The sequence below is a fragment of the Microvirga sp. genome, from assembly GCF_014699075.1.
Classification (GTDB): domain Bacteria; phylum Pseudomonadota; class Alphaproteobacteria; order Rhizobiales; family Beijerinckiaceae; genus Microvirga.
The window spans coordinates 55707-171049 of sequence record NZ_JACXAB010000006.1 but is presented as its reverse complement, the minus strand read 5'-3'; the positions used below and the strand labels follow the sequence as shown (position 1 = coordinate 171049).

The following is a 115343-nucleotide window of genomic DNA, read 5'->3' as shown; positions in this document are numbered from 1 at the left end:
GTCACCCTCGCCGACAAGTTCGGCCATGTGGTGGTGGATGCCTCCCGGTCCGAGGGCGACCTGCAGCGCATCGCCGCCCGCGTGCGCCAGCACCGGGTCTCGGTGGTGCTGAGCCTGGAGGGCCTCGACACGGAGGCACAGATGCGCTGCGCGGCGGCCTTCCTCGGCGGCCTCTTCGATGCGGAGCGCGACTACTGGTATCCGATGCTCGTGGTGGTGGACGAGGCGCAGCTCTTTGCCCCCGCCGCCGCAGGCGAGGTCTCGGACGAAGCCCGAAAAGTCTCGCTCGGCGCCATGACCAACCTCATGTGCCGCGGCCGCAAGCGCGGACTGGCCGGCATCATCGCCACCCAGCGCCTCGCCAAGCTCGCCAAGAACGTGGCGGCGGAAGCCTCGAACTTCCTCATGGGCCGCACCTTCCTCGACATCGACATGGCCCGCGCCGCCGATCTTCTGGGCATGGAGCGCCGCCAGGCCGAGATGTTCCGCGACCTCGAGCGCGGTCATTTCGTAGCGCTGGGCCCCGCCCTGTCGCGCCGCCCGCTGCCGATCCGCATCGGCGCAGTGGAGACCTCCACCCGCACGGGCACCTTCACGCTCATGCCGCTGCCTGAGCAGCCGAAGGAAGACGCCCGCGACCTCATCTTCAAGGCGGGCGAGGACGAGGTGGCGGCCCGCCCCGTCATGCCGCGACGCGCACCTCCGCCCCCGCCGGCTCCTTCCACGAACGATCTTCTCGCTCAGCTCGCCCGCACAAGGCCTGCCGCAGCACCCGAGCCGCAGGCGGAGGAGACCGAGCAGTCCAAAGCCGAGCGCGAGGCCACCCTCGACGCGATCCTGCGCGAGATCCTCGACGACTCGGAGGCGGCCTTCCGCTCCGTGGCCGTGCTGTATCAGGATTTTCTCGTCCGCTGCCGCATCCGTCGGGTTGCCGGCGAGCCGTTGAACCTCAACGCCTTCCGCCGCCGCCTGGCGGTCGCCCGTGCCGGCGTCGATATGGCCACCGCTCAAGGAACCGAATGGGACCGCGCCGTCGCCTTCGCGGCCGATCTCACGGAGGACATCCAGGGCATCTACCTGCTCATCGCCCGCGCGGCGATGGAAAGCTCACCCTGCCCGCCGGACGGCGAGATTGCCCGCGCCTGCGGCAGCCGCTCGCCCGGCCGGGCGCGGCGCCTCATCGCCTATATGGAAAGCCGCAACATCGTCGTGACCCGCAACGACCCGCGCGGCCTGCGCATCATCGCGCTCCCCGATCTCGGCTGGGAAACCGCCCCCGGCGACCCGAACGCCTTCGAGGAGCCGCAAGGACCGGAGACGCGGGATCTGTTCGCGGTGGGGTAGGGTTCGTTACGCCAGGCGTTGCAGCACGAGAACGGCTCCCGCCGCTCGGCGCACGGCTTGCCGCATAAGGCTGTCGGTGCCTGGCAATTCGGCCAGGGCAGAGCCGCGCTTGAGGAGCGGATGGCGCTCGATCCGGTAGCGAGCCCATGCCGGCTCATCCTCGGCGAGCAGCCGGAAATGCTTGCTGAACGCGGAAACGTACTCACTGACCGGACGGTGGAACACCTCCCCGCGCAGGATCGCGTCTGCCCTGCTGAGCCATTCATCGTCGGATGCCTGCCGTGCCGAAGCCCATTCGGCGAAAAGCTTTCATGAGCATGCGCTGCCGTTCCGACCCGACGGGAAGACGATGCACCCACGGCATCTTCAGGTGATCCTCCCATAAGACTTCCGAGGTCGGCATTAGCGCCAGCAGGAGTCCGCCAGCACGTGTGACACGAGCAATCTCGCTGCAGATGCCGTCCAGCTCGGACACATGCTCGAAGACCTGATTGGAAGCCACAATATCGAAGGAGCCATCCTCGAAGGGCATCGGCTGATCCGGATCAATGGCCAAGGCACGAGAGCCAATCCTTCCAGTGGCGATCTTCAGGTTTTCCGAGCTGTCGCCCACACCCAGGAACGTATCCACGCCGTAGGCATCATACCCATGAGCGAGGGCGAGAGCAGCCAGATCGGCAGTCCCACAGCCGAAGTCGAGGAACCTGCCCGGAGGAGGAAGGTAACGACCTGCAAGATCAATAATGAAAGGAGTGGTTCAGCGACATTCGTTTACTGGCCTTCAAGGCGCCTCAGATCTGATGAGCACCGCCCACCGGGGGAGGCTTCCTCATAGGAGCATGGAATCGGTGAGGCAACCATGCCGCTAGGAAACTCCAGCCTACTAGTACAGGTCTTCAACTTACTGCGACTGCCACCCTCAAGCCAAAGAATGTTGCACTATTCCGGCCCGCGGCCCGTTGATTCGGGCTCAAACACACGCAGGCCCTGATGTTCCGTTTTTTCGAGACCCGCATCGATTTCCGAAAGAAGCCGCCGGAGGAATCGCCTCCGGATACGTTGTGGGGCTTCTACTGGCACTTCATCCGGCAGGCGAAGGGCCTGTTCATTGCCCTGTTCGCGCTCGGCTTCGTGCTTGCCGTGTTCGAGGCGCTGATTCCCTGGCTCATCGGGCGCCTGGTGAACGCCCTCTCGACCACCTCGCCGGAAGGCATTTTCGACGAGGCCGGGCCGCTGCTCATCGCCATGGCGGCGATCATCCTGCTGGTGCGGCCGGTGGGCACGATCCTGTTCCGGCTGCTGGTCAACCACTCGCTTGCCGTCTCCTTCACCACCATGGTGCATTGGCAGAACTACTGGCACGTGGTGCGCCAGCCTCTCGGCTTCTTCCAGGAGGATTTTGCCGGGCGCATCGCCAACCGGGTGCTGCAGACGGGCCGGCCCCTGCGCGAGACGGTCCTGTCGGTGGCACGCGCGGTCTGGCAGATCCTGATCTTCGGCGCGGCCTCCATCGGTCTCTTGGGCACGCAGGACTGGCGCCTCGCCATTCCGATGGCCGGATGGTTCGTGCTCTATGCCACGCTGCTCGGCGTTTCCGTGCCGCGCATCCAGACCCGCTCGCGCGTGTCGAGCGAGGCGCGCTCCGCCGTCACCGGCAAGGTGGTGGACAGCTTCACCAACATCATGACGGTCAAACTGTTCGGGCGCCGCAAGGACGAGGACGAGTACATCAGCGAGGGCTATCATAGGCTCAACGATGCCTTCATGAGCCAGCAGCGCATCAACACCCTCTACGTGGCGGGGCTGACCATTCTCAACGCGATTTTCCTGGTCGCCACCGGGACTGTGGCGGTGTGGCTGTTCAGCGCCAACCGGGTCGATGCCGGCACCATGACCACGGCGCTGCTGCTCTCCACGCAGATCGTCTCCATGTCCGGCTGGGTGGCCTTCGAGGTCATGGGCATCTTCGAGAATCTCGGCACGGTGCAAGAGGGCATGAAGACGATCTCGCGCCCGCTCACCATGCAGGACAAGCCCAATGCGAGGCCGCTTACAGTGCCGCGCGGCGAGATCCGCTTCGAGAATGTCAGCTTCTCCTACGGCGAGGGCGACACGGTCATCGAGCGGCTCGATCTCACCTTGCGGCCCGGCGAGAAGATCGGCCTCGTCGGCCGCTCCGGCGTCGGCAAGACCACGCTGGTCAACCTGCTGCTGCGCTTCTTCGAGCCGCAAGAGGGCCGCATCCTCATCGACGGGCATGACATTGCCGACGCGCAGGAGGAGAGCCTGCGCGGAAAAATTTCCGTGGTGACGCAAGACACGTCGCTCCTGCACCGCTCGATCCGCGAGAACATCCTCTACGGGCGGCCCGATGCCAGCGAGGAGGCGATGCGCGAGGCCGCGCGCCAGGCTCATGCCACCGACTTCATCGAGCGCCTCGTCAACGGGCGCGGGCGGCGCGGCTTCGATGCCCATGTGGGCGAGCGCGGCGTGAAACTTTCCGGCGGCCAGCGCCAGCGCATTGCGATTGCCCGCGTGATCCTGAAGGACGCGCCGATCCTGATCCTGGACGAGGCGACCTCGGCGCTCGATTCCGAGGTCGAGGCGGCGATCCAGGAATCGCTTGCCACGCTCATGGAGGGCAAAACGGTGATCGCCATCGCGCACCGCCTCTCGACCCTGCAGCTCATGGACCGCCTCATCGTCATGGACGAGGCCCGGATCGTGGAAGAGGGAACGCATGAGGAGCTGCTGGAGAATAACGGCCTCTATGCGGGCCTCTGGTCGCGCCAGTCGGGCGGGTTCTTGGCGCCACGCAGGGAGAGCAAGGGCGAGAGGGTTTGAGGGATAGATGGTCTGACTGGATGGCTGAGTAAACCAACCAGCGTATCTCCCTCTCCCGGGTGGGAGAGGGTTGGGGTGAGGGCAGGCCGATGAAGAATGAGGGGCTGTGGGATCCGTGCTGCAACGGAGACGACAGTGCCTTGCTGTTGAAGTGTCATTCCCTCACCCCTGCCCCTCTCCCACATGGGAGAGGGAATGCGAGCAACCTGCATCCTCTCCCTTTCACCCTAACCCGATCCTGGGTAAGGTCGCACCATTCCCACCATCCCGAGATTTCATCACACCATGCATAACGACCGCCTGAGCCTTGATGTCATTGCCCGCCACGTCGATGCCAAAGCCGAGGATTACTGCGCCTTGAGCGACCGCATCTGGGCCATGCCGGAACTTGCCTTCGAAGAGCACCGGTCGGTCGCTGAGCAGATCACTATCCTGGAACGCGAGGGATTCCGCATCACGCCAAATGTTGGCGGCATGGCCACGGCCTTCGTGGCCGAATGGGGCTTGGGCGGTCCCGTCGTCGGGATCCTCGGCGAGTTCGATGCCCTGCCTGATCTGGCACAGGTGTCCGGCTTCGCCGAGCACAAGCCGACGGTGAGAGGCGCGCCGGGCCATGGCTGCGGCCACAACCTCCTCGGAGCGGGATCCGCGCTCGCCGCCGTCGCCCTCAAGGATGCGCTTCAAGCGGAGGGCATCGCCGGCACCGTGCGTTATTACGGCTGCCCGGCCGAGGAGAGCGGATCGGGCAAAACCTTCATGGCCCGCGCCGGCCTGTTCGACGATCTCGATGCCGCCTTCTGCTGGCACCCGAACGTGATCAACGAGGTCTCGACCACCTCGTCGCTCGCCTGCATCCAGGCCTATTTCCGCTTCAGGGGCCGGGCCGCGCATGCGGCCGTCTCGCCCCATGTGGGCCGCTCGGCGCTCGATGCGGTGGAGCTCATGAATGTGGGCGTGAACTACATGCGCGAGCACATGCCCTCCGACGCCCGCGTGCATTACGCCATCACCAACACCGGCGGTGATGCGCCCAACGTGGTGCAGGCTTACGCCGAGTCGCTCTACCTCGTACGCTCGCCGCACCTGCCCGACGCCGAGCGCCTGTTCGAGCGCGTGAAGAAGATCGCGGAAGGCGCGGCGCTGATGACGGAGACTTCCGTTTCCGTGCAGATCACGGACGCGACCTCCAACGTCGTGCCGAACAAGGCGCTGCAGGAGGCCATGTTCGAGAACATGCGCCGCCTCGGCCCGCCCGCGTTCGATGAATCGGATGTCGCCTTCGCGGAGAAGCTCCAGAAGTCAGCGCTGACCGAAGAGGAGATCCTTGCGAGCGTGAAGCCGTATGACATGTCCCTGAAGACCAAGGTGCTGCATGACGGCGTTCTCTCCATGCCAGCCCGCGAGGAGGTGATGATGGGCACCACCGATGTGGGCGACGTGAGCTGGATCGTGCCGACCGTGCAGTGCCACACGGCCTGCTTTGCCATCGGCACCCCGTTCCACACCTGGCAGCTCGTCACGCAGGGCAACCTGCCGGCCGCGCATAAGGGCATGGTGCTCGCCGCCAAAGCCATGGCGGCCACCGCCGCCGATTGCCTTCGCAATCCGGACCTCATCGCCCGCGCCAAGGCGGAGCTGCGGGAGCGCACCGGCGGGCGCGCCTATCGCTGCCCGATCCCGGACGATGTCACGCCGGACGATCTCCGCGCGAAGGCAGCCTAAATCCCTCGTCGTCATCCCCGGGCTTGTCCCGGGGCTCCACGTCTTCTGCGACGTTGAGGTTCTAAGACGTGGATGGCCGGATCAAGTCCGGCCATGACGAAGCGGATGTGGTCTCTGGCTCTCAAAAAATGAGTTCACAACCTCAGCATTTGCATTTCAGCAAAGTCAGCTTGGCGGTCGATGGTCTCGCCGCCGCAGCAGTGCCGGCTTATCTATCCGTCACAGGAATGGAGAGCGCCATGAAGCTGACCGGAATTCATCATCTGACTGCCGTCACGGCGGATGCGCGCGGCAATCACGCCTTCTACACCCAGACCCTGGGCCTGCGGCTCGTGAAGAAGACCGTCAACCAGGACGACGTGAGCGCCTACCACCTGTTCTATGCGGATGCGAAGGCGTCTCCCGGTACGGACATCACCTTCTTCGACTGGCCGGTGGACCGCGAGCGGCGCGGCACCCACAGCATTGCCCAGACGGCCTTGCGGGTGAATGGCGAGAAAGCTCTTGCCTGGTGGAAGGACCGCTTCGACAGCCTCAATGTGCGCAGCGACGAGGTTGTCGAGCGCGACGGCCGCCTTTCCCTCGATTTCGAGGATTTCGAAGGCCAGCGCCTGAGCCTCGTCGACGATGGCGGGCAGGGGGAGGCTCATCCGTGGGAGCACAGCCCCGTGCCGGTCGAGCACCAGATCCGCGGCCTCGGCCCGATCCGGATCAGCGTTCCGAAGCTGGAGCGCACGGCCCGCGTGCTTACCGAGGCCATGGATATGCGGGCGGCTCGAGAGTATCGCGTCGGCGATACGCCGGTGCATGTGTTCGCCATGGGCGAAGGCGGCGCCGGCGCAGAGCTGCATGTGGCCGTGGAGCCGGGCCTCGCGCCGGCTCGTCAGGGTGCGGGCGGCGTGCACCACGTGGCCTTCCGCACGCCGAACGAGCAAACCTACCAGGAATGCTGGGAGCGCCTGCAATCGTTGCGGGCGCCGTCGAGCGGCCCGGTGGATCGCTATTACTTCCGCAGTCTCTATTTCCGCGAGCCCAACGGCATCCTGTTCGAGATCGCCACCGACGGGCCAGGCTTTGCCACCGACGAGCCCATGGACAAGCTCGGCGAGCGCCTCGCCCTTCCGCCCTTCCTGGAGCCGCGCCGGGCTGAGATCGAGGCAGGACTCAAGCCGCTTTAGAGCCTGGGTTCCACCAGTTTCATCGAATGCTGCGAGCCGCCCTGGCCTTCTCAGGGCGGCTCTCTTTTTGAGGGAGGCAACCGCCTTTTGCGGCGTTGCGTCTCAAGCGATCGGCTGCGGATGCGTGTACAAGGTCAGGGCTTCCGGAAGTAAGACTTCATCAATCGTAATATTGTTATCATTGTTTTTTTGCTTCCGTTGTAGAGTTGTGTAAGACTTTGCTTAAGTTAATCCGTTTCATGTGTTTACATTACTTCTTGTGTAGGGGTTTCCCATGTTTCGCGCCAAGGTGAAGACCGGCTTGGTGGCAGCGCTGCTTGCTCTGACCGCCTTCGTGGGCGCCGCATATGCGGCTTCTCTGGCCATGCCGACCGACAGGCCGATCCTGACGATCTCGGGCAAGATCTCCGTGACCAACAAGGACAACACGGCGCAGTTTGACCGTCAGATGCTGGAATCCATGGGCTTGGTGACGATCGAGACCACGACGCCCTGGCATGAGGGCAAGGTGAAGTTCGAGGGCGTCCCCATGGACAAGCTGATGAAGCTTGTCGGCGCGAACGGCCAGCGGGTCGTGGTGGTGGCGCTCAACGATTACAGCACCGAGATCCCGATGGCGGATTTCGGGAAGTATAATGCGATCCTCGCCATCAAGCGTAACGGAGAGTACATGCCCGTGCGCGACAAGGGCCCCCTGTTCATCATCTATCCATACGACAGCAATCCCGACCTGCAGACCCAGACCTATTACGCGCGGTCTGCCTGGCAGGTCGCGAAGATCGACGTGAGATAGCAGGGCCTGGCAGGGTCCGGAGGTCGCCTTTGTCGCTGCGCACATTCAAAACGGTCATTGCTGTCGTCATCGGTGCATTCCTGGTCGCCGCTGTCTACATCTCCGTGCTCGTCGTGCAGCGCCAGGGAACCCTTCGACAGATCTCTCTCTATAACCCTGCCTGGGAAGCCGGCCAGGCGACCTCCGAGTTCATGAGGCTCGAACATCGCTTGGCCGATTTCACCAATTCCGGCAGCGGGGTCGGCAGGGAAGAGGTGGAACTGCGCTACGAGATTCTTCGTGGCAGAGCGCAGATCCTGAACGAGGGCAGCTTCAAGGACCTCCTCCAGAGCAATCCGGAACACAGAGCCACCCTTCGCGAGTTCCAGGACAAGATCGCTGCCGTGCAGCCTCTGATCGACGATCTCGATCAACGTCCGCAGGGCGCACAAGAGGCGCTCCAGATCCTGGCTCCGCTTGAGGCTCCGCTTTCACAATTGGCATCGGCTGCGCACAACCACGGCGCCGCGCTTGTCCAGAAGGATCAGCACGAACTCATCCGCCTGCATTGGGCCTTCTCCGGCATTGCCGCAAGCCTGATCCTGGTGGGCGTCATCCTGATCCTGCTTCTCGACAGGCACAACCGCCTGCTGGCGAGCGCTCATCAGGAGCTCCATGCCCTTGCTCATCAGGATGCATTGACGGGCCTTCCCAACCGCGTGGTGCTCCGCAACCAGCTGGAGCAGGCCCTCGCCGGCTTGAAACCGCAGGGGCGCACCATTGCCGTTTCCTATCTGGATCTGGATCACTTCAAGGACGTCAACGACTCCTTCGGCCACGAGACGGGAGACGAACTGCTCAAGGCGGTCGCCGAGCGCCTGCGGGACTGCATCCCTGCGCATGAAGGTCAGGTGAGAAACCTCATCTCCCGTTTCGGCGGCGACGAGTTCGCAATCCTGCAGACCGGGATCAGCAAGCCGGGCGAGAGCGCGGCTCTCGCGGCCCGCATCGTGGAAGCAATGCGTGCGCCGTTCAGCGTCAACGGCCAGGAGATCTTCATCGGCACCAGCATCGGAATCGCGCTGGCTCAAGGCCATGTCACCCCAAGCCAGATCCTGAAGCATGCGGACATGGCTCTCTATCACGCCAAGGCCGACGGGCGCGGCACGTTCCGCTTCTTCGAGCAGGAGATGGACGTGCAGCTTCAGGCCCGCCGCGTGCTCGAGGTCGATCTGCGCAAGGCCGCGACCAACGGTGAGTTCGAATTGTTCTACCAGCCGCAGATCAACATCAGCGACAATGAGATCGGAGGCTACGAGGCACTCCTGCGCTGGCACCATCCGGAGCGCGGACTCGTTCCGCCCGCCGAGTTCATCCCGGTGATCGAGGACACGGGTCTCATCGTGCCCCTGGGCGACTGGATCCTCGAGCAGGCCTGCCGAGAAGCGATAAAGTGGCCGCGTAACATCCATGTGGCGGTCAACCTTTCACCCGTGCAGTTCCGCAGCCGGGGATTGGTGCAGAGCGTCAGCCGTGCCCTGGCATCATCGGGTCTCGCCCCGAGCCGGCTGGAGCTGGAGATCACCGAATCGGTGCTGCTGCAGGACAACGAGGCAACCGTCTCGATGCTGCATGATCTGCGCCGCCTCGGCGTGCGCATCGCCATGGACGATTTCGGCACCGGCTATTCGTCGCTGAGCTACCTGCGCAGCTTCCCGTTCGACAAGATCAAGATCGACCAGTCCTTCGTACGGGAAATGTCCCAGCGGGCGGATTGTCTCGCTATCGTGCAGTCCGTGGCTAATCTGGGCAGCAGCCTCGGCATGCCGACCGTGGCCGAAGGCATCGAGACGGAAGAGCAGCTGCGCCAGATCCAAGCGGCCGGCTGCACCGATGCTCAAGGCTATTATTTCGGCCGCCCGATGCCAGCACGGGACCTGGTGCATACACTGGCCGCGCTCAAGCACGCGGTGAAGGTAGCCTGAGATCGCCCGGTCTTGTTGGTGAGCCCCTCGAACTATGTTAGGTATGATTTCATCATGATCTGCATGCAGGTGGTGCTCTTGAGAGAGCGCCCTGACCGACCATCGCTGGAGCAAGTTGAATGAAGACATATTGTGAGTTCACATTCGAAGCTGCTCATTCGGTAGCTCCGTATTCCGGGCTGCATGGCCATACCTTCATCGTCAAGCTCACCTTCGGTGGACCTGTCGATGACGTGTATGGGTGGCCGGTGAATCTCTACGACGTAGAGAACTACATCGAGGAGATCAAAGGCAAGCATGGATCGGGCCTCGATCACGGCAACCTTGATCTCAATCCTGCCATCGGCATCGCCTCGCTGGAGAACGTCACCACGTATATCTGGAAGCTGGTGAAGGAACGCTTCCCAGGGCTGGAAGAGGTCGAGCTCAAGCGCGGCATGGCGGGCTCCTCGGAAGGCTGCATCTACCGCGGCGAAACCGCCGCATCCCGAGAGAGTATCGCGGCCTGAGAGCTGTCGATCAACGAGCAAAAAAGCCGCCCCTCGGGCGGCTTTTTTATCTGCGGGCAGTTCTGGAGCATTTTTCGGCGAAGTGGCTCCGGTTCGCCGTCAAAAACTCGGCAAACCAAAGAAGAGAGATGATTCCACGCAAGTGGAAACATCTCCAGACGATCAGGGCGTGTAGCCGAACGAGTACGACACGGTGAGCCCCACGCCGACCTGATGCTCGGAACCGAAGCGCTCGACGATGGGGCTGTCGGCGGCATCGCTCACGAGATGCTTATAGGTGACGAAGGCGGTGGTCGACCATTGCGGCGACCAGTCGTAGCTGACGGCGCCGGTCGCGCCGACGGACGTGATGCCACCGGAAGGACGGTAGGCCGTCACCTGGCCGTTGAGCGCCGCCTCCTCGGGCGTCACGCCGAAATAGGTGCGGGTGAATTCGCCGTCGCCCAGCGACAGCCTGGGACCGAGGGACAAGGTAACGGCGCCGAAACGCTGCACCGCGTCGAGACCGAAATCGGCCACGAAGCCCTCATGCCCGCCAAAGCCACGCCGGATCTCGGCGCGGGCGCGCAGGAACTCCAGGGGCCAGTATTCCACGAACACGCCGGGCTCCACCGCCCAGTCGATCTTGTCGAGGCCGACGAGTTCCCGGTTGTCCTCGTAGTAGCGTCCGCCCACGAAGCGACCGACCACGCCGACGCGGAAAGCCGAGTCGTCGAGCAACGAGAAGCTCAGGCCGTCGTCGGGAGCGCTGAAGCGCTCGACCGTTCCCGCCCGGCGGAAGCTCAAGGACGGATAGCCAATGAAGCTGAAATCATCCGAGCCGGGATAGGACGGCCCTGCCCGCAGGTTGCCCTTGACCGTGACGATCCAGCCCGAGGAGCTCTGGATGGGTTCAGGCGAGAACACGGGGTCCGCTGCCTGGGCCAGGGTCGACCCAGTGGCGAGGAAGGCGAGGAAGGCAAGGGATCGGGCTGTGCGCATGATTCTTCCGGCTCGTTGTTCCACCTAGCCGTCGTGGCCTCAAATGGACGTAAGGTCAAGCCAAGGGCTTGCCTATGGTTTCGCAAGTCTGACCGGCCACGCGGGTTTGGACCGGTCCGCAGGAGAACCTTTGTCCGAGCTGAACGGTTGTCAGAAGCAGATCCAGGGAGAGCGTCTTGGCCCCACACCGCATCAGCAGCCATCCGCAGCCGGACGAGTTCTATCCCAAGCCGCCCCCGACGGAGCCTTTGCCCGTGATGCCGATCCCGCCGGAGACGCCGGCACCATCCACTCCGACCGGCGTTCCCTCATCCCTGCCGGAACAGCCGCCTGAGTCGGACAGGCCGGCCATTCACCCGATGCCTCAGCCTGAGGTGCCGTGAGGAGCGGCTGGCCCGCCTCAACGGGGAGTGCAGTTCTCCGGCACTTGGAGAAATGATGATCAAAGCAGCTATCTTCGACATCGACGGCACGCTCATCGACACCGTCGACCTTCACGCGGAAGCCTGGGTGAGAGCTCTCAAGCATTTTGGATTCGAGATTGCGTTTCAGGATTTGCGCTCGCAGATCGGCAAGGGCGGCGATCAGATCCTGCACGGGCTTCTGCCGCCTGAGGTGATCGAGCAGCGGGGCGACGCCATCAAGGGCTTCCGCGCGGAACTCTTCAAGCGCGAGTACCTGCATCAGGTGCGCGCCTTTCCCGCTGTCCGGGAGCTTTTTGAGCGCGTCCGCGCGGCAGGGCAGAAAGCGGTGCTGGCGTCGTCGGGCAGTGCGGATGAGGTCGAGCAATACAAGGGGATTGCCGGCATCGCCGATCTTATCGACTCGGCGACCTCGTCGGACGATGCGGAGCGCTCGAAACCGTTTCCGGACATCTTCGAGGCTGCGCTCGCGAAGCTTGCACCGCTCACGCCTGAAGAGGCCGTGGTGATCGGCGATACGCCCTATGATGCGGAGGCTGCGCGCAAGGCGGGGATGAAATCCATCGGAGTTTTGTCCGGCGGCTTTTCGGAGCAGGCCCTGAAGGATGCAGGCTGCATCGCGGTCTATCGCGACGTCGAGAGCCTGCTGCACCGCTACGACAGCTCGCCGTTTGCGTCATGACACGAAAATGGCAGCCCTGATGAAGCAGGGCTGCCACGGGGTTCAGACACCCTGCACGCGAAGATTGTTCTGAACGTGCGAAACGCCGGAGGCGAGCTCGACCAGATCCTCGGCGCGGCGCTTGAGGCCACGGCTCATGACGGTGCCGTTGAGGGTGATCTCGCCGTCCTTCACGAGAACTTCGATGTTCGAGGCGTCGATCAACGGATCCTCCGTCAGGCGCTCGCATACATCCTCGTGGATGCGCTCGTCCGACCGCCGGTAGCCCTTGGGGCCGCGGCCGCGATGCCGGCCTGCGCCGGCCTGGCCCTCATTCCGACCGGAGCGGACATCGGCATCGTTGGGATCGCGGTCGCCGAAGGCGCCATACCCGGAGCGGGACCGGCTGTAGCCTGGGTCGAAGCCCTCGTCATCGCGCGGGCCACCCCGCCCGTCGTCGATCACGCCTCCGGAAAACGCGTTGGCATCGCTGCCGTAGCCGCCCGGATACTCTCGGCCCTCGCCGCGGAAACCCACGGCGCCCTGGGGCACGTCACCGTAGCCGTTGTCGTCGTCGAAGGGGTTCCGGTTCCTGCGGCGGGTGTCTACCATGGTGGTTGCTCCTGTGATTGCAGGAGCAACCACCCGGCTTGCGCGTGGTTCCACACGACAATCGCAACACAACGAAGAGTACTCCAACCCCATGAAAGCCGCGCAGCGCCTCAAGCTCTTCGAGGATGTTTATGCCCGCGACGGAGGGTGCTGCGTCTATTGCGGTATCCCGGCGCGCCGTCCCGGTCCGGGGGTGAAACGCGCCCCGGATCTTGCGACCCTCGACCATGTGTTCCCAAGATCCTACGGCGGCCCGCTCACCCGCGACAACCTCGTCCTGGCCTGCTCCGCCTGCAACAACGAGCGCGGCACCATGGAGGCCGAGGCATTCAAAATGCTCAAGGCGAACAAGGCCACAGACTGAGCACCGGCAGCCGATGTGGAACAGGGCTGTCAGCGCCGACGTTCGACAGCCGGATGATGTCATTCGAACGGAGACTGCGATGAACATCGAGGATCACGTGCGCGAGGCCATTATCGCGGAGCTGAAGCGCCAGTCCGAGGCCGGCGAGCAGGGCCTGCGTGTCAGGACGGGCGAAGACGAGACGATCACCATCGAGGGCCGGGTCAATCTCGACGAACTCACCATGGCGGTGGTGGGGTCGCTCGCCGGCGGACCCTGACCGTTCACGCTCGGGCTGCGACTGCCCCGGCTTCGGCCGAAGCGGCCTCCTGCTCCGGGCTCAGAGCCAGGTAGCGGAAGCGGTGCCGCTCAGCGGGAGCGCTATCCAGGAGGGCGAGGCTCTTGTCCATGTCGCGCTGTCCGGCAGCCCAGCGGTCACGGATCGAGGACGGCGAGTAGTCGAAGGTTTTTCCCGCCCGCTCGTCGCTTCCCGCAAAGTAGGCCAAGTGCAACAGCGTGGCCTGGGGACCGTCAGGCTCCAGCTGTTCACGCAAGGCGTACTCCCGCTTGAGCCCCTTCAGGGCCCGGTGCGTGGGACTTGCGAAGATCATGTCGTTGGCCCGCTCCGCGGCCGAATCGAGCGAAGCCGGACGCGAGGCGTGCAGGCTGAACAGCTCGACGGCGATGCAGGTGAAATCTTCACCTCGCGGCTCCGCGAATGGCACCTCGATGGGCAGGTTGTTGGTGTAGCCCGGATCGCAGAGCAGACGCCCGCCGATCTCGACCGGCGGGAAGACCGGCGTGATGGCGGCGCTCGCCAGAAAGTGCTCGGGCGTGAGCGTGTCGCGGGTGTTGTCGAAGAGAACATCCTCGCCGCTTTCGAGATCGACGCAGCCGATGGTCAGGCGAATGTCCGCCCGGTTCAGCCGGTCGAAATCGACGAGCCGCTCCAGCGTCTGCTGAAGAGGTCTATGATCGTAGAGCGCCACATCGCCCGGCATCCAGGGCAGCATGGACAGCATGCCGGGAAAACGGTGCCCGAACAGGCCGGGCCGGCCGAACAGGAGCGCCGTGATCGTGTGCAGCTCGTTGTAGGTGTGCCGGATCTTCGTGCCGCGCCCGAGCAGGCCCGGCGTGCTGATCATCGCCTCGTCCCAGAATTCTTTGAGCCGCGGCAGGCGGTCCTCCGGCGCGTTGCCGGCGATGATGGCTCCTGTAACGGCCCCGATGGACCCGCCGACAATCCATTGCGGCTCGATCCGCCGTTGCTGCAGCTGTTCGTAGGCGCCCGCGAGGTAGGAGCCCAGCGCGTTGCCGCCGCCGAGCACGAGAACGAGCGGCTGATCCTGTCCGAGCTTTGACGACGCAGTCATGTGATTGCCCTGGTAAGAAAAGCCCGCCGGCGCTGCCGGATTTGAAAGTGTGCTCCCATGCGGGCATAGGAGAGGGCAGGGAACGCATGCAGGCGGCAGCGGTTCCGCGACAGGCTCGATGGGAGACGGACATGGCGAAGCAGGACATCGCGATCAAGACCCAGGATGGAACCGCCAAGGCCGGCCTGTTTCACCCGAGCCGCCGGCCCGCGTCGGAGATTCCCGGCGTGATCCTCTATATGGATGCCTTCGGGCCTCGTCCTGCGCTCGATGCCATGGCCGAGCGCTTGGCGGGTGAGGGCTATGTGGTTCTGCTGCCCGATCTCTTCTACCGCTACGGCGATTATGGCCCCCTTGATGCCAAGACCGCCTTCAGCGAAGAGCCCACCCGCACAAAGCTGCGGAGCATGATCAGCGACACGACCCAGGACATGACCCGGCGCGACAGCGCAGCCTTCCTGGAGGCGTTGACGCGAGGCGGAGCCTCGGGTCGGATCGGCACCGTCGGCTATTGCATGGGCGGCAGCCGCGCCATCAACGCGGCGGCGGCCTATCCGGACCGCATCGCCGCTGCGGCGAGCTTCCACGGCGGGCGTCTTGCCAGCGAGGCGCCCGACAGCCCGCACCTGAACGTGGCGACGATCAAGGGCCGGGTTTATGTGGGCAGTGCCGGCGTTGACGAGAGTTTCCCGCCCGAGCAGTCGGCGCGCCTGGCCGAGGCCCTGCGCCGGGCCGAGATCGACCACGTGATCGAGAACTATGTCGGCATGGCCCATGGCTGGGCCGTTCCGGACAACAGGGTCTATGACGAGCGCGGCGCCGAGCGCCATTGGAAGCGCCTGCTTACCCTGTTCGACGAGACGCTGCGCTAGGCCGGGATTGAAGCTTTCGGAGGCAAAGGGAACAGGCCGATGAAGTGCCGAGCAAGGGCGCGGTCGCCCTCGATCTGCAAGGCCCCTGCCTTCTCAAGCGCCTCCAGCGGCTGACCTCCGTAGATCGCACCTGCCAGCACCGGCGGTGTGCCGGTTAAAATCAGGTCGGCACCCTGAAGAGCGCTGCGGCTGATCTCGATTCTTCCACCCGCTAGCTGCGCCAGAAATGTCTCCTCGCCGAGGCGGAAGCCCACCCGCGCCTCCAGGCCCTCCGCTCGCTTGGAATCGAGCATCGTTCTCAGCGACAGCAGGAAGGATGCGGTGCTGAACGGCAGGGTCGGGTCATGCCGGGGTGAGCGCGCCGCCCACCGGCCGAGCGCCTGAAAGATCGGCTCGCTCTCGTAGCCCCATTCCGTGAGTTCATAGACCTGGGTGGAAGCGGGCGGCGGCAGCTTGCGCCGTACCAGAACCCCTGCGGCCTCAAGGCCTTCGAGCCGCTGGGTGAGCACATTGGCGCTGATCCCCGGCAGGCTCTCGCGCAGGTCGCTGAAACGTTTCGGCCCCATCATGAGCTCGCGGATCACCAGAAGCGCCCAGCGCTCGCCCACAAGGTCGAGGGCGTGAGCCGCCGCGCAAGCGTCCTCGTAGTGGCGCTTGGAGCGGGTGTTCGGCAATTGAGTTATTTTTTCTAACTTCATAGTTGCTATTTATAACTGAACGTGGAATCAATGTCAAAACACCCAAGGGAGAGACCCATGTCCAAGCTGATCTTCATCAACCTGCCTGTCAGCGACCTGCCGAAATCCATCGCCTTCTACGAGGCCCTGGGTGCGGTGAAGAATGAACAGTTCACCGACCACACCGCCGCCTGCATGGTCTTTTCCGAGACCATCCACGTGATGCTCCTGACCCACGACAAGTTCCGCCAGTTCACGCCGAAGACAATCGCGAATGCGCGGGAGACCACGGAGGTTCTGATCTGCATGTCCGCCGACAGCCGCGATGATGTCGATGGGACACTCGCCAAAGCCGAAGCAGCCGGCGGCGCAGTCGATATCGGCCCGAAGCAGGATTACGGCTTCATGTATGGCCGCAGCTTCGAGGATCTCGATGGTCACATCTGGGAAGTGATGTGGATGGACCTTGAGGCGGCCAAGGAAGCCATGGGCGAGATGGCACCGGCCTGACGGTCAACGGACTAAGGCAAAAACCGGCAGGCCGAAGGGACCTGCGTGGAACACAAGGGAGACGACGATGCGCGTGATGGTTCTGGTGAAGGCGACGAAGGACAGCGAGGCGGGCATCATGCCCTCGACCGAGCTATTCGAGGCTATGGGCAAGTTCAACGAGGAGCTGGTCAATGCCGGCATCATGCGGGCTGGCGACGGGCTGAAGCCTTCATCTCAAGGCAAGCGAGTGGCCTTCGACGGCCCGGACCGCAGGGTCATCGACGGACCCTTCGCCCAGACCAATGAGCTGGTTGCCGGCTACTGGCTCTGGGAGGTCAAGGACATGGCCGAAGCAGTCGAGTGGGTGAAGCGCTGCCCTAATCCCATGCCCGGCCCGAGCGAGATCGAGATCCGCCCGTTCTATGAAATGGCGGATTTTGCAGAGGCCATGACGCCCGAGGTCTCCGAACTGCACGATCGGACAAGCGAAAAGCTGGCAAGCCGCTGACATCCCGTCGGCTGCTGCCGGGTAAAAGGGAAGAGGAACGAATGACCACGATCTCACACGCAGCAACGGCAGGGGCCGCTCCCACGAGCAGCGGCCTTGTCTGGACCGGACGAGCCTTGAGCGGCCTTGTCGTTCTCTTCCTGCTGTTCGACGGTACCATCAAGCTGGTGCCGCTTCAGGTGGCGATCGACACGGTGATCCCGCTTGGCTGGCCGACGGATCCCGTGACCTGGCGTGCTCTCGGCATCGTGCTCATCGTCTCCACCCTTCTCTATGCTTATCCGCGAACGGCATTCCTGGGCGCGCTCCTGATCACCGCCTATCTCGGCGGCGCGGTCGCCACCCATGTGCGGGTCGGCTCTCCGCTGTTCAGCCACAGCCTGTTCGGCGTCTATATGGGCATCGCCCTGTGGACCGGGCTCTGGTTGCGCGATCCGCGTATCCGAGCGCTGCTGCGCTAGCGTTCGATCATCTCACCAATCACGTGGAAGGATCATTCCGTGTCCAAGATTGCCCCTTGCCTGTGGTTTGATGGAAAAGCCGAGGAGGCCGCGCGGTTCTACGTTTCGCTGCTTCCGGATTCACGCATCGATGCCGTGCTGCCCTACACCGTCGAGGCCCCTGGCGGAAAGCCTGGGGACACGATGCTGGTGGAGTTCACGCTGGCAGGCGAGAGCTACATGGCGCTGAACGGCGGTCCGTATTTTCAGTTCACGCCGGCCATGTCGCTGTTCGTGAGCTGCAACGATCAGGCGGAGATTGACCGGCTCTGGGATGCGCTCTGCGACGGCGGCACGCCGATGCAATGCGGCTGGGTTACGGACCGCTACGGCGTCTCCTGGCAGATCGTGCCGGCGGTGCTCGGCGTCATGATGAAGGACAAGAACCCCGCAAAGGTGCAGCGCGTCACGGAGGCGATGCTGCTGATGATCAAGCTCGACGTCGACCAGCTGGAGAAAGCCTACAACGATGCCTGAAATCTGCGTCCGGCGACGCAAGCCTGAACGCTCGCAGGATCCCGTCAGGCGACGGCCGTGGCAAGCTGGATCTGCATGCCGTCGATGACCACGCGGTTGCGGCCGGCCGCCTTGGCCCGGTAGAGCGCCGAGTCCGCTCTCTCGATTACCTCCTGAACGTCCTCGTCGCTGCGGCGGGCCATGGCGCCACCGACGCTCACCGTCACGGCAATCCGATGGTCCTGATGCTCGATGGTGAGCGCCTCGACGGCCCGGCGCAGATTCTGCGCGACCGTGATGATCCCGGCCGCATCCACCTCATGCACGAGAACGACGAATTCTTCGCCGCCGAACCGGGCCACCTTGTCGGAGGTGCGAAGGGCTTTGGTCAAAGCCGTTGCCACCGACCGGATCACTGTGTCTCCGGCGACATGGCCATAGGTATCGTTGACGCTCTTGAAGAGATCGATGTCGAGGATCAGCACGGCAAGAGGACGCTCATAGCGCCGGTAGAGGCTGAACGCGTCATCGGCGAGAAGGCTGAAGCCCCGGCGGTTGAGGAGCCCGGATAGCGCGTCCGTTTCAGCCAGATGACGAAGCGTGGAGACGTCCTTTGCATGCTGGGACGAGGTTTCGATCACCTGCTGTTCCGCTGCGCCGGCTCTGCGCAGGAGGGAGCGCAGCGCCGAGGAGAGCTGCACGATCTCCAGCGATCCCGTCACGCGCGGCAGCTGGGTGATGGCCGGATCGCGGCCGATGCGGTTGGCGGCTGCGATGATCGTCTGCAGGGGACGAACCACGCCTCTGGCGATGAAGAGGGCGCAGACCAGCCCGATGGCCGCGATGGCGCAGCCCAGCCCCATGATCATCCAGACGATCCCTCTCGTTGCCGCAAACGCGATGCTGTCCGGCTGGCGCGACACGACGATCCAGCCGAGCCCCGGATAGTCCCGGTAGCCTTCCGCCGCGGCAAAGCCCGTGAGCATGGGCTCTGTGCCCGCTTCATCCTCGAAAGCGCCGGTCTTTGCCCGGCGCATGAGCAGCACCTGCTGCTCCGGGAAGGGCTTGCTGCCGATCTGTGGTCCGAGAAGCATCGTTCCATCGGAGGAGAGAATCCAGAGTGATCTCCCACCGGCCTCGGACTGGCTGCCGAGGAGCGACTGGCGTGTCTCGTCGGCCCATGTCCAGCTCAGATGAACGCCGATCACCCCGATGACACGACCTGCATCGTCGCGAACCGGAGCGGCGACATCGACGAAACGGAAAGGCTCGTTGTTCGGCGCAGGGCCGAGGAGCTTGGCCAGGAGCTTCGCCTCGTGCACGTCGCCGACGGCAGGCCCTTTGAGCCCGTCCTGGAACCAGGGCCGCGCCTGCACGGACTGGCCTTCCAGCATGCCCTGCGTTGCGGCCTGCACCGTTCCATCGGGCGTGACATATCCGATCCAGGCATAATCCGGGTAGGAGGCCTGGATCCGCTCGAGCGTTTGGCGGATGCCTGTGGGCTCTCCGGTCCAGATCGCCTTCAGAGCCGGCATCGCGGCGAGGTTGCGGGCCTCCCGGTAGCGCTCGAACATGCCCCGGTCCAGGATGTTCGCGATTACGGCAGCCTGTTGCGCCTCATGGGCCATGACAATGCCGCGGACCCGGCCTTGCGCGATATAGGCAGCGCCGGCCGCAACGATGCAGACGAGCGCGAAGCACAGGAGGCCGACCAGCAGGGTCACCTGCTGCCGGAGCGATCGATGGCGCATGGCCAGCATCGCGGCTGTTCGCCGAACATACATCATGGGCGTCGAGCCTTACCCTGTCCTGCCGTGTCCCACGACATCTTTCGGACAGATCAGTTAAGGGATTCCTTCCGCAACGGCATTTACGTTGAAACCTAAGCGAAATTTTTGCCGAGGCACTTTGGCGCAAAACGAAAAAGGCGGAGCAGCTTTCGACTGCTCCGCCTTTCATGATTGGCATTGGAATAGGATCAGACGTCCAGGTTCGCCACCGACAGGGCGTTCTCCTGGATGAACTCGCGGCGGGGCTCCACCACGTCGCCCATGAGCTTGACGAAAAGGTCGTCGGCGTCGGTGGTGTCCTTCACCTTCACCTGCAGCAGCGAACGCACGTCACGGTCCAGCGTCGTCTCCCAGAGCTGCTGGGCGGTCATCTCGCCGAGGCCCTTGTAGCGCTGGAGCTGAAGGCCCTTGCGGCCATAGGCGATCACCGCATTGAACAGCGAGAGCGGACCGTCGATCTGCATCTCGTCGTTCTTGCGCACCAGCTTCGCGGGCTTGGCGTAGACATCCTGCAGGGAGGTGGCGCGCTCGTCGAGCTTCTTGGCCTCCTGGCTTGCGATCAGGGCCTGGTCGAGAACGGCGTGCTGCGTCACGCCGCGCACCGTGCGGGAGAAGACATAACCGCCTTCGCGCACCTCGCCGGTCCAGCCGCGCTCCAGGTCTTCCGAAATCGCGTCGAGGCGCTGCGCGATATAGGCGGCAGCGGCCGGACCCTTGTCGGGATCCTCCACCACGTCGGGACGCAGCGCGCCGGCGATCGCCGCCTGCTCGACGGCCTTGCGGTTGTAGCGCGTATGCAGGTTGTTCAGGACCTGCCGCACGAGACGGGCCTCGTCGATCAGACCCTTCAACTGGTCGCCATGGAACTCCACGCCGGTCTCAAGCCGCAGGGATGCGCCCTCGATGCCGGCGTCGATGAGGAAGTCCTCCAGCGCGCGCTCGTCCTTCAGGTAGATGGACTGCTTGCCGCGGGTCGCCTTGTAGAGCGGCGGCTGCGCGATGTAGAGGTGCCCGCGCTCGATCAGCTCCGGCATCTGCCGGAAGAAGAAGGTGAGCAGCAGGGTGCGGATGTGCGAGCCGTCCACGTCCGCGTCCGTCATGATGATGATGCGGTGGTAGCGCAGCTTGTCGAGGTTGAACTCCTCGCGGCCGATGCCGGTACCGAGCGCGGTGATCAGCGTGCCGATCTCCTGGCTGCCCAACATCTTGTCGAAGCGCGCGCGCTCCACGTTGAGGATTTTTCCGCGCAAGGGCAGCACCGCCTGGAAGGAGCGGTCGCGGCCCTGCTTAGCGGAGCCGCCGGCCGAGTCGCCCTCGACGAGGAGGATTTCGCACTTCGACGGGTCGCGCTCCTGGCAGTCGGCGAGCTTGCCGGGCAGAGACGCGATGTCGAGCGCTCCTTTCCGGCGGGTGAGCTCACGCGCCTTGCGGGCGGCCTCGCGGGCGGCGGCGGCTTCCACCACCTTGCCGACGAGAGTGCGGGCCTCCTGAGGATGCTCCTCAAGCCAGTTGTTCAGGGCCTCGTTGACCACGTTCTCGACGGCGGGACGCACCTCGGACGAGACGAGCTTGTCCTTGGTCTGCGAGGAGAACTTCGGATCCGGCACCTTCACGGACACGACGGCGGTCAGGCCCTCGCGGCAATCGTCGCCGGTGAGCGAAACCTTTTCCTTCTTCGTGAGGCCCGAGGATTCCGCATAGCCGTTCACCTGGCGGGTGAGCGCCGCGCGGAAGCCCGCGAGATGCGTGCCGCCATCCCGCTGCGGGATGTTGTTGGTGAAGCAGAGCACGTTCTCGTGGTAGGAGTCGTTCCACCACAGGGCCACCTCGACGCCGATATTGTCCCTCTCGGCACGGATCATCACCGGCTGCTGGATCAGCGGGGTCTTGGCGCGGTCGAGATAGCGCACGAAGGCTTCGACGCCGCCCTCGTACATCAGCTCCTCGCGCTTGTGCTCCGCATGGCGCTTATCGGTGAGGATGATGCGCACGCCGGAGTTCAGGAACGCCAGTTCGCGCAGGCGGTGCTCCAGGGTGTTGTAATCGTACTCCACCATGGTGAAGGTTTCCGTGGAGGCCAGGAAGGTCACTTCCGTGCCGCGCTTGCCTTCGGCGTCGCCGACGACCGCGAGGGGCGCGACCGCATTGCCGTGCTTGAACTCGATTTCGTGGGCCTTGCCGTTGCGGTAGATGCGCAGCTTGAGCCAGCTCGAGAGCGCGTTCACCACCGAGACGCCCACGCCGTGCAGACCGCCGGAGACCTTGTAGGAGTTCTGGTCGAACTTACCGCCCGCATGCAGCTGGGTCATGATGACCTCGGCCGCCGAGATGCCTTCGCCCTTGTGGATGTCGGTGGGGATACCACGGCCGTTGTCGGTGACGGTCACCGAGCCGTCGGCGTTGAGCGTGACCGTGACTTCCGTTGCGTGACCGGCGAGCGCCTCGTCGATGGCGTTGTCCACCACCTCGTAGACCATGTGGTGGAGGCCCGAGCCGTCGTCGGTATCGCCGATATACATGCCCGGCCGCTTGCGCACCGCATCAAGGCCCTTGAGCACCTTGATCGATTCAGCGCCATAAGCGTCGGCATTCACGTTGATAGCAGGTTCGGCCATTTGGGATCCTTCGGAGCGCAGCAAAAAGGGGGGAGGCGTGCGCTCAGGGTTTGATTCGTCAGATCAGTTATTTAGGTGCGAATGGTTGAAATTTCACCCCCACGCGCATACGCGCGCGTGAAAACAGGCGGAAAATCCACCAAAAACTGCCGAATCAGGGTGCCTGGAGGGGCGGTTCCTTGCCTCAGGCGCTGATGGCGCTCAGCGCGCCGCAACAGCCGCCGCCGCTCCCGCCATGACGGTGCCCGTGGTCCGGTTGAGGATGCGGATCGCCCGCGGGCTGGTGAAGAGCCGGCGGGCGCGGGCGGCGAGCGCGATGTAGCCGGCGAAAACCACGCCGAGCACCGTCAGGGTCGCCAGGACAAGTTCGGTGAAGCCCAGGAGCGTAATCCGGGTCAGGTCGAGGAAGGTGGGCAGGAGCGCCAGGTAGAACACCATGACCTTCGGGTTGCCCAGGGTGAGGGCAATCCCGCCGATAAGAAGCTTCAACGGGTGCTCCGCACGCGCATCGGTCTTGATGTCCTGGGCCACCACGGGAGCGGTCCAAATCTTATAGGCGATGTACAGGAGATAGGCCGCTCCCAAATATTTGATGGCCAGGAACACTCCGTGGAAGGTCTGCGCGAGGGCGGCGAGCCCCAGGATGGCAAAGGACAGCCAGACCACGTCGCCCAAAGCGACGCCGATGCTGAACGCCACCGCACCCTTCGGCCCACGTCCCAGCACCCGGGCCACGATGGCGGCGATGCCCGGACCCGGCGAGGCCGCGGCGATGAACAGGGCTGAGGAGAAGAGCAGAAGGCCTGCGAGATCCATGAGGCTTACCCGAAGACAGGAGCGGCAATGGCGCTCAGCATAGAACGATCGGGCACGCGGTACTACTCAGCTCTTGTGATGGGTTCGATCACGCCGGGGGAGACCTGCAGCACGTCGGCGCGGCCTTGGAGTTCGGCGAAGAGGCTCGGGTCTGCTCCCGTCATCCAGACCTGCCCGCCAAGCGACTCCAGCGCCGCGAAGAGGCCGGCCCGGCGCCGCGGGTCGAGATGGGCCGCCACCTCGTCCAGCAGCACGAAGGGCGCGATGCCGCTCATGCTGGCCACCAGCTGCGCATGGGCCAGCACGAGGCCGATGAGCAACGCCTTCTGCTCACCCGTCGAGGCCGTATTGGCCGGAATGTCCTTGGGCCCGTGGCGAACGACCAGGTCGGAGGCTTGAGGTCCCACGAGGGTGCGACCGGCGGCCCGGTCGCGCGGCCGGTACTCGCGCAGGATGGCCCGATAGCGGTCCTCGGCATCGACCGCCGGCAGGGTGGACACCAGGGTGTCGAGATCGCCTTCCAGGCCCATCGTGGCGAAGGGGAAGGGGGAATCCTCCGCGCGGGTCTCCAGGATGAGGCTTGCCAGACGCTCCACGGTCTCGCGGCGAGCGGCCGCGACCGCGATGGCGAGTTCCGCCACCTCGCGCTCCAGGGCATCGAGCCAGAGGCGGTCGTCGGGGTTCTCCTCCAGCACGCGATTGCGCGAGCGCAGCGCCCGCTCGAGCGCATTCACCCGCGTGCCATGCTCCGCGTCAACCGCGAGCACGAGCCGGTCGAGAAACCGGCGCCGGTCGCCGGCCGGACCGCGGAACAGGGCGTCGAGATCGGGCGTCAGCCAAACGATGCGCAGGTACTCGGCAAAGGCGGTCGGCGAGGACGCCGGCATGCCATCGATGCGGCATATGCGCGAGGCGCGCGTCGTCTCGCTCTGCGGCTCCAGGCCGGTGCCGAGGCGATGCTCGCCGTAAGGCGCATCGAGCGTGACGGACACGGCGAAGGAGCCCGGTCCGTCGTTGCGCGCCATCTCGCTGAGTTCAGCGCGCCGCAGGCCCCGCCCTGGCATGAACAGGGAGATCGCCTCCAGCACGTTGGTCTTGCCCGCGCCGTTCTCGCCCACCAGTGCCACAAGCGGGCGCGAGACGGTGAGATCCAGGCTCGCATAGGTGCGGAAATCCTGGAGGATCAGACGGGCGATTCGGGAAGCGGCAACAGGAGCGGAGGACATGCGCCCCCTTCATTCAGGAGCGGGGGCGAAAGATCAAGCATCGGCACGGCCGAGCCGTTGTTCTGTGCTGTCGTGATGTAGCCTCAGGGCTCGTCATGGCCGGGCTTGTCCCGGCCATCCCGATGAGAAGAGCGCTGCATCTTCCCGAAGCGATATCACCGGCACAAGGCCGGTGATGACGTGGAGTTTGATCCTGAAGACGATCCCATGCCGCCCGCGACGTCCGGAATGACTGCCATCCAAAGCGGCTTACACCCGCATCGGCATCAGGACGTACAGCGCCGCAGCGCCGTCGCGGTCCTGGATGATTGTGGGGGAGCCGGGATCGGCGAGCTTGAACACGGCGGTGTCGCCGTCGAGCTGGGACGCGATGTCGAGGAGATAGCGGGCGTTGAAGCCGATATCGATCGGCGTCGCGTCGTAATCGACCTCGATCTCTTCCGTCGCACTGCCCGAGTCCGGGTTGTTGACGGTGAGCGTCAGGCGTCCGTCGCCGAGCGCCAGCTTCACGGCGCGGCCGCGCTCCGACGAGATCGTCGAGACGCGGTCCACGGCCTTCGAGAAATCGGCGCGCTCGACCACGAGAACCTTGTCGTTCCCGGCCGGGATGACCCGCTGGTAGTCGGGGAAGGTGCCGTCGATGAGCTTGGAGGTCAGCACAACACCGTCGAAAGTCAGCCGCACCTTGGCGGAGGACAGTTCGATGGTGATGGTTTCCGAGCCGTCCTCCACGAGCTTGACGATCTCGGCCACGGCCTTGCGCGGAATGATGACGCCGGGCATGCCCTCTGAGCCGTTCGGGGCCGGGATCTCGACGCGGGCGAGGCGGTGGCCGTCGGTGGCGACGGCGCGCATCACGACGGAGCCGCCCACGTCCAGCGTGTGAAGATAGATGCCGTTCAGGTAGTAGCGCGTCTCTTCCGTCGAGATCGCGAACTGCGTCTTCTCGATCAGGCGCTTGAGGTCGGCCGCGGGAAGCGTGAAGCGGTGCGGCAGGTCGCCGGCGGCGAGATCCGGGAAGTCGCTTTCCGGCAGGGCCTGCAGCATGAAGCGCGAGCGGCCGGAGCGGATCTGCATCTGGCCCATGTCGGGCGTCATCTCCAGGGAGACCTGCGCCCCATCCGGGAGCTTCCTCACGATGTCGTAGATCATGTAGGCCGGGACGGTGGTGGAGCCGGCCTCCGTGATGTCGGCCGGGATCGTCTCGGTCACCTCGATGTCGAGGTCCGTGGCCTTCAAGCGCAAGGAGCCCTCTCCCGCCCGCAGCAGGATGTTGGACAGGATCGGAATGGTGTTGCGGCGCTCGACGACGCGGTGCACGTGCCCCAGCGCCTTCAGCAGAGCGGCGCGCTCAACGGTAACTCTCATAACCTTCGACACCTGGTTTCGGTGAAATTCTTGGCTTGTGCCCGTGGCAGGTCGCCCTTGAGCGGGACAAGCAGGGCAGCAAGATTGGCTTTTGTCGGCGGAGAAAGCAAGGCCGGGGCCATTCTGGCCCGACGACGGGCCAGAACCCGGCCTCGATTGTCCTATTCCTGCAGCATCCGCTTGAGGAGCTCGACCTCATCGGAGAGCGCGTGGTCCTCGCCGAGAGCCTTCTCGATCTTGCGCACGGCGTGGAGCACCGTGGTGTGGTCGCGCCCGCCGAAGCGGCGGCCGATCTCCGGGAGGGAACGCAGGGTCAGCACCTTGGACAGGTACATGGCGATCTGGCGCGGTTTCACCACGGCGGCGGTGCGGCGCTCCGAGAGGATATCGGAGCGGGAGACGTTGTAGCGCGAGGCCACCAGCTTCTGGATGTCCTCGATCTTGACCCGCTTGGGTTCCCGGTTGCGCACGAGATCGCGGATCGCGGTCTCGGCCGTCTCCAGGGTGATGGCGGAGTTCGTGAGCGTTGCATGGGCCAGCAGGCGGTTCACGGCGCCTTCGAGATCGCGGCCGTTGGCCGTGATGGAGCGGGCCACGAAAGCGATCACGTTCGGCCCCACCTCGAAGGTGGGATGGATCGTCTTCAGGGCCTCGATGCGGGTGGTGAGGATCGAGGTGCGCAGCGCCTCGTCGAGGGCGCTGACCTCCACCACGAGGCCGCCGGCGAGGCGGGAACGCACGCGCTCGTCGAGATTCTCCAGATCCGCCGGCGGCCGGTCGGCGGCAATCACGATCTGACGGCCTGCATCAATGAGCGCGTTCAGGGTATGGCCGAATTCCTGCTGGATCTGCTTGCCCTGAATGAACTGCACGTCGTCGATGATGAGCAGGTCGATGCCGCGCAGGCGCTCCTTGAAGGCGAGCGATGTCTGCGCCTTCAAGGACGCCACGAAGCCGTACATGAAGCGGTCGGCCGTGAGATAGATCACCCGGCGGCCCTGGGCGCGCACCGCATGGCCGATGCCATGCAGAAGATGCGTCTTGCCCAAGCCCACACCCGCATGAAGGTAGAGTGGGTTGTAGATGGCCTGCCCGTTCTGCGCATGGGCGACCCGATCCGCCGCCGCATGGGCAAGCGCGTTGGAGCGGCCGACGATGAAGCTCTCGAAGGTGAGACGGGGATCGAGCGGAGCGCCGCCGAGTTCGCCGCCTTCGCCGCGCTCCTCGTGAGACGAGGGTGCAGAAGGAGTCTTGATCTCATGATTCATGCTGGGCATGGCCATGGACGGAGCAGAAGACGGACGCGGAGCTTCGCTCACCCGGCGCTGGGCTGCGGGATCACGCCCCATGGTGCTGCGCACACCGATGGACACCCGCTCCACGTCACCGGCCTCGGAGCGGTAGACCGCCAGCACGCGATCGGCGTAGTGGGATTCGATCCAGCTCTTCAGGAAGCGGGTGGGGACGGTCAGATAAGCGCAGCCCTCGATCACCGAGTCCAGCTCCAGGCGTCCGAACCAGCTGGCGAAGATATCCTCGCCCAGTTCGGCCCGAAGGCGGCGCTTGACCCGCGCCCAAACTTCAGACGCCGATTGCTCGCCTGGAACATCCATGCCGTTCTCGTTCGGAGCGGCAAAGGTGCGATGGTCTTCGCTGCGATACATCAATGTCCCTCCACGAGGCCTCCACCTGTTAAGGTTGAAAACCCCTACGCATGTCCCGCTCTGAACACCAAGGCACAGATGCCTCACAGGTTATTCAGAACGTGGCGCCCCCAATTGTACTAAAGATTATTTGTTCGATTTTAAGTGGAGACGATCGTCATCTGTCATCTCCTTGGTCGTCACTCAAGGTCTGGCAAGTTTACCTCGCGATAAAGGATGAGTCTGCGCTTGCTTCTTGAGAGAGTGAAACAACAGCTTATCCCCGCGCATGATGTCTTTAGTTCAGGCTTTGAGTGATTGACTTAACGGCGAGCCGTTGAAGCAAATTGACCTTACACAGGGTGCGGGAGGGCGTGCAATACGGCTGAGTCGAGTCTCAAGCTCCCGGGAGCATCCGATTGCGTTCACAGCCTCGTCCACAGGTTTTGAATCTGGGCTGTAAAGCGCTGACTCTTCAACTGATTCACTGTGTCATCACAGCCTGTGCGCAGGCCCGAAAAAAGAGTTTTTGCGCAACCTTGATTCAGAACCGATTCGATCCGAATCGAGGGTGATTCTGATGCTTCGCGATCCTTTGCCTGCTAAGCTGTTGAATGCGCTTCATCTTTTATGTGCATTTTGAAACTAGGCTGTTGAGCTTTCACCCTGTCATGCGGGGATAAAGTCAAGCTCCCATGTGGATAAAATTTGAGCCTAGAATCCGGCTCCGAACACGAAAAAACCCGGCCTTTCGGCCGGGTCTGATCCGTGATGAAAAGACAGCTGTAAGGGCTGCTTTTTAGGCGCTCAGCGTCTTGATGCGGCTTGCGAGGCGCGAGACCTTCCGCGACGCGGTGTTCTTGTGCACGATACCCTTCTGGGCCGCGCGCATCATCTCCGGCTCGGCGGCGCGCAGAGCGGCTGCGGCCTCAGTCTGGTTACCGGAAGCGATGGCCTCTTCAACCTTGCGGACGAAGGTCCGCATGCGGCTGCGACGCGACTTGTTGACCGCGGTGCGCTTCGCGATCTTGCGGGTCATCTTCTTGGCGGACACGGTGTTGGCCATGGCCCATCCTCGTTCTTTTAAAAATCCCGATGGCCAAGCTCAAGCCCATGGGAGAGCTCCGGCAGCGATCGGTTGATTGCATGGAAACCGAAGAGCCCGCGGGACGCGCGGGCTCATGTGAGGCGGCTTATAGACGTGATGCTCGCGAACGTCAACGACCATAGGCCTTTGCGCGTCAAAAAAGCGCCAGAAGGCCCTGACGCCAGGGATTGGCCGGGTCGAGCAGGAGCCTCAGGGCCATGAGGCTCGACACCAGAACGAGAAGCGGCCGGATGAGCCGGGAGCCCAGCCGCATGGCGAGCCGCGATCCAACCTGAGCCCCCAGCAGCGAAGCTCCGCCCATGACGATCCCTAGGGGCCACACCACCGCGCCTGTCGCCGCATAGAGAAGGAGGCTGCCGAAATTGCTGGCAAAATTGACGAGCTTCGTGTGGGCCGTCGCCTTGACCACCCCGTAGCCCAGCAGCGTCACGAAGGCGAGCATATAGAAGGAGCCGGCGCCCGGCCCGAAGATGCCGTCGTAAAAGCCGATGGCGACGGGCGCGGTGAGGCCGAAGGCGAGAGCGGTCATGCGGGCATGGGCATCCTCGTCCTTCATCTTGCGCGAGAGGGCGAAGTAGATCGCCATGGCGATCAGCATGACCGGGATCAGAACCTCGAGCACGGCGCGGGGCAGGAACTGCACGCACAAGGCCCCGGCGATGCTGCTCACGAACGCCACCAGGGTGAAGCCCCAGGCCTTCTTCCACTCGATCAGGCCTTTGCGGCCGAAGGTGTAGGTGGCGGAGGCGGCCGCCACCGAACCTTGAACCTTGTTGGTGGCGATCGCCTGGGCCGGATCGAGACCGGCGAGCAGAAGGGCCGGCACGGTGAGAAGCCCGCCGCCTCCGGCAATGGCATCCACAAAGCCCGCGAGAAAAGAGATCGCGGCGAGCGCCGCGATCATGTCGAAGCCGAGGTCGAACACGGATTACCCGTTCTTGAACTCGGGCGCGCGCTTTCCGACGAAGGCTGCCATGCCCTCCTTCTGGTCGGCGGTGGCGAACATGGCGTGGAACAGGCGCCGCTCGAAGCGGATGCCCTCGGACAGCGACACCTCGTCGGCCCGGTTGATAGTTTCCTTGGTCATCATGGTGATCGGCAGCGACATGGACGCAATGGTATCGGCCGTTTTCATCGCTTCGGTGAGCAGATCGGCCGCCGGCACCACGCGGGCGACGAGCCCGGAGCGCTCGGCTTCCTCTGCGCCCATCATGCGGCCCGTCAGGCACATCTCCATGGCCTTGGCCCGGCCGATGAGGCGCGTGAGGCGCTGGGTGCCCCCCATGCCGGGCATCACGCCGAGCTTGATTTCCGGCTGGCCGAACTTGGCGTTGTCCGCCGCAATGATGAAGTCGCACATCATGGCGAACTCGCATCCGCCGCCGAGCGCAAAGCCCGCCACCGCGGCGATCATGGGCTTGCGCCGTCCCGACACCTTTTCCCAGCCGGAGAAGAAGTCGGCCATGTAGGTATGGGGATAATTGAGCTCCGCCATCTCCTTGATGTCGGCGCCGGCCGCAAAAGCCTTCTCGGAGCCGGTGATGACGATGCAGCCGATGTTGGCGTCCGCCTCGAAGGCGTCGAGGGCTTGGTTGACCTCGCCCAGGAGCGTAGAATTGAGGGCGTTCAGGGCTTGTGGCCGGTTGAGGGTGATCAGCCCCACCTTGCCGCGCGTCTCCGTGAGAATCGTCTCAAAAGCCATGGGGCATCTCCTGCTCGATGATGGGACACCGGTAGGCGAGGGCGCATGGACCGGCAAGTGAAAATCGGGAAGCCTTGCCTTTGCATTAAGGCGAGGAGCGCTTCTGGCATTCCGGGCAGTAGAAGGTGGAGCGGCCGGACTGCACGAGCCGGGTGACCGTACCGGTGCAATCAGGCGTGACGCAGGGCTCGTTCTCCCGGTCGTAGACGCGGAAGGAATGCTGGAAATAGCCCAGCGAGCCGTCCACCTGCGCATGATCGCGTAAGGTGGAGCCTCCGGCGTCCACCGCCTCGGCGAGCACGTCGCGGATGACATCGGCGAGCTGGCGCGCCTTCTCTGTCGGCTCGCCTGTCTTGGTCACGAGCGATCCGGCCGGAGCCTCCGGGTGCAGGCCGGTGCGGAACAGGGCCTCGCACACATAGATGTTGCCGAGGCCGGCGATCAGGCGCTGGTCGAGAAGAGCGGCCTTCAGGGGCGTACGCTTAGCCATGAACAGCCGGGCGATGGTCTCGCCCGAGAGCTCGTTGCCGAGGGGCTCGATGCCCATGCCGGCAAAATGCTTCGAGGTCTCGATCTCCTGGCGGGGCACCAGATCCATGAAGCCGAAGCGGCGGGCGTCATTATAAGTGACGGTTGCCCCGTTGGAGAGCCCGAACACCACATGGTCGTGAGCCCCCAGGCCCCCGTGCTCGTGGTGGAACTCGCCGGGCATTTGCGTGGCTCCGTCCTTCGTGACGAGAAAGCGACCGGACATGCCCAGATGCATGACCAGCACCTCGCCGGAGGAGAGATCGGCCAGGAGATACTTGGCCCGCCGGCCGAGCGCCTTGACCTCCTGCCCCTCCAGGCGTTCGGAAAACCGCTCGGGGAAGGGAAAGCGCAGATCGGGCCGGCGCTGGGTCACCTTGGTGAAGCGGGCTCCCACCATGGCGGGCTCCAGGCCACGGCGCACGGTTTCGACTTCGGGCAGTTCGGGCATCAACCATCTCTCGGCTTCTTGAGGGCTCTTACATAGCCTTTGGGCCCCGCTTCCGCTATGGATCGCGACAACAGGTACAAGAGGCTCAGACATCATGACCGACGAGAACACCCATTTCGGGTTCCAGTCCGTGCCCCTGGGTGAGAAGCAGGGCAAGGTCAACGAGGTGTTCCGCTCGGTGGCCGGCCGCTACGACCTCATGAACGACCTCATGTCCGCAGGCCTCCACCGCCTCTGGAAGGACGCCCTCATCTCCACCCTGCGCCCGCCCCGCGACCGGCCGTTTCGCCATCTGGATGTGGCCGGCGGCACCGGGGATGTTGCCTTCCGTATTCTCGATGCCAGCGGGCCGCAGACCCGCGTGACCGTGCTCGACATCAACGGCGAGATGCTCAAAGTGGGCGCCGAGCGGGCCGGCCACCGCTATGAGGGCCGCATCGACTTCGTGGAGGCCAATGCGGAAGAGCTGCCGCTCGAGCCTAAGACCTTTGACGCCTACACCATCGCGTTCGGCATCCGGAACGTGCCGCGCATCGACGCGGCGTTGCGCGAGGCGCACCGGGTGCTGAAACCCGGCGGGCGCTTCCTGTGCCTGGAATTCTCCAAGGTGGACGTGCCGCTGCTCGATAAGGTTTACGACGCCTATTCCTTCAACGTCATTCCACGGCTGGGCCAGATGGTGACCGGGGACGCGGAATCCTACCAGTACCTCGTCGAGTCGATCCGCCGCTTTCCGCCGCCGGCGGCCTTCGCGCGGATGATCGAGGAGGCAGGCTTCAAGCGCGTCACCCATCGGACGCTCACGGCCGGTGTCGTGGCCATCCACTCGGGCTGGAAGATTTAAAGCGTGATCGGCAGCCTCTTTCACCTCGCCCGTAACCTGCGCGCCGGCTTCGTCCTGGCGCGCGAAGGCGCGCTGGCGCTTGTCGATCCGAGCGCGTTGCCGCCAGCCGCCCGCTTCGGCTTGAAGATGGCCCGTCTCGTCGAGCGTCCTCAGGCGGGCGACGGCGCGGCGCGGCTGTCCAAGGCGCTGACGCGGCTCGGGCCGTCTTATGTGAAGTTCGGCCAGTTCTTGGCGACTCGCCCCGACATCGTCGGTGTGGCGGCCGCCCGCGACCTGGAACTCCTGCAGGACCGGATGCCGCCCTTTCCGCGGGCGGAAGCCGTGCGCATGGTCGAGATCGCCCTCGGGCGTCCGATCGACGTGCTTTTCCTGGAGTTCAGCGAGCCGATCGCCGCCGCCTCCATCGCGCAGGTGCACAAGGCCCGCATCCGCACTGCGGAGGGCGAGGAAACGGTGGCCGTGAAGGTGGTGCGGCCCGGCGTGCGCGAGGGTTTCGCCCGCGACCTGCAGGCCATGCGCGCCGCAGCCCGCCTGTTCGAGCGCATGGTGCCCGATGCCAAGCGCCTCAAGCCGCTGGAGATCGTGGAGGCGCTGGCCCGCTCCGTCGCCGTCGAGATGGATCTGCGCCTGGAAGCCGCAGCCGTTTCGGAACTGGCGGAGAACACTAAGGACGATCCGGATTTCCGGGTGCCGAAGCCCGAATGGGATTTGACGGCCCGCGACGTGCTCACCACCACCTGGATCGAAGGCATCCGCCTCAACGATCTGGCAGGAATCGAGGCCGCCGGCTTCGACCGGGTAGCGCTCGGGCGCACGGTAATCCAGTCCTTCCTGCGCCATGCGATCCGCGATGGCTATTTCCACGCCGACATGCATCCCGGCAATCTGTTCATCGATGCGGAAGGGCGCCTCGTGGCTGTCGATTTCGGCATCATGGGCCGGCTCGGCATGAAGGAGCGGCGTTTCCTGGCTGAAATCCTTCTCGGCTTCATCCGCCGCGATTACCTGCGCGTGGCGCAGGTGCATTTCGAGGCCGGCTATGTGCCGCCGCACCATTCGGTGGAGGATTTCGCCCAGGCCATCCGCGCCATCGGCGAGCCGATCCATGACCGGCGGGCCGACGAGATCTCCATGGCGAAGCTGCTCACGCTTCTCTTCGAGATCACGGCGCTGTTCGACATGGCGACGCGCATCGAGCTCGTCATGCTGCAAAAGACTATGGTGGTGGTGGAGGGCGTTGCCCGCAACCTCGATCCGAAGCTCGACATGTGGACCACCTCCGAGCCTGTGGTGCGCGACTGGATCGAACGCAACCTCGGGCCTCTCGGCCGGGCCGAACAGGCGGGCCGGGGCCTGTGGACGCTCGCCGGCGTCATCGGCGACCTGCCGGAGCTGGCGTTGCGTGCCGAGCGGGTTCTCAACCAGCTCGAGGACGTGACGGCCCGGGGCGTGTCCCTCAATCAGGACAGCGTTGCGGCCATCGGCCGTGCCGAGGCGCGGGGCAACCGCTGGGGCGTAGCGGCCTTGTGGATTATCGCGGCCTCGCTGATGATCATGCTGTTCAGAGGCTTCGCATGACGGCTCTTACAGGCAAACGCATCCTCCTCGTCATCGGCGGCGGCATCGCGGCCTACAAGTCTCTCGACCTCATCCGCCGCCTGCGCGAACGTGGCGCCTCCGTCCGTTGCATCCTGACCAACGGAGCACAGCAATTCATCACGCCGCTTGCGGCCTCCGCCCTGACAGGCCAGCGCTCACACACGGATCTCTTCGACCGTGAGGACGAGGCCGATATCGGGCACATCAAGCTCGCCCGCGATGCGGATCTCATCGTGGTCGCCCCGGCGACCGCCAATCTCATGGCGAAGATGGCGGGAGGGCATGCGGACGATCTCGCTTCCACGGTGCTGCTCGCCACCACCCTGCCGATCCTGATTGCGCCGGCCATGAACGTGCGCATGTGGCTGCACCCGGCAACGCAGCGCAATCTGAAAACCCTGCAGGCCGTCGGCGTTCACGTGGTCGGGCCCAACGAGGGCGCCATGGCGGAGGCCGAATTCGGGCCCGGCCGCATGGCGGAGCCCCTTGAGATCGCGGCGGCCGTCGAGCGTCTGCTGGCGCCCTCAGGCTCGCTCGCCGGCAAGCACGTGATCGTCACCTCCGGCCCGACGCACGAACCCATCGACCCGGTGCGCTACATCGCCAACCGCTCCTCCGGCAAGCAGGGCCACGCCATAGCGAAGGCCGCCGCTGAGGCCGGTGCGCGTGTCACCCTGATCTCCGGCCCTGTGACCTTGCCCGATCCCGCAGGCGTGACGGTCGTGCATGTGGAGAGCGCCCGCGCCATGCTGGAAGCCGTGGAGCAGGCACTGCCGGCCGATATCGGCATCTTCGCCGCCGCCGTGGCCGATTGGCGCGTTGACAATGCGGGCGAGCAGAAGATCAAGAAGAAGGACGGCGCTCTGCCGAACCTGTCGCTCACCGAGAACCCGGACATCCTCGCCACCATCGCACGCCGCACGGAGGGCCGCCCGCCGCTGATGGTGGGCTTTGCGGCCGAGACCGAGAACGTGATCGAACACGCCAAGCAGAAGCTCGCCAGGAAGGGCTGCGATCTTATCGTCGCCAACGATGTCTCGACCGCAACGGGCGTGATGGGCGGCGACAGCAACACCGTGCATCTCGTCACGGCCTCGGATGTGGAGACCTGGCCGACCCTGTCAAAAACCGATGTGGCGAAAAAGCTTGTCGCGCGTCTCGGCGCGATGATGGGAGGCGGCAAGCCATGAGCCATCGCTTGCGCATCCAGCGCCTTGCCCATGCCGCCGATCTGCCGCTTCCCCGTTACGAAACCGCCGATGCGGCGGGCATGGATCTCATCGCGGCCAATCCTGCTGATGCGCCAATCATTTTGGAGCCAATGCAGCGTGCGCTCATTCCTACAGGCCTCGTGTTTCAGCTCGAAACAGGCTTTGAGGCGCAAGTGCGCCCGCGCTCAGGACTGGCCTTCAAGCATGGTGTCACGGTGCTCAACGCACCGGGCACCATCGATGCGGATTACCGCGGCGAGGTGCAGGTGCTGCTCGTCAATCTGGGACAGGAGCCCTTTGTCATCACGCGCGGCATGCGGATCGCCCAGATGATCGTTGCGCCCGTCATCCAGGTAGAACTGTCGGAGGTGGAGCAGGTCGACGAGACACCGCGCGCCGCCGGTGGCTTCGGCTCCACAGGATTGGGGTAGAGCATCGTGCGGAAAAGTGGATCCGGTTTCCCGCCCGAACGATGCTCTCATTCAAGAAGAAAGCATCGGATCGATCCCAAAAGTGCAAGTCCACTTTTGGGCCCGATGCTTTAGGGAGCATCGCCATGAACTTTCTCTCACGCCGCTCGCTTCTCGCCATTGCTGCCGTCACAGACATCGCGCTCCACGCGCGACCCATGCCGGTCTCCGCCAAGGCGCTGGCTGCCCGCCACAACCTGCCGCCGCGTTACCTGGAACCGGTGCTGCAGGCTCTCGTGCGCCAGGGCATCCTCAAAGGCGTGCGCGGACCGCGGGGCGGCTATGAACTCGCCCGCGAACGGCGGCGGATCACGGCAGGCGACATCGTGCGCATCGCCATGGCGGCCCTGGAGGAGGACGGCTCGACTCCGATCCCCGAATCGCGTCTCGCCGAGGCGGTCGTCAGCCCCCTGGTTCAGCGCGGCACCGAGGCTTTTCTGAGTGAGCTCGACCAGGTGACCGTCGAGGATTTGTGCCAGAAAGCCCAGGCGGAATCGGCTGTTGAATCAACCTCAGCGGTTGATTTCACAATTTGATATGTAGAATATTCCAAATATCGACACCTGCTGCAGAAAAAGATAAGCTTCCTCCTGTCTGAAGGAGGATCTCATGGCTGACACCCTCAATGCATCCGGCGCCGGCACGAAGCCCGGCCGCGGCCGCATCTACGGCTCGATTACGGAAACCATCGGCAACACCCCGCTCGTGCGCCTGAACCGGCTGCCGCAGGAGCATGGCGTCGACGCCGAGATTCTCCTCAAGCTCGAGTTCTTCAACCCGATCTCAAGCGTGAAGGACCGCATCGGCGTCAACATGATCGAGTCCATGGAGGCTGCCGGCCACATCAAGCCCGGCGCGACCCTGATCGAGCCGACCTCCGGCAACACCGGTATCGCGCTTGCGTTCGTGGCGGCAGCGCGCGGCTATCGCCTCATCCTGGTGATGCCCGAGACCATGTCGCTCGAACGGCGCAAGATGCTGGCCTTCCTCGGAGCCGAACTCGAACTCACTCCTGGCCCCCAGGGCATGAAGGGCGCCATCGCCCGCGCCGAGGAACTGCTGCGCGAAATTCCGGGCTCGGTCATCCCGCAACAGTTCAAGAACCCGGCCAATCCGGAAATCCACCGCAAGACGACCGCCGAGGAGATCTGGAACGACACCAACGGCCAGCTCGACGCCTTCGTGGCGGCCGTGGGCACCGGCGGCACGATCACCGGCGTCGGCCAGGTGATCAAGCCGCGCCTGCCTTCCTTGAGAGTGATTGCCGTGGAGCCGGAAGATTCACCGGTGCTGTCCGGCGGCCAGCCAGGCCCGCACAAGATCCAGGGCATCGGCGCGGGCTTCGTGCCGGACGTGCTCGACCGCTCCGTGATCGACGAGGTGGTCACGGTGGGCAACCAGACCGCCTTCGACATGGCGCGCAAGCTCGCCAAGCTCGAAGGCATCCCGGGCGGCATCTCGACGGGCGCCAATGTGGCGGCCGCCCTCGAAGTGGCCGCGCGGCCCGAATTCAAGGGCAAGCGCATCGTCACGGTCGCGTGCTCCTTTGCCGAGCGCTACATTTCGAGCGCGCTCTTCGAAGGGCTCTAAGCTTTTCATCCGGCGACACGATCCAAGGGCGGCGTTCGGGCCGCCCTTTTTGTTGGCGCTGGGCCCAAGCGTAGCCAGAACTTCGCCCCGCCCGCCGGGTTCTCCTTGCACGCACGAGATTTGAACGATGTTTCAAGGAGTTCATCATGGCGGATCGCAAGGCTCCCCATTCATTGAAGGACCAAGACGCGGACCAGATCCGCAACGAGCAGCGCGGCGGTATCGACAGCCCTGTCGATCCAAACCGGGATGGCGGCGTCGAAGGCAACGCCACCTTGAGACGCGTGTGGAGCCAGCCCGGCGGCGAGGCCTACGCTTATCGCCAGGGACAAACTGGCCAGACCAGCAAGGCCGGACATGACGGGCATGACGAACTCACGGCTGCTGAAACTCCCGAGGCGACCAAGCACCTGAGCGACGCCACCCTGTCGCCGAACGACAAGGACGCGACCGTCGAGGCCATTGAACGGATGACGGCCGTGAACGGCAAGGACGAGGACTGACAGGAGAGCGCCATGGGCAATGCAGGCTACGGCAATCATACCGACGACACGAAGAACTACGTCGACATCAAGCGGTCCGAGCCGCAGGGCGACGGGCAGGCCCCGTCCGACAAGCAGCCCGGCGGCAAGCAGCCGGCGGCAGGCCCGCACAGCAAGCCGTCACTGACGAACCCGGACTCGACGCCGGGGACAGGCGCTCTGCCGGATGCGGGCGACCAAGACGCGACCGACTCCACGAGTTCATGAGGATAAGCAGCGATGGCAAAGCCCGACAACAAGTCCAATCAAGCGACGGAAGAGGATATCAGCGCCCCGCGCCTGACACCCCAGGGCCGCGAGAACCCTGAGGCTTCGGGTGAGGATTCGACGAACCCGATGGGCGAGGGTGCCAAGAAGGGGCAGAGCGACAAGGCCGAAGGCTGAAGCACAGGCCCGTCGGCAAACAGCGAGGGAAGCCATACAGGCTTCTCTCTACAATCCCCCATCCCTTCCGTAGACCCGAAAGCCTTCACGCTCGCAGAGACGATCGTAGTAACGCTCGATCTCCCGCAGATGAGGGCGTTCGAGCGGAATGCTCCTCCAGCGATGGATCGACAGGCCGATGACGATGTCGGCGCAGGTGAAGCCTGGCCCGGCGATGTAGGCACCCGTGCGGGCGAGTTCCCGATCGACTACCTGAACGGCGGAGCAGAACTTGCCCCAAGACTCAGCGATCTGCTGTTCATCCTGAAAATTCGGGTTCTTGCGCACCGTCGCCTGAAAGACATAGCGCCAGGTGTTGTTGAAGTCGGAGACCTGCCAGTCCATCCACTTCTCGACCTGCGCCCGCTTGGCGGGTTCAGTGGGTAGCAAATCATCGCGGCCTTCCCGCGCCGCGAGATAACGGACGATGCTGTTCGATTCCCAGAAGAGCTGGCCTGCGTCCTCCAGGACCGGGATCATGCCGACGGGGTTGAGCTTGAGAAAGTCGGGATCGGTGACAGACCGTGTGCCGCCGCCCCAGTCGACACGCTCGAACGGGAGGCCAAGCTCCACGCAGGTCCAGAGCACCTTCCGCACATTGATGGATCCTGCGTACCCGTGAATCGTCAGCATGTTCTCCTCCGTCTTCCCGTTAAGCTTGTAGGCTGCGGTGAACAGGACCGCCATCCTTAAGGGATTGCACGCATGAAAAAGGCCGCTCCGAAGAGCGGCCTTTCAACTGTTGCAAAGAGCGCTGCCTTTATGCGCTCAGGGCTTCCTTCGAGCGCTCGGCGCGCTTGCGGTCGTTCGGGTCGAGGATCGCCTTGCGGATGCGGATCGACTTGGGCGTCACTTCTACGAGCTCGTCGTCCTGGATCCAGGCGAGCGACTTCTCCAGCGTCATGCGGATCGGCGGGGTCAGGCGCACCGCTTCGTCCTTCGAGGTCGTGCGGATGTTGGTGAGCTTCTTGCCCTTGAGCACGTTTACCTCGAGGTCGTTCTCGCGGTTGTGCTCGCCGATGATCATGCCCTGATACACCTTCCAGCCGGGCTCGATCATCATCGGGCCGCGATCCTCGAGGTTCCACAGGGCGTAGGCTACGGCCTCGCCGTTGTCGTTCGAGATCAGCACGCCGTTGCGCCGTCCCGCGATCTCGCCGCGATAGGGCTCGTAGGCGTGGAACAGGCGGTTCATGATCGCGGTGCCGCGGGTGTCGGTCATCAGCTCGCCCTGGTAGCCGATGAGGCCGCGGGTGGGAGCGTAGAACACGAGGCGCTGGCGGTTGCCGCCGGAGGGACGCATCTCGACCATGTCGGCGCGGCGCTCTGACATCTTCTGCACCACGACGCCGGAATGCTCCTCGTCCACGTCGATGACCACTTCCTCGATGGGCTCGAGAAGGTTGCCCGCCTCGTCCTTCTCGAAGACGACGCGGGGACGCGACACGGCGAGTTCGAAGCCCTCGCGGCGCATGGTTTCGATCAGGATCGCGAGCTGCAATTCGCCGCGGCCGGAGACGAAGAACGAATCCTTGTCGGTGGCCTCCTCGATCTTGAGGGTCACGTTGCCTTCCGCTTCCTTGAACAGGCGGTCGCGGATCATGCGGCTGGTGACCTTGTCGCCCTCGGTGCCGGCGAGCGGCGAGTCGTTCACGATGAACGACATGGTCACGGTCGGCGGATCGATGGGCTGGGCCTGGATCGGAATGTCGTTTTCAAGAGCCGAGAAGGTGTCGGCCACCGAGCCCTTGACCAACCCTGCGATGGACACGATGTCGCCGGCCTCGCCGATCTCGATGGGCTGGCGCTCCAGACCGCGGAAGGCGAGGATCTTGGACACGCGGCCGGTCTCGACCACCTTGCCCTCGCGGTCGAGCACCTTGATCGACTGGTTCGGCTTCACGGTGCCGGAGGAGATGCGGCCCGTGACGATGCGGCCCAGGAACGGATTGGCCTCGAGCAGGGTGCCGAGCATGCGGAACGGACCTTCCTCGGTCTTGGCCGGGGGCACGTGCTCCAGCACGAGGTCGAAGAGGGGCGCCAGGCCCTCGTCGCTCGGGCCTTCCGGGGCTTTCGCCATCCAGCCGTTGCGGCCGGACCCGTAGAGGATCGGGAAGTCGAGCTGCTCGTCCGTGGCGTCGAGGGCCGCGAAGAGATCGAACACCTCGTTGACCACTTCCACGTGGCGGGCATCGGGACGGTCGATCTTGTTGATGGCCACGATGGGGCGCAGGCCGATCTTGAGGGCCTTGGACACCACGAACTTGGTCTGCGGCATCGGGCCTTCGGCTGCGTCCACCAGCACGATGGCGCCGTCCACCATGCTCAGGATGCGCTCAACCTCGCCGCCGAAATCGGCGTGGCCGGGGGTGTCGACGATGTTGATGCGGGTGTCCTTCCAGACGACCGAGGTCGCCTTGGCGAGAATCGTGATGCCGCGCTCCTTCTCGAGGTCGTTCGAGTCCATGGCGCGCTCTTCCACGCGCTGGTTCTCGCGGAAGCTGCCCGATTGCTGGAGGAGCTTGTCAACAAGGGTGGTCTTGCCATGGTCGACGTGGGCGATGATGGCGATGTTGCGTAGTTTCATAAGGGGTCTTTCAAAGCAAAGCAGCCCGGCTCGCGGCAAGCGTGGCCGCGCCCCTGGCTCGTACCGGGCGAAATCTGATGCGCTGCAATATAATGATAAGAGAGCGGCGGCAATAGGGCAGCTTGTCTCCTGTCGTCAAAGAGCCAGCACCTTCGGGCCTGAGGCCGGGTGGCCTCAAGCCGTCAGGTCAATCGAGGGTGGCGTGGTGGGCAGCCCGGCTCGATGTGGTGTGTGGAAGGTGAGAGCCAAGCTGCTCGTCACGCGCGGTTTGTTTCAGCGGACCTGGAGGCATGCCAGATCGGCCACCTGCGATCACAGGCTTGCGAGGCCTGCGGCAGGACCGCTCCCCGTCCCACTCTTACGACGCCTCGCGAGCGCGCCCCTCATCGGACGAGGATGTCCCTACCTATAGCCGAGCTTAGGAGAATTGTCAAGAACAAAATAAGAACATGCTCGCTGCACTCCCTCTCCCCTTCAGCGAGAGAGGGGCAGTGCTCAATCGAACTCGTCCCCTCTCCCGGCTCACTCCGTTCGCCACCCTCCCCCGCAAAGGGGGGAAGGTTCAGGCGCATTATCCTGCAACCGATCCCGGATCGGCTCGGCCGTCCGGGATGACGGTGGGGCTCACCCCCCGGTGCTTATCTCCGCGACAGAACGCCGTCGCTTGCGGCAGCCATATGATCTACACAATGATTGAAGTCATTCGGCTCAGTCCTAAATGGCTGAAAGCCCCCGCCAATTCCAAAGCTCAGCATGTCTGCACGAACATTATCGAACGCTCCTCGCATGCTCGGGCTTGACGGTCTCGCGGCAGCCGCAAGGCAGGGCAGCCCCTGTCGCAGCGGGCATGACATCGGACATCCCACCCACCAGTCCCCTCTGGAGAGGCGTCGGCTCGATGCACGATAGGCTCGTTCCCAGCCCGGACTTCCTCACCGGGGGTGGTGAGATGGGTGCGCTCATGCGCGCTCATGACTGGTCGTCCTCGCCCCTCGGCCCGCCGGAACACTGGCCGCAGAGCCTTCGGGCCGTGGTGAGCCTGATGCTCACGTCGAAATTCCCCATGTTCGTCGCCTGGGGACCGAAACTCGCGTTTCTGTACAACGACGGCTATGTGCCGATCTTCGGTGCCAAGCACCCGCATGCGCTTGGCCTGCCGTTCCGCGAGGTCTGGTCGGAAATCTGGGCCGACATCGGACCGCTGGTAACCAAGGCGCTCGCCGGGGAATCCACCTACCACGAAGACCTGCACCTCGTGATGGAGCGCAACGGCTACCCTGAGGACACGTGGTACACCTTCTCCTACTCGCCCGTCCGCGATGAGACGGGCGGGATTGCCGGCATGTTCTGCGCCTGCACGGAGACCACCCAGGAGGTCAAGCTGCGCGCAGCCCTGAGGGAAGAGCAGGACCGTCTTCGCGAGCTCTTCAAGCAGGCTCCGGGCTTCATGGCGATGCTGCGCGGGCCCGAGCACGTGTTCGAGCTCGTGAACGATGCCTACCTTCAACTCGTGGGCCACCGGCGCGACATCACCGGCAAGACCGTGCGCGAAGCCCTGCCCGAGATCGAGGGCCAGGGGTTTCTTGAGCTGCTCGACAAGGTCTACGCGAGCGGCAAGCCCTTCGTCGGCCGCAACCTTCGCGTCGGACTCCAGCGGCAGCCGGGCAGCCCCGTCGAGGAGCGCTTCGTCGACCTCGTGTACCAGCCCGTCACCGACCGGGAGGGGCAGGTCAGCGGCATCTTCGCCGAAGGCTACGACGTCACCGAGCGCGTGCAGGCCGAAGACAGCCTGCGCGAGAGCGAAGCGCGCTTCCGCAATCTCGCCGACAATGCTCCGGTGATGGTGTGGGTGACGGAGGCGGACGGCAGCTGCACCTACCTGTCCCGCTCCTGGTACGAGTTCACCGGCCAGACGCCGGAAACCGGCTTAGGGTTCGGCTGGCTCGACGCCGTCCATCCGGACGACAGCGGCTGGTCGGGGGATGTATTTCGCACGGCCAATGCCGAGAAGGGGCCTTTTCGCGTGGAGTACCGGCTGCGCCGGGCCGACGGCACCTACCGCTGGGCCATCGATGCCGCGGCGCCGCGCTTTGGCGAAGACGGCACCTTCCTCGGCTATGTGGGCTCGGTGCTCGACATCACCGACCGCAAGCAGGTGGAGGAGCACCGCGAGCTTCTCATCAACGAGCTGAACCACCGGGTGAAGAACACGCTCACCATCGTGCAATCCATGGCGTCGCAGAGCCTGAAGCAGATGAGCGAGGAGAACCGTCCCAAGGTCCAGGCCTTCGAGGATCGCCTCTTCGCCCTGGCCCGTGCCCATGACGTGCTCACCCGCGAGAACTGGGAGGGCGCGGAGCTGCGCGAGATCATCAACGAGGTGGTCGAGCCCTATCTGCGGCAGAAGACGAAGCATTTCGAGATCGAGGGCCCGCATCTTCGCCTGATCCCGCGAACGGCGCTGGCCATCGCCATGGCGATCCACGAACTGGCGACGAACGCGGCGAAATACGGCGCGCTCTCCGTTTCGACCGGATGCGTGTTCATCACCTGGACGGTCACGTCGGACAGCGCTCCGCATCTGGAGCTGTGCTGGCAGGAGCGGGACGGCCCGCCGGTTTCAGTGCCGACGCGAAGAGGTTTCGGCACCCGGCTGATCGAGCGGAGCTTGGCCACCGATGTGGGCGGAGAGGTTCAGCTGATCTACGAGCCCGCCGGAGTGGTGTGCGTGATGAACGTGCCGCTGAGGGATGAGACCAACACGCTGGAGCAACATCCGTACGGCTAAGCGGAACGCTCCCGACCAGCCGGTGGGGAAAGCATGCAACGCACATGAAAATGGCCGGGACGAGCCCGGCCATGATGCGTTCGCGGCGCTCTCTTACAGACCCAGCTTCTTCTTGCGCTGGGCCAGCGTGCGCAACCGCAATGCGTTGAGCTTGATGAAGCCTGCGGCGTCGCGGTGGTCGTAGGCCACGGCGCCTTCCTCGAAGGTGACGAGGTCCTGGTCGTAGAGGGTGTAGGGGCTCTGGCGGCCGATGAGGTGGACGCCGCCCTTGTAGAGCTTGAGCGTCACTTCGCCGGTGACGAATTCCTGGCTCTTGTCGATCATGGCCTGCAGCATCTCGCGCTCCGGCGCGAACCAGAAGCCGTTATAGATGAGCTCGGCATATTTCGGCATGAGCTCGTCCTTCAGGTGCGCAGCACCCCGGTCGAGCGTGATCGACTCGATGCCGCGGTGCGCCAGATGCAGGATCGTGCCGCCGGGGGTCTCGTACATGCCGCGGCTCTTCATGCCCACGAAGCGGTTCTCGACGAGGTCGAGGCGGCCGATGCCGTTGATCCGGCCGAGCTCGTTGAGCTTCGCCAGCAGGTCGGCCGGACCCATCTTTTGGCCGTCGATCGCGACCGGATCACCTTTGAGGAACTCGATCTTGATGACGGTTGCCTTGTCGGGCGCGGATTCAGGCCCGTCGGTGCGCGAATAGACGTAATCCGGCACTTCCATGGCCGGGTCTTCCAGCACCTTGCCCTCGGAGGAGGCGTGCAGGAGGTTGGCGTCGACGGAGAAGGGCGCCTCGCCGCGCTTGTCCTTGGCGATCGGAATCTGGTGCTGTTCGGCGAACGCGATGAGCTGCTCGCGGGAGCGAAGGTCCCATTCGCGCCAGGGGGCGATCACGGTGACGTCGGGCTTGAGGGCATAATAGCCGAGCTCGAAGCGCACCTGGTCGTTGCCCTTGCCAGTGGCCCCGTGGGAGACCGCATCGGCCCCCACCTTCTCGGCGATCTCGATCTGCTTCTTGGCGATGAGCGGACGGGCGATGGAGGTGCCGAGCAAGTAAAGCCCCTCATACTGGGCATTGGCTCGGAACATGGGGAACACGTAATCGCGCACGAACTCGTCGCGCAGGTCCTCGATGAAGATGTTTTCGGGCTTGATGCCGAGAAGCTCGGCCTTCTTGCGGGCGGGCTCCAGCTCCTCGCCCTGGCCGAGATCGGCGGTAAACGTCACCACCTCGCAACCATAGGTGGTCTGCAGCCACTTGAGGATGATGGAGGTGTCGAGGCCGCCCGAATAGGCGAGCACGACCTTGTTCACGCGCTTGTCGGCCATGGCAAAGGTTCCAGAGAGAAAGACTGCCAGCGGCTTAGCGGGGAAGGCTTTTGAGCGCAACGGGCAATTCTCGCACCGCTATGCTTGCGCCGCATTCCTGCCCGGAAAGCCTGAGGCTGCCGTAACCTATCGGAATGAACTAGGTCTCTTGTGGAGCGGAAGGCCGGCTTCGGGAGTTGGCCTGGTTCCTCCGGGTTTTTGGTTGCGAAGGACGCCCATGCATCGTCAGCCGGTTCTCGAATTCTGGTACGAGTTCGCCTCGACCTATTCCTATCTCGCGGCCATGCGCATCGAGGCGGCGGCGGAAGCGGCCGGGGTGGAGCTCGTGTGGCGGCCGTTCCTGCTCGGGCCGATCTTCAAGGCGCAGGGGTGGGACAACTCGCCTTTCAGCCTGTACCCGGCCAAGGGGCGCTACATGTGGCGCGACATGGAGCGGGAGGCGGCGCGGCTCGGGCTGCCCTTCTACCGGCCCGAAACCTTCCCGCAGAACGGGCTCCTGGCCGCCCGGGTCGCGCTTCTCGGCTCCGACCGGGGCTGGACCCCGGCCTTCACCCGGGCTGTCTATACGGCCCAGTTCGCGGAATGCCGCGACATCGCCGACCCGCAGGTGGTCAAGGACATCCTGACCGCCTTGGGCCTGGACGCCGGGGCCGTCATCGTCGAGGCGGGGGGCGAGGCCAACAAGATGCGCCTCCGCCGGATGGGCGAGGAGGTGCAGTCGCGGGGCCTCTTCGGCGCGCCCACTTTCTTTGCCGAGGACGGGGAGATGTTCTGGGGCAACGACCGGCTCGTACAGGCCCTGGATTGGGCCGTGACCCAGGCGCGGCGCGGGCAGGCGCCTGCCTGAACGTCGGCGTCGGGAGTGCTTTGCTTCTTCCTCATTGAGGTTTAAAATCCTGTGCTACGAAGAGCGAAGGATAAGCTCATGCGCGGCCTGGGGATTGCAACGTTGGGAGCCGTGCTGGTCTCCAGTTCGGTGGTTGCGGGACCATCGAAATCCCATTGTAGCTCTGGCGAAGCGACTGTGTTCACCTGCACGGTAGGCGGGAAGACCGTCTCTTTGTGTGCCTCCGCGGACCGCTCCTTCTCATTTGGCACCCTTCAATACAGATTCGGGCGGATCGGGTGGGTTGAGCTGAGCTATCCTGAGAGGCCTGTCGCTCCGCATGAGGCATTTACCGGCGGCCTGGCTTTGCAGGGTGGCGGGGGATACAGTTACGTACGTTTCATCAGGAACGGCATTCGTTACACGGTCTATCGATTTATAGGCTCCGGGCATGAAGAGGATGGGCTTGTCGTGAAGAGAGGAGAGAAAGAGCTCCTTGCCGTAACCTGTTCGAATTTTGCTCACGTCGATAATGACTGGTGGCGACGTATCGATAACGATGCTCTGCCGGCTTTTCCCGATGAGCTTGATGTTCCCTGAGCCAAAGGGTTGAAACCCTTGTGATCCGGGGCCAATTGGGTTAAGACAACCCCCAATCCGACAGGACAGTGACGGTTTCGATTGTCAGGGTGCGTGTTCCGCGCCCTCGCGGCGTTCCGAGAAACCCTGTCGGACCAAGCGTTTCCATCCGCTGATGATACGCCGGCCTGCTCGGATGAGCAGCATGCCCGGGACATGGCCCTGAAGGGGCGTCTCAGGCAGCGGCGGCTGGAAACGGCCCGTTAACACGAGCCGCCGGCGTTGCCCCTTGAACGAGGGCCATTCAGGAGAACCTATGTCTGCAGCTTTGCAACAGCCGAGCCGTGAAGATTTCGCGGCCCTGCTCGAAGAATCCTTCCGCACGAACGAGATCAGCGAAGGCTCGGTCGTGAAGGGCAAGGTGGTCGCGATCGAGAAAGACGTCGCGGTCATCGATATCGGCGCCAAGACCGAAGGTCGCGTCGCCCTGAAAGAATTTGCCGGCCCGAACCGCGACCAGACCGTGGTCGTCGGCGACGAGGTCGAGGTCTATGTCGAGCGCATCGAGAATGCCCTGGGCGAGGCCGTCATCTCCCGTGACAAGGCCCGCCGCGAAGAGTCGTGGGTGAAGCTCGAGAAGGCCTTCGAGGCCCAGGAGCGCGTCAACGGCACCATCTTCAACCAGGTGAAGGGCGGCTACACCGTCGACCTCGACGGCGCCGTGGCGTTCCTGCCGCGCTCCCAGGTCGACATCCGCCCGGTGCGCGACGTCACCCCGCTCATGGGCGTGGCTCAGCCGTTCCAGATCCTCAAGATGGATCGCCGCCGCGGCAACATCGTCGTGTCGCGCCGCACGGTCCTCGAAGAGAGCCGCGCCGAGCAGCGTTCCGAGCTCGTGGCGAACCTCGAAGAGGGTCAGGTCATCGACGGCGTGGTCAAGAACATCACCGAGTACGGTGCGTTCGTTGACCTCGGCGGCATCGACGGCCTGCTGCACGTCACCGACATGGCATGGCGCCGCGTCAACCATCCGTCCGAGGTCGTAACCATCGGCCAGACGGTGAAGGTGAAGATCATCAAGATCAACCACGAGACGCACCGCATCTCGCTGGGCATCAAGCAGCTGCTGGCCGATCCGTGGGAGGGCATCGCCGCCCGCTACCCGGTTCAGGCAAAGCTGAAGGGCCGCGTCACGAACATCACCGATTACGGTGCGTTCGTCGAGCTCGAGCCCGGCATCGAAGGCCTGATCCACGTCTCCGAGATGTCCTGGACGAAGAAGAACGTCCACCCGGGCAAGATCATCTCCACCTCGCAGGAGGTTGAGGTCGTGATCCTTGAGGTCGATCAGGTGAAGCGCCGCATCTCGCTGGGCCTGAAGCAGACGCTCCAGAACCCGTGGGAGGCCTTCGCCGAGAAGCACCCTGTCGGCACCGAGGTCGAGGGCGAGGTGAAGAACAAGACCGAGTTCGGTCTGTTCATCGGCCTCGAGAACGACGTCGACGGCATGGTCCACCTCTCGGACCTCGACTGGAACCGTCCGGGCGAGCAGGTCATCGACGACTTCAAGAAGGGCGACGTCGTGCGCGCTCAGGTTCTCGACGTGGACGTCGAGAAGGAGCGCATCTCGCTCGGCATCAAGCAGCTGGCCGGCGATCCCTTCGCCGAAGCCGGCGAGCTGAAGAAGGGCCAGATCGTCACCTGCGAGGTTCTCGAGGTGAAGGACGGCGGCCTGGAAGTGAAGATCGTCGACACCGACCTCTCCACCTTCATCAAGCGCAACGAGCTCGCTCGTGACCGCGCCGACCAGCGCCCCGAGCGCTTCGCCGCCGGCGAGAAGCTCGATGCCCGCGTCACGCAGTTCGACCGCAAGGCCCGCCGCGTGACCGTCTCCATCAAGGCCCTCGAGGTCGCTGAGGAGAAGGAAGCCATGGCTCAGTACGGCTCGGCCGATTCGGGTGCGTCGCTCGGCGACATCCTCGGCGCCGCCCTGAACAAGGCCGGCAAGAAGTAATCCAACTCTGCACGTCAGGGTTTAATGGATCCCCGGGCCGAAAGCCCGGGGATTTTTGTTTGGAGTTGTCCGAAAGGCAGTTCCCCTCCCCGCAAGGGGGAGGGAAGATTGCGCCATGTTCTTGACGAGCCGGGCGCATCTGAGCCCGCAAAGCTTCATGCGGTTTTTTGTTGGCCCCCTGTCTTGCCGCCCTATCTGGCTTCGCAATAGGGTGCTCCCCCCGCACCCGGTGCGAACCCAGCGCATACGATTTCGAGAGACCAAACGATGTCCATCGATGCCGAAGCCATTGCCGACCGCCGCCGCCTGCGCCGCAAGCTCTCCTTCTGGCGGGTGGCGGGATTCTCCGGGCTGATCGCTGCCGTCGCGGCCATCGGCTATGCCGCCGCCGACCGGGCGGGCTATGGCACGATCCAGAACCAGATCGCCCGCATCTCCGTCGACGGTGTGATCACCGGCAACCAGCGCCTCGCCGACCTGATGCGCCGGGTGGGCGATTCGAGTGCGGTCTCCGGCGTGGTGATCTCCATCAACAGCCCCGGCGGCACCACCACGGGCTCGGAAGAGCTCTTCCGTAACATCCGCCGCCTCGCCGAGAAGAAGCCTGTCGTCACCTTCGTGGACGGCACCGCAGCCTCCGGCGGCTACATCACGGCCCTGGCCACCGACTACATCGTGGCCCGCGAGACCTCGATCGTGGGCTCCATCGGCGTGCTTTTCCAATATCCCGACCTCACGGGCCTGATGGGCCAGATCGGCGTGAAGATGGAGGCGGTGAAGTCCGCGCCCCTGAAGGCCGAGCCGAACCCGTTTACGCCCACCTCGCCGGAGGCGCGGGCCGCCATGCAGGCGGTGGTCAACGACACCTATGACTGGTTCAAGAATCTGGTGCGCGAGCGCCGCCGCCTGAACGAGGGCGAACTCTCCACCGCGTCCACCGGTCAGGTGTTCAGCGGCCGCCAGGCCGTGCCCCTCAAGCTCATCGACAGGATCGGCAGCGAGCGTGACGCGGTCGCCTGGCTCGAACAGGAGAAGGGCGTGGCCAAGGACCTGCCGATTCGCGATTGGGAGCCGAGATCGGATCGGGATCTCTCGATTTTCGCCGCGAGCGCTACGATGGCCGATCTCTTCGGCTTCGAGCAGGTGGCCGAAGCCATGCGCCGCACATCGGCTCAAGCCGAGATCGCGCGGCTTGACGGCCTCCTGGCTGTCTGGCAACCTTTGGAAAAATAAAGCAACGTCAAAGATATAGCTCATCCATGATAAAATCCGAACTCGTGCTCAAGATCGCTGAGCAGAACCCGCATCTCTACCAGCGCGACGTGGAGAAGATCGTGAACGCGATCCTCGACACCATCGCGGATGCGCTGTCCCGGGGCGACCGGGTGGAGCTGCGCGGCTTCGGGGCGTTTTCGGTCAAGAAGCGGGATGCCCGCACGGGCCGCAACCCGCGCACGGGCGAATCCGTTTCCATTTCTGAGAAGGTCGTCCCGGTCTTCAAGACGGGCAAGGAAATGCGTCAGCGTCTCAATGCTCCGGCTCCGAAGGTGATGAAGGCGGCGGCGGCCCAGTAATTCTCGCCAACAATTCTCGAGAGGTGTTCGTGATTCGCTTTCTGAAGGCGCTCATTCTCCTGCCGGTCGCCATCCTGATCGTCCTGCTCGCCGTGGCGAACCGGGCCCCGGTGACCCTGTCCCTCGACCCATTCTCGAAGGAAGCGCCGGAATTCGCGTTCCAGCTGCCCCTGTTTGCCGTCATCTTCGCGGCCGTGATGCTGGGCGTGGTGATCGGCGGCACGGCGAGCTGGCTCGCTCAAGGCAAGAACCGCAAGACTCGCCGGAAGCTCAGGCGCGAGACCCGGCAGCTGCGCTACGAGACCGAGCGCCTGAAGGCGCAGACGCCCTCGAACACGAACCTGCCGGCCACGATTCCTTCCCAGGCCCGAAGCATCTAAGACAATCCCATGCGCGTCGTCACCTCTGCCGAGATCGATCAGGTTCTCACATTTCCGGCCCTGATCGAGGCCCTGGCCGAGGCGTTTCGCGGCAACATGGTCACCCCGGTCCGGCATCACCACGAGATCGAGCGTCCGGGCGCGCATGGCACGCTCCTGCTCATGCCGTCCTGGACCGGGCCTGCCATGCAGGACGGCTTCCTCGGCGTGAAGATTGTCACGGTCTTTCCCGAGAACGGCGCCAGGAGCCTGCCCAGCGTGATGGGCTCGTATCTGCTGATGGACGGCAGCACGGGTGAGCCGGTTTCCGTTCTCGACGGGGCGCGCCTCACCGTCTGGCGCACCGCAGCGGCATCGGCGCTGGCAGCCCGCTACCTCGCCCGCGAGGATGCAAGCCGCATGGTGATGGTCGGGGCCGGGGCGCTCGCGCCTTTCCTGATCCGGGCCCATATGAGCCAGCGGCCGATCCGCGAGGTGGCGCTCTGGAACCACCGGCCCGAGAAGGCCGAAAGCCTCGCGGCGGAACTCAGGACTGAGGGCCTGCCCGTGACTGCCGTGGCCGATCTGGAGGCGGCCGTGCGCGGGGCCGATCTCGTCTCCTGCGCGACGCTCTCCACCGCGCCCGTCGTCAAGGGCGCTTGGCTCAAGGAGGGGGCGCATCTCGACCTCGTGGGCGCCTTCAATCTCAAGATGCGCGAGGCCGACGACGAGGCCCTGCGCCGGGCTCAGGTCTACATCGACACCCCGGCGGCCAAGTCCGAGGGCGGCGACGTGGCCGTATCGCTCCAGAGCGGCGCGATCTCCGAGAGCCATGTGCGCGGCACCCTGACCGATCTTTGCCGCAGCGCGCCACGCCGCGATCCGCAGGCTATCACCGCGTTCAAATCCGTGGGCACTGCGCTGGAGGATCTGGCTGCGGCGATGGTGGTGTGGCGCTCGCTGGCGAAATCGGTGTAAAAGCACTCCTCATGGATAACCTGGTGAAAATCTGCGGGCTCTCCACGCCCGAAACCCTCGATGCCGCCCTGAGCGCAGGCGCGGACATGGTCGGCTTCGTGCGGTACCCGAAGAGCCCCCGCCACGTCAGCCTCAACCTCGGCCACCGTCTGGCCTTGCAGGCCAAGGGCAGGGCGCAGCGCGTCGTCCTTCTGGTCAACCCGGGCGATGAGGACATTGCCCAGGCGGTGGAGGCCATCAATCCCGACCTGATCCAGCTGCATGGGAGCGAGACACCTCAGCGCGTGGCCGAGATCCGCTCCATGGTGAGACGGCCGGTCATGAAGGCCCTCGGCGTCGCGGCGCCGTCCGATCTCCAGGCTCTGAGCCCTTATGCCGGCGCCGATCACATCCTGCTCGATGCCAAGCCGCCCCGCACCGCCGAGGCTCTGCCCGGCGGCAACGGCGTCTCCTTCGACTGGGGGCTGCTGAACGGTCTTGACCCCAAGGTTTCCTTCATGCTGTCAGGAGGCCTCACCCCCGACAACGTGGCGGAGGCGATCCGGCTCACGAAGCCCAGGGCCGTCGATGTGTCATCGGGGGTGGAAACCGGACCGGGTCTCAAGGATCCGGCCAGGATCGAGGCCTTCATCAGGGCCGCCCGGACAGCATTCGCTGCTGCCCGTCACTAGACCAGGACGGCACGTCTGTTCGGGCGTGCTTCTAAGACCTTCAAGGCAGGACAGGCCGTGTCAGCTCAAGCTCAACCCAATTCCTACCGCACCGGCCCCGACGAGCGCGGGCATTTCGGCCAGTTCGGCGGACGTTTCGTCGCCGAAACCCTGATGCCGAACATCCTCGAGCTGGAAAGGGCCTATGAGGAGGCGCGGAACGACCCGTCCTTCCATGCCGACATGGCGAGTTACTCGACCCATTACATCGGCCGCCCGAGCCCGCTCTATTTCGCCGAGCGCATGACCGAGCATCTTGGCGGGGCAAAAATCTACTTCAAGCGCGAAGAGCTCAACCACACCGGCGCCCACAAGGTGAACAACGTGCTGGGTCAGATCCTTCTCGCCCGCCGCATGGGCAAGAAGCGCATCATCGCCGAAACCGGCGCCGGCCAGCATGGTGTGGCCACCGCCACGCTGTGCGCGCGCTTCGGCCTGGAATGCATCGTCTACATGGGCGCGGTCGACGTGGAGCGGCAGAAGCCCAACGTGTTCCGCATGAACATGCTCGGCGCCAAGGTGGTGCCCGTGCAGTCCGGCACCCGCACGCTCAAGGACGCCATGAACGAGGCCCTGCGCGACTGGGTCACCAACGTAGCCGACACCTTCTACTGCATCGGCACGGTGGCGGGTCCGCATCCTTACCCGGCCATGGTGCGCGACTTCCAGTGCGTGATCGGCCAGGAGACCCGCGAGCAGATGATGCAGGCGGAAGGCCGCCTGCCGGACTCGCTCGTCGCCTGCATCGGCGGCGGCTCCAACGCCATCGGGCTGTTCCACCCGTTCCTCGACGACAAGGACGTGGAGATCTACGGCGTGGAGGCAGCCGGTCACGGCCTGTCGAACCTCCACGCGGCCTCGCTCTCCGGCGGTCGCCCCGGCGTGCTCCACGGCAACCGCACCTACCTGCTCATGAACCAGGACGGCCAGATCGCCGACGCCCACTCCATCTCGGCCGGCCTCGACTATCCCGGCATCGGCCCGGAACATGCCTGGCTGCACGAGATGGGCCGGGTGCAGTACATCTCCGCCACCGATGACGAGGCGCTCGACGCCTTCCAGCTCTGCTCGCGTCTCGAAGGCATCCTGCCGGCGCTCGAGCCTGCTCACGCACTGGCCAAGGTCGTCGAGCTCGCGCCGCAGAAGCCCAAGGACCACCTGATGGTGATCAACATCTCAGGCCGCGGCGACAAGGACCTGTTCCAGATCGCCGAGCATTTGCAGGAAAAGATCGTCTGAAAACACCCTGTGTCATCCCCGGCGGCCGAAGGCCGGGAAGGGGATCCATGGCGTTGCGCGTGGGGGTGGATTCCCTTCCCCTCCGCTACGCTCCAGCCGGGAATGACACGCGTGTTCATTCTGAATGTCCCATGCTAAAGACGCAGCCCATGACCCAACGCATCGAAGCCCGTTTCCAGAAGTGCCGCGCTGAAGGCCGCGCCGCTCTCGTCACCTATGTGATGGCCGGGGACCCGGATCCCGAGACCTCGCTCGAAATCCTCAAGAGCCTGCCGAAGGCCGGGGCCGACATCGTCGAGTTCGGGCTGCCGTTCACCGATCCGATGGCCGACGGGCCGGCGATCCAGGCGGCGGGCCTGCGGGCGCTGAAAGTGGGGCAGGATACGGTCAAGACCCTCGACCTGATCCGCCGCTTCAGGGCCGAGGACCGGGACACGCCCGTGATCCTCATGGGCTATTTCAACCCGATCTATGTCTACGGCGTCGACCGCTTCCTGGTGGATGCAAAAGAGGCGGGCGTCGATGGCCTCATCGTCGTCGACCTGCCGCCGGAGGAAGATGACGAGCTGTGCCTGCCGGCCCTCAAGGCCGGTCTCGCCTTCATCCGCTTGGCCACCCCGACCACCGACGACAAGCGCCTGCCGGCGGTGCTCACGAACACGGCGGGCTTCGTCTATTACGTGTCGATCACCGGCATCACGGGTGCCGCGACGCCGGATTTCGGCAAGGTCGCCACGGCCGTGGAGCGGATCAAGCGCCACACGCCCCTGCCGGTGGTGGTGGGCTTCGGCGTCAAGAGCGGGGCGCACGCGGCCGCGGTGGCGCAAGGCGCCGACGGCGTCGTGGTGGGCTCGGCCCTGATCGATGCCCTCAAAGGCACCCTCGATGCCGAGGATCGCGCAACGGCAGGATCCGTCGAGGCGGTGACGAAACTGGTGAAAGAGCTGAGCGAGGGTGTGCGCTCAGTGGCAAAACGCGCGGCGGCCTAATACATAGAGCAAGGCTCCTCATGCATGGGGGGCTTGGTGCATCACTCTCTGCCTCATCCTGAGGAGCCGCTTTTGCGGCATCTCGAAGGAGGGTCCAGAGAGCACTGGATGATCCTTCGAGACGGTCACTGACGTGACCTCCTCAGGATGAGGGCTTCCGGGGTGCTGACAGGAAGGTAAAGCGATGAACTGGATTTCCGAAGTCGTCCGTCCGAAGATCAAGACGCTCTTCAACAAGCGCGAGACGCCGGACAATCTCTGGATCAAGTGCCCGGAGACGGGCCAGGTGGTGTTCCACAAGGACGTGGAGGCGAACCAGTGGGTGATCCCCGGCTCCAACCACCACATGCGGATTTCTGCCACCCAGCGCTTGGCTCTCATGTTCGACAACGGCACCTGGCTCGACGTGGCCCTGCCGGAAGTGGCCGTCGATCCGCTCAAGTTCCGCGATGAGAAGAAGTACATCGACCGCCTCAAGGAGAACCGTACCAAGACGGGCCAGCAGGACACCTTCAAGATCGGCTTCGGCCGGGTCGAGGACCTGCCGATGACCATCGCGGTGCAGGATTTCGGCTTCATGGGCGGCTCGCTCGGCATGGCGGCCGGCGAGGCCTTCATCAAGGGCGCCGAGACGGCCCTCGAGAAGAAGACCTCTTACGTGCTCTTCGCGGGATCGGGCGGCGCACGCATGCAGGAGGGGATTCTCTCGCTCATGCAGATGCCCCGCACCACGGTGGCGATCCGCCGCCTGCGCGATGCGAAGCTGCCCTACATCGTCGTGCTCACGAACCCGACCACGGGCGGCGTGACGGCGTCCTACGCGATGCTCGGCGACGTGCATCTCGCCGAGCCCGGCGCGCTCATCGGCTTTGCCGGCCCGCGCGTGATCGAGCAGACCATCCGCGAGAAGCTGCCCGATGGCTTCCAGCGCGCCGAGTACCTGAAGGAGCACGGCATGGTTGACGCGGTCGTGCACCGCCACGACCTGAAGGCGACCGTGGCCCGCCTGTCGCGTCTCTTCACCAAGGCGCCGGCTGCGAGCGTTGCTGCGGCTCCCGTTCCTGCCCTGCCCGAGATCACGGCTGCGGCTGCCGAATAAGCGAGACCAGGGCAATGAATTCCTCCGATGCGCTGATCGCGCGCTTCCTTGCCCTGCACCCGAAGACCATCGACCTCTCGCTCGACCGCATTCAGCGGCTGCTGGCGCAGCTCGGCCATCCGGAGCGGCGCCTGCCGCCGGTGATCCATGTGGCCGGCACCAACGGCAAGGGCTCCACCATCGCGTTCATGCGGGCAATCCTGGAGAACGCCGGGCTTGCCGTCCACGTCTATACCTCGCCCCATCTGGTGCGCTTCCACGAGCGCATCCGCCTCGGCAAGTTCGGAGGCGGGCAGTACGTGACCGAGGACCGGCTCGTCGAGGCCTTCCGACGCTGCGAGGCGGTCAATGCCGGCGCTCCCATCACCGTGTTCGAGATCACGACCGCCGCGGCCCTGCTGGTCTTCTCCGAGGAGCCCGCCGACGTGCTCCTGCTCGAAGTGGGCTTAGGCGGCCGGTTTGACGCCACCAACGTGATCGACCGGCCTGCTGCCGCCGTGGTCACGTCCATCGGACACGACCATGCGGAATATCTCGGCACGACGCTGACGGCCATTGCCGGCGAGAAGGCCGGCATCTTCAAGCGCGGCTGCCCGGCGGTCATCGCCCCACAGGATTATCCGGAGGCCGACCAGACCCTGCGCGACGCGGCGGAGCGCATCGGCGCCGCGCCGCTCCTCGTCGGCCAGCAGGATTTCTCGGTGCATGAGGAGGGCGGGCGCCTCGTCTATCAGGACGAGAAGGGCCTTTTGGACCTGCCGCGCCCAAAACTCATCGGCCGCCACCAGTTCATCAATGCCGGCACGGCCATTGCTGCGCTGCGCAGCGCCGGTTTCGAGGGCTTCGAGACGTCAGCCTTCGAGGCGGGCCTCACCCGGGCGGAATGGCCGGGCCGCCTGCAGCGCCTCAACCGTGGCCGCCTGCCGGAGATCGCGCCGTCCGGCTGCGAGATCTGGCTCGACGGCGGCCACAACCCCGATGGCGGCCGGGTGCTCGCCGCCGCCATGGCCGACCAGAGCGAACGCTCGGACGCGCCCCTCGTGCTGATCGCCGGCATGCTCGGCACCAAGGATTCCGGGGCCTTCTTCAAGAACTTTTCGGGGCTCGCCCGGGAGGTGATCGCGGTGCCGATTTCAGGCCAGATCGCCGCGCGCCCGGCCGAGGAGGTCGCATCCATCGCGGCAAGCGTCGGGCTCACCACCTCGATCGCATCCAGCGTCGAATCAGCCCTCGCCTCGCTCCACAACTACGTCTGGGACCGCCCGCCCCGCGTGCTGATCTGCGGCTCGCTGTACTTGGCCGGCGAGGTGCTGGCGGCGAACGGGACGTTGCCGGAGTAGTCTTCGAACCTCGTCATCCCGGACGGCGCAGCCGATCCGGGATCGGGTGCAGGATGTGGCGCTCGAACCTCAACGTTGTCATTCCCGCGAAGGCGGGAATCCATAACCGCTGACGGCGCAAGACAATGTGTGACGCTGCTCGCCAACTCTTGAGACGTCGTGATTATGGATCCCGGGCTCCGCTGCGCGGCCCCGGGATGACGATGCTCGAAAGAAAAGGGGCCTTTCGGCCCCTTTGTCATTGTTCAGGTTGTCTCTGACTGAATTAAGCCGAAGCCTGGATCCAGCGGGAGAGCTCGCCCTTGGGGGCGGCGCCGACCTTTTGGGCCACGACCTTGCCGTCCTTGAACATCATCAGCGCCGGGATCGAGCGGATACCGAGCTGGGAGGAGATCTGCGGGTTCTCGTCCACGTTGAGCTTGGCGATCTTCACCTTGCCGGCCATCTCGTCGGAAATCTCTTCCAGAGCCGGGCCGATCATGCGGCAGGGACCGCACCATTCCGCCCAGAAATCGACCACGACGGGCTCGGAGGACTGCAGGACGTCCTGTGCGAAGTTTGCGTCGGTCACCTTTACGGTTGCCATCACATCACCTTTGACAATTGAAGCGCGACTCAACGCTCGAGCCGCTCGGCTATAGGGCCAAGGTAAGAACCGGCCTGCTGGGAATCAAGCGAGGGCGCCGGCCCTCACGCCGCTTTGATGAGGGTAAGTGCCGATTCCAGCTCCGGTTCCATCAGCTCGTGGATTACCGGCCCTGAGGTCCAGATCAGGAAGGTGCGGATCTGCCGTCCCGGATAGATTTCGGCCAAGAGCCTCCGGTAGAGGGCGAGCTGGGCCACGTAAGAGCGCGGTGGCGGTTGGCCGGGGCGGGGCGGGCGAGCCGTGGTTTTGAAATCGGCCACCAGCACCTCGCTATCCAGCACAGCCAGACGATCGATCTGGCCCGAGACCATAAGTGTGCCCTCGGCCGTCATCACATGCCCGGCGATGGGGGCCTCGGCCCGCGAGCCTATGCCGAAGAGAGGCCTCAGGTCGGGATGGTCGAGAACGGCGAGGGCATTGGCGAGAATCGATTCCCGCAAGTCTGGTGCGAGCCGCGGGGCACGGGCCTTCACGTAAGCTCGGGCCATGCTCTCCCGGTGCTCCGGCGACAGGGCCGGCAGGCGCTCCAGCAGGGCGTGAACCAGGGTGCCGCGCAAGCGCGCCTCGGGGGCATAGGGTCCGTCGCCCGGCCGCGTCATGCGGTCGGCGGCGCCGAGCGCGCTGGAGGGGCGGATCGGCGGCAGGGGCTCGGGCTCCTGCGCCACCTTGGCGGTCAGCCAGTCCGGCACAGCGATGGGATCGAGGGCTACGACATCCGACTCGGCCGCGAGGGTGCGCGCCAGGGGCGAGCCGTCGCGCCACACGGAGATCGGGCCATAGGGAGCCTTGTCGAGCTCCAGGCCGCCGGCCTTGGCGACGAGCCCATGGCGGATCATCTCGCACCAGGCCTCCTGCGGCGATTCCTTCTTGCCCGTGAGATAAGGGGCGATCACCAGCCGGTCCTTGGCGCGGGTCATCGCCACGTAGAGCAGCCGGTTGTGCTCCTCGTGGCCCTTCGCGTGCAGGATCTCGCGGGCCTGCGCCATCACGCTGGAATCGGAGGTCTTGCCCGGCGCCCAGACGGGGATCTTGTCGCCCATCTTGGTTTGCAGCTGCAGCAGCGGGGAGTCACGGCCGAGCACCTCGCAGCCATCGATGAGCACCACGACGGATGCTTCCAGGCCTTTGGCGCCGTGCACGGTCATCACGCGCACTTCGTCGTTCACGGAATCGAGGTCGCGCTTGATGGTGTGATCGGCGGATTCGAACCGGGTGATGAAGTAAGTGAGCGACGGCGTTTCCGTCATCTCGAACTGATGCGCGAAGCACAGGAAGGCATCGATGGCATCGCCCGCCTCGCTGCCCAGCCGCGCCACGAGCAGCGAGCGCCCGCCGCGGGGGCCGAGCAGGGTGGCGAAGAAGCCGAAGGGGCCATGGATTTTCGCGAGTTCGCGCCACGCGGCGAGTGCCTCGCATCCGCGCTTTGCCTTCGCGTCGCCGTTGTCGGCGTGACGCGCCAGCGCCGCGTGGAGCGATTCCTCCTCCGAGCGGCTCGCGGCGATGCGGATGAGATCGTCGTCGTTGAGCCCAACGAGCGGGGACTTCAAGGCGGTCGCAAGCGTGAGGTCATCATCCGGCAGCAGCGCCGCACGGCCCGCGGCCACGAGATCGAGCACGGCGATGTGCTCGCCGATATTGAGCCGGTCGGCGCCTGCCACCGGCACGCCCGCCTCTTTCAGCGCGCGGATCACCGCCTCGAAGGCCGCGCCGCGCTTGCGCACCAGCACGAGAATGTCGCCGGCCTTCCACAGGCGGCCCGTCTCGTCGCCTTTGGTGGTCCAGCACTTCACGGCCTGCGCGATGCGCCGCGCGACCACCACGGGGGGCGATTGCTGCTCGGGCTCGTCGACCGGCAGAACCCAGGCCTCGGGCTCTTCCTCGTCTGCCGGCGTCTCGACGGGCCACAATTCCACGAGGCCCGGCGCATGGGGCCGCGCGCTCTCGTGCACGGTGCCGACGGCCTTGTCCTCGAAGGACAGGCCCTTGAAGTGCCGGTCGACCGCAAACGTCGCGTCCACGGCCGAGAGCACGGCCCTGCCTGAGCGGAACGACATGGTGAGCGATACGTCCTCGAAGGCGAGCTCGGCCTCGCGCACCTTCTGCGACCAGCTGCGGCGGGTGGTCTCAAACTCCTGCGGGGCTGCGCCCTGGAAACCGTAGATCGACTGCTTGGGATCGCCCACTGCAAAGAGCGTGCGCACGCGCCCGCCCGCAGCACCCGCGCCCGCGGTGAAATCCTCGGTGATCTTGCGCAGGATCTCCCATTGCTCCGGGTTCGTATCCTGCGCCTCGTCGATGAGCACGTGGTCGATGCCGCGATCGAGCTTGTAGAGCACCCAGGCGGTGTCGCCGCGCGAGAGCAGCGCCAGCGTCTTGTCGATGAGGTCCTGGAAGTCGAGGGCGCCAAGCCGCATCTTGGCCTGCTCGACGCGGGCGTGGATCTCGGCGGCGAGGGTGAACAGCGCCCCCGTGCGCTCGGCAGCACGCGCCGCCTTGCGCTTGTCGATGAGCGAGCACACCCGATCCTGCTCGCGCAGCAGCTCGTCCTTCAGGCTCTCGCTCACATCCTTGGTGAGGAAGGCTGAGCTCTTGCGCGGCGTACCGCCATCCGTGAGGAAGACCGAGAGATAGTTCTCCAGCTTCTCAGGTAATTCCTTGGCCTCGGCAGCCGCGATGAGGGATGCAGCGCGCTTCTGGTCCGTCGCCTTTCCGCCGAGCAGCTCCTGGGCGATGGCGGGCCAGGTCTCGGGCTTGAGGCCGCCTTCCAGCATGGTGCGCTCGATGATGTCGAGCGTCTCGTCCGGGCCCAATCCGAGTTCCTTGCGCAGCCGCATGGGACCTGTGGGATCATGCAGGAACGTCTTGCATTTCAACGCCGCATTGATCGCGGAGGCGAGCGCATCGCCCACCGCATCGACGCTGATGATGTCGAGGGCCTCGGCCAGGGCCGGGAAGTTGCCGCTCGCCGCATCGGCCATCACGTTGGCGGTGGCTTGCGCCAGCATCTCGTCGGTCTGGCTCTCGTCGAGCACGGCAAAGCGCGCCGGCACGTTGGCCTCGAATGGCACGAGATGCAGGAGCCGCTCGCAGAAGGCGTGGATGGTGTCGATCTTCAACCCGCCCGGCGTTTCCACCGCGCGCGCAAATAGCGTGCGCGCGAGCTTCACCTGCTTGCGGGTCGGCTTCTCGCCTTCCAGCTCCGTCAGTTCCGCGACAAGGCTGTCCTCGTCGAGCGTCACCCAGCGTCCCAAGCGCTCGAAGACGCGGATTGCCATGTTGGCGGCGGCCGCCTTGGTGAAGGTGAGGCACAGGATGCGACCCGGGAGCGAACCTGCCAGCAGCAGGCGCACCACGCGATCCGTGAGCACCTTTGTTTTTCCCGCACCCGCATTGGCCGACACCCAGGCGGAGGCGCGTGGGTTCGCGGCGCGACGCTGCGCGTCCTTGGTGTATTGCGGGATGACGAGATCGGTGCTCATTCGAAGCCCTCACCGCCGCCGGCGCTGGCGAGCGACCATTCCTTCACGCGCGCCAGATGATCGTATTCCGAGAAGCGCCGCGCATATTTCGGGAAGGGCCGCGACAGATAGGCGGCTTCGCCCTTGGCGTAACGCACGATCATGCCCTCGAAGCGGCGGCGATGTTCTTCCACGATCTCCGCAACAGGACGTGTCTCCTTGCCCGACGGCCCGATCTCGCGCGGCTTGATCGGCTCGCGTCCGCCGGTGGTGTGGATGTAGATGAGGTCCGGCGTTTCCTTCGCCTTGGGCAGACCCTTGAAGGCGCCCTTCATCAGCATCATGGCCTCAAGCGTCAGCTGCGGGGAGAAGCCGGCATAGACTTCCCGGATGCCGGGCGGCTGACCGGTCTTGAAGTCGATGATGGCAAAGCCGCCGTCGCGGCGGTGCTCGATGCGGTCGGCGCGGGCGCGCAAGGAGAAGATCGAGCCGTCCGGCAGCGGGATCGACAGGGAGCCCGAGCGCTCCGCATAGACATCGACGAGCGCAGGACGGCGCGCCTGCTCCCACACAACGAACTCCGTGGCCAGCCGCGTGAAGCGCGGCCACCATTCGGCATAGAGTTCGGGATAAGCCTCGGCGATGTCGGCGAATTCAACTTCACCGAGCCCGAGGAGGATTTCCAGCGAATGGGCGGGAATGGCCTTCGGGTACTGCGTGGCGAACTGGCCGAGCACCTCGTGAATGATCGTGCCGCGATCCGCCGCGCTCGGTGTCACGGCAATGGCGTCGAGGGCATCGAGCTTGAGGATGTGGCGCGCGAAGATCGAGTAGGGATCGCGCACCAGCGTCTCGATCTCCGTGACGCTCAAACTGCGTGGGAACAGCGCCGGGTCGGGCTTCGGCCGCGGGCGCGGCAGCGGCGGCGCGGGCTCCGGCGTGTCGAGGGTGCGCGCGAGGCGGCGATACACTTCGCCCGCCTTTGTCATCTGCTCCCAGGTGTCCTTGCCGGTGAAGGCCTTGAGCCGCTGCAGGAAGCGCGAAGGCACCATGGGCGAGCCGTCGCGCTTGTGGGCGCGGGTGATCACCACGTCGTGAGTGCCGAGCGCCTGCACGAAGTCATGCGCGGTCTGGCCGATGCGCCGCTCCGGCGGCATCAGTCCGACGCGCGAGCGCATGGGGCGGTTGAGGAACGCGTCGGTCACCGTGCGCGGCGGCCAGGTGCCCTCATCCAATCCGCCGAGGACCACGCGGTCGACGGAGAGGAGGCGCGCTTCAAGAAGGCCGAGGATCTTCAGGCGGCGATGGGTCGAGCGCGGCGAAGGGCTCAAGGAACGCTGCTTGGCGAGCGCGTTGAAAAAGGTTGGATAATCGACGAAGCGACCGCTAAGCGGATGGCCTTCCTCGGCGCGAATGTCCGAGTGTTCCAGGTCGTCGAAGAGCGCCGCGAGCGCTTCCCTAGAGGTGTCTGCATCAGGCTCTTCCGGCGCGTCATCAGGACCGGCCCAGAGCAGTTCGACGGCCCGGCGGTGATGCTCCACCAGGGCCATGAGGTCGAGCCTGCCCTCGCCGTGAACGGCGGGCGTGAAGCTGTCGAAGGCAACGCCGAGGCGCCGCAGCAATTCGTCGGCGAGGTCCCAGTCGGCCTCTGTCAGGCGCTTCACCGGACGCGGTGCGCGACGGTTGTTCTCAACTCGGCGACTGGCGAGCGCCGTGCGGATGCCCTCAACGCCGAGCGCAGGAGCGGGACCGCGCAGCACCCCGATTTCGAGCACGCTGGCGGCATGCTCGACGGTTTCACGCGACAAGCCCAGACGCACCATCGGATGCGCCAGCAGAGCGAGCAGTCGCAGGGGTCGTAGATCGTCAGCCGCCGCTTCGGCGGCGAGCCGCGCGAGACGGCCGGCCGGGGTGTCGGAGAGGGGAATGCCGGCGGAGTCTTCCACGCTCAGGCCCCAGCGGGCGAGTTCTGCCGTCACGCGCGCGGCAAGTGCGCGGTCGGGCGTGACGAGGGCTGCGTTTTGTCCCGGGCGAGCGATGGCTTCGCGCAACGCGATGGCGATGGACAAAGCCTCTTCGCGCTCGTCCGCCGCCTCGATGATGGCGAGGCCCTCGCAGCCGCTGCGGCTCAAGGCAACACGATCTTCGTTTAAGATCAGCGACCAGCGGTCCGTGGTATCGGCCGGACGCAGGGCTTCCGAGAGCAGATGATTGCGGGCTCCTGCGGCCGCAGGCGTGTCTCCAAGCACTGTGACGGCGGAGCGTGGGATGCGCAGGTGCTTGTCGAGGAGACGGCGGAGCGAAGCCTGCGGATGGCTGTGCACCGGATCAGACTCGTCGTCGCCGTGTCCGCCGATGGTGGACCAGCTCTCCTCGTCGAGATCGGTGTCGAGACCAGGCAGCACGATGGCGCCCTTGGGCAGGCGCGCGATCACGCCCATCAGGTTCGCGGTGGCCGGCACCGAGCCGGTCGATCCCGCCACGATGATCGGATGCTCCGGACGCTCGCGGGTGAGACGCTTTGCTTCCGCCTCCAACAAGGCGTTGCGCCGCTGCGCCGGATCACTCGCCTGCCGGTCGGCCAGGATCTTGGGCCAGTACTCGCTTGCGATCTGCACGAAGTGACGGGTGATCTCGAAATATTTCGAGTAATCGGCATCCACGGCGAGTTCGAGGGCGTGCCAGTCGATGCCTTCCGTCGTGAAGGCATCCATCAGGGTCTCGAGATCGCCCGCGAGGTTCACCGCATCGGCGGGCGACGCCGGCACCATGAAGGGCACCTCGGGGCCGATCTGCAGCAGAGCGCGGTCCACTTCCGCCGACCAGCGCTGCACGAGGCGCGTGAGGATGAGGCGGCGCTCCAGGGGCGGGATCGGGGGCTTGAGGCTCGCGGCCTCCTGCAGCGGCGTGCCCTCCAGGCCCGTCAGCTCGAATTCGGCCTCATCCGTTTCGCCCAAGGGGACGATGCGCGGCAGGAGCTGCGCCCGGCCGCTGCCCCGTTCGGCCAGCAGCGCGATCAGCGCGCGGGTGGCGCGGCGGTTGGGAACGTAGATCGTGATGTCGGCGAGAGCCGCTGGATCGTCGGTTAAGGGGCCGACAAGACAACCGTCGGACAGCGCGTCCACCAGGGTCGGCAGGAAGGCGCAACCCGGAGGAATCGAAAAGACACGCGGTACGCTCGACACTCCTTCAACCTCATCGCTTGCTGGCGGCGAGGCACTGTTCGGCCTCGGCAATGGCCTGCGGCTCGCCAACATGCAGCCATTGACCCTCCAGGCACAAGCCATAGAGGCGGTCCTTGGCGATGGCACGGTCGTAGAAGGCGTTGGCGGAGAAGGCTCCATCCGGCGTGCCATGGACCAGTTCCGGCTTTACGATCGCGACGCCCGCGTAGGCGAAAGGAGCGCTGTCGTCCGTTCCGCGGCGGCGCAGGCGACCGTCGGAATCCTGATGAAAATCGCCGCGGCCTTCGAATCCGATGCTTGTGGATAACGGCGCCACAAGCATCAGGATGTCCATCCTGTCCGGGTCCCAGGCCTGCACCAAGCGTAGCAGATTCGGCTTCTGGCCTTCGATCCAGAGCGAGTCGGAGTTGAAGGTGATGAAAGGCTCATCGCCCAACAGCGGCAGGGCCTTCTTCACGCCGCCGCCGGTTTCCAGAAGCTCAGCCCGTTCGTCGGAGACCACGATGCGGGGCGTCTCGCGGCTGCTCAAATGCGCTTCGAGCATGTCGGCGAAGTGATGCACGTTCACCACCACCGTCTCGACGCCTGCCTCGTGCAGCTTGTCGAGGGCGAAGTCGATCAGGCTCCGGCCCGCCACCTTCACCAGCGGTTTCGGCATGGTGGCCGTGATCGGCAGCATGCGCTTTCCGAGACCTGCAGCGAGGACGATGGCTCTGTGGGGTGCGCGCGGCGAGGTCTGGGGCAAAGGACTGGCTCAGGATTCGGGAGGGGGTTCATCCACGGGTGGGATGAGCCGCGGCAGGTGGGTCTCATACCAGCCTTTGAGCTTCCCCAGGGCCGGATGGGCGAGGTTGCGAATGAGGTAGGATTCGATCCGCGGCAGGTGCTTGAGGTAATGCGGCTTGCCGTCTCGCCGGTCGAGGCGGGCGAAGATGCCGAGGATCTTGGTGGCGCGCTGGCCTGCCATGATGGCGTAGGCGCGCGCGAAGGACGACACGTCGAAGGCCGGATCCGCGGCCTTCCGGTCGCGGGCATAGAGGCCGATGAGCTTGAGTTCGAGTTCCGGCGGCACGGTCACGCGCGCATCCTGCAGCAGGGAGGCGACGTCGTAGGCCGGGGAGCCCAGCACCGCGTCCTGGAAGTCGATCATGCCCACGCGCTGCAGGCCTTCACGCCCCGGCAGCCAGATGAGATTGGGCGAATGGTAGTCGCGCAGGGTCCAGGTCACCGGCGCGGAGAGAACCTCGCCCAGGGTCTCGGTCCAGAGATTGACGAACTCCGCCCGCACCGAGCCCGAGAGCTGGGTGCCGATGATGTGCGGCACATACCAGTCGAGCAGCAGCTCCACCTCGATCAGGAGCGCTTCGAGATCGTAGACCGGAATCGCGTGGTCGATGCCATCGGTGACGGGAAGCACCTGCGGCAGGGTCTGGCCGTGGAGCTGCGCCAGGAGGCGCGTGGCTTCTGCATAGCGATCGGGGATCGGGCCGTTCTCGTCGGTCACGGGCTCGGCGCCGAGATCCTCGATGAGGAGGAGGCCCGCCTCCAGCTCCTCGCCGTAGATGTATGGCGCGCTGAACCCCAAGGCCCGCAGGCCCTTGTCCATGGCCACGAACGCATTCACCGTCTCGGCGAGCTTCGCGATGGTGGTGTAGGGCTTGCCGCGCCGCACCGCGGGCCCGACCGGGCGCGGGGGCGAGATCATCAGGAGCGCGGTCGAGCCGTCGGGCTTCACGAGGCGCTCATAGGAGCGGATCACGGAGGCGTCGGCCGTCATGGGCTGGCGGCTGGCATCGCCCCAGCCGCAGCGCTCCACCAGGTTGCGATAGGCCTTCATGCGCTGCAGCCTGGACGCGAAGGCGCCGGTGCCGGTGAGCATGGCGAGCCGGCCCTTGCCCTGGCCGCCGGGCGCGAAATCGAGGCGGATGTCGAGATGTTCGGGCTTCAGCGCACCCTCGGCGCGCTCCGGCCATTCGACGAGGGAGATGGCGTTCTCGGTCATCTCGTCCCAGCCCAGCTCCACCAGCTCGTAGCCGCCGGACAGGCGGTAGAAATCCGCATGGACGATGGAGCTGCGCGGGCCTTCATAGACCTGCATCAGGGTGAAGGTGGGGCTCGGGACCTCGAGCTCCGGATCGCCCGCGAGAAGACGCACGAGGGCGCGGGCGAGCGTCGTCTTGCCGGCCCCGAGACCGCCCGAAAGGGTGACGAGATCGCCGGCTTTCAGCTCCTCGGCCAGGATGCGGGCGAAGCGCTCCGTCGCCTCGTGGTCGGGAAGCGTGACGATCCATGCGGCCTGCAAAAGATCCTGCTCGGGCATAAGGGCCGGTCCATTCACCATCGCTGTTCCTACTCGGCTGCGATGGGAGTTAGCGCAGATTGCGCGGATCGGCCATCGGACGGGGTCTCGTGCCGCTCATTCGGGAAGATGCAGGTGACCGTGGTGCCCATGCCCGGCGCGGACGAGATGTCGATGCGCCCGCCGTGCAGCTCCACGAAGGAGCGCACGATGGACAGGCCGAGGCCCACGCCGCGGTGGCGGGTGCCGAGCGTGTGGCTCTCGAACCGCTCGAAGACCCGGGCCTTGACCTCCGGCGGGATGCCGCGGCCCTGGTCCTTCACCTCGAAGATCACCTCGCCGCCGCGCTTGCGGGCCGAAACGCGGATGGTCTGGCCGGGGGAGGAGAAGCCGACCGCATTGGAGAGCAGGTTGAACAGGATCTGGCGCACGCGCTTGCCGTCGGCGACAAACGTGCCGATGTCGTCCGGGGTGTCGATGACGAGATTGAGCGAGGATTCGGCCAGCCGGTCCTCCAGCCCGCGCATGGCGGCCTCGATGGTGGAGCGAATGTCGACGATCTCGGGGCTGAGCTCGAGGGAGCCCGTATCGATGGACGCGAGATCGAGAATGTCGTTGAGGATCGCCAGGAGCGCCGCCGAGGAGCGCATGATGTGATCGGCATAGTCGCGCTGGCGCGGATTGAGCGCGCCTACCGTCTCGTCGCCGAGCAATTGCGTGAAGCCGATGATGTTGGTGAGCGGCGAGCGCAGCTCGTAGGACACGTGATGCACGAACTCGTCGCGCAGGCGGGAGGCGCGCTGCAGCGCATCGTTGCGCTCGGTGAGCGCGCGCTCCACGTTCACGCTTGCCGTCACGTCGGTGAAGCTGAGAAGCGTCGCGCCGTCGGGCAGCGGCTGCGCCGTGCAGTCGAGCGCCGAACCGTCATGCCGCTCGATGCGGCAGGACAGGCCCATGCGCATGTCGGCCAGGCCCGCCACGGCGCCGCGAATGTCGATCCAGGGCTCGTCGCGGGGGGCCAGCGGACGGCAGGCCTTGATCACCGTGTCGATATGCGGGTTTGCGGCCGTCATCTCGGCCGCGAGGCTCCACATGTCCGCGAAGGCGCGGTTGTGCAGCTTGAGGCGCCCGTCGGAGCCGAACACCGCAACGCCTTCCTTCAAGGTGTCGAGGGTCTCGCTCTGCACGCGGGTGAGCGAGTGCACCTGCGAGGCCAGCTCGAAGCGTTCGCTCACGTCATCGAAGAGATAGGTCACGCCGCCTTGTGGATTGGGATTGACCACCACGCGCAGAGTCCGCCGGTCGGGCAGGTGCCACCAGGTCTCCTGCTGCTCGACGGAGCGATAGCCTTGCAGGAAATCGGCCTTCCAGGCGCGGAAATCCGCCTGCTCGGGAAGTTTCCTGGCTCCACGCAGGCGGTCGAGCACTTCGCTGTCCGACGGGCGTGATGCGAGAAACGCCGCATCGAGGCCCCAGAGACGCTGATAGGCGGAATTGCTGAAGATGAGGTTCTGCGCGCCGTCGAAGATCGCCACCGCCGTGGGCAGCTGATCGAGGGTGCGCACATGGGCGTCCATCTGGCGCTGCAGATCGGTGCGCACCGCCTCCAGCTCCGACACATCGACCGCGATGCCCGCGCTGCCGCCGGTGGTCGGGCGTTCGATCACGTCGAGCACCGCGCGGTGGCCGGCGACGACGGCCGTTACACGACCGGAATAGGTGGCGCCGGAGAGGCGCTTGCGCCGCGCCTCTTCTCGGGTCGGTGCGCCGAGAAGTTCAAGCGACCGGCCGATGGCATCGTCGAGATCGCGGGCCTCGACCGAGCGCAGATAGGCCTGGTTCGCCCAGAGCAGCCGGTCGTCCGTATCGCGGATCCAGAGCGGATAGGCCACGTCGTCGAGCAGCATCGTCATGGAGCGCAGATCGCTGCGAGCCGTTGCCAGCTGTCCCTGAACCTTGAGGAGTTCGGCGCGGTCGCCGGTCACGTCGCGCAGGCGCAGGATCGCCCGGCCGCCAATGGTGCGCCCCTCCACGTCGATGTACCGGGTGCCGGTGCAGCGGGCCGTGAGGCGGAAGGCCTGGCCCCGCAGCTTGAGCTGCTCGAGAGCGCTTTCCACGGCCGCCGCATCGGCGGGGCTCAGCCAGGTGCCGAAGGCGAGCGCCCGCTGGGCCGGCGCATTCTCGCCGATGATGGACGGGTCGCCCTGGAAGCGCGGCTCGCCGTCTCGGCCGTGCCAGCTGACGAGCAACTGGCGTTCCGAGCCCATGAGCAGAGCCGCGAGATCGTCGGCGCCGCGCAGGGCCGCCAGCTCGTTTCTCAAGGAACGCTCGATCCGTACCACGCGCCTCTGCTCGCGCATCAGCAGCAGGGAGGTGGTGGTGGAGAAGGCCACAAGGCCCATGAAGAGGCCGAAATAGACGGCGTTGTGCAGGTCGAAGCTGTGCAGGAAGCCGAGAAGATCGGATGCCTTTTCGGACAATGGATGCAGCAGATCGTTGGCGAGCGCTGCCTGGGAGGTGCCGGCGAGCAGCACCAGGGACAGGGATGCCCGCGCGGACCCGACGAGAAGGCTTTTCCCGTCTGCGCCGCGGTCGTGTCGCTCCCCAAGCCCGGCCATGCCGTTGCTGCCCTTCCCGTGTTGGCGGCCTGACAACCAGGCCAAGTTGGATCAATCCCCGGCTGCGCCTTCCGACGCTACAGAGGTCAACCGTCTACGCATGAACGGAACTGCCGGCGCAGGTTCGATGCCGAAGCACAGCCGGTCGATTCGTGTTCACCTTAGACCACCCCTGACTCCGCCAGGAAGAGGGTTAATACCGGCTTAAACTTCCTTTGGAGAACCTGTGCGCAATTCGTCGAACCATATTGCAATCCGGTCACACACATGCCGGTGCGACACTCTGTCGATTCGACGACAGTCAGGCCAATAAAAAAGCCCGGCAGAGCCGGGCTTTCGATCTTCAAGAGTGTGAGGCCGATCAGTAGCGGTAGTGATCCGGCTTGAACGGGCCCTGCTCGGACACGCCGATATAGGAGGCCTGATCGGGGCGCAGCTTGGTGAGCTTCACGCCGATCTTTTCGAGATGCAGGGCGGCGACCTTCTCGTCCAGGTGCTTGGGCAGGGTGTAGACCTTGCGCTCGTACTTGCCCTGGTTGGCGAAGAGCTCGATCTGGGCCAGCGTCTGGTTGGCGAACGAGGCCGACATCACGAAGGACGGGTGGCCCATGGCGTTGCCGAGGTTCACGAGGCGGCCTTCCGACAGCAGGATGATGCGGTGGCCATCGGGGAACGTGATCTCGTCCACCTGCGGCTTGATGTTGTCCCACTTGAGGTTCTTGAGGCCCGCGACCTGGATCTCGTTGTCGAAGTGGCCGATGTTGCAGACGATCGCCCGGTCCTTCATGGCGCGCATGTGGTCGAGGGTGATGACGTCCTTGTTGCCGGTGGCGGTGACGAAGATGTCGGCCCGGGGGGCCGCGTCTTCCATCGTGGTGACCTCATAGCCTTCCATGGCGGCCTGGAGCGCGCAGATCGGGTCGACCTCGGACACCAGCACGCGGCAGCCGGCCTGGCGCAATGAGGCGGCCGAGCCCTTGCCCACGTCGCCGAAGCCCGCCACCATGGCGACCTTGCCGGCCATCATCACGTCCGTGCCGCGGCGGATGCCGTCGACGAGCGACTCGCGGCAGCCGTAGAGGTTGTCGAACTTGGACTTGGTGACCGAGTCGTTGACGTTGATCGCCGGGAAGAGGAGCTTGCCCTCCTTCTCCATGATGTAGAGGCGGTGCACGCCCGTGGTGGTCTCTTCCGACACGCCCTTGATGGAATCGGCCAGACCCGCGAACCAGCCCTTCGGCTTCTCGGAGAGCAGGCGCTTGACCAGCGCGAAGAACACTTCCTCTTCCTCGGAGCCCGGCTTGTCGAGGAAGGCGGTGTCGCCCTGCTCGGCGCGCAGGCCGAGATGGACCAGCATGGTGGCGTCGCCGCCGTCGTCGAGGATCATGTTGGGCATGCCGCCGCCGTGCCAGTCGAACAGCTTGGCGGTGTACTCCCAGTACTCCTGCAGGGTCTCGCCCTTATAGGCGAAGACCGGAATGCCGGCAGCCGCAATGGCAGCGGCGGCGTGGTCCTGGGTGGAGTAGATGTTGCAGGACACCCAGCGGATGTCGGCGCCGAGAGCCTTCAGGGTCTCGATCAGCACCGCGGTCTGGATGGTCATGTGGAGCGAGCCGGCGATGCGGGCACCCTTGAGGGGCTGCTTCGGGCCGTATTCCTCGCGGATGGCCATGAGGCCCGGCATCTCGGTCTCGGCGATCGAGATCTCCTTGCGGCCGAACTCAGCCAAGCCGATGTCTTTGACGATGTAATCCTGTGCCATGATGGCCTCTCTTTCGCACCAAATCCTGAGTGAATTGGCGCCGTCTCTACCAGAGAGCCGCGGCAGAGGCAATCAAGATATAAAGATGTCTTTATATGTTTCGCGGAGAGCCTTCGGGATTGTCATTCCGGGGCGAGCGACAGCGAGAGCCCGGAATCCATAACCGCTAACGGTGCAAAAGATGCGAAACGCTCCCCGCTCTCTTCCGAGGCGTCGTGTTTATGGATTCCGGGCTCCGCTGCGCGGCCCCGGAATGACAGTGGGAAACGTTGAGAGTGGTCTTGAACCTACTCGTCCTCGCCGAACCTGTTGGCGAGGAGGTCGTCGATGGCCTGCAGGCAGGCCGAGGCATCCGCTCCCCTGACGGTGACGGTGATCGTGGTCCCCTGGGCAGCCGCGAGGGTGAGCAGGCCCATGATGGAGCGCCCACCTACGGTCTCGCCGCAGCGGGTGACGGTCACGTCGGCGTCGAAGCGCTCGACGGTCTGGACGAACTTGGCCGAGGCGCGGGCATGCAGGCCGCGGCGGTTGATGATGGGCAGTTCCCGGGCCATGGCACCTTCGGGCACGACAACCGGCGGGCAGTCCTGATCGAGGGTGCTGTCCATGCTGGCTACTTTCCCGAGAGAACGCGCGAGGCGATGTTGATGTATTTGCGCCCCGCCTCCTGGGCATGGGACACCGCGTCGACCAGAGGCTCCTCGTCGCGCACGCTGGCGAGCTTGATGAGCATGGGCAGGTTGATGCCGGCCACCACCTCGACGGAGCCGCCATTCATGCAGGACAGGGCCAGGTTGGAGGGAGTGCCCCCGAACATATCCGTCAGAACCACGACCCCCTGGCCCGAATTGACCCGGCACACGGCATCCATGATGTCCTTGCGCCGTGTTTCCATATCGTCGTCGGGGCCGATCGTGATCGTCTCAAGCTGCTCTTGAGGTCCCACCACATGCTCAAGCGCCGCCTTGAATTCCGTCGCGAGCTGCCCGTGGGTGACGAGCACCATTCCAATCATAATGTTACAGGTCCGAACGCTCCGAGAGCGGAGCCGCTATTTTGTGCACTGCGAAGCCAAGCGCAAGAGCAATGAGAGCAAAAGTTCATCACAGTGTCACGACCGTGTCGCAAACACCACTCAGGCAGGCCACAGCAATGTCCGCCGAGACTGCTCCGGCTTGCATGCGAATGCGAGGGACCATGACGCCGCAGAGGGCGACATGCCCGTCCTGCTCGTCCGGGTAGCGATCCAGGCTCTCGCAGAGGTCGATGAGAAGGCGGATGACGGCTGCCGGCTCATGGGGTTGCCGGACGATCCCGAGGCCGAACACCTCGATGCACCCGCCCAGCGGCTCGACCGGCTGGGCGACGAGGCGGCCGTTCCGCGCTTCGATCCTGGTTCGGTCGTCGCTGACGAGGCGCCCGAAACGGCCCGTCTGGAGGGCACGGGACACCACCTCGCGGGCGAGCGTCGACTTTCCGGAACCCGGCGCGCCCCGGATCAGGAGCCCGGCCTCCCCGATGAGCACGCAGCCCGCATGGATGGTTTGGGGGCTGCTCACGGCCCAGTCTTTCCCACCTCGCGCCGGTCGCGATCCTTGTTTCGCCTCGCCTGCGCCTTCCCGGCTCTGGCGCCCTCGACAGGAAGCCGGATGACGAAGCGGGCGCCGAGACGCCGCGGCTCGCCGCTCTCGTCGGGGGCTCCAAGCCGGTTCTCGGCCCGGATCGTGCCCCGGTGCGCCTCGATGATCTGGCGGGAGATGGACAGGCCTAACCCTGAGTTCTGGCCGAAGCCCTGCTCGGGGCGGTCGGTGTAGAAGCGCTCGAAGATGCGGTCGAGGGCATCGGGCTCGATGCCGGGCCCGCTGTCCTCCACCAGGATCTCCACATCGTTCCGGCGCCGGCGCATGGAGACCCTCACGGTCTCGTCGGGCGGCGAGAAGGAGCGGGCATTGTCGAGCAGGTTGTTGAACACCTGGCCCAGGCGGCTGTCGTGGCCGAGCACCAGGAAGGCGTCGCGGTTCTTGGCCGCGTTCTCGATATTCAGCGTGATGAGCGCGTCATGTTCCTGGCGCCGCTCATTGGCCACCGACGCCACGGCCTCGAGCAGGCGCACCATGTCCACGGGCTCCGCATCGGCGCGGGCGAGCTCCGCATCGAGGCGCGAGGCGTCCGAAATGTCGCTGATCAGCCGGTCGAGACGCTTCACGTCGTGCTGGATGATCGAGAGAAGCCGCCCGCGGGATTCGTCGCTGCGGGCGAGCGGCAGGGTCTCCACCGCGCTGCGCAGGGAGGTGAGCGGGTTCTTCAGCTCGTGCGCCACGTCCGCCGCGAAGCTCTCGATGGCGTCCATGCGGTTGTAGAGCGCCTTGGTCATGTCGCGAAGCGCCCCTGACAGGTGCCCGATCTCATCGGCGCGGCCGGTGAAGTCGGGGATCTCCTGGCGCGATTTCGTGCCCCACCGCACCCGCTCGGCGGCTTCAGCCAAGCGGCGGACCGGGCCGGCGATGGCGCCGGCGAGGAACAGCGACAGCACGATCATCACCACGGCGGCGACCAGGAAGACCTGGAGCAGGGCAAAACGCTCGGACGCAATGATGGCGTCGATATCGCCTTCCTGGGTCGAGAGCAGGAGCGCGCCCTGCACCGTGCGGAAGCGCTGGATCGGCACGGCCACCGACACGATGGTCTCGCCACGGGCGTTGACGCGCACCTCGCTCGCCTGCTGGCCCGCATAGGCCTGCTGCACCTCGGCCAGGGATTTGCCGTTCACCGGTCCAGCTTCCTCCTGCACCGGCCGAATGGTGCGCCGGAACATCTTGCGGATGCTGTTCCAGGTGCGCTCCATGGCGGTCAGGGTGTCCTCCACATTGGCCACCGGCGGAAGATCCATGCGCAGGATGTCGCCGCGGGAGTAGAATGACCGGGAGTCGAGAAGGAGCATGCCCTCGCGGTCGAAGATGCGCGCGCGGGTCTTGGTCGGCGTTACCAGCCGCCTCAGGAGAGGCGCGACCCGCTCGGGGTTGATGGAAAATTCGAGGGCGGAGAAGGCCTCGTCGTTGAACCGCTCCGTCTCTCCGGCCTGCATCTGCAGCAGCTGGTCCGGATCGATCGTGATGGTGTTGGTTTCCACCGTGGCGGAGCCGGCGATCGCCCCGGCGATGATCTCGCCCTGGGTGAGCAGGCTCTGCACCCGGGCCTCGATGAGGCCTTCGCGGAACTGGTTGAGGTAGAGAAAGCCCACGAGCAGGGCCACGAGGCCTGCCAGGTTGAGCACCACGATCCGGCGCGTGAGGCTGGACGAGGCACGCTGCACGAGCATGCGGCCGAACTGCTTCAGCCGCTCCAGGGTGCTCTGTGGAGCAGGCGGATCGTCGAAACCCGCCTCGGCGTGGATGGGGTCAGCCTTCATGCCACTCGCTTGACCCGGGACCCGATGGGCGCACCGGGCCAAGGTCTTATCCAGGTTGCTCGCGCTTTCAGCGTCAGGCTTCCTTGAAGCGGTAGCCTACGCCGTAGAGGGTCTCGATCATTTCGAAACTCTGGTCAACCGACTTGAACTTCTTGCGCAGGCGCTTGATGTGGCTGTCGATCGTCCGGTCGTCCACATAGACCTGATCGTCATAGGCCGCATCCATGAGCGCGTTGCGGCTTTTCACCACCCCGGGGCGCGTGGCGAGCGCCTGCAGGATCAGGAACTCCGTCACGGTGAGCGTCACCGGCTCGTTCTTCCAGGTACAGGCATGGCGCTCCGGGTCCATCTTGAGCTGCCCGCGCTCCAGGGCCTTCGGATCGGCCTCCTTGGGGGCGCTCTGGTCCTTGGGGGCGAAGCGGCGCAGCACCGCCTTCACGCGCTCGACCAGAAGACGTTGCGAGAAGGGTTTGCGGATGAAATCGTCGGCGCCCATCTTGAGGCCGAACAATTCGTCGATCTCCTCGTCCTTCGAGGTCAGGAAGATCACGGGAAGGTCCGATTTCTGCCGCAGACGGCGCAGCAGCTCCATGCCGTCCATGCGCGGCATCTTGATGTCGAAGATGGCCAGATCCGGCGGGGCGTGCTTGAGCCCGTCCAGGGCCGAGGCCCCATCGGTATAGGTCTGGATGCGGTAGCCCTCCGCCTCGAGGGCGATGGAAACAGAGGTCAGGATGTTGCGATCGTCATCGACAAGGGCGATCGTTGGCATGAACTCTTCCTTAGCTTGGCACGGACGAATGTCGGCTTTTTGCCACGTGTGACAACGCAGAAGGCCCAAAAACGTCCCCAACTGCGCCTTTCTCGTGGCGTAAATATGGTTTTCCCCGAGGCGATAACCAGGGTGGCCACTGATAGTGGGGTCTAAGGGGAGGCGCTTCAACCGGAGATGAACGGCGCATGACGGATCGGACAGGATTCCTCCGCCAAGCGTCTCAGGCCGGGTCCCCAGGCCCGGGAGCGCCTGGTTTTCCGCAAGGGAACGCCTGTCAATCATACGAAAGAACTCCCCCAAAGCCGGAAAATCCTTGAGATTGGGGCTGTTGGATGCCTGTTTTTGACGAAAATAGAATGCAATGAAACGGCTTGAGTTGACGGCCTCGTCAGCTGACCTAAAGAAGGTTCTATGTTCAAGCGAGACGGCAAAGTTTCGGCCGCATTGTTTGATCCACCCCATGTGACGGCATCGGACGGCGGCACATCCGGCTGCGCGGTGACTGGCAATCAGGAGACATTTTCCGTGGAAAATATCGGCGTCTTCAACAGCGCGCAGGGCGCTGAGGTCTTCGGCCTCCGCAATCTCAAACGGGTCTATTGGAATCTCGAAGCGCCCGCACTCTACGAGCAGTCCCTGACAAGGGCCGAGACCAAGCTCGTGAAGGGCGGCGCGCTCCTGGCCGAGACCGGCATCCACACGGGCCGCTCGCCCAAGGACAAGTTCGTGGTGCGCGACGAGGCCACGGAAAGCACCGTCTGGTGGGACAACAACGGCTCCATCACCCCGGGCCATTTCGACACCCTGCTGGCCGACTTCCTCGCCCATGCCGAGGGCAAGGAGCTGTTCGCCCAGGACCTCTACGGCGGCGCCGACCCAAGCTACCGGGTCAAGGCGCGGGTCTTCACGGAATTCGCCTGGCACTCGCTGTTCATCCGCAACCTCCTGATCCGCCCCGAGCAGGGCGAGCTCGCCGATTACGTGCCAGGGCTGACCATCATCGACCTGCCGTCCTTCAAGGCCGATCCGGCCCGCCACGGCTGCCGCACGGAGACGGTGATCGCCTGCGACTTCAAGCGCAAGATCGTGCTCATCGGCGGCACGTCCTATGCGGGCGAGATGAAGAAGTCGGTCTTCACCTATCTCAATTACGTGCTGCCCTCGCAGAACGTCATGCCCATGCACTGCTCGGCCAATGTGGGCAAGGAGGGCGACGTCGCGGTGTTCTTCGGCCTCTCCGGCACCGGCAAGACCACGCTCTCCAACGATCCGAACCGCGTCCTGCTCGGCGACGACGAGCATGGCTGGACCCCCAACGGCGTCTTCAACTTCGAGGGCGGCTGCTACGCCAAGACCATCCGCCTCTCCCGCGAGGCAGAGCCCGAGATCTTCGCCACCACCGAGCGCTTCGGCACGGTGCTGGAGAACGTGATCGTCGATCCGATCACCCGCGTTCCCAATTTCGACGACGCGTCGCGCACGGAGAACACCCGCTGCGCCTATCCGCTCGACTTCATCCCCAACGCCAGCGCCACGGGCCGCGCGGGCATCCCGAAGAACATCGTGATGCTCACCTGCGACGCCTTCGGCGTGCTGCCGCCCATCGCGAAGCTGACGCCGGCGGAGGCCATGTATCACTTCCTGTCCGGCTACACCGCCAAGGTGGCCGGCACGGAGAAGGGCGTGAAGGACCCGGAGGCCACCTTCTCCACCTGCTTCGGCGCGCCGTTCATGCCGCGCCATCCGTCCGTCTACGGCAACCTGCTGCGCGATCTCATCGCCAAGCACCATGTGGATTGCTGGCTCGTGAACACGGGCTGGACCGGCGGCAAGTACGGGGTGGGCCGGCGCATGCCGATCCGCGTCACCCGCCGCCTGCTCACGGCAGCGCTCGACGGTTCGCTCTCCCGCGCCGATTTCCGCCGCGATCCCTACTTCGGCTTCGCGGTGCCGACCTCGGTGCCCGGTGTCGAGCCGCACATCCTGTATCCGGTCAAGACCTGGCAGAACAAGGCGGAGTTCGCCGAGACCGCCAAGCGCCTGATTGACATGTTCAACGAGAACTTCAAGCGCTTCGAGGGCCACGTGGATTCCGACGTGCGCTCCGCAGGGCCGCAGACCTCGATCGCGGCCTGAGAGAAGTTATCTCTTCCCTGAATTCGTGTAAAAGGCGGCCAGCGGCCGCCTTTTTCATTTGGTGCTTTTGATGACCGACACCCAACCGGAATTTCTGGACCTCCTGTCCGTGCGCTTGGGGCCCCAGCATGTCATCCGCGACCCGGCCGCCATGGAGGGCTATCTCATCGAGGAGCGGAAGCTCTATCGCGGCACCGCCCTGGCGGTGGTTCGCCCCGGCAGGACGGAAGAGGTGGCCCTCGTCGTCCGTGAATGCGCCCAAGCCGGCATCGCCGTCGTGCCGCAGGGCGGCAATACCGGTCTCGTCGGCGGTGGCGTGCCGCACGAGGGTATCGTGCTGTCGCTTGCGCGCCTCGACCGCATCCGCGAGGTCGATACCTTCAATGCCACCATCACGGTCGAGGCCGGCTGCATCCTGAAATCCGTGCAGGACGAAGCCGAAAAGGCCGATTGCCTGTTTCCCCTGTCGCTTGCCTCCGAGGGCTCCTGCCGGATCGGCGGCAATATCGCCACCAATGCGGGCGGGGTGAACGTGCTGCGCTACGGCAATACCCGCGATCTTGTTCTCGGGTTGGAGGTCGTGCTGGCCGATGGGCGGATCTGGAACGGGCTGAAGGGCCTGCGCAAGGACAACATGGGCTATGACCTGAAGAACCTCTTCGTCGGATCGGAGGGAACGCTTGGGGTCATCACGGCGGCGGTGCTCAAGCTCTTTCCGCGCCCGAAGAGCCGCACGGTGGCCCTCGTCGGCTGCGCCTCGCCCCATGCGGCGCTCGACCTCTTCGACACCTTTCGCCGGCGCACAGGCGACCAGCTGACGGCCTTTGAGTTCATGCCGCGCTTTGCGCTGGAGATCGTGCTCAAGCATGCGGCCGGCGCCGTTCCTCCGCTGTCCGGCAAGCACGAAGCCTATGCCCTGATCGAGCTGTCATCGCCCGATCCCGAGATCGACCTGCGCGAGCGTCTTGAAAGTGCCCTGGGCGAAGCCCTGGAGGCCGGCACGGTCGAGGATGCGGTCATCGCGGCAAGCGAGGCCCAGGGCGATGCGCTCTGGCATCTGCGCGAAAGCCTGTCCCACGTGCAGAGGCTCGAGGGCGGATCGATCAAGCACGATGTTGCCGTGCCCGTATCCCGCGTGGCCGATTTCATCGTCACAGCGACGGAAGCCTGCGAGAAGGCGCTGCCCGGCGTACGGGTCTGTGCGTTCGGGCATTTCGGCGACGGCAACATCCACTTCAACCTGAGCCAGCCCATCGCCATGGAGAAGGCGGCTTTCTTAAACCAGTGGGAGCGGTTCAACCGCATCGTCCACGACATCGTGCATGGCCTGAACGGCTCGATCTCCGCCGAACACGGCGTGGGGCTCATCAAGCGCGACGAACTCGTGCTCTACAAGGATCCGGTGGCCCTCGACCTGATGCGGACGCTGAAAAGAACCCTCGACCCGCAAAACATCCTGAACCCCGGCAAGGTTCTTGCCTTGGAGGCGGATCTTCCGTCCGCTCTGCCCGCCGGCTCCTAGCTCACTGGGAGGAACCGTCCGTTCTGCCTTGACCGGCTGTTGCCCGTGCCTAGGATAGCATAGCCGGGCTTAAAAGATGCCGGCTAATGACGATAGGGAAGGAAGCCCCGTGGCCTCGGTCGAGATTCACAACATCCAGAAGAACTTCGGAGCCGTATCGGTCATCCAGGGCGTTTCCTTCGACATCAAGGACGGGGAGTTCGTGACCCTCGTCGGGCCATCCGGCTGCGGCAAGTCCACGTTGCTGCGCATGATCGCCGGGTTGGAGAACATCTCCGGCGGCGAGTTGCGCATCGGCCCGCGGGTGGTCAACGACGTGCCGCCGAAAGAGCGCGACATCGCCATGGTGTTCCAGAACTACGCGCTCTATCCGCATATGACGGTGGCGGACAACATGGGCTTCTCCCTCAAGCTCAAGCGCGCGTCGAAGGCCGAGATCAAACAGCGGGTTGATCGTGCGGCCGATATCCTTGGGCTCACCAAGCTCCTCGACCGTTATCCGCGCCAGCTCTCCGGCGGCCAGCGCCAGCGTGTCGCCATGGGCCGCGCCATCGTGCGCGATCCGCAGGTCTTCCTCTTCGACGAGCCGCTGTCCAACCTGGACGCCAAGCTGCGGGTGGCCATGCGCACGGAGATCAAGGCCCTGCACCAGCGCCTCAAGACCACCACGATCTACGTGACCCACGACCAGATCGAGGCCATGACCATGGCCGACAAGATCGTGGTGATGCACGATGGCATCGTCGAGCAGATCGGCGCGCCGCTCGAGCTCTACGACCGTCCGGCCAACCTGTTCGTGGCAGGCTTCATCGGCTCGCCCGCCATGAATTTCATCAAGGGCCACCTGCAGGGCGGCCGCTTCGTTGCTGAGGACGGCACTGCCTTCCCGGTCGCCCATGCGCCTGCGGCGTCCGATGGGCAGCCTGTGGTCTACGGCATCCGGCCGGAGCATTTCATGCTCGACGACACCAACGGCCTGCCGGCGGAAGTGGCCGTCATCGAGCCGACCGGATCGGAAACTCAAGTGTTCGCCAGGCTCGCCGGCACGGACATCGTGGGCGTGTTCCGCGAGCGCGTCGACGCCAAGCCCGGCCAGCAGATCCGCATCACGCCGGATCCGACGCTCGTGCATCTCTTCGACGAGCGGACGGGCCAGCGCCTCTGACCGGCATCGCGGCGCATCGCAAAGCGACGGGAGGCCGCCATAGACGTTCTGGTGATCGGGGCCGGGGTGGTGGGTCTCGCCGTCGCTCGCGCCCTTGCCCTGCGCGGCCACGGCGTGATCGTGGCGGAATCCACCGGCGGCATCGGCAACGGCGTCTCCTCGCGCAACAGCGAGGTGATCCATGCCGGAATGTACTACCCGTCCGCCTCGCTGCGCGCCCGCCACTGCGTCGAGGGGCGGCGTAGGCTCTACGCCTTCTGCGAAAACCACGGCGTGCCGCATGCGAAATGCGGCAAGCTCATCGTCGCCACCAACGATCTCGAGCAGGCCAAGATCGAAGGCATCTACGAGCAGGGGCGGGCGAACGGCGTCGAGGGCCTCTCGTACCTCACGGGAGAAGAGGCGAAAGCGTTGGAGCCGAACCTCTCCTGCACCGGTGCCGTGCTCTCGCAGGAGACCGGCATCATCGACAGCCATGCGCTGATGCTGGCGCTCCAGGGCGATCTGGAGGATGCGGGTGGCGTCATCGCCTTCCACGCACCGGTTGAACGCGTCATACGAAACGGAACGGGCTGGAACGTGCACGTCGGCGGTGTGGAGGCGACGGAGATCACGGTGGATGCTGTCGTCAACGCGGCCGGCCTCGGGTCGCAGGCGCTCGCCCGCGCGACGGAGGGGTATCCGACGGAACGCGTGCCGCCGCTCGTGCTGGCGAAAGGCAACTATTTCGGCTGCATCGGCAGGCCTGCCTTTTCGCGCCTGATCTATCCGGCCCCCGTCGATGGTGGCCTCGGCACTCATGTGACCCTCGATCTTGCCGGGCGCATGCGCTTCGGGCCGGATGTGGAGTGGATCGAGCGTGAGGAATACGAGGTCGATCCCGGGCGGGCCGAGAGCTTCTACGCCTCCATCCGCCGCTACTGGCCCGGCTTGCCCGATGGCGCACTCGTTCCCGACTACTCCGGCATCCGTCCGAAGCTCACAGGGCCGGGCGAGAAGGCGGCCGACTTTATGATCGACGGCCCGGCGGAGCATGATCTCCCAGGCCTCGTCCACCTCTTCGGCATCGAGAGCCCAGGGCTGACCTCGTGCCTGTCGATTGCCGAGGATGTGGCGGAGAGGCTGAGCGTGTAGGGAGTAGCGTCATCCTGGGGCTGCGGAGCAGAACCCGGGATCGCGTGACGAGAATGGTGCCTCATCCTGCTTGCGATCCCGGATCGGCTTTCGCCGTCCGGGACGACTGGTGTGTTTACGCCCTGAAGAACAGTAGGGTCAGCAGCAGGAAGGTTGGGATCAGGATCGCGCCCGACCAGAGCAGGTAGCCGAAGAAGCTCGGCATCTTCACGCCGCCTTCGCGGGCGATGGCATAGACCATGAAGTTCGGCGCGTTGCCGATATAGGAGTTCGCGCCCATGAACACGGCGCCGGCCGAAATCGCGGTCAGCGTCATGGCGCCCGCATTCATCAGCTGCTGCGGATTGCCGCCGGCGAGCTCGAAGAACACGAGATACGTCGGCGCGTTGTCGAGGAACGACGAGAGGCCGCCGGTGAGCCAGAAATAGGCGGCGTTGTTGGGGCTGCCGTCGGGGTTCGACACGAGGGCGACCAGGGGCGCGAAGCTGCCATCGGCGCCGGCCCGCAGCATGGCGAGCACCGGAATGATGGTGATGAAGATGCCGGCAAACAGCTTCGCCACCTCCTTGATCGGCCCCCAGGAGAAGCCGTTCTCGGCCCGGTTCGCTTTCGAGGTGACTTTCAGCGAGATGATCGTGACGGCAATCATGATGAGGTCGCGCAGCGCATTCGCCAGTTCGACCTCCGTGCCCAGCACCGTGATACGCCCCAGATCGACCGTCGCGCTCATGAGGATCGCCACGATGATGATGAAGATCAGCAGGAAGTTGAAGCCGCCCACCACGCGCACAGGGTTGTCAGGCGTTGGGTCGGGCCGCGTGTGGCCCTCCCGGCGGTAGATCACGAGATCGATCACGAAGAACAGGGCGAGCAGGAGGCCGCTGGCGCACAGGGTCTCCGGCAGCAGATGCGTGGTGGTCCAGAAGAAGTCTACGCCGCGCAGGAAGCCCAGGAAGAGCGGCGGGTCGCCGAGCGGCGTGAGCGAGCCGCCGATATTCGACACCAGGAAGATGAAGAACACGATCACGTGCACATTGTGCCGGCGGTCGTCGTTGGCGCGCATCACCGGGCGGATCATCACCATGGAGGCGCCGGTGGTGCCGATGAAGCTCGCCAGAACCGTGCCGATGCCGAGAAGCATCGTGTTGGTGCCCGGCGCGCCATGGATGTTGCCGCGCACGAGAATGCCGCCCGCCACGGTGAAGAGGGCGAGCAGCAGCAGGATGAACGGGATGTATTCGAGCAGCGCCGTGTGGGCCAGCGCATGGATTGCCGTTGTCGGCCCGAAGGCAAGCGCCATGGGGACCAGCACCAGCAGGCCCCAGAGGGCGGCGATCTTGCCCTGGTGGTGCTCCCAGAAATGGGGCGCCAGCAGCGGGAACAACGCGATGGACAGGAGGATGCCCACGAAGGGCAGGGCCCAGACGAAGCCGAGGCTCGCCCCCTCGAATTCCGCCGCAAGGGCCCCTTGAGGCAGGAGGGTCAGGGCGGCGGCGAGCGCCAGGCTTAAGAAGCGAAGCATCGTAGGGTCCCCAGCGGCCGGTGGCCGGCTCGTTCTTTAAAGATCGAGAACAGCTTGTAGGGGAACGGATTTGAGGCTGCAACGGCGTGGCCGTTAACCGGCTATTCACCATAAGTCAAAGATAGTACAACATCGTTACAAAGCCTTGCCGTGCCAGGGGGTTGCTGAAACCGATGTGCCGCTTTCTCGCCTACCGGGGGGAGCCGATCTTCCTCGACGAACTCGTCTGTGCCCCGGCCCACTCGCTCGTGCACCAGTCGCTGCACGCGGTCGAGGCCAAGACCGGCACGAACGGGGACGGGTTCGGCATCGGCTGGTACGGCGAACGGCCGGAGCCCGGCGTCTACCGGGAGGTCCGCCCGGCCTGGTCCGATGAGAACCTGCGCAGCCTGTGCGAGCAGGTGCGCTCAAAACTCTTCTTCGCTCATGTGCGCGCCTCCACCGGCACCTCGACCACCCGGGCGAACTGCCATCCCTTCACCCATGGCCGCTACCTGTTCATGCACAATGGCCAGATCGGCGGCTACGGGCGCATCAAGCGGCGCCTCGAATCCATGATCCCGGACGAGCTCTACGACCGGCGCCTCGGCACCACGGATTCGGAGGCGATCTTCCTCATGGCGCTCGCCAACGGGCTGGCCGAGGAGCCGGTGACGGCCATGGCCAGGACGCTCAAAACGGTGCGCGGCCTGATGACCGAGGCCGGGATCGAGGAAGCGTTGCGCTTCACGGCCGCCTTCACGGACGGCGAGAACCTCTGGGCCTATCGCTGGGCCTGCGATGCCAAGCCGCCGACCCTCTATTTCCGCGAGGACAACGGCAACCTGCTCATCGTCTCCGAGCCCATCGACGACAAGACGAAGGGCTGGCGCGAGGTGCCCAAGGGCTGCAGCCTCGTGGCCCGGGGCGGCAGCGTCACCGTCGAGTGCCTGAACGAAGCCATGGGCCGGCTGGCGGCCTGAGTTGTCCTCAGGCGTTCAGCCGTCCCATAGGCTGGGTAATCAGGGGCAGGAGCGCGCCTCTCAGCGCTTCCATCTGCAGGTCCGTCTCGGCCTGGGTGATGCTCTCATCCGGTGCGTGAAGAGCCCGCAGGCGCGCATTTTCGGCCTCGAGCCGCTCGTTCTCCGCCATCAGGATCGCCACCTTCTCGTGAGCGATGCGAAGGCGGGCCAGCGCGTCGTTGCGCTCCTCCTCGCGCAGCTGCGCACGGTCGCGCCAGACACGGATGGCGACGCCGCCTGCTTCATCACTCATGGCCGGCTCCTCACAGGATCGAAGGGTCGTTGCGGAAGCGCGATCCTAGAGGCCAGGTCTTAATCGATTGTTGGCAGCGTGATGGAGCTAGGGATTGAAAGCCGGCAGGGCCGAGACGCTTTCGCTCGACAAGGTCAGCCTTGCATGGCGGCTGTAGGCCCGCGCGATCCAGTCGGCTGCGACGGACTGGTCCAGGAAGAACGGGGCCAAGCGCTCCTCCTCGTGCGCTCTCAGAAACGCGGCCAGAGCCGCATGCTCGGTGCGCCTGTCCTGTGCGGTTTGCAGGCTGCCGACCCGATCTTCCGAATGCTCCTCGGCCAAGACGAAAAAGGCCGGCGCATAATCGGGATGCGTCTCGATCAGGCCATGAAGCCTCGCCCTGCGCTCTGCGCCCTCGAACTGCAGGGCATGGACGAGGGCCGTCGCGCGGGTCGGAACGTCCTCGTTCAACTCGGCATAAACCTGCCGCGCGATGAACCGGCCCTCATGGGCCCGCACAAGGGCCGCATAGCGCAGATGGGGATCAATGTAGTCCAGGCCCATCCGGGCCAGGGTGTAATATGCGCGGTGTGCCCCGATGGATTCGCCTTTTGCTTCAAAGAGCAGGGCGTTGTGATACAGGCCGGGCGCGGAGTGCGGATCGTCGATCTGCCCACCCCTCTGCACAAGCCCTGAAAAGGCTTCAACGGGATTGGCGGGCAGCAGGAGCACTTGGCCGCTGTGCCGGGCCGGCGACAGAATACCGGCTTCCGCCGTCAGCTGCTCCATCGGCTTTGAAAGCGGGCCATGAGGAACAAGCCCTCCCGTGCCGATGAGGACGATCAGGCAGGCGCCTGCCAAGGCCAGGGCGGACGTGGCCACGGTCCGGACGGAAGCGCGTTGCGGCTCCGACGGGGTGACCGCATCCGGGCCGGCAATGGTGAAGGCATGCACCGGGAAGGGGATGTTCTTCACCTGCCGCTCGCCGATATCGACGAAGGGAACGGCGATCTGACCGGAGACGGCCTCATGCACGGCGCGCGACAGGCAGATGCCTCCCGGCGCGGCCAGGGTCTCCAGCCGCGCCGCGATGTTGACGGCCATTCCCAAAAGGTCATTTTGGCGCTCGACCACCTCCCCCACCGAAATGCCGATACGGAACAGCACCCGCTTGTTCTGCGCCGAGGTGAGGTTCTGCGTCCGCATGTAATCCTGGATGTCGATGGCCGCACGGGTGGCCTCTACAGCACTGTCGAACTCGCACATGATCGAGTCGCCGGCCGTGTTGAAGATGCGTCCGCCATGATGAGCGACAAAGTCATCAAGAACGTTGCGGTAGGCTGCAAGCTGCCGCAGCGTTCCGTCCTCATCCTCCGCGATGAGCCTGGAGAAGCCCACGATGTCCGCAGCCAGGATGGCGGCCACTTTCCGCTTCATGGGCGGACTCTGCGGCGCATGAAGGCTTCAGAGCGAAGCTGCGATGGTCCCCTGCATCCCGGCAAGATGAGGCCCCGTTGTTTACATGTTACAATATAGCGCTTGCCGAAAAGGAATGAAAGGGGATTCTTCGGGATTCTTTCGCGATGCTCGCGATGATGGCTGCGCGCCCGGGTTAGCAGTCAAAATGCGGAATCCGCTAAACGGGCCAGCGCCTCGCCGTCGAGCCGCATGTGCCGGTGATGGAGGTCGCGCATGTCGATCACCTCGTAGAAGCGGATGGCAGGCCGCTCTTCCTCGACGAAGAGCTCCACGCGCGCCCAATCCCGCTCCATGGCAACCTTCGCAACGACCGCCATCAGGGCTCGTACGGCGCCTGTACGCCGCTCTTCCGGCACAACGTAGAGCGCATGCACGATGCCCATGGGCTTGCCGCGCCAGCCCGCATAGCCGCGGAAGAACGACACGAAACCGACAGGTCTGGCATCGCGCTCCGCGACGAGCGCCTCGAAGAGCGGATCGGGACCGAAGCCGTCCTTCTCTATCCGCTCAGCCGACGTCCAGGGCGTCTGGCCAGGCAAGTGATCGTCGATCAACCCGGCCACAAAGCTGAAGATCGTCTCGGAGTCCTGGACGGTGGCAGGCCGCACCGTCAGGCCGTGTGAGACCTCCTCGCGCATGCTTTAATGCGCCTCGTCCCAGTTCTGCGCGGCGCGCGCGTCCACCGCGAGGGGCACTTTCAGCGACACGGCCGGGAAGGGCGCTTCCGTCATGACGCGGGAGATCACCGGCAGGCTGGCCTCCACCTCGTCGTCCGGCACCTCGAACACCAGTTCGTCGTGCACCTGCAGCAGCATGCGGGCGGAGAGGCGCTCGGCTTTGAGCGCATCCTCCATGCGCACCATGGCGCGGCGGATGATGTCGGCGGCGGTGCCCTGGATCGGCGCATTGATCGCCTGGCGCTCTACGCCCGCGCGCTCGGACGGGTTGCCGGACCGGATCTGCGGGTAGTGGCAGATGCGGCCGAACAGCGTGGTCACGTAGGTCTTCTCGCGCACGAATTTCTTCGTTTCGTCGATATAGGTGCGGATGCCCGGAAAACGCTCGAAATACTGCTTGATGAAGGCCGAGGCCTCCTGGTTGCCGATGCCGAGACGGACGGCGAGTCCGAAGGCCGAGATGCCGTAGATGATGCCGAAATTGATGGTCTTGGCCTGGCGGCGAAGATCGCCCGTCATCTGGTCGAGGGGAACGCCGAACATGGCCGACGCGGTCGCCGCGTGAATGTCGACGCCGTTGGCGAAGGCTTCCTGCAATTGCGGGATATCGGCGATGTGCGCGAGCAGGCGCAGCTCGATCTGGCTGTAATCGGCCGAGATGATCTTGTGGCCTTCCTGCGCCACGAAGGCCTTGCGGATTTTTCTGCCCGCTTCCGTGCGGATCGGGATGTTCTGCAGGTTGGGATCGGACGACGACAAGCGCCCCGTGGTGGTGGAGGCCAGCGAGAACGAGGTGTGCACCCGCTTTGTCTCGGGATGCATGTGCTCCTGCAGGGTGTCGGTGTAGGTTGATTTCAGCTTCGAGAGCTGGCGCCATTCGAGGATCTTGGCAGGCAGCTCGTGGCCGGCCTGCGCCAGCTCGTCGAGCAAGGTTGCAGGCGTCGCCCATTGGCCGGACGGCGTCTTCTTCGCGCCGGGCAGGCCCATGCGGCCGAACAGGATGTCGCCGATCTGCTTCGGGGAGCCGAGCGAGAACTTCTCGCCCGCCATCTCGTGGATCTCGTCCTCGAGGCGCGCGAGAGATTGCGAGAAATCGCCGGAGAGACGGCTCAGGATCTGCCGGTCAACCATGATGCCGCGCATCTCCATGCGGGCGAGCACATCGACCATCGGGCGCTCCAGTGTCTCGTAGACGGTGGCGCGGTGCTCGGCGACAAGGCGGGGCTTCAGCACATGCCAGAGCCGCAGCGTGACGTCCGCATCCTCCGCCGCGTAAGCCGTGGCCTTGCCGATCTCCACCTTGTCGAAGGTCACCTTGTTCCGGCCCGTGCCGGCCACATCCGAGAAGGTGATCGGTGAGTGGCCGAGATGCCGGCGCGAGAGCTCGTCCATGCCGTGCGGGCCCTTGCCCGCATCGAGCACATAGGAGATCAGCATCGTGTCGTCGTACGGATGCACCTCGATCCCGTGGCGCTTGAACACGATCCAGTCGTATTTCATGTTCTGGCCGATCTTGAGGACGGAGGAATCCTGCAGCATCGGGCGGATGACGTCGAGCGCATCGGTGACGGGGATCTGCCCCTTCACGAGCCCGCCGCCGAAGAGATCGGACTCGTCCCGGTGCTGCAGCGGCACGTAACAGGCTTTTCCGGGCTCCAGGGCCAGCGAGAAACCGACGAGGTCCGCGCGGTTGGCATCGAGATCGCTCGTCTCCGTATCGACCGCCACATGGCCCTGCTCATGGGCGAGCGCCACCCATTCCTTCAGCCGCTCCAGGCTGGTGACGGTCTCGTAAGCCGTCACATCAATCGGCACCGAGGAGGCTTCCGTCGCGCGCTTGCCGGCCAGCTGCGAGGGCGTGCCGAGGCCCTCGACGGGCTTGCGCAAGGTGGCGGTCTCCGGCAGGTCGAGACCGGCGAAGGGGTCGACCTCGCCCGAGGCCGGGTCGGCCTTCTCGAAGAACGGCACGGCATCGTCGGTGGGAGCCGTCACGCCGGTGCCGTTGCCGGTCCAGCGGATCGCCTCGCCGCCCGGCATGAGGCGCGGGTCGGGCGGGATCGCCGAGGGGTCGGCCTCGTAGAGCTCCGCCACGCGCCGGGTGATCGTGTTGAACTCCATGGCCTTGAGGAAGCCCACCAGCGTCTTCGGGTCCGGGTCCGGCACGCGCAGGTCGTCGAGCGGCACCGGCACGGGCGCTTCGCAGTCCAGCGTCACGAGCTTTTTCGACAGGCGCGCGATCTCCGCATTGGCGATCAGGCTCTCGCGGCGCTTGGGCTGCTTGATCTCGGGCGCGCGCTCCAAAAGCGTTTCGAGATCGCCGTATTCCTTGATGAGCTGGGCCGCGGTTTTCAGCCCGATGCCTGGCACCCCCGGCACGTTGTCCGAGCTGTCGCCCATGAGGGCCAGCACGTCGCCGATCTTTTCCGGCGGGATGCCCTCCCATTTCTCCGTGACGGCAGCCTCGTCCAGATTGCGCTCGGGCCGGTAGCCCGGCTTGCCCTTGGAGCCCGACTCGAAATCGTAGAAGCACACTTTGGGCCCCACGAGCTGCATCAGGTCCTTGTCGGACGAGATGATGAGCACGTCGGCCCCGCGCGCCTTCGCCTGCTGGGTATAGGTGGCGATGAGATCGTCCGCCTCGTAGCGCTGCAGCTCCACGGGCTCGAGCCCGAAGGCGCGGATCGCCTCGCGCATGATCGGCATCTGGACCTTGAGGTCGTCCGGCGCGTCCGGCCGGTGGCCCTTGTAGTCCTCATACAGCTCCTTGCGGAACGAGCCCTCGGACTTGTCGAGCACGATGGCCAGATGCGTGGGCTTCAAGCCCGCGGCGCCGTCCCGCATGAACTGCAGGAGTTTGGACACGAACAGCCGCACGGCCCCCGTGGGCATCCCGTCCGAGGACCGGGAATTGTACTTCTGGTCCTGGTTCATGGACTGGAAATAGGCCCGGAAGATGAAGGACGAGCCGTCGACGAGAAACACATGATCGCCGGCTTGGACAGGACGGGAGGACGAGGGCATCGGGTCTCGGGGGCTTGAGGCTGCTACAGGGCAAGAAATAGCGGCTCCGGGGGCGGATGGCTATGGGAGGGGGCGTTATCCGGCCGTCTGAAAAGTCCTTTGCTCGCAAGCGCCTGAAATCATGCCAGAAATCCTGACTGACGTAGAGGATCGGCTCAAGCTGCGGCCCGAAAGCTTAGCCTTGTGCGCTATCGCACTTGCTGACCTTACGATACGATATAAACTTGCTCTTAATCGGTTCGCGCCTTATGAGCGAATCCAAACCAAATTTCGTAACAAACCAGATTCTCGAAATACTCTTGCAAGGAGCTGAACATGACCATTGAGAAGTGGGGTAACCCGATCACCACGTCCCAGGTAGCCGCTACGGACAAAGGTCAATCATATTTCGGGACCGTGGCGGCTCTGCCGAATGGTGGCCAAGTCGTCGTCTGGAGCTACATGGTCGGCAGCCAGTACACCACGTGCTTTCGCATCATTGACGGATTGGGAAGGTCGGGAGCCATCCAGACGGTCACAGCTTCGGCCGGTTCAAAGCCGCCCAATGAGGTAACCGTTCTGAAGGATGGCAGCTTCGTCATTACCTGGATTACCGCAGGCACGTCGGGCGAATCCATCGGCGTCAAAGCGCAGAAATTTTCCATTACGGGTGTTCCAGACCAGGCTGGTCCTGTCACTCTCGCAGAGCCCGCGACGGGCCGCACGAACGATTATCCAGCTGTGGCTGCGAATACGGCGAAGGGCGAGGGCGAATGGGTTTCGGTCTGGGCCGATACGCACGATGGTGCGACGGATAACATTTGGTTCAGAAGGTCGAACGGAGACAAGTTCACCATCTCGACGGTGAGTGGCGTCAACAAGCCGGATGTGGTGGAAGTCGCAAATGGCAAGCACGTTGTCACCTGGGTGCAGGGCGGCCACGTCAAAGTCGCGCTTGTGGAGGCCGATAACACCGTGCGGCCCTCGCGGATGCCTTCATCGCAAGTGGCCCAACAGGCTCCGCCGACTTGCCGTCCATTACGGCATTGTCGACTGGTGGCTTCGCCATCAGCTGGGTGACAACCAAGGGTACCGATTCCTATGTCTCCACGCGGGTCTACAACGTTGAAGGCAACACGATCGACGCAGGAAGCGTAGTCAAAATCGAAATCGATGTCGATTACCCGCCGGACGTCACTGCACTGACAAAGGGCGGCTTCGCCGGTGGGTATGCTCTCGTCTATTCAGATGATCTCGACGACAAAGTGGATACAGATCCCAACAACGACTCGGAAGACATCTACCTGCGGCTGGTCAAGGCTAATGGAGACTACATCGACAAGCTGATCACCGACGGCGATTTGAGGGCTGGCGACCAGCGGATTTCCTCCGTTACGGAACTGCCGGACGGGCGCATCTCTGTTGTCTGGCAAAGCGGCGTCCCAGCCCCGGCGCGCATCTACACGCAGATCATCGATGCGCGGGAGAGGTCCGTCACCGTTCAAGGAACCTCGCACAACGACATCCATGTCGGGACAACATCCCGTGATGGCAATGTATTTTCAGACGACGATACATTGTACGGAATGGGAGGTAACGACACCTTGTATGGCGAGGGCGGCAATGATGAACTTTCTGGTGGAGACGATAACGACACGCTAGATGGCGGCGCCGGGAACGATACTTTCTATGGTGATCGTGGAGCTGATCGACTCATCGGCGGAGAGGGCAACGACTGGGTAGATTACTCCGCCTCGACTGATGAGGGAGGGGTGACAGCCGACCTGAGCAAGGGAGGGAGCTCCGGCGATGCGAAAGGTGACACTTATGACAGCATTGAAAACCTCACTGGTACCGACAACGCAGCTTTTAAGGACGTCCTGATCGGCAATGCTGGTGCTAACTCGCTTGAAGGAGGGCAAGGCGATGACACTCTCCATGGCGGTGCCGGGAATGACACCCTTAATGCTGGAGCGGGATCCGATAAGCTCTATGGTGGTGCGGGCGCCGACAAGATGGATGGCGGCGTTGACGGTCGCGCCTTCTGGGACATTGTCACCTATGAATATTCTGCGGCAGGCATCGTTCTCGATCTCACGAAATCGATCAATAACAGAGGCGATGCCAGCGGTGACACCTTCGACAACATCGAAGCGTTCATCGGCAGCGGCGGCGACGATACGATCACCGGCGCAGATGCCTACGACACGTTCTATGGCCATAACGGCAACGATCTGCTGCAGGGTAAGGGCAACATTGACGAACTCTTCGGCGATAACGGCGACGATACACTCGAAGGTGGCGTCGGTGCCGACAAGCTTGATGGTGGCGCGGGATTCAACTTCGCGTCCTATGCTAATGCCGACAGTCTGGAAGGAGGCGTGGGTGTTACCGCCTCGCTTACCGCATTGTATGCTTCGAGCGGTGAAGCGGCTGGCGACACAATCAAGAACATCCGAGGTCTGATTGGGTCGGCTTACAATGATATCCTCTACGGCGTCTCTGGAGAAGCCAACGATTTGCGGGGCGGTAATGGCAACGATCGTTTGCGTGGTGATGGCGGCGGCCTTGCCTGGGCCTCCGACACCCTGGAGGGCGGCTCTGGCAACGACAGTCTCGAAGGCGGCGACGGTGCCGGGATCGTGGACTTCGCCAGCTACGCCCATGCGGGGCCTGTTGCCGGAAGAGGCGTGTGGGTCAGTCTCAATTGGTCCGATCGCGCAAGCTATATGGGCGACGCGGCTGGCGACCAGTTCGAAGGCATCGAAGGCCTGATCGGCTCGGCTTATGCCGATACGCTGACCGGCGATGCAAACGCTAATATCCTGCGCGGTGGCGGCGGCAGTGATACGCTGAACGGCGCCGCCGGCAACGATACCCTGGAGGGCGGCGACGGCAGCGACGTCTACTATGTGGCCGGGCGCGACCGCATCACCGAACTGGCCGGGCAAGGCAACGACACCGTGGTGATCACGGGAGACTTCGTGGTGACGGGCAATGACTTTGCCAATGTCGAGAACATTCGCCTGGATGTGAGCACGATCACGAACACTTTGACTGGCAGCGAGGAGGCGAACGAGCTGACCGGCAACGATGTTGCCAACATCCTCAACGGCCTTGGCGGGAACGATGCCCTCTATGGGCGCGGCGGCAACGACGCTCTGTATAGTGGCACCGGCGACGACGTGATCGACGGCGGCACCGGCATCGACGCCATGGATGGCGGCATCGGCAACGATGTCTATTATGCCAACGACATCGGCGACTATGTGGTCGAAGCCGCAGGCGGCGGCGTCGACACGGTCTATGCATCCGTCGACTTCACGATGGGCGACGGCACCGAGGTAGAGTACCTGTACGCCGCCGGCAGTGCCTCGATGCAGCTCAAGGGCAGCAACTTCGCCAACACGATCATCGGCAATGCCGGGGCTAACGGCATCTATGGTGGCTCAGGCAACGATCAGCTGCGGGCCGGGTCGGGCAATGATAAGATCTACGGTGGATTGGGCAACGACACGCTTTACGGTGAGGCAGGCAAGGACATCTTCGTGTTCGACATGAGGATGGACAAGCGCACCAATGTGGATCGGATCGAGGACTTCCGCTACCAGGATGACAGCATCTACCTGGAGAACAGGATCTTCAACAAGCTAGGGTCGGGCACGGCCACCAAGCCGAAGAAGTTCAACAGTGACATGTTCGTCAACGGCACCAGAGCTCAAGATCGCGAGGATCGGATCATCTACGACAAGAAGTCTGGCGCCGTTTACTACGATAAGGACGGCACCGGCGGCTCGGCACAAGTGAAGATCGCCACCCTCGATAAGAACCTGAAAGTTTTCTATCACGACTTTTACGTGATCTAAGCCTCATCTCATGAAGAGCCATGTGCCGCCCGGTGACAAGCCGGGCGGCATTTTTGTTATGGTGAGGGTGCTGCCGTATTTTTCGGCAGCATGGCTCCCATCGCTTTATCCTGAGCAGGATTGTGTCAGCAATCCGTTTCGAACGAGCTTCCAGAGCACACTGGATCTTCCTTCGAGACGCAGCCTGACGGCTGCTCCTCAGGATGAGGGTTCAAGGATGAGGCCTGCTCCGTGCCGAAATCTCACGCTGCCTTCAGCCGCGCCAGATCGAGATCAAGCTCGCGCAAGGCCTGCATCACCACGCCCTCGGTCAAAAGGTCCATGGAGGATTCCACCACATGGATCGTGGCGAGCGCGCGCAGCTCGGGAATGGTTTGCGATTCGAGTGCCGCCTCGAAGGAGGGGCGCAGCAGGTCCATGGCGCGGGTGCCGGGGCCGCAGATCACGATGTGGTCGGGCTCCAGCGTCTGGATCAGGATACCGACCGCATCGCCCAGCACCTCGCCGGCGGCATGAAACAGGTTGAGCAGGGCGGGGTCGCCTGCGCGCGCCTGATCCACGATGGCCTCCATGGCCTCCTCACCCGGCAGGAGCAGGGTCGGGGCGGGGCGATGATCGATGAGCTGCGCGTCCCGGTGCAGGGCGTAGTCGGCGAGATAGGCCTCGATGCAGCCGCGCCCGCCGCAGCGGCATTGCGGGCCACTCCGACGCAGGCGCACATGGCCGAACTCGGAGCCGCCGAAGCGGGCGCCGCGATAGAGCTCGCCCTGGATGAGAAAGCCGAGGCCGACGCCGTCGCCCACCATCAGGCAGGCGGTGCGGCCGGAGCGCAGGTCGGCATTGCGCTGCGCGATCGCGAAGGCCATGGCGCTGGCGTCATTCTCCATGAGCACCGGTTTGCCCAGGCGCTGGCCAAGGCCTGAGGTCAGCGGCAGGTCGCGGGTGCCGAGCACCGGGCTCCAGGCCACGATCCCATCGCGGGTGTCCACATAGCCCTGGCAGGCCAGGCCCACCGCCTTCACGTCCCGCGCGCCGCTCTCCTCCGCAAAGGCCGCGATGGTGTGGGCGAGCACGTCCATCAGCTCCTCGCCCCCGAGATTGCGCAAGGGGCGCTCCACGTGGCGGCTTGCCCTTGTGCGCCCGGCGCTGTCCACGAGCCGCAGCTCGATGCGGTTGAAGCCGGTCCAGACGCCCACGACGGAGCCCAGGGTCTCGGCGAAATAGAGGCGGGTCTTAGGCCGTCCCCGGAGCAGTCCGGGGCTCTGGTCCGGGCTGTCCTCCGCGACCAGCACGCCCTCCTCAAGAAGCCCTGCGGCGAGATCAGAAACGCTGGCCGGGCTCATGCCGAGATGCTGGCCGATCTCCACCCTGGCCATGGGGCCTTCCCGGCGCAGGGCATCGAGCAGACGCCGGCGGGCAGTTTCGCGAGGAGAGAGAGGCAGCGAGGTCATGGATGCACTTTATTCACAGCTCGAATAAATCAAAACTGTGAGCTGCACATATCAGACCAAAATATTAGACGTTAGGCGCTTGAAGGCATCGCGGCCTCGTATAATTATTTCCGCGCTCGAACAATAACGCATGGCATGTTGAGCCACGTCCGTCGGTTCTGCGGTCCGACAGCTGCCATGAGCGCGGCGCTTTTAAGGGAGGCGCCGTCCAGGAGGAAAACCGATGCTTTCGAAGAAACACGCTCTCATCTCGCTTGCCGCTCTGGCCCTGTCCGCTGGCGCCGCCTTCGCCCAGGGCAAGGGCCCCGTGGTCGGCGTCAGCTGGTCGAACTTCCAGGAAGAGCGCTGGAAGACCGACGAAGCCGCCATCAAGGCCGCGGTCGAGAAGGCCGGCGGCACCTATGTGTCGGCTGACGCCCAGTCGTCGCCCGCCAAGCAGCTCACGGACATCGAGAGCCTCATCTCGCGCGGCGCCAAGGCGCTGATCGTGCTGGCGCAGGATGCGGACGCCGTTCGTCCCGCCGTCGAGAAGGCCGTGGCCGAAGGCATCGCGGTGGTGGGCTATGATCGCCTGATCGAGATCCCGCAGGCCTTCTATCTCACCTTCGACAACGTCGAGGTCGGCCGTCTGCAGGCCCGCGAAGTGTTCAAGCTGAAGCCCGAGGGCAACTATGCCTTCGTCAAGGGCTCGGGCTCGGATCCGAACGCCAACTTCCTGTTCCAGGGCTCGATGGAAGTGCTGAAGGCCGCTATTGATTCCGGCAAGATCAAGAACGTGGGCGAGGCCTACACGGACGGCTGGCTCCCCGCCAATGCGCAGCGGAACATGGAGCAGTTCCTCACCAAGAACAACAACAAGATCGACGCGGTGATCGCCGCCAATGACGGCACCGCCGGCGGCGCCATCGCGGCTCTGGCGGCGCAGGGTCTTGCCGGCACCGTGCCGGTCTCAGGCCAGGACGCCGACAAGGCGGCGCTGAACCGCGTGGCCCTCGGCACCCAGACCGTGACGGTGTTCAAGGACGCCCGTGAGCTCGGCCGCAACGCAGCGGAGATCGCCCTGCAACTCGCCGGCGGCAAGAAGCTCACCGAGATCCAGGGTGCGAAGTCCTGGAACCTCGGCCCGAAGAAGCAGAACATGACGGCTCTCTTCCTTACGCCGGTCGCGGTCACGAAGGACAACCTCAACGTGGTCATCGACGCCGGCTGGGCCTCCAAGGACGTGGTGTGCCAGGGCGTGAAGGCCGGCACCGTTAAGGCCTGCAACTAACTCCAGCACTGTCATTCCGGGGCGCGCCTCCGGCGCGAGCCCGGAATCCATAACCGCCCACGGTGCAGAAAGAGGCGTGACGCTGATCGCCATTTTCTGAGACGCTAGTGTCTATGGATTCCGGGTTCCGCTGCGCGGCCCCGGAATGACATTTTTACATGACGAGCCATTCCAATGACCGCACCCGTTGCCAGCACCGCCCCGCCGCCCAGCGCCGCGTCCGGCTCATTCCTGTCGAAGCTTGAGGTCGATTCCCGCATGCTCGGCATGCTGGCGGCGCTCGCCGTCATCTGGATCGGTTTCGATCTGCTCTCGGGCGGTGTTTTCCTTACCCCGCGCAATCTCTGGAACCTGTCGGTGCAGACCGCCTCCGTGGCGATCATGGCCACCGGCATGGTGCTCGTGATCGTCACACGCAACATCGATCTGTCGGTGGGCGCGATCCTCGGCGTCACCGGCATGATCATCGGCGTCGCCCAAGTACAGTGGCTTCCGGCCTATCTCGGGCTCGAACACCCGCTGACCGCGCCGCTCGTGGTGGTGTTGGCCATGGTGGTCGGCGGATCCATCGGTCTCTTCCAGGGCTGGCTTATCGCTTATCTCGGCATCCCCTCCTTTATCATCACGCTCGGCGGCCTGCTCGTGTGGCGCGGCGCGGCCTGGTGGGTCACCACCGGTCAGACGGTCGCGCCCATGGATACGCGCTTCAAGGCCTTCGGCGGTGGCGTCGAGGGTGCGCTCGGCGCTACCACCACATGGATCATCGCGGCCGTCGCCTGCGGGTTGATCATCATTGCGCTCGGCTTCTCGCGCCGCCGCCGTCTGCGCTTCGGCTTTCCCGTGCGTCCGGGCTGGGCCGACGCGGTGATCGCGGCGCTCGCCTGCGGCATCGTTCTCGCGGCGGCGGCCATCGCCAACGCCTATCCGCTGCCTGCCGGCACGGCGCGCCGCTGGGCGGAGGCCAACGGCATCGCATGGCCCGAGGGCGGCTTGTTCATCCCGCACGGCGTCGCGCTTCCGGTGCTGATCGCCATCCTGGTCGGGCTGGTGATGACCTTCATCGCCACCCGCCGGCGCTTCGGTCGCTACGTCTTCGCCATCGGCGGCAACCCGGAGGCAGCGGAGCTGTCGGGCATCAACACCCGCTGGACGCTCATGAAGGTGTTCGGCCTCATGGGCCTGCTCTGCGGCATCTCCGCCTGCATCTCGACGGCACGCCTCAATGCAGCGACGAATGCGGCCGGTTCCCTCGACGAGCTTTACGTGATCGCCTCGGCGGTCATCGGCGGCACGTCGCTGGCGGGCGGCGTCGGCACCATTGCGGGCGCGATGCTCGGCGCCCTCGTCATGCAGTCGCTGCAATCGGGCATGGTGCTGCTCGGCGTCGACACGCCGCTGCAGAACATCGTCGTCGGCGCGGTGCTCGTCCTGGCCGTGTGGGTCGACAGCCTCTATCGCCGCCGCATCAAGTAAGGAGCGCGTATCATGCAAACGAATGGAACGACGCCTCTTGTCGAGATGCGCAACATCTCCATCGCCTTCGGCGGCATCAAGGCCGTGGATGGCGTGTCGGTCGATCTCCGCCCCGGCGAGGTGGTGGGCCTGCTCGGCCACAACGGCGCCGGCAAGTCGACGCTCATCAAGATCCTGTCCGGCGCCTACAAGCCGGATGCGGGCGAGATTTATGTCAATGGCGAGCACGCCGATATTGCGACGCCTCGCGATGCCAAGCGCTACGGCATCGAGACGATCTATCAGACGCTCGCTCTCGCCGACAACATCGATGCGGCGGGCAACATCTTCCTCGGCCGCGAGGTTCTCACCCCCTACGGCACCCTCGATGATGCCACCATGGAGGCCGAGACCCGCAAGGTGATGGCGCGGCTCAACCCGCATTTCCGCCGCTTCAAGGAGCCGGTGAAGGCGCTCTCCGGCGGGCAGCGGCAATCGGTGGCGATCGCACGGGCGATCTACTTTAACGCCCGCGTCCTCATCATGGACGAGCCCACCGCGGCGCTCGGACCGGCCGAGACCCAGCAGGTGGCCGATCTCGTGCTGCAGCTGAAGAAGGAAGGCATCGGGATCTTCCTCATCAGCCACGACATCCACGACGTGTTCGGCCTTGCCGACCGGGTCAGCGTGATGAAGAACGGCAAGCTCGTGGGCTCGGCCAACGTGCAGGACGTGACGCAGGACGAGGTGCTCGGCATGATCATTCTCGGAAAATGCCCGCCGGGCGCAACACCAGGGCCGGGCGCGAGTTGATGTGACAAGTGTCATCCCGGACGGAGCGGAGCGAAGATCCGGTATCGCAAGCGGAATGAGGCGCACGTCGCGTCACGCGGTCCCGGGTTCTGCTGCGCAGCCCCGGGACGAGGGCTTTATCTTTTGAAATGTGTGAGGATTCATGACCCAGACCATTTACGGTTCCCTGAAAGGCAAGTCCGTTCTCATCACCGGCGGGGCCAGTGGCATTGGCGAGAGCATTGCGCGGTCGTTTCATGCTCAAAGCAGCAAGGTCGCCATCCTCGACTATAATGCCGAGGCCGGCCAGGCGCTGGCCAAGGAACTCGGCGAGCGCGTGCATTTCGAACACAGCGACGTCCGCGACATTCCCGCGTTTCAGGCTGCGATCCGGCGCGCGAGCGATGCCATCGGGCCGATCACGATCCTCGTCAACAACGCGGCGCGCGACGATCGCCACACCATCGATCAGGTGACGCCTGAATACTGGCGCGAACGCTTCGCCACCAATCTCGACCACCAGTTCTTTGCCGCGCAGGCCCTGCTGCCGGACATGGAGAAGGCGGGCGGCGGCTCCATCATCAACATGGGCTCCACGAGCTACATGGTGAGCGACGATTCCTTTGCGGCCTACAAGACCGCGAAGTCTGCTTCAGTCGGCCTCACCCGCGCACTGGCGCGCGAACTCGGGCCGAAGAACATCCGCGTCAACTGCCTCGTTCCAGGCTGGATCATGACCCAGCGCCAGATCGACCTGTGGCTGACGCCGGAGGGCGAGAAGGAGCTGCTCAAGCGCCAGTGCGTGAAGCGCAAGCTCGTGCCGCAGGACATCGCCAACTTCACGCTGTTCCTGGGCTCGGACGATTCCAGCGCCATGTCGGCGCAGACTTATCTGGTGGATGGCGGCTGGGTGTAGGTCCAACCACCCCGGTCATCCCGGCCGAGCAGAGCGAGAGCCGGGATCGCCATCAGGATCAGGCGCACTTCTCGTCAGACGATCCCGGGTTCCGCTGCGCGGCCCCGGGATGACGTTCGAACCTATGCCCTCGACCCGGCTCCGATGGCGGGCGATGCCTCCTCGATTACCTCATCCTTCTCGGCCACCGTTTTCATCGTATCCCGCCGCACCACGAAGCATAGGATCACCAGCGGGATCCCGATGCTGGCGGTGGCGGTGAAGAGGAGGGGATAGCCGTAGGCATCCACCACCGCGCCGGATGCGCCGCCGATGAGTTTGCCTGGCAGGGCATAGAGCGAGCTAAGCAGGGCGTATTGCGTGGCGGCAAAGCCCGGCGAGGTCAGTCCCGACATGTAGGCGATGAGGGCGGAGCCGGCGAAGCCCGAGGCGAAATTGTCGATGCTGATCGAGAGGATGAACAAGAGCTTGTCGGCTCCCTCGAATGCAAGCCAGGCAAACATCAGGTTCGACGAGGCGGCGATAACTGCACCGATCAGCAACGTCCACCACAAGCCGAGCCGTGTCAGCGCCAGGCCGCCCGCGAAAGCGCCGGCAATGCCGACCCAGATGCCGTAGAGCTTCGACACGTCGGCGATGTCGGTCTTGGAAAACCCGAGGTCGATGTAGAGCGGGTTCGCCATGACGCCGGCGACGAAGTCGGGCAGGCGGAAGCAGGCGATGAGCGCGAGGATCGGGATGAGGATCAGTCCCTTTCGCCGGAAGAGATCCGTGAGCGGCTCGATGATGGCTGCTGTGAACGGGAGGCGCTCGCGCACGGCGCTCTCATTGCCGCGCGGCGCCAGAAGTGTGCCGACAAGGCCGACGCCCATGAGCACGGCCATGGCCAGATAGGCGCTGCGCCAGTTCACGAACTCCGCGATGTAGAGCGCGCCCGCGCCCGCGCAGATAAGCGCCAGCCGATAGCCGAGCTGGTACGCGGCCGCCATCATGCCTTGGCGCTCGGTGGAGGCCACATCGATGCGCCAGCCATCGACCACCACATCCTGCGTGGCCGAAGCAAAGGCGACAAGAAGCGCCGACGCAATGGTGAGGGGAAGGCTCGTCTGCGGATCGCTGAGGGCGATGCCGACGATGCCGAGGGCCGTCACGATCTGGGCGAACGCCATCCAGCCACGCCGCCGCCCGAGCAGGTTTGCCAGACCCGGCACGTCATAACGGTCGACGATGGGAGCCCAAAGGAACTTGAACGAATAGGCCAGCGCCACCCAGCTCAGCATCCCGATCTCGGTGCGCGAAATCCCCGCCTCGCGCAGCCAGGCCGACAGGGTGCTGAAGACGAGCAGGAAGGGCAGGCCCGAGGAAAACCCTAAGGGCAGCATGAGCGCGATGCGCCCGTCGGTCAGGACATCGCGGAGGGAAAGGCGGCGTTTTTCTGCAGAAGCCATGAAATGATCTTGTGAACCTGAAAGGCGGGCAGATTGGCACAAGGTGGCGCCGGTGCCAATCAGACCCCGTCCTCGTCCTTCTCGACGGCCTTGCTGAGCTTGGTGAGGAACTTTTCCAGCGCCTTCTCCGGCGGGCACTCCTTCTCCATCAGCACCTGCAGGCCCCATTGCTCCAGAACGGCCTGCTCCACCGGGTTGGCGCGTAGCATGAACACATAGGATTGCGGCCGGTCGCGCTCGTAGCCCGACCCACCCCAGGTCTTCCAGAGCCGGTGCATCAGGAAGCGGATGTTGAGGTCCGTCATGCTGTAGCCGATGAATAGGATGGTCTTGCCCAGCGAATCGGAGCGGAACTTGATGTCGAGGGGCGATTCAAAGGACAGCCGCTCCAGATAGTCGGTCTCGGCGATGACGATGGAGCCGTCATCGTCGAAATCGCCGTGGTACTTCACGATCTGCGGCACGCCTTCGCGAACGCGGGCGATATCCTTGGCGTTGACGATCTTCACATAATCCTTGCCATGAAGGTCATAGGCGGTTTCCAGGTTGCGGTCGAAATTCGTGGTGTAGAGAATCGGAAAGTCGAGCTTGCAGATCAGCTCGTGGACGCGGGACTTCTTCAGGGTATCCTCGGGAATGGTCCAGTTCCGGTCCATCCAGCTGCGCAGAGGGCCGATGCTGCCCTGCTTGAGCCGGTAATATTCCGCCAGCGTCAGGTAGTTGAGATCCGTTCCCTTGAAATCGGACAGGTCGATATCAAGCTCGTCGGCAATGTGCTCGATCAGGGTGCTCCAGGACGGCAGGCCGACCGTCATGGAAACGCCGGCACCGGCAAACAGGATCGCCTGCTTCGTCCTGATGGCTGCGACCAGATCATTGAGCACGATGCTCTCCTTGCACTGTCCTGGCCTTAACGCACAAAGCTGCTCTTAAGCTTCATCACGGGACGAGGGATAACTTGAGCGTTTCAGGTGTTGTCATAGGGTGCAAACCGCCAATCAGGAGAGAGCAGGACGTGGCAGGCTACAAGGTCAAGCAGGTGGAGACCCTCTACGAGGGCTGGCGCAAGCTTCTCAAGCTGACGGTTCAGATGCCGGACGGCCGCACCATGGCGCGGGAGGTTCTCAACAGCCCCGATGCGGCGGCGGTGCTTCCTTATGACTGGCAAGCGCGCAAGGTCATTCTGGTCCGGCAGTTCCGCGCGCCGGTCATGCATGTGGAGGGGCAGCCGGATCTCCTGGAGGCTGTGGCCGGGCTGCTCGACGAGGATGAGCCGGAGACCTGCGCCCGGCGTGAGGCCATGGAAGAGGCGGGTCTTCGTCTCCATCGCTTGGAACGGGTGGTCACCGCATGGTCGACCCCTGGCATCACCACGGAGCGCCTGCACCTGTTCCTGGCCCCTTACACGAGTGCCGATCGGGTGGAGGAGGGTGGCGGGCTCGCCGACGAGCACGAGGATATCGAGGTGCTGGAGATCGGCCTCGACGAGCTGATGGGCATGCTGGAAAAAGGCGCCGTTGCCGATATGAAGACCCTGGTGCTGATCCAAGCCCTGCAGCTCCGGCACCCCGAGCTGTTCGGCAAGGCCTAGCAGCAATTCTAAGGGTCCGTCCCATTCCATCAACCTCATCCTGAGGAGCAGCGAAGCTGCGTCTCGAAGGAGGATCCAGAGAGCACTAGAGGCGCCCTCGTCCTTCGAGACGGTCACTTGCGTGACCTCCTCAGGATGAGGGCTTATGAGTATGCTCGGGGAAACCAGCCTCTACAATCTAAACCGCTCGGCATGCCAGCGCAGGTGATCCTCGATGAAGGTCGCGATGAAGAAGTAGGAATGGTCGTAGCCGTCCTGCATCCGCAGGGTCAGGGGCTGGCCGACCTTGGCGCAGGCTTCTTCCAGCAGCCCAGGCTTGAGCTGGCTGTCGAGGAAGCTGTCGGCGGTGCCCTGGTCGACCAGGAGGTTGGGCAGGCGGACGCCGCCTTCGATCAGCGCACAGGCATCGTAGTCGCGCCAAGCTGAGCGATCGGAGCCGATGTAGTTGCCCAGCGCCTTCTCGCCCCAGGGGCAGTTCATCGGTGAGGCGATGGGCGCGAAGGCCGAGACTGCTTTGAAGCGTCCCGGATTGCGCAACGCAATGGTGAGCGCTCCGTGTCCGCCCATGGAGTGGCCGGTGATGCCCTGCCGGCTCATATCCGCCGGCAGGTTTTCCGCGATGAGTTCCGGCAGTTCGCGCTCGATATAGGAGCGCATGCGGTAGTGCTTTGCCCAAGGCTCCTGCACGGCATCCACGTAGAAGCCGGCACCCAGGCCGAAATCGTAAGCGGCCTCCGGATCGTCGGGCACGCCCTCGCCGCGGGGGCTTGTGTCGGGCGCAATCAGCATCAGGCCAAGCTCCGAAGCCACCCGCTGCGCGCCCGCCTTTACGGTGAAATTCTCCTCCGTGCAGGTGAGCCCGGAGAGGACCCACAAAACCGGCACCTTGCGGTCCTGCGCCTGCGGCGGCACGAACACCGCCAGCCGCATGGCCGTGGATGTTTCACGGGAAACATGGCGGTAGACGAACTGCGTGCCGCCGAAGCAGCGCGCTTGCGAGACGGTCTCGAAGCTCAATGCTCTCTTCCCCGATCAGTAAACGACAACCGAGCGGATCGACTTGCCCTCGTGCATGAGGTCGAAGGCGGTGTTGATCTCGTCGAGCGGCATGGTGTGGGTGATCAGATCGTCGATGTTGATCTTGCCCTCCATGTACCAGTCCACGATCTTCGGCACGTCCGTGCGCCCGCGCGCGCCGCCGAAGGCCGTGCCCTTCCAGACGCGGCCGGTGACGAGCTGGAATGGACGCGTGGCGATTTCCCGGCCGGCTTCCGCCACGCCGATGATGATGCTCTCGCCCCAGCCACGGTGGCAGCATTCGAGGGCTTGGCGCATCACATCCGTGTTGCCGGTGGCATCGAACGAGAAGTCCGCGCCGCCACCCGTAAGGTCGACGATCGCCTGCACGACCTTGTCGTTGCCGATCTCCTTAGGGTTGATGAAGTCGGTCATGCCGAATTTCCTGGCCATCTCGACCTTGGCCGGGTTGATATCGACGCCGATGATCTTGTCGGCGCCCACCATGCGCGCACCCTGGATCACGTTGAGCCCGATGCCGCCGAGGCCGAACACCACCACGTTCGCGCCGGGCCAGACCTTCGCGGTGTAGATCACCGCGCCGATGCCCGTGGTGACGCCGCAGCCGATGTAGCAGATCTTGTCGAAGGGCGCGTCCTCGCGCACCTTGGCGAGGGCGATTTCCGGCAGCACGGTGAAGTTCGCGAAGGTCGAGCAGCCCATGTAGTGGAACACCGTCTCGCCGTCGCAGCGGAAGCGCGAGGTGCCGTCCGGCATCAGGCCCTGCCCTTGAGTCGAGCGGATGGCCGTGCAGAGATTGGTGCGGCGCGACAGGCAGGATTTGCAGCTGCGGCACTCGGGCGTGTAGAGCGGGATCACGTGATCGCCGGGTTTGAGCGTCGTCACGCCGGGGCCCACCTCGCGCACGATGCCGGCGCCCTCATGGCCCAGGATCGCCGGGAATTTGCCCTCGGAGTCGAGGCCCGACAGGGTGTAGGCGTCCGTGTGGCATACGCCCGTCGCCATCACCTCCACGAGCACCTCGCCGGCCTTTGGGCCCTCTAAGCGGATGGTCTCGATGGTGAGCGGCTTGCCAGCCTCCCACGCCACGGCGGCCCTGGTTTCCATGCTCGCGTCCTCGCTTGTGATTCGATGAGGGACTATGCGAACCCGGGTGTCGGAAGGTCAAGTAAGGTGCTCGCGAAGCGTTGAGGCTTCTCAAGGCTACTTCCGGCCCTTATGTCTCACGTGACCACAGGAAGGATTTCAGAGTGCCCGACGTTCGCGCCGCCATCATCCCCGTGACGCCGTTTCAGCAGAACTGCACCCTGCTGTGGTGCGAGAAGACCAAGAAGGCCGCCGTGGTCGATCCTGGGGGTGATCTCGCCCGCATCCGTGATGCCATCGCGCAAAGCGGCGTCACCGTCGAGAAGATCATCCTCACCCACGGCCATATCGACCATGCGGGCGGTGCCGCTGAGTTGCGGGAGGAGCTTGGCGTTCAGATCGAAGGTCCGCACGAGGCAGACCGCTTCCTGCTCGACAGGCTCGCGGAGCAGGGGCGGAGCTATGGTTTCGAAGCTCGTCCCGTCACGCCCGATCGCTGGCTCGACGAAGGCGATCAGGTGACAGTCGGCGATCTTACTTTGGATGTGCTGCACTGCCCCGGCCACTCGCCGGGCAGCGTCGTGCTCGTGTCGAAAGATCAGCGCTTTGCACTTGTGGGCGACGTGCTGTTCCAGGGCTCCGTCGGGCGCGTGGATCTTCCCGGGGGTGACGGCAAGGCGCTGATCCGCTCGATCAAGGACAAGCTCCTGCCGCTTGGCGACGATATCACCTTCATCTGCGGCCATGGCCCCATGAGCACCATCGGCCAGGAGCGGCAGAGCAATCCGTTCCTGCAGGGCGAGGAACTGATTTGAAACCCACTGTCATTCCGGGGCGAGCTGTAGCGAGAGCCCGGAATCCATAAACGCGACGCTCAAAGTAGAGGCGATCAGCGTCACGCCTTCTGCTGCACCGTTAGCGGCTATGGATTCCGGGCTCGCCTGCGGCGCCCCGGAATGACAGTGGCGCGTTAAACAAAACGGCCCGGAATTGCTCCCGAGCCGCTCCTTCTTGGCCCTGCGGCTCCTGTCTATTCCGCAGCCTGGATCATCACGGCACCTTTGAGGCCCATGCGGTTCGCCACGCCGAGGCCGTAGGCCTTATCGGCGAGGTAGAAGTGCACGATCTGGCGCTTCACGATGTCTTCGGGCACGCCCTGCATGGCTTCCGCGATGTTGTCCATGAGCCGGCCCTGCTCGTCCGGGGTCATGAGGCGGAACAGGTCGCCCGGCTGCTTGTAATCGTCGTTGCCGGCCCGATGGTCGTAGCGGTCCGCGTCGCCCGAGATCTTCAGCGGCGGCTCGGCGGCGCGGGGCGTCTGCACCGGGCCGTTGAAGGAGTTCGGCTCGTAATAGGCATCACCACGGTTCGGCACGTCGAACAACATGCCACCATCGGCATGATAGTGATGCACCGGGCAGCGCGGGCGGTTCACCGGCAGCGCCTCGTAGTGCGTGCCGACGCGGTAACGATGCGCATCCGCATAGGCGAAGATGCGGCCCTGCAGCATCTTGTCGGGCGAGAAGCCGATGCCCGGCACGATATTCGACGGTGAGAACGAGGACTGCTCCACTTCCGCGAAATAGTGAGCGGCATTGCGGTTGAGCTCGAGCACGCCGACCTCGATCAGCGGGTACTCGGCATGCGGCCACACCTTGGTGACGTCGAACGGATTGTAGGAGGTCTTTTCCGCGTCAGTCTCCGGCATGATCTGCACGCAGAACTTCCAGCGCGGGAAGCTGCCGCCTTCGATCGCCTCGTAGAGATCGCGCTGGGCGCTCTCGCGGTCCTTCGCGACGACAGCCTCGGCCTCGCGGTTTGTCCAGGTCTTGATGCCCTGCATGGACTTGAAGTGGAACTTCACCCAGAAGCGCTCACCGGCCACGTTGATGAACGAGTAGGTGTGCGAGCCGAAACCGTGCATGAAGCGGTAGCCCTGCGGCAGGCCGCGATCCGAGAACAGGATCGTCACCTGGTGCAGGGTCTCGGGGCTGAGCGACCAGAAGTCCCACATGGCCGTCGGCGAGCGCAGGTTCGTGGCCGGGTGACGCTTCTGCGTGCGGATGAAGTCGGGAAACTTCACGGGATCGCGCACGAAGAACACCGGCGTGTTGTTGCCGACGATGTCCCAGTTGCCTTCTTCCGTGTAGACCTTCAGCGCGAAGCCGCGCACGTCGCGCTCCGCATCGGCCGCGCCGCGCTCGCCGGCGACGGTCGAGAAGCGCAGGAACACTTCCGTCTGCTTGCCGATCTCCGAGAAGACCTTCGCCTTGGAATACTGGGTGATGTCGTTGGTGATGGTCAGCGTGCCGTAGGCGGCCGAGCCCTTCGCATGCACCACACGCTCCGGAATGCGCTCGCGGTTCTGGTGCGCGAGCTTCTCGATGAGCTGGTAATCCTGCAGCAGCAGCGGGCCGCGGGAGCCGGCGGACAGGCTGTTCTGGTTGTCGGCGATCGGCGCCCCGGCCGTGGTGGTCATCGTGATTGTTTTTGTCATGGTCGTCCCTGTTGAGCGGGGCGACAATGGCTGAGGTAGGCGATCAGATCCAATTGTATTGATTACAAAGAGCGATCAGATATTCTTATCGCATGATCACGCTCAGGCACCTTCGCTACTTCGAAACACTGGCCCGGACGAAGCATTTCGGCATGGCGGCCGATCAATGCGCCGTCACGCAGCCGGCACTCTCCATGCAGATCAAGGAGCTGGAGCGGGAACTCGGCGTCGAGCTTGTCGAGCGTCGGGGCAACACCATCGCGGTGACCCAGGCCGGGCAGGACATTGCGGCACGGGCTGAGGCGATCCTCAGCCAGGTGCGGGAGTTGTCCGACTACGCACGCCAGCATCAGGGCGTTCTCACAGGAACCCTTCGGCTCGGGATCATTCCGTCGATTGCACCCTACCTGCTGCCGGACATTCTGACCGAGGTCACGAAGCACTATCCGCAGCTCGATTTGCAGATCCGCGAAACGCAGACGAACGCCCTTGTGGAGGAACTGGTTCGGGGCGAGCTGGATGCGGTGCTCGTCGCCCTGCCGGTCGAGTCATCACAGCTTGAAACCATGCCGCTCTTCGAGGACCGCTTCCTCATCGCCGTTCAGAGCCAGGCGGCTCCGGACTGGAGCAAGAGCGACCTGCGCACCCGCATCGGGCAGGAGCGCCTGCTGCTGCTGGAAGAAGGGCATTGCCTGCGCGATCAGGCGCTTCAGTTCTGCCAGATCGCCAACATGCAGGCCCGCAAGGCGCTCGGCGCGGCTTCTCTCACGACCATCATGCAGATGGTGGCGGCGGGTCACGGCATCACGCTGCTGCCCGAACTCTGCGCCAAGACGGAGGTCGACCGGAAGCGGGTGGCGCTCATCGCGTTTCCCGAAGAGCCGCCCATGCGCATCGTCGGTCTCGCGTGGCGCCGCAGCTCCGCTCGGCAAAGTGATTTCACAGCGCTTGGCGCACTCATCAAGTCGCTCAGGCGTGAGGAGATGGACACAGCAAAACCTATGAACCGCTGATGCGTCGCGCAGACAGACGGAGTTCGGACGAAGCCGGAATCCGCACCCTGCTCAGAAACGAGAAGGTCTTCCGGCTTGTACCGGAAGACCTTCTCAAACCCGGTGACTCGTTCAGCAGCCGGTGAGCTTCACGCGCTCCACTTCGAGGCCGAAGAGGGGACGCACGCGGGTGCCGAGGACATTGCCGGCAAAGGCCGCGACGAGCCAGACCCAGCCGTGCAGGCTGCCCGAGGCAATGCCGGAGAAATAGGCCCCGATGTTGCAGCCATAGGCAAGGCGTGCGCCATAGCCGAGGAGGAGGCCACCGGCCACGGCAGCCACAGCCGAGCGCAGGGGAACCTTCCAAGCCGGAGCGAAGCGTCCGGCGAGGGAGGCGGCGAGCAGGGCACCGAAGATGATGCCGAAATCCATCACCGTGGTGATGTCATTGAAGATGCTGCCGGTGAGCTCAGCCTGACGAGCCGGCGACGACCAGTAGGGCCAGCTCGCCACGTCGAAGCCGATAACGGCCGCGATCTTCGAGCCCCACAGCGCGAAAGCCGAGGTCACGCCCCAGGGACGGCCGGCCAGATAGAGCGTTACGAAGTTCAGCAGCGCCAGCGCCACCGCACCTGCCACGATGGGCCAGGGGCCACGCAGGAAGCGGGCAAGGCCGTGACGCGGCGACGGATCAGCCGTGATGAGGCGACCATGCCGACGCTTCTCGACCACGACAGTCACCGCCGCGATCAGGGCAAAGATTACGAGCTGGAAGGCGAGTGCTGTCCAGAGGCCCCAAGACTTGATGATAGAAATCGCCGGCAGGCTCGGCAATGCCACCCACCAGTGCAGATGCGCGGCGCCGATGGCGGAGCCCGCGATGAAGGCTGCGAGCGTGATCAGCATGCGGGTCGAGCCGCCACCCACCGTGTAGAGGGTACCGGAGGCACAGCCGCCGCCGAGCTGCATTCCGATGCCGAAGATGAAGGCGCCGAACACCACGCCGATGCCCGCCGGCGACACGTTGCCGGCAACCGGCTGGCCGAACAGGGTGCCCTCAGCGAGCACAGGGAAAAAGAGCACGGACGCTATGGCGAGCATCACCATCTGGGCTCGCAGGCCTTCGCCCCGGCGGTCCGCGATGAAGACGCGCCAGGCCGAGGTGAAGCCGAAGGCCGCATGATAGAGCACGAGGCCGAGGGCTGCGCCGAGCACATAAAGCGCCGCTTGGCGCGGATTGATAATGGCACCCAGCAGCGCTGCGCCGCCGATGATCCCGGCTGCAGCCGCGAAGGTGGCCGGAGCGTTGGTGGTCAGGCTCGCGCGGTTTCCTGCGGAAAGAGGCGACGCCACTGCAGAGCTGGACATGGTGGTTCCTAAAGCTGCGTGGAAATGAAGTGCCAGGTGCCTCATGCGCCTTGCACAACCAACATGGCGTTCGTTATAAAGAACGTCAAGATATGTAATTGCTTCAATAATCACATTTTAAGTATGTGATTAAAGAGCTGGGCTCTCAGCGCGCTGCCCTTCAGGATGGGCTGAGAGCTTTCCTGTCCTGCACCGAGGTATGACCTGATGATTCAGCCTGACGTTCCCTCCGCCATCGGCAAGACGCCCCTCATCAAGCTCCGCCACGCCTCGGAACTCACCCGCTGCACGATTCTCGGCAAGGCCGAGTTCATGAACCCGGGCCAGTCGGTGAAGGACCGGGCGGCGCTCTTCATCATCCAGGATGCGGTCAGGCGTGGCGCGTTGCGCCCGGGCGGGGTCATCGTCGAAGGCACGGCGGGTAACACCGGCATCGGCCTGGCGCTCGTCGCCAACGCGATGGACTTCAGGACCGTGATCGTGATCCCGGAGACGCAGAGCCAGGAGAAGAAGGACATGCTGCGGCTTGCAGGCGCCGAGCTGATCGAGGTGCCAGCGGTGCCCTATGCCAATCCCAACAACTACGTGAAGGTCTCAGGCCGCCTGGCGGAGCGTCTGGCGAAGGAAGAGCCGAACGGTGCCATCTGGGCGAACCAGTTCGACAACGTCGCCAACCGGCAGGCGCATATCGAGACAACCGGGCCTGAGATCTGGGAACAGACGAGCGGCAAGGTCGACGGCTTTGTCAGCGCAGTCGGCACGGGCGGGACGCTTGCTGGCGTCGGCATGGCGTTGAAGGAGCGCAACCCGAACATCACGATTGCGCTTGCCGATCCCATGGGCTCCGCCATCGCGAACTGGGTTCAGACGGGCGAGCTCAAGGCGACCGGCACGTCGATCACCGAAGGCATCGGTCAGGGGCGGGTAACACAGAACCTGGAAGGCGCGCCCATCGATGTGGCGTTCCAGATCCCGGACGAGGAGGCGCTGCCGATCATCTTCGATCTGCTGGAGCACGAGGGGCTCTGTCTCGGCGGATCGTCAGGCATCAATGTTGCGGGTGCGATTCGGCTCGCCAAGCATCTGGGGCCCGGGCACACCATCGTCACGGTGCTCTGCGATTCCGGCACGCGCTACCAGTCCAAGCTGTTCAACCCGGAGTTCCTGCGGGCTAAGAACCTGCCTGTTCCCGCATGGCTCGATACGAAGAGCACCATCGATCCGGGACTCGTGTAGCGCAGGAACGTTGCATCCCTGCATTTATGCGCCGCGCCCGAATGAGTCAGGCGCGGCGTTTCTAGATTACGCAGCGGACGACGTGGTCGCCTCTGTGGTTGAAGGTGTGCTGGCCGTCTCATCGGAGCGCTGCTGCTGAGGGCGGCTCAGATTGGCCGGAGAGCGGCCCGCCGAATGGGTTGCGGCAGCAGGCGCCTTCGCATGAAGCGAATGCAGATCGGCCTGGATGCTGTCGATCAGGTCGATGAGCCAGGTTTCTCCGTTCTGAACGCGCTCGCGCAATGCCGACTTGGCGATGTCGAGCTTCGCCGAAACCTCCATGGTGTTGCGCGACGGCAGATCGCTGAAGTCCTGCTCGATCGTGGACAATTCGCGCACCAGCTCATCCCGCAGCGAGCGCTGTTCCTCGACCATGATCAGCGGCGAGTTCAGCATGCCGCGCAAGGCAGCCCACCGCAGGCCGAGGGCGCTCACCGATTGCGTTCCGTCGAGTCCTGACATGTTTGGGGATTCAGCCACGGTCATTTCCTTTTTGCGACAACTCAGAATCGAGACGTGCAGGAAGGAGCATGGTTGTGGCGTGAATCGGGCAGCGGCCGGCAAAAAGCCGCTCGGGACCGCGCTATTTCGAATATGGTTATCGAATTCAGCGGATAAAGAAATACAGTGTCAGTGCGGCGCCGACCGCAATCACCAGCCAGCGGATGCTGCTTGCCGGCAGGCGACGGCCGAAAACCACACCGAGATAACCGCCGATCACCGAGGCTGCGCCGACGATGATCGTCTCCGGCCAGCTCACGAGACCGGCGATCACAAACAGCACGACGGCAACGAGCTGGATCAGCGTGGAGCAGAGGTGCTTGGCTGAGTTGATCAGATGGAAGTCGTCACCCTCGGTGATGGCGAGCGCCGCCAGCATGACGATGCCCATGCCCGCGCCGAAGAAGCCGCCATAGACCGCAACACCCGTTTGGAAGGCGAGGCCGGCGGCCCAGGCCTTGGTGGAGGGATGGTCGCCCTCGTGCTTGCCGATGGCGCGTGCGAGCGCGACGATCTTCGGGCTTGCGGCAAAGAGCAGAGTGGCGAAGAGCAGCAGCCACGGCACGAGCTGCCGGAAGGCATCGTTGTTGGTGACGGTGAGAATATAGGCGCCGCCCAAGCCGCCGATGAGGCTGACGATCCCAAGTGCCGCAAAGCGCCGGGCATTGGCCGCGAGCTCCCGCCGGTAAGCCCAGGCGCTGGACAGGTTCGCCGGCGTGACGGCCACGGCGCTGGTGGCATTGGCCACAACCGGCGGAAGACCGGCGGCAACGAGGGCCGAGAAGGTGAAGAAGGTGCCGCCGCCCGCAATGGCGTTGACGAGGCCGGCCGCGAGGCCCGAGGCGGCGAGCAGCACCGCAGTGGACAATTCCATGATGATCAGTCTGGTGGTGATGACGGCAGGGCGGGATGGATCAAGATGTCAGCCATAGGCTGGACGCTCCGAGAGTGCAATAATGGCCGTCGCCCAACCTCGGTCAGACGGCTGAAATCTGCTTGTAGAACACGGTCGTGTCGCAGAACCCGCCCTTCGGCCAGAGGGCATAGTTCGGGATGATGCCCGACTTCACCCAGCCGGCTCGCTCATACAGACGCTCACCGTCACTGCCGGTCACCGTGTCGAGCACGAGCACCGTCTTGCCGGCTTTTGCCGCCGCTTCTTCGGCCGCCCGCATCAGGGCGGCGCCGACGCCGCGACGCCGGGCCTGGTTGTGAACGAGCATCTTGGCGATGTCGGCCCGGTGGGGCTGGTTCTCAGGCTGCTTGAGGATCACCTGAACGGTGCCGATGACCCTGCCGGTGAATGCATCCTGCGCGACGAGCAGGATCCGCTCCCCGGCCGCGACTCCGTCTGCGACCCCCTGCCAGAAGGCATCGGCTCGTTCCTGAGTCAGGGGCAGCATGAAGCTCACCGAAGCGCCGCCTTCGACGCAATCGATCAGCACGGCCGACAGGGCGCCGATCTGCTCGTGGGCTTCCTTTGGGGTCAGCTGACGGATGATGACGGATTCGTTCATAGGCGCTGTCTCATCGATAAAGGTTGTGAGCGGCATGCGGATCGGTGGCGAGCGCCACCAGGTAGCGGGCAGGGGCATCGGTGGAGTTGCGAAAAGCGATTGGCCGGTCGAGCCGCATGGAGAGGCAGTCGCCGGTGCCGAGGGAGTAAGTCTCCTCGCCCAGGGTGAGCGTGATGGTTCCCTCAATGATCCAGATCTGCTGATGAACGGCGGCGGCCCGGCGTCCCGTGTCATAGGCCACCCGCGCACCGGGCGGGAGCACCACCTCCACCAGTTCGACCGGGGAAGGGTAGCCCGGCGCGGAAAGATTGCGCCGGATATAGCCGCTCTCCGGGTCCCGCCACACCGGTTGATCCCCGCGCCGCGACAGGGGAGAGGCGGCGGCGCTCTCCTGCCCCGCAAAAAGCGACGCCAAGGTGACGCCGAGGCCCGCGGCAAGCTTGTCGAGAACGGCTGCCGTCGGGCTGCTCTCGCCGCGCTCGATGAGGGAGATCATGGAGCGGCTGACCCCCGTACGCTCGGCAAGCCCGTCGAGTGTCATGCCTGCTCCCGCACGCAGGTCGCGCAGGCGAACGGCCAGATGGGTGCTGATGGTGGAAGTCTCATCCATTAAACTAGAATGCAGTTCCAAAATACTGGAGTCAAGCTGTGCGACCAAAGCTTCTGGGAAGCCGCTCCTAGGGAAAAAGGAGTCGTCAGACAGCTTGGCAGGCTTTATGGCTGCGGTTTGCTGTGGATCACGCGGGGGCAGTCCATTGCCCTCGGCAGAACAAAAGAAGACTTTCACCCCATGTCGAACGTGATCCCTCTCGCTCCCCGCCTTAAGCCAGGCCGGCCCGCTCATGCGGCAGCGGAGGAAAGGGTTGCGCTCGCGGCCGATCTCATCGAACTGATCGAGCGGGTGCGAGACCTGACGGAGCATGTGGCAGGGCTGCCCGGCTCCCCCTTGCAGATCCAGCAGACGGCGCAGCAACTGCTCGATGCGGGCACCGCCCTAGAGCGCGCCGTGGACTCGCTGACCGAGGGCGGCGAGTGGGTGCCATTCTAAGGCCCGGACACTCAGCCGCCTTCCTGCGTTACCGCAAAGCCTCCAGCCGGTCTCGTGCCTGGGCCATGCCTAAGGCCTGTGCCTGCGTGTAGAGTTCCCGCGCCTTCGCCGCATCACCCTTGAGGCCCAGCGCGCCGAGTTTTGAGAGCGTGTTGGGATCGAAGGTTTCTGCCAGCAGGAAAGCCGCGCGGGCGTGACCGCTCGCAAGTGCACGTTCGAGAACGAGACGTGCGCCGCTCACGTCTCCCTTGCTCAAGAGCTCCTCACCGCGGGAGACGAGCCGGTCGTCCGCCTTGGCGGGTTCGGCCTTGACCGAGGTCTCGCCTCCGAGCGGCACGCTCCCCATGGGCAAGGGTGAGATGCTGTCCGGCAAGGCCGCGACGACCACGGGAGCGGGAGCCCTGGCGGCGGGCAATGACGATGTGGCGTCCTGCGCAGCCGGCGGGCGCTCGGATGGCTGCAGGCTTGCTTGAGCGGCCGGAGCAGGAGCAGCCTCCACGGGCGCCGCGCCCAAGGGAGGCTCCGCGCCTGTGGACGCAAGCCGGAACATCACAGGAGCGGGGCCCGGTTGCCGGGGCTCTTTGACGGCGCGTAGTTCATCGCTCGCCGCAGTCAGTTCCTGCGTCAGCACATCGCCACGGATTTGAGCGCGCGCCAGAGCCTTCTCCAGCTCGGCCATCCGGGATGTCGTCGACACCACGATTTGGTCCTTGAGACCCTGCAACTCGCGCAGCTCCTTGAGAGTGCTCGCGAGCTGGCGCTCCGCCAGATCAAGTCGTTCGCGCTCCTGCCGCACGCGATTGTTCGAAGCGGCGATGCCCGCCTGAGCGGCAACCTGCTCCTTCGCCGCCTGCAGGGTCTGGTACTCCTCCTGAAGCCTTTGCAGTTCCTGCCTGAACGTTATGCTTCGCTCCTGCTCCTGCTGCAGGGCTTGCTGCATCTCGGACGATTTGATGTCGTGAGAGGCCGTTTCGGATTCGAGCCGCGCAGCAAGGGCGTTGTGCTCCTGCATCAGAGCCGTCAGGGTCTGCGAAATCATGCCCCCATAGGACCGTTCCTGCTCGAGGGCCTGCTGGAGCTCGGCCAGGTTGGCACTGCTGATCTCCGTCGCAGTCATGCAGGCTACCGGCAGGCCCGCCGCAGGAGCATCCGCCACGGGTGCTGAATCGGCAGAAGCTTGAACTTTGAGGTCCTGCAGCGCTTTGAGCAGGTTCGGACTGCTGAGATGGTCGGAGAGAACGATGGCCAGGGTGCCGACCTCGATGGCTGTGTTGAGGCTCGCTTCGGCCGCCTTCAGGTTACCTTTGCGAATGGAGGTTTCGAGATCGGCCGCAAGCCTGCGCCGGTCTGCGGAGGTCAGCAGCAGCGGAAGAAATTTCTGCAGGTCACTTTGCGCGACGGCACTATCGAGCGGGTTGCCCGCCGCCTCTATGTCAGGTGTGACGCGGGATGGATCCTGTGCGGCCGCAGGAGTGAGAAGTGCGAGGCCGAGAAATGTCGTGGTGAGCAATTCAGCGATGAATAATCTTGATCCAGATGATGTGTACCTAATCATTTCGGACCTCCTGTTGTTATCGCCGAAGGCTTGAGGAGCAGCCTTCGGCCTTGGGTCCTGCCTGTGGCGTCAGTCCTGCCGGTTCGCCTTCCGGAGCGCCCGCTCCCGATCGCCCTGCCAGGCCAGAAACTCGCGGAACAGAACTTCACGTTCCTGCGCGGAGACGTTGATCCCCCGGTTGTTCATGAAGAACTCGAAGCTCTGAACCTGGGGAGAGGAGGTGCGGGCTGCGACGGAACGATCGAGCCAATCCTGCGCCGGCTTGACGCGCTCCCATCCGGGCACGTCGGCCGCAAGATTGACCTCCTTCCATTTCGGGTGCCGTCCGGGCTGCAGGAATTCGTCAAACCGGGTGAAGAACGCATCCACGAAGCGTTTCACGCGATTGTAGCGGTCGGAGTTCTCCGGCCAGTTGAACACGGCAAGCAGGCTGCCGACGGCCAGGGTCTCAACCGGCTTGGCCGCATCGACGAGCTGGGGATAGTCGGAATTGGCAAAGCGCGCCGGGAAGTAGCTCTCGGCAATCTCACCTTCGAACGGGATCGGCAGAAGATGGAAGCGCCCATCGGTCTGGAATTCCGCGATGGCGCGCACCGGACGTCCGGCCACGTAGACGGCGGCCTGGATCTCGCCGGACTTGAGCTTCGCATAGGACGACGCCTGGTCGAAGGTCGTGACCTCGGGCTTGATGCCGAGCTTCTCGAAGATGAGGCGCGAGGTCAGGTTGGTGCCGCTGCCGGCCTTGTCGATATTGACCTTCTGACCATTGAGCTGCCGGATGTCCGTGATCTGCCGGCTGGCGATGATGTGAACCTCCTCGTTGTAGAGGCGGGTGATGAAGCGCAGGCGCCGGACCGCGCTGTCCTGGAGCTTTTCCGCCTTGAGCTGTTCGCGGGCATCCATCTGCACGATGCCGATATCGACGCCGCGCAGGAACATGATGTCGCGCAGGTTCTGCAGGGAGCCACGGCCGATCATCGGCAGCACGCGCAACTCCTCGCCGTCGAGCACGTTGGCAAGATCCGCCGCGATGCGGATGTAGGTGCCGTCCGCGCCGCCGGAGATGACGCCGAGC

The 115343-nt window shown here is 64.7% G+C and carries 103 protein-coding genes (2 of these 103 cut by a window edge); 54 read left to right on the top strand and 49 right to left on the bottom strand.

Annotated features, from left to right (window positions below; genetic code table 11):
- Positions 1-1344, top strand: partial view of a helicase HerA domain-containing protein gene (locus IC232_RS12245; protein WP_190845250.1) — the 3' portion only. The gene continues 216 nt to the left of window position 1, outside the view; 1344 of the gene's 1560 nt are visible here — the last part of the coding sequence; its start codon lies off the left edge, out of view; the stop codon is at positions 1342-1344.
- Positions 1345-1350: 6 nt separating this feature from the next.
- On the opposite strand, the gene IC232_RS12240 is transcribed toward IC232_RS12245, so the two are convergent.
- On the bottom strand, positions 1351-1569 hold the full coding sequence (locus IC232_RS12240) for a hypothetical protein (protein WP_190845249.1): 219 nt from the start codon (positions 1567-1569) through the stop codon (positions 1351-1353).
- 37 nt (positions 1570-1606) lie between these two features.
- Positions 1607-2086 (bottom strand): class I SAM-dependent methyltransferase, encoded by a 480-nt coding sequence (locus tag IC232_RS12235; RefSeq protein ID WP_312895158.1) that lies wholly within the window; start codon positions 2084-2086, stop codon positions 1607-1609.
- A 248-nt stretch (positions 2087-2334) separates the two neighbouring features.
- Between IC232_RS12235 and IC232_RS12230 the strand changes: the two genes are divergently transcribed.
- The 6 genes from IC232_RS12230 (at position 2335) to IC232_RS12205 (ending at position 10354) form a co-directional block, all read left to right on the top strand.
- Positions 2335-4188, top strand: a complete 1854-nt coding sequence (locus tag IC232_RS12230) for an ABC transporter ATP-binding protein (RefSeq protein ID WP_190845248.1) — start codon at positions 2335-2337, stop codon at positions 4186-4188.
- Between the two features lie 285 nt (positions 4189-4473).
- Positions 4474-5910: a M20 family metallopeptidase gene (locus tag IC232_RS12225; RefSeq protein ID WP_190845247.1), complete on the top strand. Its 1437-nt coding sequence runs from the start codon at positions 4474-4476 to the stop codon at positions 5908-5910.
- Between the two features lie 239 nt (positions 5911-6149).
- Positions 6150-7088 carry a ring-cleaving dioxygenase gene (locus tag IC232_RS12220; protein WP_190845382.1) on the top strand — a complete coding sequence of 313 codons (939 nt, stop codon included), beginning with the start codon at positions 6150-6152 and terminating at the stop codon, positions 7086-7088.
- Positions 7089-7362: 274 nt separating this feature from the next.
- Positions 7363-7881: a molybdopterin-dependent oxidoreductase gene (locus IC232_RS12215; protein WP_190845246.1), complete on the top strand. Its 519-nt coding sequence runs from the start codon at positions 7363-7365 to the stop codon at positions 7879-7881.
- A gap of 29 nt (positions 7882-7910) precedes the next feature.
- Entirely contained in the window at positions 7911-9845 is a 1935-nt protein-coding gene (locus tag IC232_RS12210) for a putative bifunctional diguanylate cyclase/phosphodiesterase (protein WP_190845245.1), read from the top strand.
- A gap of 119 nt (positions 9846-9964) precedes the next feature.
- On the top strand, positions 9965-10354 hold the full coding sequence (locus tag IC232_RS12205) for a 6-carboxytetrahydropterin synthase (protein ID WP_190845244.1): 390 nt from the start codon (positions 9965-9967) through the stop codon (positions 10352-10354).
- A gap of 162 nt (positions 10355-10516) precedes the next feature.
- Here the strand turns inward: IC232_RS12205 and IC232_RS12200 are convergent, their stop codons facing one another.
- On the bottom strand, positions 10517-11335 hold the full coding sequence (locus IC232_RS12200; RefSeq protein ID WP_190845243.1) for a MipA/OmpV family protein: 819 nt from the start codon (positions 11333-11335) through the stop codon (positions 10517-10519).
- Positions 11336-11511: 176 nt separating this feature from the next.
- On the opposite strand from IC232_RS12200, the gene IC232_RS12195 reads away from it, so the two are divergent.
- Positions 11512-11718: a hypothetical protein gene (locus IC232_RS12195; protein WP_190845242.1), complete on the top strand. Its 207-nt coding sequence runs from the start codon at positions 11512-11514 to the stop codon at positions 11716-11718.
- 55 nt (positions 11719-11773) lie between these two features.
- Complete coding sequence (locus tag IC232_RS12190; RefSeq protein WP_190845241.1) at positions 11774-12439, top strand: HAD family hydrolase; 666 nt, start codon at positions 11774-11776, stop codon at positions 12437-12439.
- Positions 12440-12481: 42 nt separating this feature from the next.
- Here the strand turns inward: IC232_RS12190 and IC232_RS12185 are convergent, their stop codons facing one another.
- On the bottom strand, positions 12482-13030 hold the full coding sequence (locus tag IC232_RS12185) for a BON domain-containing protein (protein ID WP_210335330.1): 549 nt from the start codon (positions 13028-13030) through the stop codon (positions 12482-12484).
- Positions 13031-13121: 91 nt separating this feature from the next.
- Between IC232_RS12185 and IC232_RS12180 the strand changes: the two genes are divergently transcribed.
- Positions 13122-13394, top strand: coding sequence for an HNH endonuclease (locus tag IC232_RS12180; protein WP_210335329.1), 273 nt, complete (start codon positions 13122-13124; stop codon positions 13392-13394).
- Positions 13395-13473: 79 nt separating this feature from the next.
- The gene (locus IC232_RS12175; protein ID WP_190845238.1) at positions 13474-13653 is read left to right on the top strand and encodes a hypothetical protein; all 180 of its coding nucleotides are present in this window, start codon (positions 13474-13476) and stop codon (positions 13651-13653) included.
- A 4-nt stretch (positions 13654-13657) separates the two neighbouring features.
- Here the strand turns inward: IC232_RS12175 and IC232_RS12170 are convergent, their stop codons facing one another.
- Positions 13658-14746 (bottom strand): patatin-like phospholipase family protein, encoded by a 1089-nt coding sequence (locus IC232_RS12170; protein ID WP_190845237.1) that lies wholly within the window; start codon positions 14744-14746, stop codon positions 13658-13660.
- A 131-nt stretch (positions 14747-14877) separates the two neighbouring features.
- Between IC232_RS12170 and IC232_RS12165 the strand changes: the two genes are divergently transcribed.
- Positions 14878-15618 (top strand): dienelactone hydrolase family protein, encoded by a 741-nt coding sequence (locus tag IC232_RS12165; protein ID WP_190845236.1) that lies wholly within the window; start codon positions 14878-14880, stop codon positions 15616-15618.
- Here the strand turns inward: IC232_RS12165 and IC232_RS12160 are convergent.
- Positions 15615-16316: a winged helix-turn-helix transcriptional regulator gene (locus tag IC232_RS12160; RefSeq protein WP_190845235.1), complete on the bottom strand. Its 702-nt coding sequence runs from the start codon at positions 16314-16316 to the stop codon at positions 15615-15617. The genes IC232_RS12165 and IC232_RS12160 overlap by 4 nt on opposite strands.
- 57 nt (positions 16317-16373) lie before the next feature.
- On the opposite strand from IC232_RS12160, the gene IC232_RS12155 reads away from it, so the two are divergent.
- The 4 genes from IC232_RS12155 (at position 16374) to IC232_RS12140 (ending at position 18272) form a co-directional block, all read left to right on the top strand.
- Positions 16374-16805: a VOC family protein gene (locus tag IC232_RS12155; RefSeq protein ID WP_190845234.1), complete on the top strand. Its 432-nt coding sequence runs from the start codon at positions 16374-16376 to the stop codon at positions 16803-16805.
- 67 nt (positions 16806-16872) lie between these two features.
- Positions 16873-17295 carry a YciI family protein gene (locus tag IC232_RS12150; protein WP_190845233.1) on the top strand — a complete coding sequence of 141 codons (423 nt, stop codon included), beginning with the start codon at positions 16873-16875 and terminating at the stop codon, positions 17293-17295.
- Positions 17296-17336: 41 nt separating this feature from the next.
- Positions 17337-17756, top strand: coding sequence for a DoxX family protein (locus tag IC232_RS12145; protein WP_190845232.1), 420 nt, complete (start codon positions 17337-17339; stop codon positions 17754-17756).
- A 39-nt stretch (positions 17757-17795) separates the two neighbouring features.
- A complete protein-coding gene (locus IC232_RS12140) occupies positions 17796-18272 on the top strand; it encodes a VOC family protein (protein WP_190845231.1) in 477 nt (158 codons plus the stop codon).
- 44 nt (positions 18273-18316) lie between these two features.
- Here the strand turns inward: IC232_RS12140 and IC232_RS12135 are convergent, their stop codons facing one another.
- From IC232_RS12135 to mutM, 10 genes are all read right to left on the bottom strand, one after another.
- Positions 18317-20002: a sensor domain-containing diguanylate cyclase gene (locus tag IC232_RS12135; RefSeq protein ID WP_190845230.1), complete on the bottom strand. Its 1686-nt coding sequence runs from the start codon at positions 20000-20002 to the stop codon at positions 18317-18319.
- Positions 20003-20229: 227 nt separating this feature from the next.
- Positions 20230-22656, bottom strand: a complete 2427-nt coding sequence (gyrB, locus tag IC232_RS12130; protein WP_190845229.1) for a DNA topoisomerase (ATP-hydrolyzing) subunit B — start codon at positions 22654-22656, stop codon at positions 20230-20232.
- Between the two features lie 201 nt (positions 22657-22857).
- Positions 22858-23472, bottom strand: a complete 615-nt coding sequence (locus tag IC232_RS12125) for a LysE family translocator (RefSeq protein ID WP_190845228.1) — start codon at positions 23470-23472, stop codon at positions 22858-22860.
- A gap of 62 nt (positions 23473-23534) precedes the next feature.
- A complete protein-coding gene (gene recF, locus IC232_RS12120) occupies positions 23535-24698 on the bottom strand; it encodes a DNA replication/repair protein RecF (protein ID WP_190845227.1) in 1164 nt (387 codons plus the stop codon).
- A gap of 249 nt (positions 24699-24947) precedes the next feature.
- The gene (gene dnaN / locus IC232_RS12115; RefSeq protein WP_190845226.1) at positions 24948-26066 is read right to left on the bottom strand and encodes a DNA polymerase III subunit beta; all 1119 of its coding nucleotides are present in this window, start codon (positions 26064-26066) and stop codon (positions 24948-24950) included.
- A gap of 161 nt (positions 26067-26227) precedes the next feature.
- On the bottom strand, positions 26228-27679 hold the full coding sequence (dnaA, locus tag IC232_RS12110) for a chromosomal replication initiator protein DnaA (RefSeq protein WP_246812186.1): 1452 nt from the start codon (positions 27677-27679) through the stop codon (positions 26228-26230).
- Between the two features lie 829 nt (positions 27680-28508).
- The gene (gene rpsT / locus IC232_RS12105) at positions 28509-28775 is read right to left on the bottom strand and encodes a 30S ribosomal protein S20 (protein ID WP_190845224.1); all 267 of its coding nucleotides are present in this window, start codon (positions 28773-28775) and stop codon (positions 28509-28511) included.
- Between the two features lie 175 nt (positions 28776-28950).
- Complete coding sequence (locus tag IC232_RS12100) at positions 28951-29721, bottom strand: TSUP family transporter (RefSeq protein WP_190845381.1); 771 nt, start codon at positions 29719-29721, stop codon at positions 28951-28953.
- Positions 29722-29745: 24 nt separating this feature from the next.
- Positions 29746-30519 carry an enoyl-CoA hydratase gene (locus IC232_RS12095; protein ID WP_190845223.1) on the bottom strand — a complete coding sequence of 258 codons (774 nt, stop codon included), beginning with the start codon at positions 30517-30519 and terminating at the stop codon, positions 29746-29748.
- Between the two features lie 85 nt (positions 30520-30604).
- Positions 30605-31498 carry a bifunctional DNA-formamidopyrimidine glycosylase/DNA-(apurinic or apyrimidinic site) lyase gene (gene mutM, locus IC232_RS12090; protein ID WP_190845222.1) on the bottom strand — a complete coding sequence of 298 codons (894 nt, stop codon included), beginning with the start codon at positions 31496-31498 and terminating at the stop codon, positions 30605-30607.
- Positions 31499-31592: 94 nt separating this feature from the next.
- Between mutM and ubiE the strand changes: the two genes are divergently transcribed.
- From ubiE to IC232_RS12045, 9 genes are all read left to right on the top strand, one after another.
- Positions 31593-32342 (top strand): bifunctional demethylmenaquinone methyltransferase/2-methoxy-6-polyprenyl-1,4-benzoquinol methylase UbiE, encoded by a 750-nt coding sequence (gene ubiE / locus IC232_RS12085; RefSeq protein ID WP_190845221.1) that lies wholly within the window; start codon positions 31593-31595, stop codon positions 32340-32342.
- 3 nt (positions 32343-32345) lie between these two features.
- Positions 32346-33920, top strand: a complete 1575-nt coding sequence (gene ubiB, locus IC232_RS12080) for a 2-polyprenylphenol 6-hydroxylase (RefSeq protein WP_190845220.1) — start codon at positions 32346-32348, stop codon at positions 33918-33920.
- Positions 33917-35131 carry a bifunctional phosphopantothenoylcysteine decarboxylase/phosphopantothenate--cysteine ligase CoaBC gene (gene coaBC, locus IC232_RS12075; protein ID WP_190845219.1) on the top strand — a complete coding sequence of 405 codons (1215 nt, stop codon included), beginning with the start codon at positions 33917-33919 and terminating at the stop codon, positions 35129-35131. Before ubiB ends, coaBC begins: the two co-directional genes overlap by 4 nt.
- Positions 35128-35583 (top strand): dUTP diphosphatase, encoded by a 456-nt coding sequence (gene dut / locus IC232_RS12070; protein WP_190845218.1) that lies wholly within the window; start codon positions 35128-35130, stop codon positions 35581-35583. The genes coaBC and dut overlap by 4 nt, the downstream gene beginning before the upstream one ends.
- A 125-nt stretch (positions 35584-35708) precedes the next feature.
- On the top strand, positions 35709-36158 hold the full coding sequence (locus IC232_RS12065) for an RrF2 family transcriptional regulator (protein ID WP_190845217.1): 450 nt from the start codon (positions 35709-35711) through the stop codon (positions 36156-36158).
- Positions 36159-36231: 73 nt separating this feature from the next.
- Positions 36232-37212, top strand: coding sequence for a cysteine synthase A (cysK, locus tag IC232_RS12060; RefSeq protein WP_190845216.1), 981 nt, complete (start codon positions 36232-36234; stop codon positions 37210-37212).
- A 146-nt stretch (positions 37213-37358) separates the two neighbouring features.
- Entirely contained in the window at positions 37359-37715 is a 357-nt protein-coding gene (locus IC232_RS12055) for a hypothetical protein (protein ID WP_190845215.1), read from the top strand.
- 12 nt (positions 37716-37727) lie between these two features.
- Complete coding sequence (locus IC232_RS12050) at positions 37728-37961, top strand: hypothetical protein (protein ID WP_210335328.1); 234 nt, start codon at positions 37728-37730, stop codon at positions 37959-37961.
- Between the two features lie 12 nt (positions 37962-37973).
- Positions 37974-38138 (top strand): hypothetical protein, encoded by a 165-nt coding sequence (locus tag IC232_RS12045; RefSeq protein WP_190845214.1) that lies wholly within the window; start codon positions 37974-37976, stop codon positions 38136-38138.
- Positions 38139-38186: 48 nt separating this feature from the next.
- On the opposite strand, the gene IC232_RS12040 is transcribed toward IC232_RS12045, so the two are convergent.
- On the bottom strand, positions 38187-38810 hold the full coding sequence (locus IC232_RS12040) for a glutathione S-transferase family protein (RefSeq protein WP_190845213.1): 624 nt from the start codon (positions 38808-38810) through the stop codon (positions 38187-38189).
- Positions 38811-38937: 127 nt separating this feature from the next.
- Positions 38938-40764: a translational GTPase TypA gene (gene typA, locus IC232_RS12035; RefSeq protein WP_190845212.1), complete on the bottom strand. Its 1827-nt coding sequence runs from the start codon at positions 40762-40764 to the stop codon at positions 38938-38940.
- Positions 40765-41662: 898 nt separating this feature from the next.
- Here typA and IC232_RS12030 point away from each other — a divergent pair.
- Positions 41663-43552, top strand: coding sequence for a PAS domain-containing sensor histidine kinase (locus IC232_RS12030; protein WP_190845211.1), 1890 nt, complete (start codon positions 41663-41665; stop codon positions 43550-43552).
- 93 nt (positions 43553-43645) lie between these two features.
- Here IC232_RS12030 and IC232_RS12025 read toward each other — a convergent pair whose 3' ends face one another.
- Positions 43646-44878: an argininosuccinate synthase gene (locus IC232_RS12025; protein WP_190845210.1), complete on the bottom strand. Its 1233-nt coding sequence runs from the start codon at positions 44876-44878 to the stop codon at positions 43646-43648.
- 217 nt (positions 44879-45095) lie between these two features.
- On the opposite strand from IC232_RS12025, the gene IC232_RS12020 reads away from it, so the two are divergent.
- The 12 genes from IC232_RS12020 (at position 45096) to IC232_RS11965 (ending at position 56585) form a co-directional block, all read left to right on the top strand.
- A complete protein-coding gene (locus IC232_RS12020; RefSeq protein WP_190845209.1) occupies positions 45096-45725 on the top strand; it encodes a 2-hydroxychromene-2-carboxylate isomerase in 630 nt (209 codons plus the stop codon).
- A gap of 78 nt (positions 45726-45803) precedes the next feature.
- Positions 45804-46304 (top strand): hypothetical protein, encoded by a 501-nt coding sequence (locus IC232_RS12015; protein ID WP_190845208.1) that lies wholly within the window; start codon positions 45804-45806, stop codon positions 46302-46304.
- A gap of 295 nt (positions 46305-46599) precedes the next feature.
- Positions 46600-48297: a 30S ribosomal protein S1 gene (gene rpsA, locus IC232_RS12010; protein ID WP_190845207.1), complete on the top strand. Its 1698-nt coding sequence runs from the start codon at positions 46600-46602 to the stop codon at positions 48295-48297.
- A 267-nt stretch (positions 48298-48564) separates the two neighbouring features.
- On the top strand, positions 48565-49530 hold the full coding sequence (gene sppA / locus IC232_RS12005; protein ID WP_190845206.1) for a signal peptide peptidase SppA: 966 nt from the start codon (positions 48565-48567) through the stop codon (positions 49528-49530).
- A gap of 26 nt (positions 49531-49556) precedes the next feature.
- Positions 49557-49871 (top strand): integration host factor subunit beta, encoded by a 315-nt coding sequence (ihfB, locus tag IC232_RS12000; RefSeq protein WP_036354203.1) that lies wholly within the window; start codon positions 49557-49559, stop codon positions 49869-49871.
- Between the two features lie 29 nt (positions 49872-49900).
- Positions 49901-50251, top strand: a complete 351-nt coding sequence (locus tag IC232_RS11995; protein ID WP_190845205.1) for a LapA family protein — start codon at positions 49901-49903, stop codon at positions 50249-50251.
- A gap of 9 nt (positions 50252-50260) precedes the next feature.
- Positions 50261-51208, top strand: coding sequence for an ornithine cyclodeaminase family protein (locus IC232_RS11990; RefSeq protein ID WP_190845204.1), 948 nt, complete (start codon positions 50261-50263; stop codon positions 51206-51208).
- Between the two features lie 11 nt (positions 51209-51219).
- On the top strand, positions 51220-51879 hold the full coding sequence (locus IC232_RS11985; RefSeq protein ID WP_190845202.1) for a phosphoribosylanthranilate isomerase: 660 nt from the start codon (positions 51220-51222) through the stop codon (positions 51877-51879).
- A gap of 57 nt (positions 51880-51936) precedes the next feature.
- Positions 51937-53157 (top strand): tryptophan synthase subunit beta, encoded by a 1221-nt coding sequence (gene trpB, locus IC232_RS11980; protein ID WP_190845200.1) that lies wholly within the window; start codon positions 51937-51939, stop codon positions 53155-53157.
- 149 nt (positions 53158-53306) lie between these two features.
- A complete protein-coding gene (gene trpA / locus IC232_RS11975; protein ID WP_190845197.1) occupies positions 53307-54146 on the top strand; it encodes a tryptophan synthase subunit alpha in 840 nt (279 codons plus the stop codon).
- A gap of 184 nt (positions 54147-54330) precedes the next feature.
- Positions 54331-55245, top strand: coding sequence for an acetyl-CoA carboxylase, carboxyltransferase subunit beta (accD, locus tag IC232_RS11970; RefSeq protein ID WP_190845195.1), 915 nt, complete (start codon positions 54331-54333; stop codon positions 55243-55245).
- A 14-nt stretch (positions 55246-55259) separates the two neighbouring features.
- A complete protein-coding gene (locus IC232_RS11965) occupies positions 55260-56585 on the top strand; it encodes a bifunctional folylpolyglutamate synthase/dihydrofolate synthase (RefSeq protein ID WP_190845192.1) in 1326 nt (441 codons plus the stop codon).
- Positions 56586-56850: 265 nt separating this feature from the next.
- Here IC232_RS11965 and trxA read toward each other — a convergent pair whose 3' ends face one another.
- The 12 genes from trxA to IC232_RS11905 form a co-directional block, all read right to left on the bottom strand.
- Complete coding sequence (gene trxA, locus IC232_RS11960) at positions 56851-57171, bottom strand: thioredoxin (RefSeq protein WP_036354183.1); 321 nt, start codon at positions 57169-57171, stop codon at positions 56851-56853.
- A 104-nt stretch (positions 57172-57275) separates the two neighbouring features.
- Positions 57276-60710 (bottom strand): double-strand break repair helicase AddA, encoded by a 3435-nt coding sequence (gene addA, locus IC232_RS11955; RefSeq protein ID WP_190845190.1) that lies wholly within the window; start codon positions 60708-60710, stop codon positions 57276-57278.
- Complete coding sequence (gene addB, locus IC232_RS11950) at positions 60707-63874, bottom strand: double-strand break repair protein AddB (RefSeq protein WP_190845188.1); 3168 nt, start codon at positions 63872-63874, stop codon at positions 60707-60709. Before addB ends, addA begins: the two co-directional genes overlap by 4 nt.
- A gap of 10 nt (positions 63875-63884) precedes the next feature.
- Positions 63885-64619: a nucleotidyltransferase family protein gene (locus IC232_RS11945; protein WP_190845185.1), complete on the bottom strand. Its 735-nt coding sequence runs from the start codon at positions 64617-64619 to the stop codon at positions 63885-63887.
- A 9-nt stretch (positions 64620-64628) separates the two neighbouring features.
- Positions 64629-66215: a tRNA (adenosine(37)-N6)-threonylcarbamoyltransferase complex ATPase subunit type 1 TsaE gene (tsaE, locus tag IC232_RS11940; RefSeq protein ID WP_190845183.1), complete on the bottom strand. Its 1587-nt coding sequence runs from the start codon at positions 66213-66215 to the stop codon at positions 64629-64631.
- Between the two features lie 8 nt (positions 66216-66223).
- On the bottom strand, positions 66224-68791 hold the full coding sequence (locus IC232_RS11935) for a sensor histidine kinase (protein WP_246812184.1): 2568 nt from the start codon (positions 68789-68791) through the stop codon (positions 66224-66226).
- A gap of 361 nt (positions 68792-69152) precedes the next feature.
- Positions 69153-70553, bottom strand: coding sequence for an adenosylhomocysteinase (ahcY, locus tag IC232_RS11930; RefSeq protein ID WP_190845180.1), 1401 nt, complete (start codon positions 70551-70553; stop codon positions 69153-69155).
- A gap of 287 nt (positions 70554-70840) precedes the next feature.
- A complete protein-coding gene (locus tag IC232_RS11925) occupies positions 70841-71161 on the bottom strand; it encodes an HPr family phosphocarrier protein (protein ID WP_190845178.1) in 321 nt (106 codons plus the stop codon).
- Positions 71162-71166: 5 nt separating this feature from the next.
- On the bottom strand, positions 71167-71568 hold the full coding sequence (locus tag IC232_RS11920) for a PTS sugar transporter subunit IIA (RefSeq protein WP_190845176.1): 402 nt from the start codon (positions 71566-71568) through the stop codon (positions 71167-71169).
- An 88-nt stretch (positions 71569-71656) separates the two neighbouring features.
- Positions 71657-72112: an HPr kinase/phosphorylase gene (locus IC232_RS11915; protein ID WP_190845173.1), complete on the bottom strand. Its 456-nt coding sequence runs from the start codon at positions 72110-72112 to the stop codon at positions 71657-71659.
- Positions 72109-73962 carry a sensor histidine kinase gene (locus IC232_RS11910; RefSeq protein WP_190845171.1) on the bottom strand — a complete coding sequence of 618 codons (1854 nt, stop codon included), beginning with the start codon at positions 73960-73962 and terminating at the stop codon, positions 72109-72111. Before IC232_RS11910 ends, IC232_RS11915 begins: the two co-directional genes overlap by 4 nt.
- A 73-nt stretch (positions 73963-74035) precedes the next feature.
- Entirely contained in the window at positions 74036-74734 is a 699-nt protein-coding gene (locus IC232_RS11905; protein WP_190845168.1) for a response regulator transcription factor, read from the bottom strand.
- A gap of 528 nt (positions 74735-75262) precedes the next feature.
- Here IC232_RS11905 and IC232_RS11900 point away from each other — a divergent pair.
- The 4 genes from IC232_RS11900 to IC232_RS11885 all read left to right on the top strand — a co-directional run bounded on the left by IC232_RS11900 (position 75263) and on the right by IC232_RS11885 (position 80694).
- A complete protein-coding gene (locus tag IC232_RS11900; protein ID WP_190845378.1) occupies positions 75263-76873 on the top strand; it encodes a phosphoenolpyruvate carboxykinase in 1611 nt (536 codons plus the stop codon).
- Positions 76874-76943: 70 nt separating this feature from the next.
- Positions 76944-78395 carry an FAD-binding oxidoreductase gene (locus tag IC232_RS11895; RefSeq protein WP_190845166.1) on the top strand — a complete coding sequence of 484 codons (1452 nt, stop codon included), beginning with the start codon at positions 76944-76946 and terminating at the stop codon, positions 78393-78395.
- Positions 78396-78504: 109 nt separating this feature from the next.
- A complete protein-coding gene (locus IC232_RS11890) occupies positions 78505-79560 on the top strand; it encodes a sn-glycerol-3-phosphate ABC transporter ATP-binding protein UgpC (RefSeq protein WP_312895152.1) in 1056 nt (351 codons plus the stop codon).
- A gap of 39 nt (positions 79561-79599) precedes the next feature.
- Positions 79600-80694, top strand: a complete 1095-nt coding sequence (locus tag IC232_RS11885; protein ID WP_190845377.1) for an NAD(P)/FAD-dependent oxidoreductase — start codon at positions 79600-79602, stop codon at positions 80692-80694.
- A gap of 115 nt (positions 80695-80809) precedes the next feature.
- On the opposite strand, the gene IC232_RS11880 is transcribed toward IC232_RS11885, so the two are convergent.
- Positions 80810-82216 (bottom strand): sodium:proton antiporter, encoded by a 1407-nt coding sequence (locus IC232_RS11880; RefSeq protein ID WP_190845162.1) that lies wholly within the window; start codon positions 82214-82216, stop codon positions 80810-80812.
- A gap of 173 nt (positions 82217-82389) precedes the next feature.
- On the opposite strand from IC232_RS11880, the gene IC232_RS11875 reads away from it, so the two are divergent.
- A complete protein-coding gene (locus IC232_RS11875) occupies positions 82390-83178 on the top strand; it encodes a class II glutamine amidotransferase (RefSeq protein ID WP_190845160.1) in 789 nt (262 codons plus the stop codon).
- Between the two features lie 7 nt (positions 83179-83185).
- Here the strand turns inward: IC232_RS11875 and IC232_RS11870 are convergent, their stop codons facing one another.
- From IC232_RS11870 to polA, 4 genes are all read right to left on the bottom strand, one after another.
- On the bottom strand, positions 83186-83470 hold the full coding sequence (locus IC232_RS11870) for a hypothetical protein (protein ID WP_190845158.1): 285 nt from the start codon (positions 83468-83470) through the stop codon (positions 83186-83188).
- An 87-nt stretch (positions 83471-83557) separates the two neighbouring features.
- Positions 83558-84886 (bottom strand): adenylate/guanylate cyclase domain-containing protein, encoded by a 1329-nt coding sequence (locus tag IC232_RS11865; protein WP_190845157.1) that lies wholly within the window; start codon positions 84884-84886, stop codon positions 83558-83560.
- Positions 84887-85068: 182 nt separating this feature from the next.
- Complete coding sequence (locus tag IC232_RS11860; protein ID WP_190845155.1) at positions 85069-85566, bottom strand: GNAT family N-acetyltransferase; 498 nt, start codon at positions 85564-85566, stop codon at positions 85069-85071.
- A 3-nt stretch (positions 85567-85569) separates the two neighbouring features.
- Positions 85570-88626: a DNA polymerase I gene (gene polA, locus IC232_RS11855; protein WP_190845153.1), complete on the bottom strand. Its 3057-nt coding sequence runs from the start codon at positions 88624-88626 to the stop codon at positions 85570-85572.
- Between the two features lie 315 nt (positions 88627-88941).
- Between polA and IC232_RS11850 the strand changes: the two genes are divergently transcribed.
- Positions 88942-89685, top strand: coding sequence for a hypothetical protein (locus IC232_RS11850; protein WP_190845151.1), 744 nt, complete (start codon positions 88942-88944; stop codon positions 89683-89685).
- Positions 89634-92471, top strand: coding sequence for a hypothetical protein (locus tag IC232_RS11845; protein ID WP_190845149.1), 2838 nt, complete (start codon positions 89634-89636; stop codon positions 92469-92471). Before IC232_RS11850 ends, IC232_RS11845 begins: the two co-directional genes overlap by 52 nt.
- 242 nt (positions 92472-92713) lie before the next feature.
- Here IC232_RS11845 and IC232_RS11840 read toward each other — a convergent pair whose 3' ends face one another.
- A complete protein-coding gene (locus tag IC232_RS11840) occupies positions 92714-93922 on the bottom strand; it encodes an ROK family protein (protein ID WP_190845148.1) in 1209 nt (402 codons plus the stop codon).
- Positions 93923-94145: 223 nt separating this feature from the next.
- Here IC232_RS11840 and xylF point away from each other — a divergent pair, with 223 nt between their 5' ends.
- The 4 genes from xylF to IC232_RS11820 all read left to right on the top strand — a co-directional run bounded on the left by xylF (position 94146) and on the right by IC232_RS11820 (position 98352).
- Complete coding sequence (xylF, locus tag IC232_RS11835) at positions 94146-95192, top strand: D-xylose ABC transporter substrate-binding protein (protein ID WP_190845146.1); 1047 nt, start codon at positions 94146-94148, stop codon at positions 95190-95192.
- Between the two features lie 174 nt (positions 95193-95366).
- Complete coding sequence (locus tag IC232_RS11830) at positions 95367-96665, top strand: sugar ABC transporter permease (RefSeq protein ID WP_190845144.1); 1299 nt, start codon at positions 95367-95369, stop codon at positions 96663-96665.
- 12 nt (positions 96666-96677) lie between these two features.
- Positions 96678-97457: an ATP-binding cassette domain-containing protein gene (locus tag IC232_RS11825; protein WP_036354117.1), complete on the top strand. Its 780-nt coding sequence runs from the start codon at positions 96678-96680 to the stop codon at positions 97455-97457.
- 142 nt (positions 97458-97599) lie between these two features.
- Positions 97600-98352: an SDR family NAD(P)-dependent oxidoreductase gene (locus IC232_RS11820; RefSeq protein ID WP_190845142.1), complete on the top strand. Its 753-nt coding sequence runs from the start codon at positions 97600-97602 to the stop codon at positions 98350-98352.
- Between the two features lie 122 nt (positions 98353-98474).
- Here the strand turns inward: IC232_RS11820 and IC232_RS11815 are convergent, their stop codons facing one another.
- The gene (locus tag IC232_RS11815; RefSeq protein ID WP_246812170.1) at positions 98475-99800 is read right to left on the bottom strand and encodes an AmpG family muropeptide MFS transporter; all 1326 of its coding nucleotides are present in this window, start codon (positions 99798-99800) and stop codon (positions 98475-98477) included.
- A 59-nt stretch (positions 99801-99859) separates the two neighbouring features.
- Entirely contained in the window at positions 99860-100684 is an 825-nt protein-coding gene (locus IC232_RS11810; protein ID WP_190845140.1) for an SIR2 family NAD-dependent protein deacylase, read from the bottom strand.
- 131 nt (positions 100685-100815) lie between these two features.
- Between IC232_RS11810 and IC232_RS11805 the strand changes: the two genes are divergently transcribed.
- The gene (locus IC232_RS11805; protein ID WP_190845138.1) at positions 100816-101391 is read left to right on the top strand and encodes an NUDIX domain-containing protein; all 576 of its coding nucleotides are present in this window, start codon (positions 100816-100818) and stop codon (positions 101389-101391) included.
- A 171-nt stretch (positions 101392-101562) separates the two neighbouring features.
- Here IC232_RS11805 and fghA read toward each other — a convergent pair whose 3' ends face one another.
- Together fghA and IC232_RS11795 are read right to left on the bottom strand one after the other, a co-directional pair.
- Positions 101563-102408, bottom strand: a complete 846-nt coding sequence (fghA, locus tag IC232_RS11800) for an S-formylglutathione hydrolase (protein WP_190845136.1) — start codon at positions 102406-102408, stop codon at positions 101563-101565.
- Positions 102409-102423: 15 nt separating this feature from the next.
- Positions 102424-103536 (bottom strand): S-(hydroxymethyl)glutathione dehydrogenase/class III alcohol dehydrogenase, encoded by a 1113-nt coding sequence (locus IC232_RS11795; protein WP_190845134.1) that lies wholly within the window; start codon positions 103534-103536, stop codon positions 102424-102426.
- A 143-nt stretch (positions 103537-103679) separates the two neighbouring features.
- On the opposite strand from IC232_RS11795, the gene IC232_RS11790 reads away from it, so the two are divergent.
- Positions 103680-104330, top strand: a complete 651-nt coding sequence (locus IC232_RS11790) for an MBL fold metallo-hydrolase (RefSeq protein ID WP_190845133.1) — start codon at positions 103680-103682, stop codon at positions 104328-104330.
- A gap of 215 nt (positions 104331-104545) precedes the next feature.
- Here the strand turns inward: IC232_RS11790 and IC232_RS11785 are convergent, their stop codons facing one another.
- Positions 104546-106012, bottom strand: a complete 1467-nt coding sequence (locus IC232_RS11785; protein ID WP_190845131.1) for a catalase — start codon at positions 106010-106012, stop codon at positions 104546-104548.
- Positions 106013-106104: 92 nt separating this feature from the next.
- Between IC232_RS11785 and IC232_RS11780 the strand changes: the two genes are divergently transcribed.
- Entirely contained in the window at positions 106105-107025 is a 921-nt protein-coding gene (locus IC232_RS11780) for a hydrogen peroxide-inducible genes activator (RefSeq protein ID WP_190845130.1), read from the top strand.
- Between the two features lie 111 nt (positions 107026-107136).
- Here the strand turns inward: IC232_RS11780 and IC232_RS11775 are convergent, their stop codons facing one another.
- Positions 107137-108372 (bottom strand): YeeE/YedE family protein, encoded by a 1236-nt coding sequence (locus IC232_RS11775; RefSeq protein WP_190845128.1) that lies wholly within the window; start codon positions 108370-108372, stop codon positions 107137-107139.
- A 204-nt stretch (positions 108373-108576) separates the two neighbouring features.
- On the opposite strand from IC232_RS11775, the gene IC232_RS11770 reads away from it, so the two are divergent.
- Complete coding sequence (locus tag IC232_RS11770) at positions 108577-109608, top strand: cysteine synthase A (protein WP_190845375.1); 1032 nt, start codon at positions 108577-108579, stop codon at positions 109606-109608.
- A 66-nt stretch (positions 109609-109674) separates the two neighbouring features.
- On the opposite strand, the gene IC232_RS11765 is transcribed toward IC232_RS11770, so the two are convergent.
- From IC232_RS11765 to IC232_RS11750, 4 genes are all read right to left on the bottom strand, one after another.
- Positions 109675-110127 (bottom strand): hypothetical protein, encoded by a 453-nt coding sequence (locus IC232_RS11765; RefSeq protein WP_190845126.1) that lies wholly within the window; start codon positions 110125-110127, stop codon positions 109675-109677.
- A gap of 127 nt (positions 110128-110254) precedes the next feature.
- Positions 110255-111022 carry a sulfite exporter TauE/SafE family protein gene (locus tag IC232_RS11760; protein WP_190845124.1) on the bottom strand — a complete coding sequence of 256 codons (768 nt, stop codon included), beginning with the start codon at positions 111020-111022 and terminating at the stop codon, positions 110255-110257.
- A 103-nt stretch (positions 111023-111125) separates the two neighbouring features.
- A complete protein-coding gene (locus tag IC232_RS11755; RefSeq protein WP_190845123.1) occupies positions 111126-111665 on the bottom strand; it encodes a GNAT family N-acetyltransferase in 540 nt (179 codons plus the stop codon).
- Between the two features lie 10 nt (positions 111666-111675).
- The gene (locus tag IC232_RS11750) at positions 111676-112275 is read right to left on the bottom strand and encodes a helix-turn-helix domain-containing protein (RefSeq protein WP_190845122.1); all 600 of its coding nucleotides are present in this window, start codon (positions 112273-112275) and stop codon (positions 111676-111678) included.
- 180 nt (positions 112276-112455) lie between these two features.
- Here IC232_RS11750 and IC232_RS11745 point away from each other — a divergent pair, with 180 nt between their 5' ends.
- Positions 112456-112713, top strand: a complete 258-nt coding sequence (locus IC232_RS11745; protein ID WP_190845121.1) for a hypothetical protein — start codon at positions 112456-112458, stop codon at positions 112711-112713.
- 28 nt (positions 112714-112741) lie between these two features.
- Here IC232_RS11745 and IC232_RS11740 read toward each other — a convergent pair whose 3' ends face one another.
- Together IC232_RS11740 and IC232_RS11735 are read right to left on the bottom strand one after the other, a co-directional pair.
- Positions 112742-114268, bottom strand: a complete 1527-nt coding sequence (locus IC232_RS11740; RefSeq protein ID WP_190845120.1) for a hypothetical protein — start codon at positions 114266-114268, stop codon at positions 112742-112744.
- Positions 114269-114337: 69 nt separating this feature from the next.
- Positions 114338-115343, bottom strand: the 3' portion of a protein-coding gene (locus tag IC232_RS11735) for a TAXI family TRAP transporter solute-binding subunit (RefSeq protein WP_190845119.1). 158 nt of this gene lie beyond the right edge of the window; the window shows 1006 of its 1164 coding nt (coding positions 159-1164); its start codon lies off the right edge, out of view; the stop codon is at positions 114338-114340.

Coding starts and splice junctions, on each gene's coding strand:
- IC232_RS11910 (WP_190845171.1), bottom strand. CDS start 73,962: ATGAAGGCTGACCCCATCCACGCCGAGGCGGGTTTCGACGATCCGCCT.
- IC232_RS12045 (WP_190845214.1), top strand. CDS start 37,974: ATGGCAAAGCCCGACAACAAGTCCAATCAAGCGACGGAAGAGGATATC.
- IC232_RS12160 (WP_190845235.1), bottom strand. CDS start 16,316: ATGAAGTTAGAAAAAATAACTCAATTGCCGAACACCCGCTCCAAGCGC.
- IC232_RS12225 (WP_190845247.1), top strand. CDS start 4,474: ATGCATAACGACCGCCTGAGCCTTGATGTCATTGCCCGCCACGTCGAT.
- IC232_RS11775 (WP_190845128.1), bottom strand. CDS start 108,372: ATGTCCAGCTCTGCAGTGGCGTCGCCTCTTTCCGCAGGAAACCGCGCG.
- IC232_RS12015 (WP_190845208.1), top strand. CDS start 45,804: ATGCGCGGCCTGGGGATTGCAACGTTGGGAGCCGTGCTGGTCTCCAGT.
- IC232_RS11865 (WP_190845157.1), bottom strand. CDS start 84,886: ATGAAGCGGAAAGTGGCCGCCATCCTGGCTGCGGACATCGTGGGCTTC.
- dnaN (WP_190845226.1), bottom strand. CDS start 26,066: ATGAGAGTTACCGTTGAGCGCGCCGCTCTGCTGAAGGCGCTGGGGCAC.
- IC232_RS12175 (WP_190845238.1), top strand. CDS start 13,474: ATGAACATCGAGGATCACGTGCGCGAGGCCATTATCGCGGAGCTGAAG.
- IC232_RS12215 (WP_190845246.1), top strand. CDS start 7,363: ATGTTTCGCGCCAAGGTGAAGACCGGCTTGGTGGCAGCGCTGCTTGCT.
- IC232_RS12095 (WP_190845223.1), bottom strand. CDS start 30,519: ATGGCTTTTGAGACGATTCTCACGGAGACGCGCGGCAAGGTGGGGCTG.
- IC232_RS12230 (WP_190845248.1), top strand. CDS start 2,335: ATGTTCCGTTTTTTCGAGACCCGCATCGATTTCCGAAAGAAGCCGCCG.
- IC232_RS11840 (WP_190845148.1), bottom strand. CDS start 93,922: ATGACCTCGCTGCCTCTCTCTCCTCGCGAAACTGCCCGCCGGCGTCTG.
- IC232_RS12020 (WP_190845209.1), top strand. CDS start 45,096: ATGCATCGTCAGCCGGTTCTCGAATTCTGGTACGAGTTCGCCTCGACC.
- IC232_RS11820 (WP_190845142.1), top strand. CDS start 97,600: ATGACCCAGACCATTTACGGTTCCCTGAAAGGCAAGTCCGTTCTCATC.
- accD (WP_190845195.1), top strand. CDS start 54,331: ATGAACTGGATTTCCGAAGTCGTCCGTCCGAAGATCAAGACGCTCTTC.
- IC232_RS12125 (WP_190845228.1), bottom strand. CDS start 23,472: ATGGATCTCGCAGGCCTTCTGCTCTTCTCCTCAGCCCTGTTCATCGCC.
- IC232_RS12205 (WP_190845244.1), top strand. CDS start 9,965: ATGAAGACATATTGTGAGTTCACATTCGAAGCTGCTCATTCGGTAGCT.
- IC232_RS11860 (WP_190845155.1), bottom strand. CDS start 85,566: ATGCGCGAGGAGGTCTCACACGGCCTGACGGTGCGGCCTGCCACCGTC.
- IC232_RS11880 (WP_190845162.1), bottom strand. CDS start 82,216: ATGCTTCGCTTCTTAAGCCTGGCGCTCGCCGCCGCCCTGACCCTCCTG.
- IC232_RS12055 (WP_190845215.1), top strand. CDS start 37,359: ATGGCGGATCGCAAGGCTCCCCATTCATTGAAGGACCAAGACGCGGAC.
- IC232_RS11740 (WP_190845120.1), bottom strand. CDS start 114,268: ATGATTAGGTACACATCATCTGGATCAAGATTATTCATCGCTGAATTG.
- IC232_RS12040 (WP_190845213.1), bottom strand. CDS start 38,810: ATGCTGACGATTCACGGGTACGCAGGATCCATCAATGTGCGGAAGGTG.
- IC232_RS11990 (WP_190845204.1), top strand. CDS start 50,261: ATGCGCGTCGTCACCTCTGCCGAGATCGATCAGGTTCTCACATTTCCG.
- IC232_RS11760 (WP_190845124.1), bottom strand. CDS start 111,022: ATGGAATTGTCCACTGCGGTGCTGCTCGCCGCCTCGGGCCTCGCGGCC.
- IC232_RS11870 (WP_190845158.1), bottom strand. CDS start 83,470: ATGAGTGATGAAGCAGGCGGCGTCGCCATCCGTGTCTGGCGCGACCGT.
- xylF (WP_190845146.1), top strand. CDS start 94,146: ATGCTTTCGAAGAAACACGCTCTCATCTCGCTTGCCGCTCTGGCCCTG.
- IC232_RS11875 (WP_190845160.1), top strand. CDS start 82,390: ATGTGCCGCTTTCTCGCCTACCGGGGGGAGCCGATCTTCCTCGACGAA.
- dnaA (WP_246812186.1), bottom strand. CDS start 27,679: ATGGATGTTCCAGGCGAGCAATCGGCGTCTGAAGTTTGGGCGCGGGTC.
- IC232_RS11905 (WP_190845168.1), bottom strand. CDS start 74,734: ATGCCAACGATCGCCCTTGTCGATGACGATCGCAACATCCTGACCTCT.
- addA (WP_190845190.1), bottom strand. CDS start 60,710: ATGAGCACCGATCTCGTCATCCCGCAATACACCAAGGACGCGCAGCGT.
- IC232_RS11745 (WP_190845121.1), top strand. CDS start 112,456: ATGTCGAACGTGATCCCTCTCGCTCCCCGCCTTAAGCCAGGCCGGCCC.
- recF (WP_190845227.1), bottom strand. CDS start 24,698: ATGTCCTCCGCTCCTGTTGCCGCTTCCCGAATCGCCCGTCTGATCCTC.
- IC232_RS11795 (WP_190845134.1), bottom strand. CDS start 103,536: ATGGAAACCAGGGCCGCCGTGGCGTGGGAGGCTGGCAAGCCGCTCACC.
- IC232_RS12145 (WP_190845232.1), top strand. CDS start 17,337: ATGACCACGATCTCACACGCAGCAACGGCAGGGGCCGCTCCCACGAGC.
- IC232_RS11935 (WP_246812184.1), bottom strand. CDS start 68,791: ATGGCCGGGCTTGGGGAGCGACACGACCGCGGCGCAGACGGGAAAAGC.
- IC232_RS11815 (WP_246812170.1), bottom strand. CDS start 99,800: ATGGCTTCTGCAGAAAAACGCCGCCTTTCCCTCCGCGATGTCCTGACC.
- gyrB (WP_190845229.1), bottom strand. CDS start 22,656: ATGGCCGAACCTGCTATCAACGTGAATGCCGACGCTTATGGCGCTGAA.
- IC232_RS12170 (WP_190845237.1), bottom strand. CDS start 14,746: ATGACTGCGTCGTCAAAGCTCGGACAGGATCAGCCGCTCGTTCTCGTG.
- coaBC (WP_190845219.1), top strand. CDS start 33,917: ATGACGGCTCTTACAGGCAAACGCATCCTCCTCGTCATCGGCGGCGGC.
- IC232_RS12050 (WP_210335328.1), top strand. CDS start 37,728: ATGGGCAATGCAGGCTACGGCAATCATACCGACGACACGAAGAACTAC.
- IC232_RS11750 (WP_190845122.1), bottom strand. CDS start 112,275: ATGGATGAGACTTCCACCATCAGCACCCATCTGGCCGTTCGCCTGCGC.
- IC232_RS12135 (WP_190845230.1), bottom strand. CDS start 20,002: ATGCGCCATCGATCGCTCCGGCAGCAGGTGACCCTGCTGGTCGGCCTC.
- IC232_RS12220 (WP_190845382.1), top strand. CDS start 6,150: ATGAAGCTGACCGGAATTCATCATCTGACTGCCGTCACGGCGGATGCG.
- IC232_RS11985 (WP_190845202.1), top strand. CDS start 51,220: ATGGATAACCTGGTGAAAATCTGCGGGCTCTCCACGCCCGAAACCCTC.
- IC232_RS12030 (WP_190845211.1), top strand. CDS start 41,663: ATGCACGATAGGCTCGTTCCCAGCCCGGACTTCCTCACCGGGGGTGGT.
- IC232_RS12200 (WP_190845243.1), bottom strand. CDS start 11,335: ATGCGCACAGCCCGATCCCTTGCCTTCCTCGCCTTCCTCGCCACTGGG.
- IC232_RS11755 (WP_190845123.1), bottom strand. CDS start 111,665: ATGAACGAATCCGTCATCATCCGTCAGCTGACCCCAAAGGAAGCCCAC.
- IC232_RS11780 (WP_190845130.1), top strand. CDS start 106,105: ATGATCACGCTCAGGCACCTTCGCTACTTCGAAACACTGGCCCGGACG.
- IC232_RS11825 (WP_036354117.1), top strand. CDS start 96,678: ATGCAAACGAATGGAACGACGCCTCTTGTCGAGATGCGCAACATCTCC.
- rpsT (WP_190845224.1), bottom strand. CDS start 28,775: ATGGCCAACACCGTGTCCGCCAAGAAGATGACCCGCAAGATCGCGAAG.
- IC232_RS11925 (WP_190845178.1), bottom strand. CDS start 71,161: ATGGACAGCACCCTCGATCAGGACTGCCCGCCGGTTGTCGTGCCCGAA.
- IC232_RS12185 (WP_210335330.1), bottom strand. CDS start 13,030: ATGGTAGACACCCGCCGCAGGAACCGGAACCCCTTCGACGACGACAAC.
- ihfB (WP_036354203.1), top strand. CDS start 49,557: ATGATAAAATCCGAACTCGTGCTCAAGATCGCTGAGCAGAACCCGCAT.
- trpA (WP_190845197.1), top strand. CDS start 53,307: ATGACCCAACGCATCGAAGCCCGTTTCCAGAAGTGCCGCGCTGAAGGC.
- IC232_RS11895 (WP_190845166.1), top strand. CDS start 76,944: ATGACCGACACCCAACCGGAATTTCTGGACCTCCTGTCCGTGCGCTTG.
- IC232_RS11785 (WP_190845131.1), bottom strand. CDS start 106,012: ATGACAAAAACAATCACGATGACCACCACGGCCGGGGCGCCGATCGCC.
- ubiE (WP_190845221.1), top strand. CDS start 31,593: ATGACCGACGAGAACACCCATTTCGGGTTCCAGTCCGTGCCCCTGGGT.
- dut (WP_190845218.1), top strand. CDS start 35,128: ATGAGCCATCGCTTGCGCATCCAGCGCCTTGCCCATGCCGCCGATCTG.
- ahcY (WP_190845180.1), bottom strand. CDS start 70,553: ATGGCACAGGATTACATCGTCAAAGACATCGGCTTGGCTGAGTTCGGC.
- IC232_RS12180 (WP_210335329.1), top strand. CDS start 13,122: ATGAAAGCCGCGCAGCGCCTCAAGCTCTTCGAGGATGTTTATGCCCGC.
- typA (WP_190845212.1), bottom strand. CDS start 40,764: ATGAAACTACGCAACATCGCCATCATCGCCCACGTCGACCATGGCAAG.
- IC232_RS12025 (WP_190845210.1), bottom strand. CDS start 44,878: ATGGCCGACAAGCGCGTGAACAAGGTCGTGCTCGCCTATTCGGGCGGC.
- IC232_RS11920 (WP_190845176.1), bottom strand. CDS start 71,568: ATGATTGGAATGGTGCTCGTCACCCACGGGCAGCTCGCGACGGAATTC.
- IC232_RS12155 (WP_190845234.1), top strand. CDS start 16,374: ATGTCCAAGCTGATCTTCATCAACCTGCCTGTCAGCGACCTGCCGAAA.
- IC232_RS12150 (WP_190845233.1), top strand. CDS start 16,873: ATGCGCGTGATGGTTCTGGTGAAGGCGACGAAGGACAGCGAGGCGGGC.
- IC232_RS12065 (WP_190845217.1), top strand. CDS start 35,709: ATGAACTTTCTCTCACGCCGCTCGCTTCTCGCCATTGCTGCCGTCACA.
- IC232_RS12165 (WP_190845236.1), top strand. CDS start 14,878: ATGGCGAAGCAGGACATCGCGATCAAGACCCAGGATGGAACCGCCAAG.
- tsaE (WP_190845183.1), bottom strand. CDS start 66,215: ATGGTGAATGGACCGGCCCTTATGCCCGAGCAGGATCTTTTGCAGGCC.
- IC232_RS12100 (WP_190845381.1), bottom strand. CDS start 29,721: ATGATCGCGGCGCTCGCCGCGATCTCTTTTCTCGCGGGCTTTGTGGAT.
- cysK (WP_190845216.1), top strand. CDS start 36,232: ATGGCTGACACCCTCAATGCATCCGGCGCCGGCACGAAGCCCGGCCGC.
- sppA (WP_190845206.1), top strand. CDS start 48,565: ATGTCCATCGATGCCGAAGCCATTGCCGACCGCCGCCGCCTGCGCCGC.
- trxA (WP_036354183.1), bottom strand. CDS start 57,171: ATGGCAACCGTAAAGGTGACCGACGCAAACTTCGCACAGGACGTCCTG.
- rpsA (WP_190845207.1), top strand. CDS start 46,600: ATGTCTGCAGCTTTGCAACAGCCGAGCCGTGAAGATTTCGCGGCCCTG.
- IC232_RS12190 (WP_190845241.1), top strand. CDS start 11,774: ATGATCAAAGCAGCTATCTTCGACATCGACGGCACGCTCATCGACACC.
- polA (WP_190845153.1), bottom strand. CDS start 88,626: ATGCCCTCGTCCTCCCGTCCTGTCCAAGCCGGCGATCATGTGTTTCTC.
- IC232_RS11830 (WP_190845144.1), top strand. CDS start 95,367: ATGACCGCACCCGTTGCCAGCACCGCCCCGCCGCCCAGCGCCGCGTCC.
- IC232_RS11965 (WP_190845192.1), top strand. CDS start 55,260: ATGAATTCCTCCGATGCGCTGATCGCGCGCTTCCTTGCCCTGCACCCG.
- mutM (WP_190845222.1), bottom strand. CDS start 31,498: ATGCCCGAACTGCCCGAAGTCGAAACCGTGCGCCGTGGCCTGGAGCCC.
- IC232_RS11850 (WP_190845151.1), top strand. CDS start 88,942: ATGACCATTGAGAAGTGGGGTAACCCGATCACCACGTCCCAGGTAGCC.